Here is a 114,181-nt window from a genome sequence, read left to right as displayed (position 1 = left end):
TTCAATGCGCCTGCCGCATCGGGGCCATCCACCACCTTTGCCACAAGAACCTCGGTCACGACCAACGACCAGGGCATCGCATCGCTGAGTGCCACGGCCAACCTGTTCGCCGGCAGCTATACCGTGACCGCGCAGGCAGGGGCGGCCAGCACCTCGTTCTCGCTGACCAATGACAAGAGCCCGCAGGCTGCACTGACGGCAAGTGCAGCACTGCAGACCCTGCCCTATGCCGGCACCACCACGCTGAGCGCCAACGGCGGCTCTGGCGAAGGCGCCATCAGCTACGCCGTAACTGCAGGCGCGGCCTATTGCACCCTGACAGGCAACACGGTCACAGCCACGGCTGTGGGCGATTGCACCGTGACGGCGACCAAGGCGGGAGACGCCAGCTACCTGGCCGCCACGACCACCGTGGACATCTCGGTGATCAAGGCCCAGCAGCCTGCGCTGACGGCGATGGCAACACCCAGCACGCTGGCGGCCTTCAGCACGGCCGCGCTGTCAACCAGTGGCGGCGCAGGGTCCGGCGCCGTGGGCTTTTCCATCACGGATGGAGCCGCCTTTTGCTCCGTCAACGGCAACACGCTCACTGCGGAAGGCACGGGCTCCTGCACAGTGACCGCCACCAAGCTGGGCGATGCCAACTACCAGGACACGCTGGCCACCACCGTGGTGACCGTGACCCCTGCAGCCCAGGTCACCCTGAGCGTGCAGTCCACGCCTTCGACCCTGACCTTCGGCGCCACGGCAACCCTGGCGACCACTGGGGGTTCGGGCAGCGGCGCCGTCACCTACGCCGTGACGGGTGGTGCCCAGTTCTGCGCGGTGACGGGCAACCAGTTGAGTGCCATTGGCGCCGGCAGTTGCACCATCACGGCCACCAAGGCTGGCGACATCAACCACCAGGCCATCAGCGCCAGCACCACCGTCATCGTGGCCAAGGCTGGACAGACAGCACTGTCGGTGCAGGCCAGTCCTGCAGCCATCAGCTTTGGCGGCATTTCGCAACTGAGCACCACGGGCGGCTCGGGCACCGGCGCCATCGGCTTGAGCGTCGCGGGCCCCTGCAGCATCGCGGGCTCCACGCTCACCGGCCTGGGTGTCGGAACCTGTACGGTCACGGCCACCAAGGCAGCGGATGCCGACCATGAAGAGGCCACGGCCAGCACTTCGGTGACGGTGTCACAGGCAAGCCAGGTGGCCCTGTCCGTGGTGGCATCACCCGCCAGCATTCCCAAAGGCGACTCCAGCACGGTCACCGTCACTGGCGGCAGCGGCAGCGGTGTGCTCACGCTGGCGCTGACGGCAGGCGCTGGCAACTGCACGCTGTTCGGCAACACCGTCACCGGCACGGCCGTAGGCAGCTGCACGGTGACGGCGACCAAGGCGGCCGATGCCAACCATGCACAGGCCACCGGCTCGGTACAGATTGCAGTCGGCAAGGCAATCCAGAACATCACCTTCGATTTCTCGTCCCTGCGTTATCTGAGCCCCCAGGCCCTGTCGCTGGCAAACGCCGCCGCAACCAACTCCAACCTGCCGATCAGCTTCAGCAGCCTCACTCCTCAGACCTGTGTGGTCACGGGCACCTCGCTGCGGCTGATGCGCACGGGAGATTGCACGCTGCAGGCCAGCCAGGCCGGCGATGCCGAGTACGCCGCGGCAACGCCCGTGAACCAGACATTCACGATCACCCTGCCCCCCCACTCTCTGAGCACCATCACCGGTACCGTGGGCGGAACGACGGTCTCAGCAGAGATTGCTGCGGGAAGCCCATGGGTGTTCACACCCATGGGAACAGGCCCGGCGCAGACTGCGGGCTTCATCCCGCTGCAGGGGCACATCAGGTCACCTGCCGACGCACCGCCTGCCAATCTTCAGTTCCCGCTGGGCCTGTTCGATTTCGCTGTCCACAACGGTGCGCCGGGATCCACGGTGAGCATCAAGCTCACGTTCCCGAACAATCTGCCCCGCAATGCACAGTACTGGAAGTACGGTCCCACGTCCGACAACGCAACGCCGCACTGGTATCACTTCACCGGCGCGCAGTTCAACGCCAGCGACAACAGCGTGACGCTGACGATTGAGGACGGCAGGAACGGCGATGACGACCTGGATGTGAACGCCTTCATCAGTGACCCGGGCGGCGTGGCCGTGCTGGCCGCCGCTGCCGGCGGCAGCCCCGCGGCCATTCCCACGCTTTCGCAATGGGGTCAGTGGATGCTGGCAGCGCTGATGCTGGGCGTCGCAGTCCTGGCCGGACGCCGCACGCGAATGCGCAAGCCGCGCTGAGTCGTATGCTGTAGCCGGGGGCTGCTTACGCGCCCCCGGCTACCCGAGTCAAGCCTGCACGATCCCCGACACATCCAGCACATACATCTGCCGCTGGTGCTCGTGCACGGAGTCGATGCAGACCTGGCGCCCGTCACGGCTCCAGCGCGGGTGCAGGTCGCAGCGGTTTTCCTTGCTGAGATCGGGAGAGGCGTAGAAGCTGCCCAGGTCGTGGCGCTCGCCCGTGTGCATGTCGTACAGGAACAGGAAGCGCTCGTGCGTTCGGTCGTCGGGATAGGTGTCGCTGAGCAGCCAGCGCGTGTCCACGGGCGAGAAGCTCATGTGGCCGTTCTCCACCAGCACGCCTGCGCCCACCACCTGCACGTCACCGCCCTCCACATCGTCATAGAGGTGATAGTGGATCTCCCCGGCATGCGGGCCCCACACAATGATGTGGCTGTCGTCCTGCCATAGCGGATGCGAGATCTGGTATTCGGACTTTTCGTAGTCGAAGGTGCCCACGGCCATCGGGTCGAAGTCGTCGGCCAGCTGGGGCAGCGGATGGTCCGAGCATTCGAGCAGGCGCATGTCGGACCCGTCGGGCGCCATGGTGATGAGGCGGTGCAGAAAGCAGGTTTCGTCCTTGACGCGTTCGGTCCAGCGGTGCAGGAAAAGAATGCGCGAGGAAGACGGGTTGACCTCGATATGGCTGACCCAGTGGATGGCCTTGTCCATCGATGTGCGGTGATGAAATGCCTTGAGGCGCGCATAGCTGGCCAGCAGCCTTGCCTCGCCCGTCGCGACCTCCATGCGCCAGATGCCGTCGTCCTCGGGCGCCAGGGGCAAGGCGAAGGGACCACCCTCTTCGCTGTAGCCGATGGTTTCGTGCGTGACGTACAGACGACGGTAGTCCACGCACAGCGCCCAGGCACTGCTGGGCGCCACCACATACACAGGCATGGGCAGGGTGCGCCGCGCGCCGCTGTCCACATCGATGACCACGGAGCCGAACCCCGGATAGCGCCCCCCGGAATCTGCCGTCCTGTCGTTGTGGATCAGCTGGCGGCCCGCCAGCCCGTCCAGCCACTGCAGCTGGCTGCCCATCTGCCAGTTCCAGGCGCCGGTCTCGCCCACGGCGTGGAAGCGGTCACCGTTTTCGGTATCGAAGTAGCCGATGGACGCCCGCGCCTGGGGCGTGAGGTACTGGTCCATCCACGGCGTTTGCTGCGCCAGCACCAGGCGATTGCTGCGGTCCCAGCTGGACTTGTTGTAGTAGCCGAAAAAGTGGTGCTGGCGGCCATCGCCCAGGCGGCGGCAGGGGACGAAGGATGCGGGGGTGTTCGAAGTCATGGAGCGTTTCATTGGGCGGAGATGTGGCCTTCGGCGATCACGCGGTCCCAGCGCTGCTTTTCGCGGGCAACGAAGGATTGCGCCTCAGGCAGGCTGTTGGCGACGGCGCTCATGCCCTGCTCTTGCAGGCCCTTGCGGAACTCGGGTGTGGCCACGACCTTTCGGATGTCGTCATTGAGCTTTTTGACGATGGCCTCGGGCACCTTGGAGGAGACGGCCACCGTGGTCCAGGAGGTGGCCACAAAGTCCTTGAGCCCGGACTCGGCCGCCGTGGGCACGTCCGGCAGGGCCGGCAGTCGCTGGCTGCCCGTGACGGCCAGCGCCTTGAGCTTGCCGCCGCGTATGTGCGACAGCACCGTGGGCGGGTTCTCGAACATGAGCTGGATCTGGCCGCCCAGCAGGTCGTTGATCGCGGCCGAGCTGCCGCGATAAGGCACGTGCACGATGGGCGCGCCCGCCTGCAGCTTGTACAGCTCACCCATCATGTGCACCGACGAGCCCACGCCGGCCGAGCCGAAGTTGACCGTGCCAGGCGCCTTTTTGGCCAGCGCCGTCAGCTCGGCCAGGTTGCTGGCGGCAAGGCTGGGCGTGGCCACCACCACATGCGGCATCTCGGCCAGCACGGTCACCACGCGCAGATCCTTTGCGGGGTCATAGGCCAGCTTGCTGTATACGCCATAGGCGGCATGCAGGCCGATGGAACCCACCATCAGCGTGTAGCCGTCGGCCGGCTGATCGGCCACATATCGGCCTCCCAGATGACCGCCCGCGCCGGGCTTGTTTTCCACCACCACCGGCTGGCCCCAGAGCCGGCTCAGGCGGTCGGCCAGCATGCGTGCCTGCACGTCGGAGCTGCCGCCTGCAGTGAACGGCACGATGATGCGCAGCTGGCGCCCCGGCTGGGGAAAGCCATCCTGCGCGATGGCGGCGACTGGTGCCGTGCCAGCCAACGAGGCGGAGATGGCCGCAGCGAGCATGGCGGCTTTGCGGCCTGAGCTTGTCTTGATCATGGAATCCTTTCGATGGCGCTGCTGCGCCTGGGCAAACGATGCAATGAGGCCAGTGTAGAAAGCGGGGCATCTTTGGAAAAATGCATTTTTCCGTGGCCTCTATACAGAAAAGATATACATTGCCAGCCACCCCGAGCAGGACCGAATCGCCATGTCCAGACCCCTGAGCGCCCGAGAGATCGAGGCCTTCCGTGCCGTCATGCAGACCGGCACCACCACGGCCGCCGCGCGGCTGCTGCATACCACGCAGCCTTCGGTCAGCCGGCTGCTGGCCCAGATGCAGGCGGCCGCAGGGCTCAAGCTGTTCGACATGCACAAGGGCCGGCTGCGCCCCACGGCCGAGGCCGTGGAACTGTTCGCCACCGTGCAGCAGCATTTCCTGGGGCGCGAGCGCATAGAGCGCGACCTGGCCGCACTGCGCCAGTCCGGCGCCGGCACGCTGCGCATAGGCTGCACGCCGGCCCTGGGCCTGAGCGTGATCCCGGCCGTGGTGCGCAGCTTTGCACAGCGCTACCCGGGCACCCACATCAGCCTGCAGACCCTGGGCTCCACGCCCTTGCGCGAGGGCCTGCTGCATGGCCACTTCGACCTGGTGGTCAGCACCATGGCGCTGAGCACGCCCGAGCTGGATGCCACCGTGCTGCACCGCAGCCGCGCCGTCTGCGTCATGCACCCGGACCATGCGCTGGCCACGCGCACGCGGCTGCATGTGCGCGATCTGCAGGGCCAGCTGCTGCTGACCCTCAACGCCGATGACGACATCTGCCTGCAACTGCGCCACACCATGCAGGAACACGGAATAGAAGCCGGCTCCACCATGGAGACCACCTACTCCTCCACCATCTGCACCCTGGCCGCCCAAGGGCTGGGGCTGGGCGTGGTCAACCCCTACGTGGCCTCGGTGTTCGCGCGCGACCTGCGTGTGCTGCCACTGCTGCCAGCCTGTGCGGTGGAGGTGGTGCTGGCCCTGCCGCCCCAATACGCCCCCACCGAAAGGGCTGACTGCTTCGTGCAGTTGCTGCGCGAGCAATTGCACGCCTATCCGCAGGCCCGCACGCCCTAAAATTGCGGCCGATTGGAGACAAGCGGTTTGCAAACGAGTACCCACGAGCCCATGCTCACCCCCGCCGAGCGCGAGGCCATCAATTCCGGCCAGTGGTTCTGCAGCCTTTCGCCCTCGCTGCGCCATGACATCCTGCGCCAGACCACGGTCCGGCGGCTCAAGGACGGGGCACTGATCTATGCACGCGGCGATGTGCCGCACAGGTGGTATGCCTGTGCGCAGGGCGCCGTGCGCATGAGCTCGACCAGCCTGTCGGGTCGGCAGACCACGCTGGCCTATGTGGAGCCGGGTGCCTGGTTCGGTGCCATGTCCACCTTTCTTGACGAGCCCCGCACGCGCGATGCCTATGCCCACGGCGACACCACGCTGCTGTGCGTGGACAAGGAGAGCTTTCACGCCATCCTGGCCACGCATGTGGAGTTCTACGACGCCCTGCTGCGCCTGCAGGCCCACCGCATACGCCAGACCTACGGGCTGGTGGAAGACCTCAACACCCTGCCCCTGCGCGCACGCCTGGCCAAGCAGCTGCTGCACCTGTCGCGCAGCTACGGCACACAGGTGCTGGACGACCCGCGCGAGCTGCGCATAGGCCTGCAACTGGTGCAGGAGGAGCTGGCCCAGTTGCTGGGCGCCTCGCGCCAGCGCGTGAACCAGGAGCTCAAGCGCATGGAGCGCGACGCCTGCATTCGCGTGGAAGCCCAGGGCCTGGGGGTCAGGGACCTGGTGGCCCTGCAGACCATCGTGCGCGAGGCCAGCCTGGCCGGCGCCTGAGGCCGGCGCCGGTTCAGCGCCGCCAGTCGATTCTTGCCGGGCGGCCCGGCAGATGCAGCGCAGCCGTTGCAGCAGGCGCCTCGGCCAGCAACCGGCCCTTGCGGAACACCTTCAGGCGCGTGGCGCGCAGCCGTATCGCCTCGGCCGCATCGCGCGCCTGCAGCAGCACGAAGCTGGCATCGCAGCCGGCCTCGATGCCATAGCCGTCCAGGTGCATCACACGCGCCGCGCGCGTGGTCACGGCGTCGAAGCAGTCGCGCATGCCGTCCTGGCCGGTCATCTGCGCCACATGCAGGCCCATGTGGGCGACCTCCAGCATGTCGCCCGAGCCCATGCCGTACCACGGGTCCATCACGCAGTCATGGCCGAAGGCCACGTTGACGCCTGCGGCCAGCAGCTCGGGCACGCGCGTCATGCCGCGGCGCTTGGGATAGCTGTCCTGGCGGCCCTGCAGCGTGATGTTGATCAGCGGATTGGCAATCACGGCCACGCCGCTTTCTGCGATCAGCGGCAGCAGCTTGCTCACGTAGTAGTTGTCCATGCTGTGCATGGAGGTGCAGTGCGAGCCCGTGACGCGGCCCTGCAGGCCCAGGCGCTGCGCCTCGAAGGCCAGGGTTTCGATGTGGCGCGACAGCGGGTCGTCGGACTCGTCGCAGTGCATGTCCACCAGCAGGCCGCGCTCGGCCGCCAGCTCGCACAGCAGCCTGACGCTGTCGGCACCCTCGGCCATGGTGCGCTCGAAGTGGGGAATGCCGCCCACCACGTCCACGCCTTTGTCCAGCGCCCGCCGCAGGTTGGCGACGCCGCCGGGCGAGCGCAGCACGCCGTCCTGCGGAAACGCCACCAGCTGCAGGTCGATATAGGGAGCCACCTGGCGCTTGACCTCCAGCAACGCATCGACGGCCAGCAGGCGGGCATCGCTGGTATCCACATGGCTGCGGATGGCCTGCAGCCCCTTGGCCGCCGCCCAGTCGCAATACTCCAGCGCGCGCGAGATCAGCGCCTCGGCCGTGAGCAGCGGCTTGAGCTCGCCCCACAGCGCTATGCCCTCCAGCAGCGTGCCGCTGCGGTTGACGCGCGGCAGGCCGTGGCTCAGCGTGGCATCCATGTGGAAATGCGGATCGACGAAGGGAGGCGACACCAGCTGGTGCTGTGCATCGACCACCTGGTGGGCAGGCGCTGAAAGGCCCGCCGCGACCTCGACGATGCGCCCGCCCTGCACGGCGATGGACATGTCCTGGCGGCCGTCGGGCAGCGTGGCGTGAATGACGAGTAGATCAAGCATCTGCGTATTCTGCGGGCATGGCCACGCACCCGCAGTCTTGCCTGACCACGCTGAATGGCCTGCCAGCGGTCAGACCGAAAGCGCAAGGGATCAGGGGGAACTACTGGTAGCTGATGGTGAAGGTCGCCGCCGCATTGGCACTGCCTATGGTCACGTTCTCTTCGGTCTTGACATAGCGCGCCGTCAGCGGGATATCCAACCGCTCCTGCCCGTAGGCAACAGACCCTGCAAACCATTGATTCCTGTTGCCGGCGGCATTGGAGTCCGGGCCAAAGCCCAGTATCTGGTCATCCTTGCGGATCTGCACACCCACACCTTTTGCCACCGAGGTTTTGGACAGGGTCAAAACATTCCCGATATTTGCAGGATTTTCCACGTCCGTCAGCGTGACATAGGCGTTGGTCAACGAACCTGGGATGCCGCCCTTGCACAACAACGAGATGAGGAAGGAGCGGGGAGCACCGGTTGAGCCGATTGAGGTGAGTTTTTGAGCGACAGTCTGGGCCATGCGCACGGGCTCCGGCGCCTGTGGGGTACAGGTGGGCACCCTGGGCCGGAGGACGACGGGCGAGGAAAAGCTGTATTGAGCGAGAATCTGGCCAGATGCATCAGTCGCGCGTTCGTACAGGAAATCGCTGTCCAGCACGCCACCTGCAGTGATATCGCCATCTGCGGTCTTGATCAACTCAACTTTGACATCGGAAAATTGATATGCAAAAGATCCGGGGTGATCGGAATGCTCCGAAGTACTTACAGGCGCAGCACCATGTATAGTCGAAACCCTCATTCCAATACCCTCGACTGTCGTCGGGTATATATTATTGACTGGTGTAGATTTACCTACGCTATAGCCCATGACCCGTTGCTTACAATTCATCAATCTCTTGCCAACCCCATTACTCAGTACCGCCACAGCGGCTTTTGAGTAAATCACCGTGTTCTTGGCCACAGTGGGATTGAATTCTGGGGGATTGAAATTACTGAACACATACTTGTAATAGCCTGCCCCATCACTTGTATCTTTAATTTCGCATTGGGACCATGCGGAGGTGGCCATCATTGCAAAAATAAGTATCATGACAGCCTTGTTTATTCTGCAAAAAGCACCTATGAATATATGCATTCTGAATACCTCCGGATAATAAAAAATTCCAAGGCCGCATTTCCTTGGTAAATTTTCAATCATAGGCACCTTTCATCCGAGATGAAATCAGATCAATCTGATTCAAGGTCTGCCCGGTGCCATGAAGGTCGTGGCGAGGCAGGCCCCATCACGTCAATGGCCCCGCATGCCGATACGCTGGCCGAAGCCAGGGCTGACAGCCGCGCTGCCGAATCGCCTGAAAAACACCCAAGCGCAATCGCGCATCAAAATAGGGGCTGACTGCTGCGGCAAGGGCATGATTTTTCGGGTGAACAGGCTGGCAACCACCACAAGAGCAGCCATCGAAAAATCACGCAACCATTTGATTTAATTGGATTTATTTATGCAAATCGCCACCTGGAACGTCAATTCCCTGTCCGTGCGCCTGCCGCAGGTGCTGGCCTGGCTGCAGGCCAACCCTGTCGATGCGCTGGCGCTGCAGGAACTCAAGCTCACCGACGACAAGTTTCCGCTGCAGGCGCTGCAGGAGGCCGGCTACCACGCGGTCAGCCATGGACAGAAGACCTACAACGGCGTGGCCTGGCTGACGCGCACGCCGGTGCACGACGTGGTGCGCAATATCCCGGGCCTGGATGACGAGCAGGCCCGCATCATTGCCGCCACCCTCGATGCCGAAGGCGGCCCGGTGCGCCTGATCAACGGCTACTTCGTCAATGGGCAGGCGCCGGGCACCGACAAGTTCGCCTACAAGATGCGCTGGCTGCAGGCGCTGCAGGACTGGGCGAAAAGCGAGATGGCAGCCCATCCGCGCCTGGTGCTGGTGGGCGACTTCAACGTGGCGCCCGAGGACCGCGACTCCTACGATCCGATCGGACTGAAGGACACCATCCACCACACGGTGGAAGAGCGCACGCATTTCCAGGCGCTGCTGCAGCTGGGCCTGACCGATGCCTTCCGCATGTTCGACCAGCCCGAGAAAAGCTATTCGTGGTGGGACTACCGGATGCTGGGTTTCCAGAAGAACCGGGGCCTGCGCATCGACCACATCCTGGTCAGCGAGGCCTTGCGTCCCAGCGTCACCGCCTGCATCGTGGACCGCGCGCCGCGCAAGAACCCTCAGCCCAGCGACCATGCGCCGGTCGTCGTGACATTGGGCTAGGTTTTCGGACTTGCGCTACAGCATGTAGCGGCGCAGCCAGTGGATGGCCTCGATATGGCCGCGCAGCATCAGGGACTGGCGGTGGAGAATCTCGCTGAGCGCCCTGGGCAGGCGTGCCTGCTCGGCGGCCTCATAGGCGCTGAGCCATTGCTGCTGGCAGGACTCGGCCTGGTCCAGCACGTAGTCCGCGCCCTCTTCCCTGCCCAGCAGCCCGTCCCAGAAGGCGTTGCGACGCAGTGCGGCACGGCTGTCGCGCACGGGCAGCACCACGCCGCCGTTGGCGTCGATGGCGCGTTCCAGGTCATCGACCAAGACCTGGCTGGCATTGAAGTGGCGCGCCAGTACCTGGCCTATCAGTCCCTGGGGCATGGGATCCATGCATTCGCCCAACCGGACATGGGCCTGGCGACCCAGGGCCAGCACGGCATTGAGCAGCGCCGTGGTCTGCAGTTCCAGCGTGGAAGCCGCAGGCTGTGCGGGCGTGCGCCGGCGCGCCTGCAGCCAGGAGGCCTCCACGGCCTCACGCACCTGGTTCCAGTGCAGCAGGCTGCCGCCCCGTTCCTGCTCCCAGCGTTCTTCCAGTCGGGCTTCTGCGGACTCGAAATCCTGCTGCGCGTGTTCCGGCGACAGGGAAGCCTTCCAGCCCAGTGCATAGGCGGGCCGGTATTGGTCGTAGCCGCGCCCCGGCACGAAGTACGGCTCCAGGAAATAGCGGTCATGCCAGTACGCATCGACCGGCTCGCCGAGCTTGCGCGGTGTCGATGGGTACATCACGCCCGGGCGGGCGGGTTTGGCCTTTTGCCAGAGGTTGGAGAGGACTGTGGGCACGATAGGTCGGGACGTAGGCCGTTCCAGCGAAGAGGACTCCATTGTCCCAAGCCCGGGCGGTACGGCCCGTCAGCACCCCGGGCGCCGGCCTGTAGGAGCCGGACCCTTGCCAAGGCAAGGGCCCGGCCGCCCGCCGGCTTGCCTTACTCGAAGGCGTCCTCGTCCATGCCCAGCTCCTGCAGCTTGCGGGTGATGGTGTTGCGGCCTATGCCCAGGCGCTGGGCGGCCTCGACCCGGCGGCCGTGGGTGACGGCCAGGGCCGAGCGGATCAACTGCGCCTCGAAGCGGCGGGACAGCTGGTCCCAGACCTCGCCATGCCCCTGGGCCTGGGTGTGCTCCAGCAGCTGGCGCGCCTGCTGCCCCAGCAGATGCACCCAGTCCAGGTCGGACGTGGCCAGCCCCCCGTCATGCGGCTGGGCCAGCGACGGGGCTGGCATGGCGATGCGGCCCACTCCCTCTTCCGCCACGGCCGGCGCATGCGACAGCACCACCGGTGCGGGCACGCCGGCACTGCCGCCGCCCACGGGTGGCGCGGCCTCGCCCAGCACCTCGGGAGGCAGGTCCTTGACCGAGATGACCTGGGCTGGCGCCATGACGGTCAGCCAGTGGCAGATGTTCTCCAGCTGGCGCACGTTGCCGGGAAAGGCGAACGACTGCAGCCGCTGCATGGCATCGACCCCCATGCGCTTGGGCTCCACGCCCAGCTGCCGCGCGCTTTGCTGCAGGAAGTGGCGTGCCAGCATGGGCACGTCTTCGTTGCGCTCGCGCAGCGCGGGCAGGCGCAGGCGGATGACGTTGAGGCGGTGGAACAGATCCTCGCGGAAGGCGCCGTTGCGCACGCGCTGCTCCAGGTCCTGGTGGGTGGCGGCGATGACGCGCACATGTGCCTTGACGGCCTGGTGGCCGCCCACGCGGTAGAAATGCCCGTCCGACAGCACACGCAGCAGGCGCGTCTGCAGGTCGAAAGGCATGTCGCCGATTTCATCGAGAAAGAGCGTGCCGCCCTCGGCCTGCTCGAAGCGGCCGCGCCGTTGCGTCTGGGCGCCCGTGAAGGCGCCGCGCTCGTGGCCGAACAGTTCGGACTCCAGCAGGTCCTTGGGGATGGCGGCGGTGTTGATGGCCACGAAGGGGCCGCCCGCCACGGGCGAGTGCTTGTGCAGCGCGCGCGCCACCAGTTCCTTGCCCGAGCCCGACTCGCCCGTGACCAGCACCGTGACCTGGCTCTGGCTGAGCCGGCCGATGGCGCGGAACACATCCTGCATGGCAGGCGCCTGGCCCAGCATCTCGGCCTGCAGCGGGGCCTGTGCCTCGGCCACGTCCTCGCGCAGGCTTTCCTCGACGGCGCGGCGGATGAGCTCCACCGCCTTGGGCAGGTCGAAGGGTTTGGGCAGGTACTCGAAGGCTCCGCGCTGGAAGGCCGAGACGGCACTGTCCAGGTCGGAGTACGCGGTCATGATGATGACGGGCAGGCCGGGCTGCTGGGCGCGGATCTGCTCGAGCAGTTCCAGGCCGGAGCCGCCGGGCATGCGGATATCGCTGACCAGCACCTGTGGTGGCTGGCGCGCCGGGTCGCTGGCATCGACATCGGACAGTGCCGTGAGCACGTCGCGCGCCTGAACGAAGCTGCGCGTTGCCCAGCCTTCCCGGCCCAGTGCCTTTTCCAGCACGAAGCGGATGGAAGGGTCATCATCCACGATCCAGATCGGTTTCATTGGTGGTGCTTCCTTCCCTTGTTGCAGTGTTGACTTCCGTGGGCCTCAAGGCAGGGGAATGAGGATGCGGAAATCCGTGCGGCCCGGCTGGCTTTCACATTCGATCAGCCCCTGGTGGCGCTGCACGAAGGTCTGCGCCAGCGTCAGCCCCAGTCCCGAACCGCCATCCCTTCCCGATACCAGCGGATAGAAGATCCGCTCCTTGATGGCATCGGGAACGCCTGGCCCGTTGTCGATCACATGCAATTCCAATGCCAACCGGTAGCGTTGGCGACCAAAAGTTACCTGGCGCGCCACACGGGTTCTCAAAATGATCTCGGCATCGCCGGCCGCGATGCGTTCGTGCAAGGCCTGCGCCGCGTTCTGGACGATGTTGAGCACGGCCTGGATCAGCTGTGCGCTGTCGCCCCGGAACTCGGGAATGGAGATGTCGTAGTCGCGCGTAATGGTCAGCCCTGCAGGATGCTCGACGAGCACCAGCGAACGCACGCGCTCGCAGACTTCGTGGATGTTGACGTCACCGACCTCGTGCGGATGGCGGTGCGGCGCCAGCAGCCGGTCGACCAGCGCCTGCAGACGGTCGGCCTCGTGGATGATGACTTCGGTGTACTCGCGCAGCTCGGGCGCGTCCAGATCCATCTGCAGCAACTGGGCCGCGCCACGGATGCCGCCCAGCGGGTTCTTGATCTCGTGGGCCAGGTTGCGGATCAGCTCCTTGTGCGCCTGGGCCTGCTCGCGCAAACGCTCCTCGCGGTCCTGGCGTGCCTGCTGCTCCAGCGGCCAGAACTCCACCAGCACATGGCCGGGCCGCTCGGCCAGGGAAACCGTGACGTGCACAGGAAGCGCATCGCCCCCCACGCGGTGCAGGCTGGCCTCGAAGCGCAGGGCAGCGAAGTCGTTGTCCTGGGCGCCGCGCAAGGCCTTGTCCAGCAAGGCCGGCTCGGTGAAGCAGGCTGCCAGCTCGCTGCCTTCGAGCATGCGGCGCGACAGGCCCAATGCGTTCTCAAGGGCCGCGTTGGCGAAAAGCACGGCGCCTTGCTCGTCGAGCACGGTCATCAGCGTGCACAGCAGATCAAGCGCCTGATAGGAGGCCGGGGGCGCCGGCCGGTCGTCCTGGATCATGGCCGGGCTCGCATGGGCCGCTCGGGCCCGTCAGTTCTTGGGAAGTCGATCCAGTTCGCGGCGGATGCCGGCGACATCGCCTTCCTGCCGCGAGATGCTGCTCTTGAGCTGCTCGACACGTTCCAGATAGCCCTGGGGATTGCGCAACTCCAATGCGGTGCGCTGGGGATTGCCATCGTTGTACTCCTGACGCAGCTGTGTCAGCTTCTCCTGGGCGCGGGCCAGCTCGCTTTCGAGGATGGTCCGCGCATCGGAGTCGCGGGCCTTCTGGGCGCTGCTGTTGACCTTGGCCGGAGCGGGCGATCCTGCCGCAGGAGCGGCGGAGGTGCGCGGCGCCTGGCCGCCGCCCGAGGCCGCCGGCTTGCTGCCGCCATGGATCACCGTCACATGCCCGCCGTCCACCGGCTTGCAGTCCTTGGCCTTGGCCTGGCTGACGTTGTTGGTGTACTCGTTGCCGCAGCGGTAGATCACGTCCTGGGACCAGGCTCCTACCGACAGCAGCGGCAGCAGCAGCGACACAAACAGTTTCTTCATTCCATTCCCTCGGGTAGCCAGATCGGAAGGGCCCGGCTTGTCCGGGCAAGTATCGCTCCATCTTCCGGGCTGGACGTCATTTCTTGAGCGGGACAACCCCTTTTGGTTCCGCGCCCAGCATACCCAGGTCCTGGCCGAAAGCAAAAAAGGCGGCTTGCGCCGCCTTTTTGCCGACCCGCCTTACAGCGAGAAGTACATGTCGTACTCGACCGGGTGCACGGCCTGACGGTAACGGGTCACTTCGCCCATCTTCAGCTCGATGTAGGCATCGAGCATGCTGTCCGAGAACACGCCGCCCTTGGTCAGGAACGAACGGTCTGCGTCCAGTGCTTCCAGGGCCTGGTCCAGGCTGTGGCAGACCGTGGGCACCAGCTTGTCCTCTTCCGGGGGCAGGTGGTACAGATCCTTGGTCGCGGCTTCGCCGGGATGGATCTTGTTTTCCACGCCGTCCAGACCCGCCATCAGCAGGGCCGAGAAGCCCAGGTAGGGGTTCATCAGCGGATCGGGGAAGCGTGCCTCGACGCGGCGGCCCTTGGGGTTGGCCACGTAGGGGATGCGGATCGATGCCGAGCGGTTCTTGGCCGAGTAGGCCAGCTTGACCGGAGCCTCGAAGCCGGGCACCAGGCGCTTGTAGCTGTTGGTGCCGGGGTTGGTGATGGCGTTCAGGGCACGGGCGTGCTTGATGATGCCGCCGATGTAGTACAGCGCGAAGTCGGACAGGCCGGCATAGCCGTCACCTGCGAACAGGTTCTTGCCATCCTTCCAGACGGACTGGTGCACGTGCATGCCGGAGCCGTTGTCGCCCGGATAGGGCTTGGGCATGAAGGTGGCGGTCTTGCCGTAGGTGTTGGCCACGTTCCAGATCACGTACTTCATGACCTGTGTCCAGTCGGCGCGCTCCACCAGGGTCGAGAACTTGGTGCCGATCTCGTTCTGGCCGGCGCCAGCCACTTCGTGGTGGAACACTTCGACGGGAATGCCCAGTTGTTCGAGCAGCAGCACCATCTCGGCGCGCAGGTCCTGGGTGCTGTCCACGGGCGGCACGGGGAAGTAGCCGCCCTTGTTGCGCGGACGGTGGCCGCGGTTGCCGGACTCGAACTTGGCGCCGGAATTCCAGGGGGCTTCGTACTCTTCGATTTCGTAGAAGGTGCTGCCGGGTTCGGTGTTCCAGCGCACGCCGTCGAAGATGAAGAATTCAGGTTCGGGACCGAAGTAGGCGGTATCGCCCAGGCCCGAGGCCTTCAGATAGGCTTCGGCACGCTTGGCCACCGAGCGGGGATCGCGGTCGTAGGCCTTGCCATCGCCGGGTTCGATCACATCGCACTGCAGGAACAGCGTGGTCTCTTCAAAGAAGGGGTCGATGTTCGCGGTGGCGGGATCGGGCATCAGTTGCATGTCCGATGCTTCAATGCCCTTCCAGCCTGCCACCGACGAGCCGTCGAAGGCGTGGCCCGAGGTGAACTTGTCTTCGTCGAAGTGCGACACCGGCACCGTGACGTGCTGCTCCTTGCCACGGGTGTCCGTAAAACGAAGGTCCACGAATTTGACCTCGTTCTCCTTCACCATGTTCAACACGTCTGCAACGGTCTTTGCCATCAGATCTCTCCTGCCAATCTGGCTGATCAAAAAAGATAAATACTCTTAAGCAGTTTGCGTGCCAGGCTGCATCCATTGAGTGCATGCCCGCAGACTGGCACCTGCTTGGCGCGCCAGCCCCGTGATTCTGCCGCCTTGCGTGGGCGTTGTGGATGACATTGCAGCCTGGCCCGGCCCGAGTGACCACTCACCAAATCGGTGCAGATTTGGATGAAGGGCCGTAAATCAGATATTGCGCACCAATTCAGGGCCACGACTTGCACCAAATGAGTGCAAACCTTCCAGCAGCGTGGGCCAGGCCTTGGTGACGGCACCAGCTTCGCCCTTGACACCAAGTTCTATGTGCCGGCCGTGCTTGGAATCATCCACGCTGGGCAGGCTGAACACCTTGACGCCCGGGTGGTCGCGCTCTATGGCCACCATCAGCGGCGTCAGCGTGGCTTCCATGCCGCCGTAGACGATGACCGAATGCTCCCGCTGCACCGTGCTGTGGAAATGCTTGGCGTAGCGCTGCTCCAGCACCCACTCGACCATGGGCCAGGCCATGACAGGGAAACCGGGCACGAAGTGCACCGTGCCGCTGGCGCCCGAACAGGAAAAGCCCGGGATCTTGTTGTAGACGTTGGGGATGATGCGCGCGCCTTCGGGGAAGTTGCCCATCTGCAGCCGGTGCAGGTTGTCGGCCCGCTGGGGCTCGTAGGGCTTGCCTTCCTCGGTGGCCACATCGCGCATGCGTTCGCGGATCAGGGCCACGGCTTCCGGGTGCAGGGCCAGCGGCACGCCCAGGGCCTCGGCTGCGCATTGGCGCGTGTGGTCGTCGGGCGTGGCGCCTATCCCGCCAAAGCTGAAGACCACGGCCTGCGATGCGAAGGCGCGGCGCAGGGCGTCGGTGATGCGTGCCCTATCGTCACCCACGTACTCGGCATGGGCCAGGGACAGGCCACGCGCGCCCAGCAGCTCGATCAGCTTGGGAAGGTGCTTGTCGGCACGCTTGCCCGACAGGATTTCGTCTCCGATGATGAGTGCGCCAACTTGAAGGGTCATGTGGTCTTTTCTTGCGGGGTGGGGGGAACAGGGGCTGTGCCGGAGCCTTGCGGCGCGTCGGGAGCGTAGGGAATGATGGGTGCTTCGGGCAGCGCCGGCTCCTCCTCGCGCATGCGCTGCAGCGCCGCCAGGCAGAAATGGGCAAACCACAGCGAGGAGAAGGCGAAGATCAGCGCATAGATCCAGATGGCCACCGGAATCAGTATCCAGAAGGCTGCAACGAAGACCACGCCCGAGGCCCAGACAATGGCCGGAGCCGCCCCCAGGTAGCCACAGACCACGCCCATGAGCATCAGCGCCAGGCGGTGGCGCAGGAACAGGCTGCGGCGTTCTGGCTTGCTGGCGTGGGCAGACAGCGCGTCGAAGGCCATGACGCGGTAGGTCAGCCAGCCCCAGATCAGCGGGGGGATCACCACCACCAGGGGAGGCACGAACCACAATGGAACCGATACCAGCAACGCGATCAGGGCGATCAGCGAGGAGCCGGCCGACCACAGCAGGCTGCCGATCAGGGTGGCACCCTGCCTGCGCTCGAGTGCCGGAAAGCGCCGTTGCGCCACCAGCTCGACCAGGGCCGGCGTCATGAACAGCGCCACCAGCAGCAGCGAGACCACGACCAGCACCGGCGTGACCGAGAGAACGACCAGCACCGGCGCCACCAGCTCGGGCAGCGATTGCACGCCCATCCAGGACCAGACCGTGTGCAGCCAGCCCACGCCCTGCAGGACTCCTTCCGTCCAGACCACGGCATCGGCCCAGAAGAAGTAACCCAGCAGCCAGGCCGTGATGGCCATGAAGAGCAGGGGAAACAGCGACCATGCAATCACCCGCTTATGCAGGCAATACGCCGTCGCACGCCAGAAGGAATCGAGTAGCAAGCCCATGCCGGCAAGCATACCCCGAGCCCAGCCTCAAGCGCGACCCATCAACCTTAGGAACCCACGCCATTGCTGGGCCCAAAAGCCCTGGCCGTAGTCGCGCAGCTGGCCCTGGGCATTGGGCTGGACCTGGTCGCGCACGCCGGTGGGATCGAAGCGCAGCTCGAAATTGGCGGTGCCGAACAGCATGTCCCACCAGGGCAGCAGCACGCCGAAGTTGTTGCCATGCGCCTTCTTGTTGCGCACGGGCGCCATGGGCTCGTGGCCAATGCCGATGGCGTGGTGGCGGCGGTGAAAGCGCGGGCTGATCCACAGCCGCTCGCCGATGGTGCCGAACCAGACGCGCAGGTTGGCATGCTGGAAGCTCTCGCTGAGCTGGGTGAAGGCCACGATGGCCACGAACTGGCCTGGAGCCACGCCGATGAACTGGGCCACGAGCACGATGATGGTGTCGCGGATCACATCGTCGAGCAGGTGATTGCGGTTGTCGCTCCAGACCGTCATCTGGCGCTGCGAGTGGTGCAGCGCATGCAGCTTCCACCACCAGCCGATGCTGTGCTGGCCCCGGTGTATCCAGTAGTCGAGGAAGTCGAAGGCCAGCAGGTAGATGATCAGGCTGACCCAGGCCAGATCGGTCACGCCGGGCCAGACACCGTCCAGGTGAAAGCTCGGCAGGCCCCAGACATGCAGGCGGCCCATGAGCTCGTCCCACAGCGGGTCCAGCGTGAAGAACAGCGCCAGCCTGAACAGGCCCAGCCGGTGCACCACGGTATAGATGATGTCCACATGGATGGCGCGCCGGTCGGTAACGGGCTCGACGGGCCGCCAGTACTGCAGCGGCGCGATCACGGCCACCATGATGAAGATCTGCAGCAGGCCCACCAGCAGCCAGCCTGTGGCGTCGTAGGCATCCTCCAGCAGGCTGGCCTGTCCCAGCCAAAAGAGCACAGGCTGGACAACGCCCTCGAACAGGCGCTGCTGCGCATTACCGAACCACTGAATCCACCAGTCCACACCACGCTCCCATCGCCCGCCGCGCTGCGCGCGCGGATGTCATGCGAATTTTGCTATCCAATCCCGATAGTCGGGATGCTCCCGCAGCGTGCGGAAGCAGAACCCCTGCTTGAGCAGGCCCGTGATCAAAGGTTCCAGCACGGCCGGTGCCCAGGGGTCCTTGCGTGACCAGATGCCCAGATGGGCCAGCAGGATGTCGCCGCTGCGGATGTTCTTGAGCGCCTGGGCCAGCAGCTGCGCATTCGGGTAGCGGTCGCTGGGCAGCTCGTCGCCCAGAAAGCCTGCGCTGGACCAGCCCACATGCATGTAGCCGCCCTGCCGCGCGGCGTCCAGCAGCGCGGGCGAGGTCTTGCCGCCGGGCGCACGGAACAGCGGCAAGGGCTTGCGCCCGGTGATCTGCTGCAGCCGCTGTGCAGCCCTGCGGATCTCGTCGCAATAGCCTGCCGCATCGACCGTGAAGCTCTCGTTGGCGCGTGGCCCGGCCGAGGGGCGCACGCGAAAACCCGTGACCGGACCGTTCTTCGAGGCGCGCAGATCACCGCGCCAGTACATGTGGTCGTAGGTGTGCGAGGCGAACTCGTGGCCTTCGGCGGCGCGTGCGCGCCACCAGGGCGCCCAGGTCTCGCCCAGGCTGCCGTCGCCTTGCTGCGTGCGCTCGTTGGCGGCAAAGAAGGTCACTGGCACGCCATGGCGCTTGAGCACCTCGGCCACCAGGTCGGCAATGCCCATGTGGCCCGTGTCGAACGTCAGGTACACGGTCTTGGCGCAGCCCGTGCCCTGCCCTGCGGCCATCGAGGGGCGCAGCAGGCTGAAGGCGGCGGCGCCAGCCAGCGATTGCGCAAAGAGTCTGCGGTCCATCAGCGCTGCGCGTGGGCCAGTGTCCAGACACCGTGGGGCGACTTGCCGACCTTGACCTGCTGGACCACCTTCTTTTCGACGGTGTCGATCACCGACAGCTTGCGCGCCCAGCGCGAGCTGACCAGTAGGTAGCGGCCGTCGGCGGAAACGTCCATGCAGTCCGGGCCTCCCGGGGCCGGGTAGCTGGCCACGACCTGGTTGGTCTGCATGTCGATCTTGCTGATGGTGTTGGCCACGCGGTTGCTCACATACAGGTGGCGGCCATCGCCGGCGGCACGCATGGCGTGGGCGCCAGCGGCTGTCTTGATGCGGGCCACGCTGCGCGGCTCGGGGCCGGTGATGTCGAACACTTCCACGCCATCGCTGCCGGTCAGGCCGATGAACAGCTTGGTGCCGTCCGGGCTGCCATAGAGATCGGCCGGCATGGGGCCGGTGGGCACGCGGGCCTTGATGGTCTGCGTGGCGATGTCGATGGCCACCAGGGCATCGCTGTCCTGCATGGTGGAATAGATGGTCGTGCTCCTGGCATCGATCCAGAGATGGCTGGGCGTCTTGCCCGTGGGCACGCGCTTGACCAGCTGCGGGTTCTGGCCATCCCAGCGGTAGATGTCGATGTGGTTGAGGCGGTTGGCCGCCGTGACGAACCACTTCATGTCCGGGCTGAAGCGCAGGTGATAGGGGTCGATGATGTCGCGGATCACGCGCTGCACCTCGCCTGTGCGCGGATCGACCAGGGTCAGGGTATCGCCCAGCGCATTGGCCACGACCAGCGATTTCTCGTCAGGCGTGAGGTAGAGGTGGTGCGGCTCCTTGCCCGTGGGAATGCGGGCCGTCTCCTGCCAGGTGACCGGGTCCACGATGCTGATGTTGGCATCGAGCGAGTTGAGCACGAAGATGGGCGTGGGGCCCTGGGTCTGCGGCGGCGGCGTGACACGCGCAACAGGCGCTACCGGGGCAGCAGAGGCCGCAGGCACGGAAGGCGCGGCGGGAACGGCAGCGGCCTGAGCCGATGCAGCCTGCGCCTGGGCGGCTGCAGGCGTGGCTGAGGCCGCACGGGCCGATTTGGATCCGGGCAGGGACGCCACGGCCAGCCAGGCCAGCGCACCGCCGCCCACAACCAAAGCCACAGCCGCGCCCAAGCGCCCGACGGAAAGACGTTTCACAAAGCACCACCTTCTGAGAATCTGCGCAGTGTAGCCGCGCCATTCAGCCCTCGGACGCTCTAGGGCATCGGCTTTTGAAGCTGTGCAAAAAACCGACATTTACGCGACGTTGGCCCGAGATATCGCGACAAGCGCGCCAACCCATGACTTGCATCAAGGCATGACGACAACGCATGAAAACGCAGGCCACAACGACAAAGGGAGCCGGTTGGCTCCCTTTGCAGGCAAGGACCTTGGAAAGCGCAACGGCTCTCAGATCTTCCACTTTTCCATGAGCTTTTCGGGACGCAGCGTGTCGTAGTGCTCGAAAGGCTGGTGGATCCAGGGGTTGGTCGGCAGGTAGTCCACCGAGTAGTCAGGCGTGAACGCGGACAGGCCCTTGGTCCAGATCACGGCGCTGCGCAGCTCGGTGATCGGCGGATAGTTGGTCTTGAGCATGGCGATCACGGCATTCAGCGTGTGGCCCGAATCGGCCAGGTCATCGACCAGCAGCACGCGGCCGGCAATCTCGCCCTTGGGCGTGGTGATGAAGCGCGCGATGTCCAGATGGCCCTGCACCGTACCGGCCTCGGCGCGGTAGGAGCTGGTGGACATGATGGCCAGCGGCTTGTCGAAGATGCGGCTGAGCATGTCACCGGGGCGCAGGCCGCCACGGGCCAGGCAGAGAATGGTGTCGAATTCCCAGCCGGACTGGTGCACTTTGATCGCGAGCTTTTCGATCAGTCCGTGGTATTCGTCGTAGCTCACATACAGGTGTTGACCGTCTTCCGTCAGCATGGAATGGCTCCTGGTTCAATCTTGGGGTTCAAACGCCAGCAGTTCACTGGGCGGCGTAGGGGTTTTGCATCAGGATGGTGTGATCCCGGTCGGGGCTGGTCGAAACCATGGCGATGGGCACGCCCGTCACTTCCTCGATGCGCTCCAGATAGCGGCGGGCATTGGCCGGCAGCTTGTCGTAGTCGGTCACGCCCACGGTGGAATCGGTCCAGCCGGGGATGGATTCATAGATGGGCTTGCAGCGGGCGATCTCGTCGGCGCCCATGGGCAGCAGGTCGATCTTTTCGCCGTCCAGCTCGTAGCCCACGCACAGCAGCAGTTCCTGCAGGCCGTCGAGCACGTCGAGCTTGGTGATGCACAGGCCCGACAGGCCGTTGACCTGGGCGCTGCGCTTGAGCAGCGCGGCGTCGAACCAGCCGCAGCGGCGCGAGCGGCCGGTGGTCACGCCCTTTTCGGCGCCCACGGTGCTCATGTGCCAGCCTGGCGTGCCTTCCTTTTCCCAATCCAGTTCGGTGGGGAAAGGACCGCCGCCCACGCGGGTGCAGTAGGCCTTGGTGATGCCCAGGATGTAGTGCAGCATGCCGGGGCCCACGCCGGAACCGGCAGCCGCATTGCCGGCGACGCAGTTGGACGAGGTGACATAGGGATAGGTGCCGTGGTCCACGTCCAGCAGCGTGCCCTGCGCGCCTTCGAACAGCAGGTTGGCGCCTTCGGCGTGCGCGGCGTTCAGCTCGCGCGAGACGTCGGCCATCATGGGCAAAAGCTGCTCGGCATGGCGCATGGCTTCTTCGTACACGGCGTCGAACTGGACTTCGCCATCCTTGATGTACGGCTTGAGCGCGTCACCGAAGGTGAAGTTCTTCGAGCCCAGCACGTTGACCAGGATGTGGTTGTGCAGGGCCAGCAGTTCGCGCAGCTTGGTGGCGAAGCGCTCGGGGTACTTGAGGTCCTGCACGCGCAGTGCGCGGCGGGCAATCTTGTCTTCGTAGGCGGGGCCGATGCCACGGCCGGTGGTGCCGATCTTCTCGGTGCCGCCCTGCTCGCGCGCCGCTTCGCGCGCCACGTCCAGCGCCGAGTGGAAGGGCAGGATCAGCGGGCAGGCTTCGGACACCCGCAGGCGGTCGCGCACTTGCACGCCGGCCTTCTCCAGGCCTTCGATTTCCTCGAACAGCTTGGCGGCCGACAGCACCACGCCGTTGCCGATATAGCACTTCACGCCGGGGCGCATGATGCCGCTGGGAATCAGGTGCAGCGCGGTCTTCACACCATTGATGACCAGCGTGTGGCCCGCATTGTGGCCACCCTGGAAGCGGACCACGCCCTGGGCGCTTTCGGTCAGCCAGTCCACCAGCTTGCCCTTGCCTTCGTCACCCCACTGGGTGCCGACCACGACCACGTTGCGACCTTTGGTAGCTTTCATATTCAAATCCGATGAAATCCGAAGAAATTGACAAATGCGTCAGATGGCTTGCACGGCCCACTGCCCGGCAACCTGCACGAGCTCACGGTCGCAGTGGAACTCGTCCACTTCGCTTTCATGGCCTGGCAGCACGCAGACCACGGTCTCGCCCTGCCGGCGCAATGCCGCGATGGCGGCTGCCACCTGGGGATCGTCGCCCCAGGGCGCACGGATGGCAGCCTTGAGCGGGCGCTCGGGCACAACGGCCACGAGCTGCTTGATGTCCAGGCTGAAGCCGGCGGCGGGCCGGTTGCGGCCGAAGACCGCGCCCACCTCGTCATAACGGCCGCCGCGCACCAGCGCGTCGCTGGCACCCGGAACATAGATGGCGAAGCGCGTGCCGCTGTAGTAGGCATAGCCGCGCAGATCGGCCAGATCAAAGCTCACGTTCACGCCTTCCAGGCGCTGGGCCAGCCAGCGCAGCTGGTCCAGCAGAGGCTGCACGCCTGCCGTGCGCGCCAGCAGCGTCTCGGCGCGGTCCAGCACCTCGATGCCGCCGTACAGCTGCAACAAGGCCATCAGGCCTTCGCGCGAGGCGACGGGGAAGTCCCGGGTGAGGCGCTCGAGTTCGCTCGCATCCTTGGCGGCCAGCGCGGCATGCACGCCGCGCAGCACCTGCATGTCCACCATCACGCCAGCCAGCAGGCTGCGCACGATGCGCACATCGGCCAGATCGACGTTGATGTCGGTGACGCCCGCGCTGCGCAGGCAGTCCAGCGCCAGGTGCAGTGCCTCCAGATCGGCTTCCATGCCCTGGTGGCCGTAGATTTCGGCACCGAACTGCAGCGGCTCGCGCGTGGCGCGGGGACGATCAGGGCGGGCATGGACGACGGGGCCGCAGTAGCACAGGCGCGTGAGGCCCTTGCGGTTGAGCAGATGGGCGTCGATGCGAGCCACCTGCTGCGTGGTATCGGCACGCAGGCCCATGGTGCGGCCCGTCAGCTGGTCGATGAGCTTGCAGGTCTGCAGGTCCAGCGCCTCCCCTGTGCCGGTGAGCAGGGATTCGAGGTACTCCAGCATGGGCGGCATGACCAGTTCATAGCCATAGCCACGTGCGGTATCGAGCAAGCCTCGACGCAATTCTTCGATGTGCCGGGCCTCGGAAGGCAAGACATCGGCGATGTGATCCGGCAGGACCCAAGCAGACATGGAAAAAGGGGGAGGCTGTTAAAAACGTGATTCTACCGGCTGTTGCGGGCCAGCCCAAATTGGGGGTGTCCCAAGGCCCGCGAGGAGCGTTCGGTATTCCGAATCGATTCGGTGTGCGGGCGCCAGCGGCAGCGCAAGAAAAAACGGCGCCCCAACAGGGGCGCCGTGCATGGGCCGGGCGGCGTTGCCGCTCAGGCGTTCTTACTTTCCAGAGCTGCCGCCGTTGCGGTAGGCCTTGAAGAAGTCGGTCTGCGAAGGATCGAGCACAAGCACGTCGCTCTTCTTGGCAAAGCTGGACTTGTAGGCCTCCAGGCTGCGGTAGAACTGCGCGAACTGCGGGTCCTTGCCAAAGGCGTCGGCATAGGTGCGGGCGGCTTCCGCGTCGCCCTCGCCCTTGAGCTTCTGGGCATCGCGGTAGGCGTTGGCGATGGTGATCTCGCGCTGGCGATCGGCCTCGGCGCGGATCTTCTCGCCTTCGGCGGCGCCGGTGGAGCGCAGCTCGTTGGCCACGCGCTTGCGTTCGGCCTCCATGCGGCGATAGACCGATTCCGTGATGGTCTCGGCATAGTCCACGCGCGTGATGCGCACATCGACCACGTCCACGCCCCAGGGCTTGGCGCCGCGCACGGTCTCCAGCACTTCGCGCTTGACGTCGTTCATCAGCGCGTCGCGCTTGCTGGACAGAAGCTCGCGCACGGTGCGGCGGTTGATTTCCTCCTGGAAGGCGTTGCGCACCACGCGGTTGAGCTGCATGGCACCGGCCGACTCATCCAGGCCCACGTTGCGGATGTACTCCGACGGATCGGAGATGCGCCAGCGCACGTACCAGTCGATGACCACGCGCTGCTTTTCGGCAGTGAGCATGGGCTCGGTGTCGGTGCTGTCCAGTGTGAGCAGGCGCTTGTCGATGTAGCGCACGTTCTGGAACGGCGGCGGCATCTTGATGTTCAGGCCCGGCTCGGTGATCACTTCCTTGATCTGACCCAGGGCATAGACCACGCCGAACTGGCGCTGATCGACGACGAACAGCATGGAGCTGAGCAGCGCCAGCGCCAGAAGAATGCTGGTGATGAAAAATCCAACTCGGTTCACTTGGGCTGCTCCTCAGCGTGCTTCGCGGTCACGGCTGCGACTGCTGTCGCGGCTGCGCGCATCGTTCGAAAGGCCGGGAATGGCGGCAGGCGCAGGCGCCTGGGTGCTGGGGGCAGCCGAGCCATCGGCTGCCGGCACATTGCCGCTCACGCCTTGCATGATCTTGTCCAGCGGCACGTACAGCAGGTTGGAGCCCTGGCGCGATTCCACCAGCACCTTGGTCACGTTGCCGTAGATCTGCTGCATGGTTTCCAGATACATGCGGTCGCGTGTGACCTGGGGCGCCTTCTGGTACTCGGTGAACACCGAGCTGAAGCGCTGCGCATCACCCTGGGCCTGGGCCACGATGCGGGCCTTGTAGCCATTGGCCTCTTCCAGCAGACGTGCCGCCGAGCCGGCTGCGCGGGGCACCACGTCGTTGGCATAGGCCTGGGCCTCGTTCTTGGCGCGCTCGCGCTCCTGGCCGGCACGCAGCACGTCGTCGAAGGCGGCCTGCACCTGCTCGGGCGGACGCACGCCGCCTTGCTGCAGGTTGATGCCCACGACTTCCACGCCCACCTTGTAGCGGTCCAGGATGGTCTGCATCAGGTCGCGCACGCGCGGCGCGATCTGGTCTCGCTCCTCGGCCAGCGCCGTGTCCATCTTCATCTTGCCGACGACTTCGCGCACGGCGGTCTCGGCGGCCTGGACCACGGCCTCGGACGGGTTCTTGCTCTCGAACAGCCAGGCACGCGCGTCACTCAGACGGTACTGGACGGCGAACTTGATCTCGACGATGTTCTCGTCCTCGGTGAGCATGGCCGACTCGCGCAGGCCCGTGCTCTTGATGATGGTGTCGCGCCCCACGTCGGCCGAGCGGATCTGCGTCACGAACACCAGTTCATGGCGCTGGATCGGGTACGGCAGGCGCCAGTTGATGCCGGCACCCACCGTGCTCTTGTACTTGCCGAACTGGGTGATGACGGCCTGCTGGCCTTCCTGGACGATGAAGATGCCCGTGCCCATCCAGATGATGAAGGCAATGCCGGCAATCAGGCCCACGCCCATGCCGGCACTGCGCATGTCCGGCGGCTGGCTGCCACCGCCATTGCGCACGGGCGGCTGCCCGCGGCCACCGCCCGGCTTGCCGCCGAACAGGCCCGAAAGCTTGCGGTTGAGGTCACGCCACAGCTCGTCCAGATCCGGCGGCTGGCCACCCCCACCCGAGGAGGGACGGTTGTCACGGCTGTCGCGGTTGTCGCGTGCGGGTTCCGCAGGCGGCGGCGCAGCGGGACGGTCGGCATCGGGGCACGAGGCATCGTCGTTCTTGTCGTCGCCACGTCCCCAGCGCGGATCATTCAGGTTGAACATCCCGCGAAGGCGCTGCGGCAGCATCGCCCAGCGATGGGCGCGTTGTGAAAGATTCATGCGAGAAGTCTCGGTTTCTTCGGTAAAGACAGGGACCCAATCGGCATTTTGCCCAATCAGGGCGCTAGCCCCTAGTATTCGGCGTCCTGCCCAGGGGGCATCGCGCCATCCACCTCCCCTTCGCCCCGCTCTTCACCACCATGCGCTTCGGCGTATTCCGCTTCTGCGCGCAGTGCGTGGTCGGCCAGCAGCTGCCGCAGCTGCGGCAGCCCCTCACCGGAGCGGGCGCTGACAAACACCCGTGAAACAGGTAGCCCGTCAAGCTCGTACTGGTCCTGCAACTGCGCTGGAAGCCGCTCTTCATCGACGGCATCGAGCTTGTTGAAAACCAGTACCAGAGGCACCTCCTGGGCACCGATTTCCTTCAGAACTTTCTGGACTTGTTGGATTTGTTCCGGGAAATTCGGATTGGAGGCGTCAACCACATGCAGCAGAAGATCGGCATCGATCGCCTCCTGCAACGTGGCCTGGAATGCATCGACCAGCCCGTGCGGCAGATCGCGGATGAAGCCCACGGTGTCCGACAGGGACACCGATTGCCGGGCCTCGTTCAAATACAGCTGGCGCGTGGTCGTGTCCAGCGTGGCGAACAACTGGTCGGCCGCATAGGCCCGCGCCTTCACCAGCGCGTTGAACAGCGTGGATTTGCCGGCATTGGTGTAGCCGACCAGCGAGATGTTGAAGATGCCATGGCGCTCGCGCCGGCGGCGCTGCGTGGCGCGTTGCTTCTTGACCTTCAGCAGCCGTTCCTTGGTGCGCTTGATCGATTCGTCGATCATGCGGCGATCCAGCTCGATCTGCTTTTCACCAGGGCCGCCGCGCCCGCCGATGCCGCCCATCTGGCGCTCCAGGTGGGTCCAGCGGCGCACGAGGCGCGTGGCCACGTATTGCAGGCGCGCCAGCTCCACCTGCAGCTTGCCTTCATGGCTGCGGGCGCGCTGGGCGAAGATCTCCAGGATCAACAGGGTGCGGTCGTTGACCGGCATCTGCAGATGGCGCTCCAGATTGCGCTGCTGGGCCGGGCTCAGGGCCTGGTCGAACAGCACTTCCTGGGCACCGTGCATCTGGGCGAGCATGCGGATTTCGTCGGCCTTGCCGCTGCCCACGAACAGCGCCGCATCGGGCACCTTGCGCTTGCAGGTCAGGCGTGCAACGGGACGCAGGCCGGCCGTGCCGGCCAGCAGGCCCAGCTCTTCCAACTCGCCATCGAAATGGGGAAAGCCGAAATCCACGCCCACCAGCAGCACTGGCGTTGGCGTGGACCGGTCAAAAGATTCAGAACTCAAGAAAAACCTCTCCCGAAGGGTGAGGAAGCTCCCCGGCTGTGCGGGGAGGCATCAGGGCGCAGCGAGCTCAAGCGCTGGCGTCGCTGCCGGCAGCTTCGGCCGTGGAGAAGTTCACGGCGCGGCCGGGAACAATGGTGGAGATGGCGTGCTTGTAAACCATCTGGGTGACGGTGTTGCGAAGCAGAACCACGTACTGGTCGAAGGATTCGATCTGGCCTTGCAGCTTGATGCCGTTGACGAGGTAGATGGACACCGGCACATGTTCGCGGCGCAGCGCGTTCAGGAACGGGTCTTGGAGGAGTTGGCCTTTGTTGCTCACGATATTCTCCGTGTTCGAAGAGTGTTGTTGTAAACCGACACCTTACCACAGTGTTTTGGGCCCCCTGTCTGCACAAGGGTTTTCCCCAAATTCCGTGGCTTGTTATTTGTCCTTGTCGGCGAAAGGATTATGAGAGGTTTTCAACTCGATCCGCAACGGCGTGCCGACCAAATTGAATTCCTTTCGGAACCGCCCCTCGAGGAAGCGCTTGTAGGCCTCCGTCACATGCTCGAGCGAATTGCCGTGTATGACGATGACCGGCGGGTTCATGCCGCCCTGGTGCGCGTAACGCATCTTGGGTCGGTAGATGCCTGTCTTCTTGGGCGTCTGGAACTGCACGGCCTCCATCAGCAGGCGCGTGAGCACCGGCGTGGGCATCTTGCAGGTGGCTGCCTTGTGCGCCTGGATGATGGAGTTCCACAGCGGACCCAGGCCCTGGCGCTTCTCGGCCGAGATGAAGTGCATGGGAGCGAACTTCAGGAAGGACAGGCGCGTCTCGATCGAGCGCTCCAGCATCTGGCGCTGGTAGTCGTCCACCGCATCCCATTTGTTCACGGCCAGCACCACGGCGCGGCCGCTTTCCAGCACGTAGCCGGCAATGTGCGCATCCTGATCGGTCACGCCCTGCGTGGCATCGATGAGCAGCAGCACGACGTTGGCGCTCTCGATGGCCTGCAGCGTCTTGACGACGGAGAACTTCTCGATGGCCTCGAACACCCGCCCCTTGCGGCGCAGGCCTGCCGTGTCGATGAGTTCGAACTTCTGGCCGGCGCGCTCGAAGGGCACGGAGATGGCATCGCGCGTGGTGCCCGGCATGTCGAAGGCGACCAGTCGCTCCTCGCCCAGCCAGGTGTTGATCAGCGTGGACTTGCCGACGTTGGGGCGGCCGGCCACGGTGAGGCGGATGGGCTTCTGGGCCACATCGTCGAAGGGGTCGTCTTCCTCGGGTTCGGGCAGGTTGAGCTGGCCCAGGGCCAGGTCGACCAGGCCGCGCACACCCTGTCCGTGCGCGGCGGAAACCGGCAGCACTTCGCCCAGGCCCAGTTCGTAGAACTCGGTCAGCTGCACGCCTTCCTTCATGCCCTCGGCCTTGTTGGCCACGAGCACGCAGGGCTTGCCCAGGCGGCGCAGGTACTTGGCGATGTCATGGTCCTGGGCAGACATGCCCAGGCGCGCATCGACGACGAAGACCACGACGTCGGCCTCGGCCACGGCCTGCTGCGTCTGGCGCGCCATCTCCTTGAAGATGCCGCTGGATGCATCAGGCTCGAAGCCGCCGGTGTCGATCACGATGTATTCGTGCTTGCCCTGGCGGCCCTGTCCATAGTGGCGGTCACGCGTGAGGCCCGCGAAATCCGCGACGATTGCATCCCTCGACTTGGTCAGCCGATTGAACAGCGTCGATTTGCCCACATTGGGTCGCCCTACCAGGGCAATAACTGGCTTCATTCCCGAAAATACCTATCAATCCGGCCGGAAGCCGTACACAGTTCCGCTGCGGCTTACCACCACCAGCGTATTGGCAGCCGATACCGGGGGCGAGGCCACACCGGAGTCGTCCGTCTTCAATCGTGCCAGCGCCTGTCCGTCCGTCTTGGACAGCAGGTGCACCACACCATAGTCATCACCAAACACCACCGAACGGCCCAGCATCAACGGCGCCGTCAGGCGGCGGTGCTGCAACTGGTCGATGGACCACACGCGCGAGCCGTCGCCGCGGCGCCAGGCCTGGACGGTGCCATTGCTTTCGGCGCCGAACACGGTCTCGCCATCGCCGTCGATGCCGTCGGCACCCTTGGACGGCTGGGTCCAGCGCACCGATGCATTTTGCGTATCCACACAGCCCACGGCAGCCTGGAAGGCGCGCGCGCAGACGCTGTCGCCGACACGGCTGACGCGGCCGACGAGGTCCACCAGGCGCTCCACGTCATTGGTGCCGCGCGGGCTGGCCAGCGGGGCCTCCCAGCGCACGGCACCCGTGTCGGGATCGATGCCCACCATGCGGCCCGACAGGCCGGCCACCAGGGTGTTGCCCACGGCGATCAGAACGCCGGGCTGGCGCAGCACCAGCGGTTCGCCAGGGCGCTGCGCGGTCCACAGCTTGCGGCCATTGGCGGCATCGAATGCGGCCAGCGAGCGGTCGGCCGCCAGCACGAAGACGCGGCCGCCCGCCACCAGCGGCGGCGTGTAGGCGGCTGCGGGCAGCGGCTGCTTCCACAACTGCTTGCCTTGCGAGTAGACGATGACCTGGTTGCTGCGCGTGAGCACGGCCTGGCGCTGGGCGTCGCCACCCACGCCGGCAGTCAGCGGCTCGCCAACGGTGAAGCGCGACAGCTGGCTGCCATTGCGCGCATCGAGGGCCGTGACGCTGCCGTCCTTGGCCGCGATCAGCAGCGTGTCACCCTGCACATGGATGTCGGTGGCCAGCGGCACTTCGGCGCCCAGCTTGGCCGTCCAGGCCTGGTGCACTGCCAGCAGGCCGGGGTTGGCCCCCAGTTCCTTGGGCTTGGGCTTGGTGTCGCTGCTGAACCACGAGGAGACCGTGGAGCAGCCGCCCAGGGCACCGGCCAGCAGGCCCAGAGCCATCCAGCGCGCAACGCCACGCGGGCGCGAGATTGCCATCAGTTGATCTGCCGAAGTTTTCAAGGTTGCTTCTCCGAGGTCGAAGTCTTGGCCTGTGCCAGCACGGTGGGCGTGGCGCCCAGGGCGTTGAGCTTGAATTCGATCAGGCGTCCGTAGTCCACGCCCTTGTCCAGGAGCGCATGGGCGCGCTGGTAGGCGTCGATGGCCTCGGCCGTCTTGCCCTGGGCCGCAAGAATGTCACCGCGGCGGTCGGCCACGATGCCGGCGAAGGATTCGGGCATGCTGCCATCCAGCGCCTTCAGGGCTTCGTCGTACTGCTTTTGCTGCTCCAGCACGGCGCTCAGGCGCAGCTTGGCCAGGGCCTTGTAGCCTTCGTCGCCCTTGTCGGCCACCCAGGTCAGGGCTGCCTTGGCATCATCGAGCCTGCCTTCGTCCACTGCAGCCTTGGCCAGCAGCAGGCCGGCCTGGGCTGCCTGCGTGGTGCCGGCGTACTTGTCCTTGAGATCGGCAAAGGCCTGGCCGGCGCGCGCCGCATCCTTGCCTGACAGCGCCACATCGACGGCATGCGCCAGAGCGGCAGCCTGGGTGGCCTGGCGCTTTTCCCAGTACTGGTAGCCATTCCAGCCGGCAAAGCCGACAAAGATGACCACGAGCACACCCGTGATCAACGTGCCCCAGGTATTCCAGAAATGCTTGAGCTGCTCTATCTGCTCTTGTTCTTCGAGATCGAAATGGTTTGCCATGAATCGCCTGTGTCGCCTTGTGTATGGAGGACGCCGCTGGAGCGGTGGCCTGGAAAGCTGCGGATGACGGTCAAACCGCCGATTGTAGGGTGGCAGCCCATTGGGCCGCATCGGCCAGGGCTTGCTGCACCTGCTGGCCCGTGCCGTCGCGCAGCGACTTGACGGTGACCAGGCCCTGCTGCAGCTCGTCGGAGCCGAAGATCAATGCGAAATGCGCGCCACTGGCGTCGGCCTTCTTGAACTGCGACTTCATGCTGCCCAGGCCTTCGGCGCTGGCCGCATGCATCTGCACGCGCACGCCGGCCTCGCGCAGCTGCTGCAGGGTGCACAGGGCCACGGGCATGGCCGACACGTCGGGAACGATGGCGTAGGCATGCAGCGTGGGCGCGGGGATGTCGGCGCCCAGCTCCTTGACGAGCTCCAGCACGCGCTCCACCCCCAGCGCCCAGCCCACGGCCGGCGCGCTCTTGCCGCCCACCTGCTCGATCAGGTAGTCGTAGCGGCCGCCGGCGCAGATGGTGCCCTGCGCGCCCAGCATGTCGGTGATGAACTCGAACACCGTGAGGTTGTAGTAGTCCAGGCCGCGCACCAGGCGCGGATTCACGGTCCAGGGCACGCCATTGGCGTCCAGGATGGCCTTGAGTCCGTCGAAGTGGGCCAGCGAGCCCTCGCCCAGGAAGTCCAGCAGGCGCGGCGCGCCGTTGACCATGGCCTGCATGGCGGGATTCTTGGTGTCCAGCACGCGCAGCGGGTTGCTGTACATGCGGCGCCTGGCCTCCTCGTCCATCACGTCCTGGTGCTGCTCCAGGTAGGCGATCAGGGCCTGGCGGTGGGCCTGGCGCTCCTCGGGCTGGCCCAGGCTGTTGATTTCCAGGCGCCACTGCGTCAGGCCCAGCTGCTTCCACAGGGAGACGGCCAGCAAAATGAGCTCGGCATCGACATCGGGGCCGGCAAAGCCCAGGGCCTCGGCTCCGATCTGGTGGAACTGGCGGTAGCGGCCGCGCTGCGGGCGCTCGTGGCGGAACATGGGCCCCATGTACCACATGCGCTTGCCGCCGTCGTACAGCAGGTTGTTTTCGATGGTGGCGCGCACCAGGCTCGCCGTGCCTTCTGGGCGCAGCGTCAGGCGCTCGCCATTGAGCTTGTCCTCGAAGGAGTACATCTCCTTTTCGACGATGTCCGTCACCTCGCCGATGCCGCGCACGAACAGTTGCGTGTGCTCGACGATGGGCGTGCGCACGTTGCGGTAGGCAAAGCGCGCCATCAGCTCGCGCACCTGCGCCTCCAGCCATTCCCAGCGAGCGGACTCGGCGGGAAGAATGTCGTTCATGCCTTTGACGGCGGAGAGTTTTTCGGGTTTGGCCACGTTGTTCTCGTTCGATGAATGCTCGGAAACAGGAGCGGACCCCGCCTTTTGCGCTCCATGCTCCCACGCGCATCCCGCGTGAGACCCCATGAAACAAAGCGTGGTGTGCTATCTATTTTGCAATAACTGCAATGCCTGGCGTAGCCGCTCAGGCGGGTGCGGCAGCGGTGGTGCCATAGGTGCGCGCCACATAGTCTTCGACCAGGGTCTGGAATTCCTCGGCAATGCGCTCGCCGCGCAGCGTCAACGCCTTCTCGCCGTCAATGTAGACGGGGGCAGCGGGCGCCTCGCCCGTCCCGGGCAGGCTGATGCCGATGTTGGCGTGCTTGCTCTCGCCAGGGCCGTTGACGATGCAGCCCATCACGGCCACCTTCATGGCCTCGACGCCGGGGTACTTCATGCGCCACAGCGGCATCTGGCCGCGCAGGTAGTCGTCGATGCGCTTGGCCAGCTCCTGGAAGGTGGTGCTGGTGGTGCGGCCGCAGCCAGGGCAGGCCGTGACGCTGGGCACGAAAACGCGCAGGCCCAGGGCCTGCAGGATTTCGGAGGCAACCACCACTTCCTGCGTGCGCGCCTCACCGGGCTGGGGCGTGAGCGAGACGCGGATGGTGTCGCCAATGCCTTCCTGCAGCAGCACGGACAGCGCGGCGGCCGAGGCCACCGTGCCCTTGGTGCCCATGCCGGCCTCGGTCAGGCCCAGGTGCAGCGCATAGTCGCAGCGCTGCGCAAGGGCCCGGTAGACCGAGATCAGGTCCTGCACGCCGCTGACCTTGCACGACAGGATGATGTTGTCGCCGTTCAGCCCCATGGACTCGGCCAGGCGCGCGGAATCGACGGCCGAGGAGATCAGCGCCTCGAACATGACCTGGCGCGTATCCCAGGGCTGGGCGCGGCGCGAGTTCTCGTCCATCAGGCGCGCCATCAGCTCCTGGTCCAGCGAACCCCAGTTGACCCCGATGCGCACGGCCTTGTCGTAGCGGGCTGCCGCCTCGATCATCTGGCCGAACTGCCTGTCCTTTTTCTCGCCCTTGCCGACGTTGCCGGGGTTGATGCGGTACTTGGACAGCGCCTCGGCGCAGGCCGGGTATTCGGTGAGGAGGCGGTGGCCGTTGTAGTGGAAGTCGCCCACCAGCGGCACGTACTCGCCCATGCGGTCGAGCTGCTCGCGGATGTAGGGCACGGCAGCGGCTGCCTCGGGCGTGTTGACGGTGATGCGCACCATCTCCGAGCCGGCCTGGGCCAGCTGGCGCACCTGTATGGCCGTCTCGACCGCGTCCACCGTATCGGTGTTGGTCATGGACTGCACGCGCACAGGCGCATCGCCGCCCACGGTGACGACATTGTTGCGCCAGACCACGCGGGCCTGGCGGGACTTGCGCGGCAGCGGCGAGGCAATCGCTATCGGCTGCTGCGTGGATAGGAAATCTTGCACGGTCACTTCACCTCAAAGCGGGCCACGTTGTCACGGGTGGTCTTGGCCACTTCCAGCAGCTCACCACGGACGCGCACTTCGGTGCCGCTGGCATTGCCGACGATGACAGACAGCGGCAGCGCACCTTCGGCGCCAACCGACTCACCTGCAGCCAGCGTCTTTTGCAGCACCACGCGGCCGTTGGCATCCTTGACCTGCACCCACGATTGTGCGCTGGCCTTCATGACCAGCACGCCACCAGGCGTTTGCGCGGCCTGGGTTGCAGGAGTCGCCGCTGCGGCATCGGCGGGCACATCGCCAGGCACGCCAGCTGCGGGAGCCGCTGCTGCAGGCGCCTGGACGGCTGGCGTGGCTGCAGGCGCTGCAGGTGCTGCAGGCGCCGCCCCTTCGGAGGCTGGCGCCGTCACTGCGGGCGCCACAGGCTCCTGGGCAGCCACGGGCTCGGACACGGTTGCGGCCGGCGACACCAGGGCAGCGGCGTCGGAAGAGCCGGCCTGCGGCTCCTCGGCATCGCCTTCGTGCTTGGGCAGGAAGTACACGGCGGCGGCGGCCGCCAGCAGCAGCAGCACGATGATGGCGACCTTGCGCGAACCGTTTTCGCGGCCCAGCGGTGTTCCGGTGGCCTTGAAGGAGCGCTCCTTGAACGTGGCATTGATGCTGCCGCGATCATCGGCCAGGCTCTTGAGCTGGGTGCGCGGCAGCAGGGCCAGCACCGAGGCCGAGTCCACGCGCAGCGTGCGGCAGACGCTTTGTGCCAGGGCCCGCATGAAGACATGGTCCTGGAAGGCGGCATAGTCATCCGCCTCCAGGGCCTCCAGCTTGGGGGCCGGCACCTTGAGCGCCGCCGCCAGTCCGGCCAGCGACAGGCCTGCCGCCTCGCGCGCCTGGCGCAGCAGCGTGCCCGCCGTCATGGAAGTTTTGGCGTTCTCGCCTTGCGTACCTGCTTCGTCATGCACCGCCAACACCTCACTCATTGAATGCTCCACGCTCGTAGGCCAGCCATTGGCGGGACTCCGGGAAGCGCTGGTGCAGCTGGTCGGCCAGCTGCCGCATCGCTGCAGATTGCTGCAGCGCCCTCTCTATCTTGATGCCCAGCCACAGGCTTTCCGCGTTGGACTGGGGGCTGCTGTTGAGGCGGCGGATGTAGAACTGCGCCCTCTTGGCGTCGCCCCCCTGCAGCATCACATTGCTCAGGTGATAGGCTATCACCGGGTTGGCGGCGTCGAGTTCATAGCCCTTGAGCAGCGCCTGCTGGGCCTCGACCAGCAGACCGGCCTGCTGCAGGCACAGGCCCTTGGCCATCCATGTCTTGGGACGCTCCAGGTAGCCGGGCTGGGCCAGTGCCTTGTCCAGCCATTCCTGGGCCTGCACATACTGCTTGCGCTGGCACAGCAGCCATCCGTAGTTGTGCTGCAGGTCACCGTCCTGGGGGCGCAGCGACATGGCCTTGCGCAGGCTGGCATCGGCCTGGTCCCAGTCCTGGTTGCGCATGTAGATCAGGGCCAGCAGTCCATAGCCATCGGCGGAACCGGGGTCGGAGGCCAGCGCCTGGTTTACCTCTTCCAGGGCCACATCGATGCGGCCGGCCTGGAAGTAGGAAGCCGCCAGCTCCAGGCGAATGGCCGCGCGGCGACGGGGATCGACCTCGGCGGCCGAGGCCATCGAGGCATTGGAGACGGACGAAGCATTGCCGGAGCCTGAATTCGCCGAAGGCACCAAAGGTTGCTTGCCGGCGCAGCCGGCCAAGGCAAGGACCAGCACCGGCACTGCCCAGCGCATGCATCCACCGATACCCCCCGATCGCAGCCGCCGAGCCACTGACTTCATGAACTGTCCCTTTGTTCCGTAGGTCCTCTCAAGGCATCTGCTTGAGAACAATGGTGCGCTGCTTTGCCATGCGCTCGGCAGCGCGCGTGCGGTCCTTGACATCGCCAGCCAGCTGTCCGCAGGCTGCGTCGATGTCGTCGCCACGTGTCTTGCGCACCGTGGTCACAATGCCGGCATTGCTCAGCAGGCTGGCGAACTCCGTCACCCGCGCTGCAGGTGAACGCAGCAGGCCCGAGGCCGGGAAGGGGTTGAACGGAATCAGGTTGAACTTGCACCAGCTGCGGCCGTCGCCACGTGCGCGGACCAACTCTATCAGTTGGCGCGCATGCTCGGGCTGATCATTGACGCCATCGAGCATGCAATATTCGAACGTGATGAAATCGCGCGGCGCGAACTCCAGGTAGCGCTCGCAGGCATCGAGCAGCTCGTGGATGGGGTACTTGCGGTTCAGCGGCACCAGCGGGTCGCGCAGCTCGTCGTTGGGCGCATGCAGCGACACGGCCATGGCCACGGCGCAGTCCTGCGACAGCCTGTCGATCATCGGGACCACGCCCGAGGTGGACACGGTCACGCGGCGGCGCGAGAGGCCGTAGCCATGGTCATCCAGCATCACGCGCAGCGCCGGCACCAGGGCCGTGTAGTTCTGCAGCGGCTCGCCCATGCCCATCATCACCACGTTGGAGATGACGCGCTCGCTGCCCGTGCCCAGGCGCTTGCGCAGCGCATGCTCGGCATACCAGAGCTGGGCCAGGATCTCGCCCGTGCTGAGGTTGCGGCTGAAGCCCTGGTGACCCGTGGAGCAGAAGCGGCAGCCCACGGCACAGCCGGCCTGGGACGACACGCACAGCGTGCCCCGGTCATCTTCGGGAATGAAAACGGATTCGACGGCATTGCCGCCCCCCACGTCGAACAGCCACTTGACCGTTCCATCGGCAGACACATGCTCGGTCAGAACCGGCAGGGCCGTGATGTGGGCACGCGCCTTGAGCTTTTCGCGCAGGGACTTGGCCAGATCGCTCATCTGGTCGAAATCGCTGGCGCCTCGCTGGTGGATCCAGCGGAACAGCTGCGTTGCGCGGAAACGCTTCTCGCCGAGCTGTTCGCAATAAGCGGCCAGTCCGTCGAGATCAAAATCTAGCAAATTGGTATTCATGTCGGCAGGCCGGTGCCACGCCGCTCTCGGCTCTTCCGCGGCAGGCATGGCCTGCACCGGACAGACCATGACGGCCGCGGAAGACGCGGGGATCAGCGCGAGTAGACGTTCATGCCGGGGAAGAAGAATGCCACTTCCACGGCTGCAGTTTCAGCGGCGTCAGAGCCGTGCACGGCGTTGGCGTCGATGCTGTCGGCGAAGTCGGCGCGGATCGTGCCCTTCTCAGCCTTCTTGGGGTCGGTGGCGCCCATCAGTTCACGGTTCTTCAGGATGGCGTTCTCGCCTTCCAGGGCCTGGATCATCACGGGGCCGGAGATCATGAAGTCCACCAGGTCCTTGAAGAAGGGACGCTCCTTGTGGACGCCGTAGAACTGCTCGGCTTCGCCGCGCGACAGGTGCACCATCTTGGCGGCGATGACCTTCAGGCCGGCGGCCTCGAAGCGAGCGTAGATCTGGCCGATCACGTTCTTGGCAACGGCGTCGGGCTTGATGATGGAAAGAGTGCGTTCGATGGCCATTTGAATGGTTCCTAATCAGGGTTACTATGGATTTTTGTCAATTGGACAAAACCGTTGATTCTAGCTGTGCCATCAAAGTCCTTGATGACATGGTGCTGCCAAAGGGGAGGCTGACCGCCGTATTTCAGCGGCGCCCTCCCGGCTTGCGCTTGGCGTTCTGGCGTGCACGCGACAGGCTGTCGGAGCCGATGTAGCCCACCGATGTACGCATCGGATCGGGCTGCTGGCTGCCACCTGTCTTGCCCCGCCCGCCTGCACCGCCCTGCCCTCTGCCCTGGCCGCCGTCCGCCTTGCCACCCTTGGCAGCGGGCTTGGCACGCGGGCCGTCCAGCATGGCATTGGGTGCCGGGCGATTGCCGTCGAAATAGCGGCCGCCGCCTTCGCGGCGGACGGTGTTGCGGTCGGCCGGGCCACCACGGCGGCCTCCGGCCGCGGGCTTGGGTGCAGCAGGCGCACGCGCCTGCATGCCTGCCGCGGAGGCCAGGGACTGGATGTCGGCCTGGTCCAGCTCCACCCAGGCGCCGCGCTTGAGGCCGCGCGGAAGCACCATGGCGCCATAGCGGATGCGGATCAGCCGGCTCACGGCATGGCCCACCGCCTCGAACATGCGGCGCACTTCGCGGTTGCGGCCTTCGGAAATGGTCACGCGGTACCAGCAGTTGGCGCCTTCGCCGCCGCCATCCTCGATGGAGCCGAAGGCGGCCACGCCGTCTTCCAGCTGCACGCCATCGGTCAGGCGCTGCTTTTCTTCCTTGCTGAGCGCGCCCAGCACGCGGGCCGCGTACTCGCGCTCCAGGCCGAAGCGCGGGTGCATCAGGGAGTTGGCCAGCTCGCCCGAGCTGGTGAACAGCAGCAGGCCTTCGGTGTTCAGGTCCAGGCGGCCAACGGACTGCCATTTGCCATGCTGCAGGCGCGGCAGCTTGCGGAACACCGTGGGGCGGTTCTGGGGGTCGTCGTGCGTGACGACTTCGCCCACGGGCTTGTGATAGGCGATGACACGCGCCGGCGGCGGATCGATGCGAAAGCGGATGGGCTGGCCGTTGACCTTGATCTGGTCGCCGAACTGGATGCGCTGGCCCACGTGGGCAGGCTCGTTGTTGACCGAGATGCGGCCTTCAAGAATGAGCTGCTCCATTTCAAGGCGCGATCCCAGCCCGGCCTGGGCCAGCACCTTGTGCAGCTTGGGCGAATCGACCTGGGGCAGCAGCACGCGCTTGGCAGGCGCGGCATCGTCGCGCTCTTCGGCGGCGTCGAGCTCGCCCGAGATGACGTCCGCAAAACCGTAGCCTTCGGCAGACCCTGAGTCGCTTGACTCTGATGCATCAGCCGTCACCAGCTCCTGCTCGGTGTCTTCGGCAGGCACCGCCTCGGCGGCCGGACGCGGCTTGCGCGCAGGCCTGGCGCCAGGCCGGGACTCGGCCTTGGGAGCGCGCGAGCGCGCGGGGCGGGCCTTGCGCTGTGCGCCAGCCTCGTCGGACGCCGGCTGGGCGTCCTGGTCCTTGGAGATATCACTACCCGTCATGGCTTTCCTTCTTCGGCCTGCAGTGCAGCGCCGTCCGTATCCGTTGTGTCTGTCGTATCCGCGGTGTCCGCTTTTTCCGCTGTGTCTGCGGTCTGCGCAGCTTCTGCGGCACTCGCGGCCTCTGTCCCATCCGGTGTCTCAGCCTCGCCCGAGGGCGCCTCTGGCAAGAGAGCGGCAAGGGCGTCGTCCTCACCGTCCTCGACCAGCTCCGTCTCATCGGCCTGCAACGGCACCTGATCCAGCAATTCCTCGCCCACGTCCTGCGCGCCGATGACTGGCGGCACTTCGTCGGGACCCCAGCCTTCGGTCGGCGGGGCGTCACCGGCTGGCGCACTCTCTTGCACCTCAGGCTCGCCCGACTCCTCCAGCGCCTTGAACAGGCTTTGCTGGGATTCAGGCTCCTCAAGCATGGGCAACTGGTCCAGCGACTGCAGGCCCAGGTCGTCCAGAAACTGGCGCGTGGTGGCAAACAAAGAGGGCCGGCCCACGGTTTCCCGGTGGCCAATCACCTCGATCCAGCCCCGGTCTTCCAGTTGCTTGATCAGCAGGCTGTTGACCGTCACACCGCGTATGTCCTCGATATCACCGCGCGTCACCGGCTGACGGTAGGCGATGATGGCCAGCGTCTCCAGGGTCGCACGGGTGTAGCGTGGCGGCTTTTCAGGATGCAGCCGGTCCAGGTACACCCGCATCTCGGGCCGGCTCTGGAAGCGCCACCCGGACGCCACCTGTACCAGCTCCACGCCCTTTTGCGCCCAGTCCTTCTGCAGGTCCAGCAGCAGGTCCTTCAGCGTGTCGGAGCCCAGCACGTCATCGAACAGCGAGCGCAGCTCACGCAGCGTGACAGGCTGCGGCGCGCAGATCAATGCAGTTTCCAGGACCCGCTTGGCATCTACCGTATTCATGGCTCAGCGTCTCGGGAACAAAGGCGCGCGTGCCACCAGGGGTGGCAGCCAGGGTGCGCCGAATCAAAGAAGAGGAAGCAAGCGCTCCACAGATGCCATGCGAGAGATGGTCAGAGGCTTTCGGCGGGATTGTAGCTCAGCCCCCAATTTTCCAGCGCCTGCGCCATGTCGGCGGGCAGCGGCGCATGCAGCACCAGGGCCTGGCCCGTCATGGGATGGGTGAAGGCCAGCCGGAAGGCGTGCAGGGCCTGGCGCGTCATGCCGCCAGCGTCCTTGCCGCCGTAGACGGCATCGGCCACCAGCGGATGACCCAGAGAGGCCATGTGCACGCGGATCTGGTGGGTGCGGCCCGTATGCAGCGTGCAGCGCACCAGGCTGACTTCTTCGTTGCCGGCCAGCAGGTCGATGTCGGTGCGCGCGGTCTTGCCCGCATGCTGGGCCAGGTCGACCACGGCCATGCGCAGGCGGTTGCGCGGATCGCGGCCGATGGGCGCATCGACCTCGCGGTGCTTGCGCGGGCCCCAGGCCTTGTGGGCCAGCGCCAGGTACTGCCGGCTGACATCGCGTGCGGCGATCATGGCCACCAGCGCATCCATGGCGGCGCGGCTGCGCGCCACGACCATGAGGCCGCTGGTGTCCTTGTCCAGGCGATGGACGATGCCGGCGCGCGGCACCTCGCGCGCCTTGGGGTCGCGCCCCAGCAGGCCGTTGAGCAGGGTTCCCGTCCAGTTGCCGGGCGCCGGGTGCACGACCAGGCCAGCCGGCTTGTTGACGACTAGCAGGTGCTCGTCCTCATGCACCACGTCCAGCGCCATGTCCTCGGGCTGGAAGGCCATGCTCTGCTGCGTGGGCCGCATCTCCAGCACCATGCGGTCGCCGGCCGCGACCTTGGCGGAAGGCTTGCCCAGCACACGCCCGTTGAGGGTGACCGCGCCCTGCGCAAGCAGCTGCTGCAGATAGCTGCGCGAGAACTCGGCCACGCATTCGGCCAGCACCTTGTCGGCGCGCAGGCCGTGCTGGGCGGGCGGCACGGTGATTTCGCGCAGCTCGGCGGCGGCGGCCTCGACCTCGCCACCTTCGGCGTCGGCCTCGTCCTGGTCCTCGACCGATTCCGGCAGCGGTTCGCCGGGCGCAGAAGAAACAAGCCCCTGCGGGGCAGGGGCTTGTCCGGTTTGCCTGGTGCTGCGGCTCATCAGCGCGAAGGCAGGTAGCGCGAAGGATCGACAGGCTTGCCCTGGCGACGCACCTCGAAGTGCAGCTTCACGCGGTCGGCGTCGGTGCTGCCCATCTCGGCGATCTTCTGGCCCTTGCGCACGGTCTGGTCCTCCTTGACCAACAGCGTCTGGTTGTGCGCGTAGGCCGTGAGGTAGGTGTTGTTGTGCTTGAGGATGATCAGGTTGCCATAGCCACGCAGGCCGGCGCCGGCATAGACCACGCGGCCATCGGCAGCGGCCATCACGGGGTCGCCGGCCTTGCCTGCGATGTCATAGCCCTTGTTGCGCGCCTCGTCGAAGCCGGCAATCAGGCTGCCCGAGGCAGGCCAGATGAAGTCCACATCGTCGGCGCCCTTGCCGGCTGCGGGTGCAGGAGCCGGTGCCGGGGTCGGCGCGGGTGCAGGCGTTGCGGTGGAGCTGCCAGACGATGCCGAGGATGCCACGGGCGGCAGCGGCGTTGCCACCACCGGCGAGCCGCTGGGCGTGGAAGAGGAGGACGAGGACGAGGACGACGACGAAGAACGTGTGCTGCCGCTGTCCGAACTTGCCATGGACGAGCTGGTCGGCGGCACGACGCGAACCACCTGACCGACTTCGATCAGGTTGGGGTTCTCCAGATTGTTCCAGCGCGCGATGTCCTTCCAGCTCTGGCCGGTCTCCAGGCCGATGCGGATCAGCGTGTCACCAGGCTTGATGGTGTAGTAGCCGGGCTTGCCGGCGTTCTCGACGCCGGGCAGCGGCTTGACGGCCGCCGATGGCGAGGAAGAGGTGGAAGTGGAGGTGGATGTTCCGCGGTCCTCCACGGGAGCCCTGTTCACTTGGGATGTGCAGCCTGCCAGAACCATGCCGGCCAGCACCACCGTTCCCCAAGCCCCAAGACTTCGCGATACCAACATAAGTTATTCCCTTCTAGGCGATGCCCGATTTTAGGGGGACAAAGTTCACGGCCTCCAAAATCGATTGCGTAAACCCGTGTGAACTCTTGTCAATCACCAGCAGTGCCTGCTTACCCCCCGTAACCACCATGGGCGCGACAAGCCGCCCGCCCACGGCCAGCTGGTCGCACCAGGCCGAGGGCATGCTCTCGCCGCCGGCGGCCGAGATGATGCCCGCGTACGGAGCGCCGCTGCCATAGCCTTCCATGCCGTCTCCAAAGATCAGATGGACATTGGTCAGGCGCCAGGGCCGCAGGTTGCTGCGCGCTTTCTCGTGCAGGCCGCGCAGGCGCTCGATCGAATAGACCTCGCGTGCCACGCGCGCCAGCACGGCCGCCTGGTAGCCGCAGCCGGTGCCGATCTCCAGCACGCGGCCCAGGCCCGACTTCGCGGCCTCCGAACCCAGCAGCAGCTCGGTCATGCGGGCGACCACGCTGGGCTTGGAGATCGTCTGGCCCAGACCGATGGGCAGGCTGGTGTCCTCATAGGCCTGGTTGACCAGGGCGCTGTCCACGAAGCGGTGGCGCTCCACCGCTCCCATGGCAGCGAGCACGGCCGGCGACTGGATGCCGGTGGCGGCCAGTCGCTGCACCATGCGCGCGCGCACGGCGGCCGAATCCATGCCGATGCCCGAGGGCTGTTGCGGGGCACGGGCGGCGGCGGTGGCCAGCGCGGAGCGCGCGGGCACTGCGCGCGAGGCCGGCGCAGGGTTCTGCACCGAGCGCGCCACCCACGAGGGAACTCCGGGACGGCGCTCGCTCACGGTTGCACCGCCCCGCCCTGGGCAGGCAGCACGGCCTGACTGGCCGATGCCAGCCTGGCCGCCGTCTGCGCCCAGTAGCCCAGGTTGTCATGGTCGGTCAGGTCCACCTTCAGCGGCGTGACAGACATGTGGCCGTGGGACGTGGCGTGGAAGTCCGTGCCCTCCGAGTCATCCATGGCCGCGCCTGCGCTGCCTATCCAATACATCATTTCGCCGCGCGGGCTCTCCTGGGTGATGACGCGCTCGGCCGCATGGCGGCGGCCCAGCCGGCACAGCTTGAGCGGCTTGAGCGCGGACAGCGGCATGTTGGGAATGTTCACGTTGAGCAGCCAGGGCGACAGGCCGATCAGTTCCTGCGACTGCATGTCCATGACCAGCTGGCGCGCGGCGGCGGCGGCAGCCTCGATCTCGGACCAGCCCTTGTCCACCTGGGAGAAGGCAATGGCGGGAATGCCGAAAAGAAAGCCCTCCATGGCCGCGCCGACGGTGCCCGAGTAGATGGTGTCGTCGCCCATGTTGGCGCCGTTGTTGATGCCGGAGACCACCAGGTCGGGCCGGTAGCCCAGCAGGCCGGTCAGGGCGATGTGCACGCAGTCTGCCGGCGTGCCGTTGACATAGCGGAAACCGTTGTGGGCCTGGTGCACGTACAGCGGTGCATTCAGCGTCAGGGCGTTGGACTTGGCACTGTTGTTGTGCTCCGGCGCCACCACCTCGACGTCTGCCACCGTGCGCAGCGCCTCGTACAAGGCCTGGATGCCGGGCGCCTGGTAGCCGTCGTCGTTACAAATGAGAATCTTCATGGATACAGCAGGGATTGCGGGCGATTGTAGGCGGGCGTCTCGTCGCCCGAGGGACAGGAGGCATTCCCGCCACACTCCTATCATCGGCCAGGCATTCAATCACAGGAGACAACCACCATGCACGCTTGGCTTTGCACAACGCCCACGGGCGTCGATCAACTGCAGTGGACGCAGCTGCCCGCACCCGCGCCGGGCCCTGGACAGGTACTGCTCGAAGTGAAGGCGGCCAGCCTGAACTTCCCCGATCTGCTGATCGTGCAGAACAAGTACCAGATGAAGCCTGAGCTGCCGTTCGTGCCGGGTTCGGAATACGCGGGCGTGGTCCAGGCCGTGGGCGAAGGCGTGAGCCACCTCAGCGTGGGCCAGCGCGTGGCCTGCCTGTCGGGCACCGGGGGCTTTGGCACCCATACGCTGGCACCGGCCGCGCTGTGCATGCCGCTGCCCGATGGATTCAGTTTCGTCGATGCAGCGGCCTTCATCATGACCTATGCCACCTCGCACCATGCGCTGATCGACCGTGGCCAGCTGCGCGAGGGCGAGACCGTGCTGGTGCTGGGCGCGGCAGGCGGCGTGGGCACGGCCGCCATCCAGATCGCCAAGGCGGCAGGCGCACGCGTGATCGCGGCAGCCTCCACCGACGAAAAGTGCGCGCTGTGCAAGGCACAGGGCGCCGATGCCACCATCAACTACAGCCAGGGCGACCTGCGCGCGGCCATCAAGGAGGCCACCGACGGCAAGGGCCCCGACGTGGTCTACGACCCCGTGGGCGGCGACTTCGCCGAGCCTGCCTTCCGCTCCATCGCCTGGCGCGGCCGCTATCTGATCGTGGGCTTTGCCGCTGGCCCCATCCCGGCCCTGCCGCTGAACCTGCCGCTGCTCAAGGGCGCATCGCTGGTGGGCGTCTTCTGGGGCGAGTTCTCCCGGCGCGAGCCCAAGGCCAACGCGGCCATGATGCAGGAGCTGGCCCAGTGGTACGGCCAGGGAAAGATCAAGCCCGTGATCGACCGCACCATGCCCATGGCCGAGCTGCACGCGGCCTACGCACGCATGGGATCGCGCCAGGTCCAGGGCAAGCTGGTCATGGTCAACGAGCAGTGAACCAGGCGCCGGCCATGCCACACTGGAGGGCATTGCATTCTGAAACAACTGCCCACCCATGGCCGAGCGCTCCGCTTCCGAACTGGCACGCGAAACACTGCGGCAACTGGCGCTGAACCGCCTGCCGCCCACCCCGGAAAACTACACCCGCCTCTATGAGCAGGCAGCCGGCGAACCCGGCCCCGCCAGCTTTCCCCAGGGGCCGCTGCGCCACGTCCATGCGCTTTTGCCTGCGCAGACGCCCGGACAGAAGCGCCTGCGCGACCAGTTGGGCGCCGCCATAGAGCGCAGCGACTGGCAGGGCCTGCAGCAGGTCATCACCGCCTATGCCAACGCGGCCCTGCAGCCGCCAACCCATGAGGCCAGGCCCGTGGAATTGCCCGTGCCGCCGCCCCTGCAGGCTTTGCCCGAGGATCTGACGCAGCAGCTGGCGCGGCGCTTCGAGGCCTTCTTTGCGCTGCTGAACACCCAGGAAGCCAAGACCCGGCAACTGCATCAGCAGCTCATGGAACAGCTGCAGGCACCGCCCGTGGACGCCAAGGCCCTGGCGCGGCGCCTGCATGACCAGCACTACCAGCTGTCGTTCTCCATTGCCGACCAGCTCCAGGTCCTGCAGCTGGTGCAGGAGCTGCTGCAGACCCTGATCCAGCATCTGGCCCAGGACCCCACGCACGGCAGCTGGCTGGTGCCGCAGCTCACGGCCATCGAGCAGGCCATCACGCCGCCGCTGTCACCCGCGCCCCTGGTGGATGCGCGGCGCGAGCTGCAGACCGTGATCCACCGGCGCATGCAGCTGCAGGACGGCATGGCCGCCGCGCAGCAGGCGCTCAAGGACATGCTGGGCGGCTTCGTCCAGCATCTGGCAAAGATCACGAGCAGCAACGAAACACTGGGCGCCCGCATGGAGGAAGCCGCGCGCCAGCTGGACGGCATCCAGCGCCTGGAGGATGCCGCCCCGCTGCTGCAACAGGTGCTGGAGGCCACCCGCACCATGGCCGCCGGCAGCCGCGTGGCCCAGGAAGAGCTGCAATCGCTGCGCAGCCATGTCGATGCCTGCGAGGCGCGCATAGAGGCCCTGCAGCAGGAACTGGACGAGGCCGCGCGCCGTGCACGCCACGATCCGCTGACCGGCCAGCTCAACCGCCTGGGTGTGAGCGAGGCGCTGGACCGCGAGGTGGCGCGCGCCCAGCGCCATGGCCAGCCGCTGAGCGTTGCCCTGCTCGACATGGACGGCATGCAGGCCCTCAATGCCGAGCTGGGGCATGCCATGGGCGATGCCGCCCTCATCCATGTGGCCCAGCTGGCACGCCAGGGACTGCGTCCCGAGGACGTGGTGGGCCGATACGAGGGCCAGGCCTTCGTGCTGCTGCTGCCCCAGACACCGGAGACTGCGGGCGCCCAGGCGCTGCAGCGCCTGCTGCAGTTGCTGGAGCAGACGCCTTTGCCAGCCTCTTCGCAGACGCCAGGCCAGCCGGCCCCCCGGCCATTGAGCTTCAGTGCGGGCGTGGCCCAGCTGCAAAGCCACGAAAACGGCATGGACGTGCTGCGCCGCGCGGATACCGCCATGCTGCAGGCCAAGGAGCGCGGCAAGCACAGCATTGCCACGGCATCAGGCGCACAATGGCAGCCAGTTGGAAATGCAGGCGCCGGCCTTTGATCCACCGAGGCCACGCTCCGTATCTCCCCGCTTTCTTGCGCCACCTGCCCCCGAACCGCCATGCCCCTGCCCTTCAGCGCCCCCGTCCCTGCACCGCGGCGCCAGTTTCTGGTCGCAGCGGGCCTGGCCACGGTGCTGGGCCAGCTGCCCGCATGGGCTCGCCTGGGCGAGCGGCCTGCGCACAACCCCTTCACGCTGGGCGTGGCCAGCGGCGACCCCGAACCCGACAACGTGCTGCTGTGGACGCGGCTCACGCCGCCGCTTGCACAGCTGGGCGAGACCGACACCACGGCCATGCCTGCGCTCAAGATCCGCTGGGAGCTGGCGCACGACCCGCTGTTCCGCCAGATCGTGCGCAGCGGCGAGGCCATGGCCCAGCCCGAATGGGGCCACGGCGTGCATGTGCAGGTGGGAGGGCTGGCGCCTGACCGCTGGTACCACTACCGCTTCATGCTGGGCCAGGCCGTGAGCAGCACGGGCCGCTGCCGCACGGCGCCCGCGCCCGGCAGCATGCCCCAGCGGCTGCGCCTGGCCTATGCCTCCTGCCAGCGCTGGGAGCACGGCTACTACGCGGCCTGGCGCCAGGTGGTGCAGGACGCGCCGGACCTGGTGCTCTTCCTGGGCGACTACATCTACGAGTACGCCACGCCCGCCATGACGCTGGGCCTGGCCCGCACCCACAACCTGCGGGCCGCGCAAAGCCTGCAGGATTACCGGGACCGCTACGCCCTGCACAAGAGCGACCCGCTGCTGCAGGCAGCGCACGCCATGTGCAACTGGTCCGTGGGCTGGGACGACCATGAGGTGGAGAACAACTACGCCGGCGACCAGGGCCAGGGCGATGCCGGGCGCTTCCTGGCCCGGCGCATGGCTGCCTGGCAGGCCTTCTACGAGAACATGCCGCTGCGCGCCAGCGCGCTGACCGGCGCGGGCGCCCAGCATGGCGGCGGCGGGCTGCAGCTGTACCGCAGCCTGCAGTGGGGCCGGCTGGCCCGGCTGCATTTTCTGGACGGCCGCCAGTACCGCAGCGCCCAGGCCTGCCGCGCCGAGGGAGCGGCAGACAAGGGCAGCGTGCGCCCTGCGCAATGCGCAGCCCTGTCGGATACGGCGCGCAGCTTCCTGGGCTGGACGCAGGAGCAGTGGCTGTACCGCCAGCTGGCCGAAGATGCCCGCCAGCACGCAAGCGAGGGACCGCGCTGGAGCATCCTGGCTCAGCCCACCCTGGTGTCCACGCACCGGCCGCCCTCGGGATCGCAGGCCACGGACAGCTGGGACGGCTACCCGGCCGCGCGCCAGCGCCTGGTGCGCCACCTCACGCCGGGCGCCCAGCCCACGCCGCGCAACAGCGTGCTGCTGGGCGGCGACCTGCACCAGAACTATGTCTGTGCCGTGCACGCAGACCCCGAGGCCGCGCCCGAGCGGCGCAATCCCGTCGTGGCCAGCGAGTTCTGCAGCACCTCCATCACCTCGCGCAGCGGCACCACCCAGGCCAAGGTCGATGCCATCGTCGACCACAACCCGCAGGTGCTGTACGCACGCTGCGAGGAACGCGGCTACGGGCTGGCCGACATCACGCCCGAGCGCTGGACCAGCGAGCTGCGCGCCGTGGCCAACCCGATGCGAGCCGACAGCCGCATCTACACGCTGGCCCGCTTCACCGTCGAGGACAGGCGGCCCGGCCCCGTAGCCAGCTGACAGGGCACTGACGCAGGGCACGACCAAAGGGCACTTTCAGCAGGCCTGGCAATCAGTGGCTATCCTGACATCGCCCCCCGGCATGCCGCCTATCGTATGGTGCGCTGCCTTGCCCCGCCCACCGGAACACGGAAGCCATGCACCTGACTTTCAGCGCCTACTACACCCTGATCTTCGCCGCCCTCGTCCTTTTGCTGGGCAAATGGCTGGTACGGCACCTGCGCCTGCTGCGCGAATTCAACATCCCCGAGCCCGTGGCCGGCGGCCTGGTCGTGGCCGTCGCCCTGTTCGTGCTCAACCAGACCCTGGGCTGCACCTTCAGCTTCAGCAGCGAGCTGCAGATGGCCTTCATGCTGGTGTTTTTCTCGTCCATCGGGCTGAGCGCCAATTTCGCCAAGCTGCGCGAAGGCGGCCGTTCGCTGCTGCTGTTCCTGGCCGTGGTCGCCGTCTTCATCAGCCTGCAGGATCTGGTCGGCGTGAGCCTGGCCAAGATGCTCGGGCTCGATCCGCTGTTCGGGCTGATCGCAGGCTCCGTCACCCTGACGGGCGGCCATGGCACGGCAGGTGCCTGGGGCCAGGTTTTCGAGCGCGAATACGGCATCCAGGGCGCGGTCACCCTGGGCATTGCCTGTGCCACCTTCGGACTGGTGATCGGCGGCCTGATCGGCGGCCCGCTGGCCAAGGCCCTGATCACGCGCCGTAGGCTTGCCGTGCATGACCCCGCAGCCGCCCCCGAAAAACAGCCCCCGCTGGGCGAAAGCGCAAGCCACGGCGGCTTCGAGAACCCCGAGCAGACGCGCCTGATCACCACCAGCGCGGCCATAGAAACACTGGCCCTGTTCGCGGGCTGCCTGGGTTTTGCCGAGTTCATGACGCAATTCACCGCCGGCACCCTGTTCTCCCTGCCCACCTTCGTCTGGGCGCTGGCCGGTGGCGTCCTGATCCGCAACACGCTGGACTATGTCTTTCACTTCCAGGTATTCGACCGGGCCATCGACGTCTTCGGCAATGCCTCGCTGTCCATCTACCTGGCCATGGCCCTGCTGTCGCTCAAGCTGTGGGAGCTGGCGGGGCTGGCGGCACCGCTGATGGCGATCCTGGCGGCCCAGACGCTGGTCATGGGCCTGTATGCCGCGCTGGTGACCTTCCGCATCATGGGCAGCAACTACGATGCAGCCGTGCTGGCCGCCGGCCACTGCGGTTTCGGCATGGGTGCCACGCCCACGGCCGTGGCCAATATGCAGGCCATCACCAACCAGTACGGCCCATCGCACAAGGCCTTTCTCATCGTCCCTATGGTGGGCGCCTTCTTCGTCGACATCGTCAATGCCACCGTGATCCAGCTGTTCATACGCTGGCTGCACTGACCACCACGAACACCGAACGCACCATGCCCCTGCTGCGCCGTGCCCTTGCCGCCACCCAGGCGCTCGTCCTGACCCTGCTGCTGGCAGGCTGCAGCCTGCCGCCCCTGGCCGGCCGCAGCGAATCCACGGCACTGCCGCCCGAGGCCGCCCAGGCCATGCTGCTAGGCCAGGCGCTGGCACCGCTGCTGGACCAGCATCCGGGGCTCACCGCAATCCACGCGCTGTCCGACGCACGCAATGCCTACGCCGCGCGCGCCCTGCTGGCCCGCGTGGCACAGCGCACGCTGGATGTGCAGTACTACATCTGGCGCGGCGACACCACGGGCCACCTGCTGCTCGACGAACTGCGCCGCGCCGCCGACCGGGGCGTGCGCGTTCGCCTGCTGCTGGACGACGGCGGCACGGCAGGACTGGACACCCAGCTCGGCGCCCTGGACCAGCATCCGCAGATCGAGGTGCGGCTGTTCAACCCCTTTGCCCAGCGCACGCCCAAGGCGCTGGGCTATGTCACGGATTTCTCGCGCACCCAGCGGCGCATGCACAACAAGAGCTTCACGGCCGACAGCCAGGCCAGCATCGTGGGCGGACGCAACATAGGCGACGAGTACTTCGCGGCCACCGACGGTGTGCTGTTCGCCGACCTGGACGTGGTGGCCATGGGGCCGGTGGTGGCCGACATTTCACATGCTTTCGACCAGTACTGGGCCAGCGCGTCGGCCTATCCCGCTGCCAGCCTGCTGCCGCCGCTGCCCGACTATGCGGTGGCGCGCGCCTACGAGGCCCTGGCCACCGAAGTGCAGCGCCCCGAAGCCCAGGCCTATGTGCACGCCGTGGCGCAAAGCCCGTTCACGCGCGAGCTGCTGGCCGGCCGCCTGCCACTGCAATGGGCCCGCGCCACCCTGGTCAGCGACGACCCGGCCAAGGTGCTGGGCCAGGTGCCCAAGGAGGGCCTGCTGATCACCCAGCTGACCCCGGCCATCGGCCAGCCGCAGCGCCAGCTGGACCTGGTCTCACCCTACTTCGTGCCCACCGAGGCCGGCGTGCGCGCCCTGGCCGGCCTGCGCCGCCAGGGCATTGCCGTGCGCGTGCTCACCAACAGCCTGGAGGCGACCGACGTGGCCGTGGTCCATGCCGGCTATGCCCGCTACCGGCGCCCGCTGATCGAGGAAGGCGTGCAGCTGTACGAGCTGCGCCGGCAGATCGGCAGGCAGGACGACGAACCCAGCCCGGGCCCGCGTTCGCCCGCAGCGGCATCGGCAGGGAAAGCGGGGGTGGGCTCAGGCAGCCGCCCCGGCAGCTCGGGCTCCAGCCTGCATGCCAAAACCTTTGCGGTCGATGGCGAGCGCATCTTCGTGGGCTCGTTCAACTTCGACCCGCGCTCGGCCCACCTCAACACCGAGATGGGCCTGCTGATCGACAGCCCCGAGATGGCTTCGCAGATGAGCCGCATGCTCGACCAGAGCCTGCCGTCCACCGCCTACCACGTGCAGATCGATGCACAGGGCCGCCTGAGCTGGACCACGGAAAGCGGCACGCCGCCTGCGCCGCTCACCACCACCACCGAGCCCGGCAGCAGTGCATTCAAGCGCCTGATGCTGCGCGTGCTGGGCTGGCTGCCCATCGAGGGGCTGCTTTGATGCCGGGCCCGGCCGCTCAGTCCAGCCGGATCGACGGGCGCAGGCGCGAATTCATCAGATCAATCAGCCACAGCAGCCCGCCGCGCCAAAAGCCGTAGATGCGGGCCTGGTGCGAGCGGTACAGCATGATGTGGCTCAGCATGGCCATGCGCCCGCGGATCACGCCGCCGTTGAACAGGCCGAATTTGCCCAGCGATCCATAGGCGTCGTAATGGGCCAATGACACCAGGGCACCAAAGTCGCGGTAGGCAAAGCCTTCGGGACGGAAACCCGGCTCCTTCAGCAGGCGCGGCAGCGTCTCCACCAGATAGCGGGCCTGCTGGTGCGCCACCTGGGCGGTGGGCGGCAGCGGCACGCTGGCCCCGGGCAGGGTGAAGCTGGCGCAATCCCCCACGGCGTAGACATGGGGGTCGCTGGTCTGCAACTGGCCGTTGACCTTGAGCTGGTTGCCTTGCGTGGTCTCCAGGCCCAGCTGCGCCAGGAAGGCCGGGGCCTTCACGCCCGCTGCCCAGACGCGCAGGCCTGCGGGGACGAACTCGCCGCTGGCCAGCACGAACCCCTCTTCGCTGGCCGACTGCACGCGGCCGTTGACGATCACCGAAACGCCCAGGGCCTGCAGCCGCAGGCGCGTGGCTTCGGAAATCTCTTCAGGAAAACCGGGCAGCAGGCGCGGCCCGGCCTCGATCAGCACGATGCCGAAGCGCGCGGCCTCGCCCAGCGCGCCGTAGGCCCGAGCGCTCTCGGCCAGCTGCACCAGCTCTGCCGCCAGTTCCACGCCCGTGGCGCCGCCGCCCACGATGGCCACGCGCAGCTGCTCGCCGCTGGTCATGCAGCGCACCATGCGCAGGCGGATCTCGCTGTTGAAGGCATCGGCCTTGCGGCGCGAGTCGATCATGAAGCAGTGCTCGTCCACGCCCGGCGTGCCGAAATCATTGGCGCCGCTGCCCACGGCGATCACCAGCCTGTCGTAGGCAATACGCCGGCCCGGCACGATCTCGCGGCCATCGGGCGCCTCGATGGGGGCCAGCAGCACCTCGCGGGCCTCGCGGTCCAGGCCGCACATTTCGCCGGGCTGGTAGGCAAAGCTGGCGTCGCTGGCCTGGGCCAGGTAGGTGGTCTGCTGCTGGGCCAGGTCGCGCGTGCCGGCCGCAATGGTGTGCAGCATGGGCTTCCAGACATGGGCCGAATCGCTGTCCACCAGGGTCACCGAGCCGATGGCCCCCGTGCGCCCCTTGCCCAGCGCCGTGGCAATCTCCAGCCCCGCCACGCCACCGCCCACGACGACGATGCGCGCCCCGCCCGATGCCGTTGCCGAACCCGCTTCTTGTTCCTTGCCCATTGCTGCTCCCTGCCGGAAGGCCCGGCCGGCCGCACCATGCGCCGGCTTGCAGGACATTCGCTTCCAGACAGTCTTGATTCTTGTCAGTTTGGGTAGCAGGCGACTTGCTAGGGGTAAGCCCCAGATCTGCAACAGATATCTGATAGAAGACCGCCGATCACACCGAGCAGGGTCTTGTACAGGACCGCGCCGCAGGAAAAACATCACCTCTGTCGGAGGGCCAGCCGGACCTGATCATTGCGCTATCAACACAAGAGCATCCGCCCCGTCCGTCACGCAGCATCGCCGACGACATGACGGCCTGCATCTGCAGGCCTGCACGAATGCCCCGCTGCCGGGCCCGCGATTTGCGATTGTCAATATACGAAACGTATATTCCCCGTATGATCGCCACCCCATGGGAATCGTCAAAATATCCGACCAATTGCACGACCAGATCCGCCTGTCCAGCGCGGCCCTGGGTCGATCCATCAACGCCCAGGCCGAGCATTGGCTGCGTGTCGGCCAGTTGGCCGAACACCATCCCCATCTCGACTACGCAGGCATCTGCGCCCTGCTGCTGCAAGAGGCCGCGGCCACGCTGAAGCTGGGCGAGCCCGAAGCGGCGCCGGCTCCCGCCGATACGGCAGCGCGCCGCCCGCGCCCCGTGCGCCTGTCGGAAGGCCTGCAATGAGGGGCGCCAAGCTGCGCAGCGTCCCGCTGCACGATGCCCTCGATATCGGGCAATCACGCAAGGCCGGTGGCCTGGCCGCCCGCGTCCTGCAGATGCTGGTGCCCCACGTGCAGCCGGGCGTCAGCACCGAGCACCTGGACAGGCTCTGCCATGACTTCATCGTCGACGAACTGCGCTGCGTGCCCACCAACGTGGGCTACCACGGCTTTCCGAAGACGGTCTGCACCTCGCCCAACCACGTGGTCTGCCACGGCATCCCCGACGCCCGTCAGATCCTGCGCGAGGGCGACATCCTCAATGTCGATGTGGCCGTGACCACGCCCGAGGGCTGGATCGGCGACACCAGCCGCATGTACTACGTGGGCCAGCCCTCCAACCAGGCGCGCCGCCTGGTGGAGACCACCTACGAGGCCCTGCTGGCCGGTATCCGCGCCGTGCGCCCCGGCGCCACGCTGGGCGACATCGGCCATGCCATCCAGACCGTGGCCCAGCGCGAGCGCTTCAGCGTGGTGCGCGAGTACTGCGGCCACGGCATCGGCAAGGTCTACCACGACGACCCTCAGGTGCTGCATTACGGCCAGCCCGGCCAGGGCATGGTGCTGGAGGCCGGCATGATCTTCACCATCGAGCCCATGCTCAACGCCGGCAAGGCTGCCACGCGCGAACTGGCCGACGGCTGGACGGTGATCACCAACGACAAGTCGCTGTCCGCCCAGTGGGAGCACATGGTGGTGGTGACCGACACGGGCTTCGACGTGCTCACGCGCTGGCCCGAGGGCACGGGCAACTACGCGGCCATCTGAGCATGGCGTCCAACTACCTGTACCTGGGCCTGGCCATCGTCGCCGAGGTGGCGGCCACCTCCTGCCTCAAGCAGTCCGAAGGCTTCACGCGGCTGTGGCCCAGTGTGGTCACGGTCCTGGGCTACGCGCTGGCCTTCTACTTCCTGTCGCTGACGCTGCGCACCGTGCCCACGGGCGTGGCCTATGCGATCTGGTCGGGCGCGGGCATCGTGCTGATCTCCCTGGTTGGCTGGCTCTGGCAGGGCCAGACGCTGGACCTGCCCGCGCTGGCGGGCATGGGCCTGATCGTGGCGGGCGTGCTGGTCATCCAGCTGTTTTCCAAGACGGCCGGACACTGAGCCGCTGCCCGCGCTGCGGCCCGGCCCTCAGCCCGTGATGGCCTGGACCGATCCGGCCTGGCGGCGCAGCTCGAACTTCTGGATCTTGCCCGTGCTGGTCTTGGGCAGCTCGCCAAAGACCACGGCGCGCGGCACCTTGTAGCCGGCCAGGTGCTTCTTGCAGTGGGCCACGATGTCTTCGGCCGTGGTCTGCGCGCCGGCCTTCAGCTCGATGAAGGCGCAGGGCGTCTCGCCCCACTTGGGATCGGGTTTGGCCACCACGGCGGCGGCCAGCACGGCCGGGTGGCGGTAGAGCACGTCCTCGACCTCGATGGACGAGATGTTCTCCCCGCCCGAGATGATGATGTCCTTGCTGCGGTCCTTGATCTGTATATAGCCGTCCGGATGCTGCACGGCCAGGTCGCCCGTGTGGAACCAGCCGCCGCGGAAGGCCTCGTCCGTGGCCTGCGGGTTCTTCAGGTAGCCCTTCATGGCGATGTTGCCCTGGAACATGATCTCGCCCATGGTCTGGCCGTCATGGGGCACGGGTTCCATGGTCTCGGGATCGAGCACGCTGGCCGAGCGCTGCAGGTGGTAGCGCACGCCCTGGCGTGAATTGAGGCGCGCGCGTTCGCCGATGTCCAGCCCATCCCAGGCTGCATGCTTTGCGCAGACCGTGGCCGGGCCGTAGACCTCGGTCAGGCCGTAGACATGGGTGATATCGAAGCCCAGCTGCTCCATGCCCTCGATCATCGAGGCCGGCGGCGCGGCGCCTGCCACCATGGCCTTGACTCCGGCGGGCACTCCCTCCTTCATGGCGGCCGGCGCATTGACCAGCAGGCCGTGCACGATGGGCGCGCCGCAGTAATGCGTGACGCCGTGGTTGCGGATGGCGTCGAAGATGGCCTGCGCCTCCACCCGGCGCAGGCAGACGTTGACGCCGGCGCGTGCCGCCACCGTCCACGGAAAGCACCAGCCGTTGCAATGGAACATGGGCAGGGTCCACAGGTAGACGGCGTGCTTGGGCATGTCCCACTCCAGCACATTGCTGATGGCATTGATGGCCGCACCCCGGTGGTGATAGACCACGCCCTTGGGGTTGCCCGTGGTGCCGCTGGTGTAGTTCAGCGCAATGGCGTCCCACTCGTCGGCGGGCAGTTGCCAGTCGAAACCGGCATCGCCGCCGGCCACGAAGTCGTCGTAGTCCAGGCTGCCCACCTGCTCGGCGGCCGGGCCGTACAGCGCGTCCTCGACCTGGATCACCAGCAGCGGCGCGCTGCGCTGGCGCAGCTTCAGCGCCTTGGCCACCACGCCCGTGAACTCCGGGTCCACGATCAGCACCTTGGCCTCGCCATGGTCCAGCATGAAGGCAATGGTTTCCGCATCCAGCCGCGTGTTCAGCGCATTGAGCACGGCCCCCGCCATGGGCACGCCGAAATGCGCCTCCACCATGGGCGGCGTATTGGGCAGCATCACGGCCACGGTGTCGTTCTTGCCCACGCCCGCCTTGTTCAGGCTGCTGGCCAGCTGGCGGCAGCGCGCATAGGTCTCGCCCCAGTTGCGACGCAGCGTGCCGTGGACCACAGCCATCCGCTCGGGATAGACCTCGGCCGTGCGGGCGATGAAGCCCAAGGGGCTGAGCGGCGCATGGTTGGCGCTGTTGCGGTCCAGGTGCTGGTCGTAAATGTGGGTCATCGTGGTCTCCGGTTCGCTGGGTTTTCTGGTGAGATGCCCGCCTGCCGCCGCAGGCTGGCGAAACCTGAAGATATAGCAAGACAGGCTTACACAAGCTTGATGCGCATCCACCCGGATCGCCACCGCACAGGCCCGGATAACCAAAGCGGCATGCATGGTCTTTGCAGAGCATCAAAACTTTCAGAATTTCATGAAAATTGAAAATACCTATGCAGAACAATCACTTGACCTGCCTGCAGGCGCGCCTGTGACTGTCCCCCAGGCGACTGCACAACCAGGGTCCTCTATAAGACATCATTTATCAGATGACTCGGCCGCGCGGCCCCGGCTTCACTCGTAGAATCGCCGCTTGGATTCGCCGGCCAGCACCGCTGGAAGGCGAACAAGGAGTTCCTAGAGGAGTCGCCTGGCAACGCTCCAGGCATCGTTGGAGACGAGCCTGCACCCCACCGGTGCAGGCTTTTTTTTGCTTCAGCGCAGGCTCAGGGACTGGCGCTTCCAGGCCGGGTCCTGCCAGCGCTGGAACAGCGGCAGGGCAGACACATCGCCGGTCACGCGCTCGGTGGCCAGGCCGTCCAGCCGCACCACTTCGAAGCTCTTGCGGTAGCGGCCCTGGCCACGGGCCTCGCGCGCCACCAGCATCAGCTGGCCGCCAGGCAGCCAGCCCGCCCATTCGGCCACGCCGGTCTCCGGCGCGGTGGCGGCGGGGGGAAGCACATCGGCCAGCCAGCCGCCTTCGGTCTTGCGCAGCACCCACAGTTCGCGCCAGCCTTCCAGCGGCTGCACGGCCAGGGCCACGGCCGTGCCCTCGCGGTTGGTGCTGGCCGATGCAGCCCACACCACGCCGTAGGTGCAGCGGCGCAGTAAAGGAGCCTTGGCGCCGTGCTGGGCGTCCACCAGCAGCACGCAGGTTTCGCCGGCAGCACCGGGCTCGGTCAGCAGCGTCGGGCGGGCTCCGGCAGCAGGAGCCGCAGCAGCAACAGGCGCCAGCGCCCAGCGCACGGCGCTCACCCGCATGGCCGCGTCGTTGTAGGCGCTCTGGTCTTCATCGGGCAGCTCGGACTTGCTGACGCTCGTGAACTCGGCCAGCGCCCGGGCGGCCGATGCCGCCACGGCAGGGTCGGCCATGCTCTTGCGCGCCTGCTGAAAGGCCAGCGCCGCCCACACGCTGGCGCGACGCATCTGCACGCGGCCGCGCAGGTAGGGCGGCAGGCCGGTCACATCCACGCGCTCCAGCACATCGGCCTGCCAGGCATGCATGCGGGCGCGCTCATGGGCCGGCAGATCGGGGTCCACGCATTCGGGCCGTGTCAGCGCCAGGGCGGCACGGGCGCGCTGCGGCGCGTCGGCGGCCGGCATGGCGAGCACGCGGCGGAAGAATTCCCCTTCGTAGCAGACCTGCATGCGGCCTTCGACCTCATGGGTCGCAAAGCGCAGGCCGTAGCCGCTGGCCACATCCAGGTGGGCCGACAGCGTGGCGCCCGAGGTCTTGCCGGGCGCAGCGGCGGAGGCGCGCCGCGCCAGCCGGTCGGCAAAGCCGCCCAGTGCGTCGAAGGCCTGCGCGCCTTCGGCGCCAGCCAGGGTCCTGGCGGGCGCGGCCTGCAGGTAGGCGGCCGCCAGGCCGATGCCCAGCGCCTCGGCACCGGGCGTATCCTGCACGAAGCGCAGCACGGCCAGCAGCGCGGGGGCATCGGCCTCTGTCAGGGCCACACGGCGCACATCGCTGGCGCGGATGAAGCCGCCGCGCTCGCGCTTGTGGTCCCAGACCTGGAGGTAGTCCAGGCGTTCGCCCCTGATCTCCAGCACCTCGCCCTGCCACAGGCTGGCCTGCTGCTGGGCGCCATCGCGCGGCGCGGCGCGCAGGCTGGCCTGGTCCTGCACCACGATGGCGCTGCCCATGCCGGTGGCCAGCGCTGCGGCGGCCAAGGTCGATACGGTCAGCATGGCTTATTGCTCCTGAACGGCTGCGTTGGCATCTTCGGCCGCCACGGAGGCTGCGCCGGCCTGTGCATTGCGGCTGCCGCCCAGCAGAGCCGCGCCGATGAAGTCGCCATTGGTCGGCGGGGGCGCGATGATGACCTGGATCTTGTCCGAGAGCTTGTCGGCCAGCGTCTTCTGGATGAGCAGCGGGTAGCGCGTGACCAGGGTGCCTTCGCGCGCCATCTGCTCGGCGTTGACCTTGCCCAGGCGGTCCATGCGGAAGGCCTCGGCCTCGGCCAGCTTCTGGCGTGCATCAGCTTCGCCGTTGGCCTCGATGCGGCGGGCCTGGGCGCTGCCCTCGGCAGCTTTCACGCGGGCCACGCGCTCGGCCTCGGCTTCCAGCTGGCGCTGCTCGATCTGGCGCTGCTTGAAGGGCAGCACATGCTTCATGGCCTCTTCCTGGGCACGCGCCGCAATCACCTGCTCGCGTGCGGCGGCTTCGGCGGCCACTTCGCGGCGCACCTTGTCGGCATTGGCGTCCAGCTCGGTTTCCTTGACGCGCTTGTCCTTGAGCTCCAGCGTGTAGCGCATCTTCTCGGAGGCCAGCTCCTCGGCCAGCAGGCTGTCCATGCCGCGGCGGTACTCGGCGGGCAGGTCCACCTTGCCGATCTGGATGCTGCGCAGCGTCACGCCGTCGGCCGCCAGGCGCGTGCGCAGTTCGGTTTCCATGATCTGGGCGATCTCGGCACGCTTGGTCGAGAAAATCTCGCGCACGGTGTAGCGTGCGAACACCTTGTAGACCAGGCCCTGCACGGCGGGCTCCACGATGTCGCCGCCTATGTCCAGAGGCAGGTTGCCGGCCTTGACGGCGGGCGATGCGGGATCAAGCGCATAGCGCACGTTCAGGTCCAGACCCAGGGACAGGCCCTCGACCGACTGCAGGGGTGCGCTGCCATTGGCCTGGCGCATGGCCTCCGGACGGTAGCTCTGGTCGCGCAGGGAGAACACGCGCACCGTGTGCAGGCCCGGAACCACCCACACGCTGCCATCGCGCCACAGGCTGACGGAGCCCGTGAACTGGTTCAGGCGCACGCCCAGCGTGCCCTGCTCCAGGTGCTGCACGGGCGGGTTGCGCACCACCACCAGGCCGGCCGCCACCACCACGGCGCCGATGGCCAGCCAGCGCACGGTACGTGCCGTGGGCAGCAGGACTGCCCAGTCCACGGGCTGGCGGCGGGGCGCGTTGCCCGGCAGCGTGCCGGCGTCGGCTGCAGGCTCGGAGAAATCGGCGGTGCCGGCTCCGTCCAGGCGGGCGGACTTGCGGCCTGTCAGGGCCTGCATGATGCGGTTCCAGGTGGCTTTCATGGTGTTCTCTCTCTCGGCTGTGATGGCTGTTGTTGGCTGTTGTTGGCTGTTTCTGAGGCACCGGAAACAGGGGTGGCTCATTGAGGACCGATTGTTCGGATCCACCCCGGAAGCAACAACGCAGCGCACGGACCAAAGCGCTCACACCGGCGGCGCAAACGCTCCGGCCCCGGAAGAAAAACTCACACCCGGGCCGGCGCAGGGCCGAGATAATCCCGCGAACACCGCCACGGCGGCCTCCCCGACCCCACCACTGCACAGCCCCATGACCCGTATCGCCGTGATCGAAGACGACCTTCCCACCAGCAACCAGTTGGCGGGATGGATACGCAGTGCGCGCAGCGGCATCGTGATCGACCAGTGGTTCACGCGCGACGAGGCCGAGGCTGCCCTGGCGCGCGAGCACTACGACGCCGTGGTGCTGGACATCGAGCTGGGCCGCGAGCGCCATGCCGGCGTGGCCCTGATCAACGCCATCAACAAGCTGGGCCAGGGCACGCCGGTGCTGGTGGTGTCGGCCATGCCGGCCGCCATCTACCGCAGCATCATGAAAGCGCTGGACGCCTGGGACTACCTGCAAAAGACCACCTTCGAGGAGGCGGACTTCATCGAGACCTTCCTGGACATCCTGCGCACCACGCAGCGCGCGGCGCCCGTGGCCGCGCAGGCCGCCGCAGCGCCCGCAGGCGATGCCCTGGTGCTGGACCCGCTGTGGCAGCGCACGCCCACCTGGCGCGGAGAGCGCATCAACCTGCCGCTGACGGCCCAGCGCATCCTGGCCACGCTGCACCAGCGCAGCGGCGAAGTGGTGTCCTACGACGAGCTGTTCGAGGTGGTCAAAAGCGGCCGCAACCGCGACAACGTGCGCAAGCACGTCAGCACCATCCGCGAGGCCCTGCGCGAGGTGGACCCGGGCTTCGAAGGCATAGAGAACGTGCCCATGCGCGGCTTTCGCTGGGTGGGCCAGGCCGGCGCCGCCGCCCGCGCATGAAGCGCCTGCTCAACCCCAAACTGGAGCTGCCCCGGCTGGAAGTTCCGCGCCTGGGCCTGGCCGCCTTCCGCCAGCGCATCCTGCTGCGCGGCGTGTTCGTGCTGCTGGCCGTGGCCACGGTGGCGCTGAGCGTGGTGGTGCTCAAGGACGAGAAGGAACGCGCCTGGCAGGCCTACCAGCACGGCTTTGTGCGCAGCCAGGCCGAGGTCATGGCGCGGCTGCGCCATCCTTCGGGACGCTTGGCCCTGCTCAATGCCGGACACCTGGGCCAGGGCGTGACACCGCTGGCGCCGCTGCTGCTGCCCTACGCGGCCATCGACTTCGACGATCCGCAAAAGTCCCAGCAGGCCGTGGAGATGGCCGGCTGCTCGGTGCAGTATCCCGATGGCGCCTCGCTGTGCGCGGCCATCGGCAACAATCCCTACGCAGGCGGCTTCATCTATCTGGTGGGCAGCTTCTTCGCAGGCGAGCTGACACCGCGCGAGCGCGGCTCGCGCGAGCCCGCCCAGGCGCACCGCACCCGCATCACGCTGGACATGCGCGGCAGCACCTACCGCTGGATCGCCCCCTATGAGGCCATGCCGCAGCAGGGCAACAAGTCCGGCAACGGCGAGCACGGCCGGCTCACCGGCTTTGTGGACAACGGCACGCCCCAGCTTGACGCCCGCGCGCGGCCCGTGCGCGATTTCCGTGGCTGGCTCTGGCAGAACGGCCATTGCCGCGACCTGCCGCCTGGCGTGCAGGGCCATGCGGGCAATGACAAGACGCCCCCTGCAGCCGATTGCCTGCGCCGCACGCACTACTCCATCCGCCTGCCGGTCGAGCTGTTCCGCGAGGCCCTGTTCCGCAGGGACGTGCGCCCCGTCTGGCCGCCCGAAGACCTGGGCAGCATGCGTGTGCGCGTGGAAATGCTGGCCCCGGGCGAAGCGGCCGCGCCCCTGTTCGACAGCAATGCGCCGGGGGCACAGCTGGCCGCCTCGCTCAACGACATCTCGCGCAGCCTGCTGCCCGGCGAGCGCGTGCAGATCCGCAAGGTGGGTGCCGACGAAGCCAGCGCCATCACCCTCAAGGGCGTGGATGTGCAGGCCGCGCCGTCGGCGCCCTGGCTGCTGCGCCTGATCAGCTGGCTGCCGCTGCATGCGGCCGGCGTCTCCGCCGCCACCATGACCCCGGCCGTGCCCACGGGCCAGGACATTCTGGACACGCCCACGGGCAACTACACCGTCAGCTTCACCGGCCACCCGCGCGATGTGGAGCAGGGCCTGGCCGCCGTGGCCACGCGCCTGTCCTGGTACCTGGGCGCCATGCTGGCCGCCATTGCGCTGGCCTGGCTGATCGTCGAGCTGGGGCTGATCCGCCGCGTGACCGCCCTCACCCGGCGCGCCGCCGCCGTCTCCTACAACGTGCAGGACGGCCATGTCGGGCCACGCCTGGGCGATCTCGAAGTGTCGGACCTGCGTGGTTCCGACGAGCTGGGCATTCTGGCCGGCGGCCTGGCCGACCTGCTGCAGCGCGTGAAGGACGACCTGCAGCGCGAGCAGCTGCGCGCCCAGCAGGAACGCGACATGTGGCATGCCGTGGGCCACGAGATCATGTCGCCCCTGCAATCGCTGATGGTGCTGTACGGCCCCGACGACCCCGGCCACCGCTATGTGCAGCGCATGCAGCAGGCCGTGCATGTGCTCTACGGCACGGCATCGCCGGCCGAGGCGCTGCAGGCCGCCACCGTGCCGGAGGGCCGGCTGGACCTGGACGCCTTCCTCAGCCACGTGGCGGCCAACGCGCACTATGCGGGCATTGCCGATGTGGTCTACGAAGGCGGGAACAAGAGCGGGAGCGCGGGAGCCGCCGGCGCCGTGATCGTGCGCGCCGACGAATTTGCCCTGGAGGACGTGGTCACCCACATCCTGCGCAATGCCGACAGCTACCGTCCGGCCGGCACGGCCATCACGCTGTCGCTGTCGGCCTCCGAGTCCACCGCCAGCGCCACGCTGCACAACCAGGGCGCCACCATTGCGGAGGACCTGCTGGAGCGCATCTTCGAGCTGGGGGTGTCCGCGCCCCAGGAGCCTTCTGCCGCCAGCGGCGCCGAGCACCGGGGACAGGGCCTGTTCGTGGCCAGGACCTACATGGCCAAGATGGGCGGCACGATCAGGGCCCACAACACGCGCGATGGCGTGGCCTTCACGCTGACCTTCCAGCGCCTGGGCTGAGGGCCGGGCGCTGCCGGCCAGTGCCCCCGGGGCACGGCCGGATGGCCCCGCGAAGGCACAATACGCGGGTGTCCATTCCCCAATCGTTCATCCAGGAGTTGCTCGCGCGCGTCGACGTGGTCGACATCGTGGGCCGTTACGTACAGCTCAGGAAGGGCGGCGCCAACTTCATGGGCCTGTGCCCTTTCCACAGCGAGAAGTCGCCTTCCTTCACCGTCAGCCCCAGCAAGCAGTTCTATCACTGCTTCGGCTGCGGCAAGAACGGCAACGCCATCGGTTTTCTGATGGACCATGCCGGCATGGGCTTCGTTGAGGCCGTGCAGGATCTTGCCGGCCAGGTCGGCCTGCAGGTGCCGCAGGACGACATCAGCCCGGCCGAGCGCGAGCGCCAGGCCGCCCAGAAGCAGAAACAGGCCACCCTCACCGACGTGCTGGAAAAGGCCGGCGAATCTTTCCGCAAGCACCTGAAGGCCTCCCCCCAGGCCATCGAATACCTCAAGCGCCGCGGTGTCTCGGGCGAAACCGCCAGGCGCTTCGGCCTGGGCTATGCGCCCGCCGGCTGGCGCAACCTGGCCAGCGTCTTTGCGCATTACGACGATCCGCAGCTCGAAGAATCGGGCCTGGTCATCGTCGGCGAGGACGACGGCAAGCGCTACGACCGCTTCCGCGACCGGCTGATGTTTCCCATCCGCAACGTCAAGGGCGAGTGCATAGGCTTCGGCGGCCGCGTCTTCGGCGACGAGAAGCCCAAATACCTGAATTCGCCCGAAACCCCGGTGTTTCACAAGGGGCGCGAACTCTACGGCCTGTTCGAGGCCCGCACCGCCCTGCGCGACATGGGCTATGCGCTGGTCACCGAAGGCTATATGGACGTGGTGGCCCTGGCCCAGCTGGGCTTTGCCAACGCCGTCGCCACGCTGGGCACGGCCTGCACGCCCGATCACATTCACAAACTGTTTCGATTTACTGACGCCGTCGTTTTCAGCTTCGACGGCGACGGGGCGGGCCGGCGCGCCGCGCGCAAGGCGCTCGATGCGGCCCTGCCCTATGCCAGCGACACGCGCAGCGTCAAATTCCTCTTCCTGCCCGCCGAACACGACCCGGACAGCTTCATCCGCGAATACGGCAGCGAAGCCTTTGCCCGCTACGTGGGCGACGCGCTGCCGCTGAGCCGCTTTCTCATCGAGGCGGCCAGCGAAGGCTGCGACCTGGGCCAGGCCGAAGGCCGTGCCCACATGGCCAGCAATGCCCGCCCCCTGTGGACAGCCCTGCCTGACGGCGCGCTCAAGCGCCAGCTGCTGGGCGAGATCGCCGAACTCGTGCAGCTCGATGCGCGCGACCTCTCCGACCTGTGGTCGCAGGAAGCCGCCCGCAGCGGCCCGGCGCGGGGCTCCATGGCCGGCGGTGCTTCCCATCCGGGCCAGCAGGCCGGCCATGCACCGGCCGCGCCCGACTGGGGCCAGCCTGTCGAATACGGCGCGCCTTCGGGCTGGCACGAGCGTGGCGGCCATGGAAGCGGCGCGGGCGGCTGGCGCAGCGGCGAGCCCGGGCGCGGCGGCAAAAAGCCCTGGCCGCGCAAACCCTGGGACAAGAATGGCCGGGCCGACTTCAACCCGCCCCCCATGGGCCCGCGTGGCGCGCCAGCCACACGCACCGACCAGGCGGCACGCCTGCTCATGGCGCACATGGAATTCATGGAAGAACTCACCCACGAGGACTTCGAGGCACTGGCGCACTGCTCAGGCGAACATGGCGCCATGTTCCGCTGGATGGAGGCACAGTTCCAGGAATCCGGTGCCCGGCCCTTTGCCGTGCTGCGCGAACAACTGCGCGGCCTGCCTCACGAAACGCTGGCAGACAGGCTCATGAGCGGCCCCCACGCGCATCCCGAGGGCGAACTGCCCGAGCTGCGCCGTGAGTTGCGTGATGTCCTCAATCGCATGGTCATCGTCCACATCAAGGCCCAGATCGACGAAGCCTTGCGCGACATGGCACGGGACCCCAGCGCCGCCCAGCGCTATCGCGATCTCTTTGCCCGACAGCAGGCCCTGGAAAACCAGATGCGCACTTCCTCTTGAAATCGAGGTAAGCAGATATAATTGGGGGCTATCGGCAAGAGCGACAGCAGCACCTCCGGACCGGGCCCCGTGACGAACTCACGTGATTGCAGCAACTGCACGGCCCAATTTCCCGCAAGGACTGCACACCAAATGATCGCCCAGACATCTTGCCTGGAATATGTACGCTTCCCTGGCGGGCCTAGTCCGTCCGCGCGCGCTTAGGCGGCGCTTGTTTGAGTTTCCCTTTGTGTGTGTTCGCTCCCGACCGTGAGGTGCTCATGCCCGTTTCAAAGTCCGTGAAGTCCAAGCAGGCCCCCGAAGCTCCAGCGAAGCCCAAGACTTCGACAACCTCTTCAGCCCCGGCCGTCAAGGCCGGTGCCGGCAAAGCCGCTGCAGGACCGAAGAGCGCCGCATCTGCGGCCAAAGCAAAGAAAGATACCGACGTGGTAACCAAGTCCCAAGCCGAACTCAAAGCCATGGCCGACGAACTGCTCGCCGCCGCGACGCCCAAGCGTGGCCGCAAGAAGGCAGCCGAAGGCGACGACGCCCCCGCCCAGACAGAAAAGAAGCCTGCTGCCGCCAAGAAGGCGCCGGCCAAGGCCGCCACCTCCACCGCTGCAGCCAAGACTCCCGCCAAGCGCGGCCGCAAGCCCAAGGCCAAGGAAGCGGGCGACGACATGGACGACGCCGACCTGTCGGACATCGATGGCGACATCGATGGCGAAGTGGAAGGCGAAGTCGAGACCGAAGTGGAAGTCGAGGTCGAGGCCTCCTCGGCCCCGGCTGAAAAGGTCAAGCCCCTGCGCATGAAGATCAGCAAGGCCAAGGAACGTGCCTTGATGAAGGAATTCGGCCTGGACGAAACCGTCCTGACCGAAGAGGAAATGTCCACCCGCCGCCAGCGCCTGAAGGCGCTGATCAAGCTGGGCAAGACGCGCGGCTACCTGACGCACAGCGAAATCAACGACCACCTGCCCGACAAGCTGGTCGATGCCGAGACGCTGGAAGTCGTGATCTCCATGCTCAACGACATGGGCGTGGCCGTCTACGAGCAGACTCCCGACGCGGAAACCCTGCTGCTGAACAACACGGGCCAGTCCGCCACCACCGAAGAGGAAGCCGAGGAAGAGGCCGAAGCCGCCCTGTCCACGGTGGACTCCGAATTCGGCCGCACCACCGACCCCGTGCGCATGTACATGCGCGAAATGGGCACGGTGGAGCTGCTGACGCGCGAAGGCGAGATCGAAATCGCCAAGCGCATCGAAGGCGGCCTGATGGACATGATGGAGGCCATCTCGGCCTCGCCCGCCACCATCGCAGAAATCCTGGCCATGTCCGAGGAAATCCGCGAAGGCAAGGTCGTCATCTCCACCATCGTCGACGGTTTCGTCAACGCCAATGAGAACGACGACTACGTGGCCGAAGAAGACTTCGACGAATACGACGAAGAGGACGACGACGACGGCAAGGGCGGCTCCAAGGCACTGACCAAGAAGCTCGAAGAACTCAAGAACGAGGCGCTGCGCCGCTTCGACGCCATGCGCGAGAACTTCGACAAGATGCACAAGGTGTACGACAAGGAAGGCTACGGCACGCCCACGTACATCAAGGTGCAGAAGGCCCTGACCGAAGAGCTGATGACCATCCGCTTCACGGCCAAGACCATCGAGAAGCTGTGCGACCTCGTGCGTGCCCAGGTCGATGACGTGCGCAAGAAGGAACGCGAGCTGCGCAAGATCATCGTGGACAAGTGCGGCATGCCGCAGGAAACCTTCATCGCCCAGTTCCCGCCCAACCTGCTGAACCTGCAGTGGGTGGTGGAGCAGGTCGCGGCCGGCAAGCCCTGGAGCAGCGTGCTGGAGCGCAATGTCCCGCCCGTGCAGGAACTGCAGCAGAACCTGATCGACCTGCAATCGCGCGTGGTCGTGCCGCTGGACGAGCTCAAGCGCATCAACAAGCGCATGAACGACGGCGAGCGCGCCAGCCGTGACGCCAAGAAGGAGATGATCGAGGCCAACCTGCGCCTGGTGATCTCCATCGCCAAGAAGTACACGAACCGCGGCCTGCAGTTCCTGGACCTGATCCAGGAAGGCAACATCGGCCTGATGAAGGCCGTGGACAAGTTCGAATACCGTCGCGGCTACAAGTTCTCGACCTATGCCACGTGGTGGATCCGCCAGGCCATCACGCGCTCGATCGCCGACCAGGCGCGCACCATCCGTATCCCGGTGCACATGATCGAGACCATCAACAAGATGAACCGCATCTCGCGCCAGCATCTGCAGGAGTTCGGCTTCGAGCCCGATGCGTCCATCCTGGCGGCCAAGATGGAGATCCCGGAAGACAAGATCCGCAAGATCATGAAGATCGCCAAGGAGCCGATCTCCATGGAAACGCCGATCGGCGACGACGACGATTCGCACCTGGGCGACTTCATCGAGGACACCAACAACACCGCTCCCGTGGACGCCGCCATGCAGGCCGGCCTGCGCGACGTGGTCAAGGACATCCTCGACGGCCTGACCCCGCGCGAAGCCAAGGTACTGCGCATGCGCTTCGGCATCGAAATGTCCACCGACCACACGCTGGAAGAAGTGGGCAAGCAGTTCGACGTCACGCGCGAACGCATCCGCCAGATCGAGGCCAAGGCCCTGCGCAAGCTCAAGCATCCGAGCCGCTCGGACAAGCTGCGCAGCTTCATCGACTCGCTGTAAGGCGCTGTGGATGCCGCCCCCCGGGCCGGCAACCGCCCCCCTGGAAAGCCCCGCACTCCCCTGCGGGGCTTTTTGTTTGTGGCCGGCCATCTGCCGGGCAGGGCGATGGTGGCGCGATAGACTGCCGCCTTTGTCTGCAAGGGCATCAGCATGGCTCTCGAAATCGAACGCAAATACCTTGTGGCCGACCCCGGCGTCGTGACCGGCCTGACCGGCGTGCGCATGGCGCAGGGATACATCGCCGACAACGGCATGTGGGTGCGGGTGCGCATCGCCGGGGACACCGGATTTCTCACGCTCAAGGGGCCGGCACGCGGCATGAGCCGCGCCGAATTCGAATACCGGATTCCGCTGGCCGACGCCGAGACGCTGCTGGCCCAGCACTGTGCGCATGGCGCACTCGAAAAGGTGCGCTACATCGTGACGGTGGACGGCTTCGACTTCGAGGTCGATGTATTCGAAGGCCCGCTGGCCGGGCTGGTCACGGCCGAGATCGAACTGGCCAGCGAGGATATCCAGCCGCCCTCGCCCGCCTGGCTGGGAGCGGAGGTCACCGCTGATCTTCGCTACAGCAACGCGCAACTGGCCAAGACCCGGCAGGTGCCTTCACCGGCCGTGCTGCCGGGCTGATGCAGGACGGCCCTGTGGACGCCGGGGCTACGGGGGGGCTACACGGGGGCCACCAGGGGGCGACAGAGGCCGCAGGGACTGACTGCCGGAACTTCCTGCGCTGTGCAGCGGCTCAGCCGCCGACCCGGTCCAGGGCCATCGTCTGCACGCGCAGTTCGCAGCCCTCGCGCAGCGGCTGCAGCCCGCCCACAGGCCGGAAGCCGTTCGCCAGGTACAAGCGCATGGCGGGGGAGTCGGCATCGGTCACACCCAGCCGCACACGCTGCATACCCTTGTGCCAGGCCCAGGCGACGGCCTGGGCCAGCAGGGCCTGGCCCGCACCCCGGCCACGCACGGCGGGATCGACCCACATCTGGAAGAGATCGGCCACGCCGGGCTCGGGGGCACACAGCTTGCACCAGAGCAGGCCGCAGGCCTGGCCGCCGTTGACGGCGAAGAGCACCCTGTCCCTGCCGCCGGCAACGGCGGCCTGCAGCCGCGCAGCCCAGTCCGCGTCAACCCTTGCGGCCTCCGACTCCCAGGTGCTGCCGAAGGCGTCGGGTGCATCGCGCAGGGCACGCAGGCGGATATCCCGGTACTGCGGCCATTCATGGGGTTCAACGGGGCGGATGGAGATCATGGTGCGTCCTTAGGCAGACAAAAGGGTTGGCGTCGGGAGCCAAGGCGGCGCCCGGCCGGATGGTCCGGCCCAGGCCTCAGCGCCGGCCATGCCGGGCTCCGAGCACTGCCAGCATGCGGAAGAAGGCTGCGCCTATCTCTTCCTCGGAAACGCACGCGTACCCCAGCAGCAGGCCACGCCGCCGGTGCGGACCCGCGTAGTAGCGCGACAGCGGCTTGACGAAGATGCCGGCCTGCCGGAGGTCCTCGGCGAGCACGACATCATCGTCCTGCCCGGGCAGCTGCATCACGAAATGCAGCCCCGCGCCGCTGTCTACCCAGGGCAGGTGGTCGGCGCCCAGATAGCGCTCGATCAAGGCCATCAGCATGCGGCGGCGCTTGCCGTAGAGCAGGCGCATCTTGCGGATGTGGGCGGCGTAGTGGCCTTCCACGATCAGTTCGGCGATGACCTGCTGCGGCAGCTGGTGACCCTCTCGGTACAGCTCGGAATGGATGCGGCGCAGCGGCTCGGCCAGGGTCGGGGGCAGCACCATGTAGCCCATGCGCAGTCCCGGGTAGAGGGTCTTGCTGAAGGTGCCTATGTAGATGACGGGCGCGTCCTCCTCCATGCCCTGCATGCTGGGCACGGGGCTGCCGGAGAACCGGAATTCGCTGTCGTAGTCGTCCTCGACGATCCAGGCCCCCACCCGGCGCGCGTAGGCGATCAGCGCGCGGCGCCGCGCCATGCTCATGACGGCGCCCAGCGGGTACTGGTGCGAGGGAGTGACGAAGATCAGCCGCGGCACGGGCAGGCCGTCCGGCAGATGCATGCCCTCCTCGTCCACGGGCACGCTGTGCAGGCTCAGCCCGTGCTGCATGCGCAACACGTTGGCGATGCCCCAGTAGCCCGGCTCCTCCATCCAGACGCAGTCGCCAGGGTCGGCAAGGCTGCGCACCACCAGGTCGATGGCCTGGTGCACGCCTTCTGTGATCAGCACTTGGTCGGGCGCGCAGTTCACCGAGCGCGCCACGCGCAGGTGCTCGGCCAGCGCCTGCTTGAGCGCCTCCACGCCGCCGCGCGTGCCATAGGTGAGCAGCTGCGGCCCGGCGTGTCGCAGCAGGCGGTTGTGGATGCGCGCATAGGCGGCGCGCGGGAACTGCGTCACGTCGGGCACGCCAGGCATGAACGCGCCCCATTGCTGCTCCGAAGCCTGGGCGGTTTTCAGCAAGGCCTGTGCCTGCACGGACAGGCCGCCGCCAGGCGCAGGCGCTGCGGCGGCAGCGCGGCGGGCGGGTGCACGTCCGCCGCTCAGCAGCATGGCCGCAGGCAGGGTGTCGACCACCTGCGTGCCGCGCCCGACCTGGCTGCGCACATAGCCCTCCACCTGCAGCTGCTCATAGGCATGGCTGACGGTGTTGCGCGACACATCCAGCTCGCGGGCCAGGTCGCGCGAGGCCGGCAGGCGGCTGCCCGGCAACAGGGCCCCGCTGTCCACGGCCTGGCGCAGCGCCAGGTACAGGGCCCGGTTCAGGCGGACGCGGTCCCCGCCCAGCCCGCGCCAGTCCATCTGGAGGATGAGGTCCGCGCAAACGGAGGGTTTTGCCATGTCTGCCTTGCCTGCCTTGCCTGCGTTGCCTGCGTTGCCTGCGTTGCCTGCCTTGTGGAAGCGATGGTGGCGAACTCGATTGGCACCATCATCTTTTCAAAAGATGGCTCCATTCATGGAACCAATCGCCACTATAACCGTAAGCATTGCAGCCACCTCAACGGAGACCTTCCCATGTCCAGCGCCGCCACCAACGACACCACCAGAGCCTCGTCCGTCAACCAGCAACTCCAGAGCCGGCGCACCGCCGCCATGCCGCGCGGCGTGGGCGTGATGTGCGGCTTCCATGCCGTGCAGGCCGACAACGCCTTGCTGACCGATGCCGAGGGCCGCCAGTACATCGACTTCGCGGCCGGCATTGCCGTGCTCAACACGGGCCACCGCCATCCGCGCGTGGTGCAGGCCGTGCAGCGCCAGCTGGAGTGCTTCACGCACACGGCCTTCCAGATCGTTCCCTATGAAAGCGCCATCGCACTGGCCGAGCGCATCAATGCACTGGCGCCCATCGACGGCCCGGCCAAGACCGCCTTCTTCACCACGGGCGCCGAGGCGGTGGAAAACGCCGTCAAGATCGCCCGCCATGCCACGGGCCGCTCGGCCGTGATCGCCTTCCAGGGCGCCTTCCACGGCCGCACCCAGCTGGGCATGGCGCTGACGGGCAAGGTGGCGCCCTACAAGCAGGGCTTCGGCCCCATGCCGGGCGAAGTCTTCCACGCGCCCTTTCCCAGCGATGTGCAGGGCATCAGCGTGCAGCAGTCGCTGGACGCCATTGCCATGCTGCTCAAGACCTCGGTGGACCCGCAGCGCGTGGCAGCCATCATCGTGGAGCCCGTACAGGGCGAAGGCGGCTTCAACCCCGTGCCTGCCGCGCTGTTCACGGGCCTGCGCCAGCTGTGCGACCAGCACGGCATGCTGCTGATCGCCGACGAGGTGCAGACCGGCTTTGCACGCACGGGCAAGCTGTTTGCCATGGAGCACTACAGCGTGCGGCCCGACCTGATCACCATGGCCAAGAGCCTGGGCGGCGGTCTGCCGATCTCGGGCGTGGTGGGCCGCGCGGCCGTCATGGACGCACCGCACCCCGGCGGCCTGGGCGGCACCTATGCCGCCAACCCGCTGGCCGTGGCCGCGGCCCATGCCGTGCTCGACGTGATCGATGAAGAACGGCTGTGCGAGCGCGCCCTGGCACTGGGCAGCCAGCTGCGCTCGCGCCTGCAGGCATTGCAGACGCAGGATGCCGGCATCGCCGAAGTGCGCGGCCTGGGCTCGATGCTGGCCGTGGAATTCCACATTCCCGGCAGCGGTGCGCCCGACGCGCAGCGCGTGGCCGCCATCGTCCAGCGTGCGCAGCAGCAAGGCCTGCTGCTGCTGACCTGCGGCCTGTACGGCAACGCCATCCGCTTCCTCTATCCGCTGACGATTCCAGAGCCGCTGTTCGGCAAGGCGCTGGACATCATCGCCAACGCCATCACCCAGACCGCGCCCCAGCCGGTCGCGGCCTGAATCCATTCCACAGCCTGAGCCTTCCCGCACCATGAGTCTTTCACTGCAACGCCCCGATCTGTTCCGCCAGGCCTGCCTGCTTGCACAGGGCTGGCACCCCGTGGGCTCCGGCCCCGCCATCGATGTCTTCAACCCCGCCACGGGCGAGCGCCTGGGCCAGGTACCCGCCCTGCAGGCCGGCGCGGCCGAGGCCGCCATCGCCGCCGCACAGCGCGCCCTGCCCGCCTGGGCCGCGCTGACGGGCAAGCAGCGCGCCGGCATCCTGCGCCGCTGGTTCGACCTGATGCTGGCGCACCAGGACGATCTGGCGCGGCTGATGACGCTGGAGCAGGGCAAGCCCCTGGCCGAGGCGCGCGGCGAGATCGCCTATGCGGCCTCCTTCATCGAATGGTTTGCCGAGGAAGGCAAGCGCGTGGACGGCGAGCTGCTGCAGTCGCCCAACGCAGGCCAGCAGCTGCTCACGCTGCGCGAGCCCATTGGCGTGTGCGCCGCCATCACGCCCTGGAATTTCCCGGCCGCCATGATCACGCGCAAGGCCGGCCCGGCGCTGGCCGCCGGCTGCACCATGCTGGTCAAGCCGGCCGAAAGCACGCCCTTCACGGCCCTGGCCCTGGCCGTGCTGGCCGAGGAGGCCGGCATTCCCGCCGGCGTCTTCCAGGTGCTGACCGGCCATCCGCAGGACATCGGCCAGGCGCTGACGCAAAGCCCCGTGGTGCGCAAGCTCAGCTTCACGGGCTCCACGGCCACCGGGCGGCTGCTGATGCGCCAGTGCAGCGACACGGTCAAGAAGCTGTCGCTGGAGCTGGGCGGCAATGCACCGTTGATCGTGTTTGACGATGCCGACATCGACCAGGCCGTGGCCGGCATCGTGGCCTCCAAGTTCCGCAACGCCGGCCAGACCTGCGTGTGCGCCAACCGCATCTATGTGCAGGACGGCATCCACGACGAACTGGCCCGCCGCCTGGCCCGTGCCATGGCGGGCTTCAAGGTCGGCAATGGGCTGGAGCCCGGCGTGACCCATGGCCCGCTGATCAACGAGGCGGCCGTGCAGAAGGTGGAAAGCCATGTGGCCGATGCGCTGTCCAAGGGCGCGCGCCTGCTGGCGGGCGGCAGGCGCCCGGTGCCGGGCCAGCTGTTCTTCGAGCCCACGCTGCTGGCCGATGTGAACGACAGCATGCAAGTCTGCGAGGAAGAGACCTTCGGCCCGCTGGCGCCGCTGTTCCGCTTCCATGACGAGGACGAAGTGGTGCGCCGCGCCAACGACACCATCTACGGCCTGGCCGCCTATCTGTTCACCAACGACAACCGCCGCATCTGGCGCGTGTCGCGCGCGCTGGAGTACGGCATGGTGGGCATCAACACCGGCCTGATCTCCAACGAGGTCGCGCCCTTCGGCGGCGTCAAGCAGTCCGGCCTGGGCCGCGAGGGCTCGCGCCACGGCATCGAGGAATACCTGGAGACCAAGTACCTGTGCCTGCAGACGGCATGAGGGTTGCCTGACGTCCGCAATGGCACCCGGCAGGGAAGACGGCATGGGCCTTCGACGGCAGCCTGGCTAGACTGGGCGCCATCAAAGGCCCATCCGATCTGCACCATGGACGCTTCTTCCGCCCGCCTCCCCTCTCCTTCCGAACCGCTGCGCATCGCCGTCATGGGCGCAGGCGCCGTGGGCTGCTATTTCGGCGCGCTGCTGGCGCGCGCCGGCCACCAGGTCACGCTGATCGGCCGCCCCGCCCATGTGCAGGCCGTGCAGCAGCATGGCCTGCGGCTGGAGACGGCGGCGCTGGACATCCAGGTGCCCATGCAGGCATCGACCGAGGCCAGCGCCGTGCGCGATGCCGATGTGGTGATGTTCTGCGTCAAGTCCACGGCCACCGAGGAAGCGGCCCGCGAGATGCAGCCGCACCTGGCGCCGGGCACCCTGGTGCTGACCATGCAAAACGGCGTGGACAACGACGAGCGCGTGCGCGCCGTGCTGGGCCCGTCCGTGGCCGTGACCGCCGCCGTGGTCTACGTGGCCACTGCCATGGCCGGCCCCGGCCATGTGCGCCATTTCGGCCGCGGCGAGCTGGTCATTGCGCCGTCTGCACTCAGTGAACAGGTGGCCCTGCAGTTTGGCAAGGCAGGCATTGCCGTGCAGGTATCGCCCGACGTGCGCGGCGCGCTGTGGGCCAAGCTGGTGATCAACTGCGCCTACAACGCGCTGTCGGCGCTGTGCCAGCTGCCCTACGGCCCGCTGGTGCAGTCGCCCGGCGTGACGGACGTGGTGGACGACGTGGTGGCCGAATGCCTGGCCGTGGCCAGGGCCGACGGCGTGGCCCTGCCCGGCGACGTGCCCGCTGCCGTGCGCGGCCTGCCGGCCACCATGCCGGGCCAGTTTTCGTCCACCGCCCAGGACCTGGCGCTGGGCAAGCCCAGCGAAATCGATCACCTCAACGGCTACGTGGTGCGGCGCGGCGAGGCCCTGGGCGTGCCCGTGCCGCTGAACCGCACGCTGCAGGTGCTGGTCAGGCTGGCCCCGTCACGCGTGCAGGCCAGCCAGGCGCCCCTGAACCCGCCTCAGAACTCGTAGTTGGCAGAAACCCACAGGCGGCGGCCTTCCTGGTTGTTCGCGTAGCGGTTGCCAAAGATCACGGTGCCCTGGACCTGGCCCGGTACGTTGTAGGGCTGGTAGTCCACGAAATCCTTGTTGAACAGGTTGTAGATGGCCGCGTTGATGGTGAACTGCTTGCTCACGCGGTAGCTGCCGCCCAGGTGGAACTGGGTATAGGCCTTGTAGTTGCCCAGCGCGGCCTTGGCGGCCTGGGAGCTGGCGCTGGTGCCGGGGTCACGGTAGCGCTCGCTGCGGTATTCGGCGCGCAGCCACAGGTTCCACTGGGCACCCGGCTCCCAGTTCAGGCGGGCGTTGAGCGCGTGCCTGGGTGTGTCGCTCAGCGGGTTGCCACGGTTGGGGCCGCTCTTTTGCTCGCTCTTGGTGAAGGTGTAGTTGGCGCTGGCGTTCCAGCCGCGCGCCAGCGGCATGCGCGCACTCAGCTCCAGGCCGCGCGTGACGGCCTCGTCCACGTTGATGGACTGGCCGAAGGCATCCACCAGCGGCCAGTCGCCGAAGCTCACGCAGCCGGGGCGATTGGGCGCTGCCGCAAAGTCGCAGTTGATCAGGCCCGGGCCGCTGGTGATCTTGTCCTTGAACTCGTTGTTGAACACCGTGGCGCTGCCCGCAAAGCCCGTGGGGCTGTCGAAATAGACGCCCAGTTCGGTGGTGCGGCTGGTTTCGGGCTTGAGGTTGGGGCTGCCCACCAGCGGCAGGCGGCCCTGCTGGCCGAAGCCGTTGATGCCGGGCGCCAGCTGCTCCACGCGCGGCGTCTTGTAGCCGTTGCTGACGCCGCCCTTCACGGTCCACTGCGGCGCGGCATTCCACACGCCGTAGATGCGCGGGCTGAGCTTGCCGCCGAAGAGGCTGTGGCGGTCATAGCGCGCGCCCATGGTGAGCTTGAAGGCGTCGGTCAGGCTCCATTCGTCCTCGGCAAACAGGGCCTTCTGCGTGAAGGCGAACTTGTTCGGCGCCACGCCGTCCTTCATCTCGGCATCCCACCACTGGCCGCCCAGCGTGGTCAGGTGGGCACCCCAGGGCAGGACCAGCTTGCTGTCCAGCACCTTGCTTTCCACCTCCAGCGTGCGCGCGGCACCTGGCGTCGCGCCCGGGGTTCCCCGGGGAATGGTCCGGCCGATGGTCTCGGTCCGGTTGACCATGAAGCTGGTGTCCCAGGTTCCGAAGCCGTAGCGACCGGTATGGGCCAGCGTGAGCTGGTCACGGTTGTATTTCTGCTCGGGACTGTAGCCTCCCGTGCCCAGCGTGCCCAACTGGCCCTGCGAGTTGTCATAGGTCTGGCGGCCCGAGTCCAGGTCCAGCGTGATGTCGTGGTACCTGTTGGGCGTGAGCGCCAGGCGCAGGCCCAGGTTGTTGATCTCGGACTTGACGGGGTTGCCGCCCATGATGGGAACGGCTGGCTGGCCGTTGGCGCCCGCATAGGTGATGTCCGAAGCGGCCCGGCGCTGGGTGCTGCCGCGGATCGACAGGCCCAGCAGGTCCTCCTTGATGGGGCCGCTCAGGTAGAACTTGCCGGACTTGATATCACCGAACTCCGACTCTTGCTGCAGCGTGTAGTCGGCGCTGACGCTGCCCGTCCAGGTCTTGCCGACCTTGCGCGTGATGATGTTGATCACGCCGCCCATGGCGTCGGAGCCGTAGAGCGTGGACATGGGGCCGCGGATGACCTCGATGCGCTCGATGGCGCCGATGGGCGGCATGAAGCTGGTCTGCGTCTCGCCAAAGCCGTTGGGCGTGACATTGCCGGCCGAATTCTGGCGGCGCCCGTCGATCAGCACCAGCGTGTAGTCGCTGGGCATGCCACGGATGCTGATGTTCAGGCCGCCGGTCTTGCCCGCGGGGGCGCCTACGTCGATGCCTTCCACGCTCTCCAGCGCGTCGGTCAGGCTGCCGAAGCGGCCCTTGGCCAGTTCCTCGCGCGGGATGACGGTGATGGAGGCCGGCGCCTCCTTGATGTCCTGCTCGAAGCCCGAGGCAGAGACCACGACTTCGCGCAACTCGGTGGCGGCAGCCGCATTGCTTTGCGATGGGGTCTGTGCCGATGCGGCACCCGAAGCACAGATGGCGGCCACCAGGAGGGCCAGAGGGGAAGGACGCGACGGAAGAACGCCGCGCAGATCGCGATACGACATGCAAACACTCCAGAAACGGAAAACGGGCTGTGAGGCCCGTGCAACTCGCTTTGAAATCTTTGGTTATGCGATGGGATGGGGATATGTAACAAAATTATATGAACATTGAGAATCATTTCCATTCTCATGATCACAATAGGATTTATCTGTCGCACGGATGCTACGTTCCTAGGAGCAGAAAGCGCTGACGGCACCAATGCTTGCGCTGGCGCAAGCTGCTCTCACCACCTCAATACACGTCACGCCGGTAGCGGCCGCTGCGCACCAGCTGGTCCATTTGCGCCTCACCCAGCACGGCGTGCAACGCCTGGTCCACGCCCTGGGCCATACCCTGCAGGCTGCCGCACACGTAGATGGCGGCGCCCTGCTCCACCCATTGGCGCAGCACATCGCCGGACTGCGCCAACAGGTCCTGCACATAGGCGCGCGGCACGCCTTCGCTGCGATCGCGCGAGAAAGCCAGGTCCAGGCGCTGCAGCACGCCGCCCTCGCACCAGGCCTGAAGCTCGTCGCCATAGAGCCGGTCATGCGCGGCATTGCGCTCGCCGAACAGCAGCCAGTTGGGCCCCAGGCCTGCTGCGGCACGCGCACGCAGGTGGCTGCGCAGGCCGGCCAGACCCGTGCCGTTGCCGATCAGCACCAGCGGGCGCTGCAGGTTGTCTTCCAGCCGGAAATTGCGGTGCGCACGCAGCCGCAGGGTGATGGCTGCCCCCAGGGGCGCGCCCTGCGTGAGCCAGCCCGAGGCCAGGCCCGGCGAGCCGTCCTCGCGCCGCGCCTGGCGCACCAGCAGGTGCACGCAGCCGTCCTGGGCGATGGAGGCGATGGAGTACTCGCGCGGATTCTGCGGGTCCGCAGGAATGCAGACCTGCGCCAGGTCGCCGGACTCCCACAGCGCGGCCTCCGTTGCAGGGGGCTGCAGCTCGATGTGGAACACCGGCTCGCCTGCGCTGCCCGGGTTCATATGCCGGCGCGCGGCCAGCGTCCATTCGCTGAAGACCGGCGTCTCCCACGCAGGCATGTCGCCCAGGCTGCTGATCTGGGTCAGCTGGTGCTGCCAGGCGGTCAGCGCCTGCGGCGCGCCGTTGTCCATTTCAATGCGCTCGAACCAGGGCCTGGCGCCTGCGGCGCGCAGCCAGCCGTCCAGCGCGCGGCCAAAGCCGCAGAACTGCGCGTACTGCCGGTCGCCCAGCGCCAGCAGGCCGTACTGCAGATGGGACAGGTCCTGCGCCTGCGCCATGGAGTGCGCCAGGAACAGGGCTGCGTTGTCGGGCGGATCGCCCTCGCCATAGGTGCTGGCGATGAACAGCGCCCTTTGGGTCTGCGCCAGCAGCTTCACATCAACGGCATCGAGGGCGCACAGATGCACGCTCTCACCGGCCGTATGCAGCAGCCGCGCAGTCTCGCGTGCCAGCTCCTCTGCCTGGCCCGTCTGGCTGGCATAGGCCACAAGCAGGGGGAGCGCGCCCTCGCGCGCCGAGGCCAGCGCCGCGGCTTCGTGCTGCGCCCGCGCGCGCTGGCGGCGCTCGCGCCACCAGATGGCGGCGCACATGGCCACATACAGCAGTACCAGGACAGCGGCTGCGAGTATGCGCAGCCAGGATTCGGACAGGAACATGGCGTGACCGGAAAATCTACACGGCGCAGAAAAGGTTAGGGGCGCTCACGGCGCCAGCGCGGCAAACGCCGTGGTCATCGCCATGGCAGGGCCCTGCGCCGTGCGCTCGCACAGCAGTGCGGCCACGCCGTGCTGCTCGGCAAAGTCCAGGCCCGCACGCGGCCCCAGCACGGTGAGCACGGTGGCCAGGGCGTCGGCCTGCATGCATTCGGCATGCAGCACGGTGACGCTGGTCAGGCCGTGCGCCACGGGCTCGCCGCTGCGCGGATCGATGGTGTGGGAGTAGCGGCGCCCGCCCTGCTCGAAGGCATGCCAGTGGTCGCCCGAGGTGGCGATGGCCATGTCGCGCAACGGCAGCGCCAGCGGCGTGGACTGGTCCGCCATGCTGGCCACGGCCACGCGCCAGGGCTGGTTGCCAGGGCGCTGACCGCAGGCACGCAGCTCGCCGCCCACCTCGACGAGGAAATCGGTATGGCCCAGCGCCTGCAGGTGCTCGGTGACCAGGTCCACCGAATAGCCTTTGGCAATGCCGCTGAAGTCCACATGCACGGCGCCGGGCTGCAGCGCGCGCCGGCCCTCCAGGTCCAGCACGATGCGCTGGTAGCCCACGCGCTCGCGCACCCGCCGCAGTGCATCGGCATCGGGGATGCCGGCGCCCTGCGCCTTTTCCGCACGCGGGCCGAAGCCCCACAGCTCGACCAGCGGCCCCACGGTGGGGTCCCAGGCGCCGCCACTGGCCTGCGCCCAATCGAGTGCGCAGGTCAGCACGGTGAAGAATTCGGCAGGCAGCACACGCCAGCTGCCCGCCTCTGCGCGGTTGAAGCGCGAGATGTCGGAATCAGCCTCCCAGTTGCTCATCTGGCGCACGACCAGGGCCAGCGCAACCTCTATGGCCTGGCGCGCCTCATCGAGCGGGCGGAAACCCGGGTTATGCAGGCGCACGCTCCAGGTCGTGCCCATGGCCTCGCCGGTGAGTGTTTGCAGCGCGGCGGGGTCTGCCCGCCGCACGGCCTGCGGCGCGTAGCCGGAGACGGCAAAGGACGCCACGCCCGTGGACACAGGCGCGGCGAGGCCCCGGCCTGCGCTGCCCTGCAACAGGGCGGGCGCGAAGCTCACGCGCACGGGCGCAGGCGCGGGCGCGGGCGGGGCCCCGGGTGGGGACGCAAGGCTCAGGGCAGCACCTCGAACGTGCCCACATAGGACAGGCGGCGCTCCTTGGCCTGGGGCAGCGAGGTCTTGTTGTCCTGGGCGTCGGCATCCACCCAGTACATGCCGGCGGTGGGCCAGGTCACGCTGAACTCGCCCTTGGCGTCGGTCGTGGCCTTGATCTCGCCCTTGTTGTCGCGGTAGCGCGTGGCGCCGGGCACCAGCACGACTTCCAGGTTGGCGGCGGGCTTGCCGTCCACATGGAAGGCGAAGGTGGCCTTCTCGCCCTTGACCAGGTCGTTGGGATGGGTCACGGGCACCAGCTCCAGCCCCTTGCCCGAAGGCTTGACGGCGCTGGGCTTGCCCACGGTCACGAAGGTCTCGATGCGGCCCACGGACTGGGTCACCTTCAGGTCCTGCGCATCGGCGGGCACATCGGCAGCGAACTTCTCGGGCGAGCCGCGCCAGCGGCGGTTCTGGCCCGTGGCCTTGTCCTTCCAGGAGGCGAACAGGCCGTCGTTGACGATGGCCAGGCGGTAGGTGCCGCTTTGCTGCAGGTCCAGGTCGAACACGCTGCGCAGCTTGCCGCGATGGGCATTCTGCGGCGCGACGGCCGAGCCGTCCGGCGCCGAGACAACGAGGTTGTCCAGGCCCAGCGGCACGTGGTTGAAGAAGAACAGGTCGTTGGAGACGGCGGCATCCACCGTGATCCATTCGGCCTTGGACAGCACCGTGGTCGAGGGCAGCAGCCACAGGTTGTGGGCCTGGGCGGACTGGAAGGCGCCGCAGGCAATGGCGAGGCTGGCCGCCAGACGGATGGCAAAGCGGGTCTTGGACTTCATGAAGATTCTCCTTGGTTCGTGGATGGGGCTGGCACGTGGGTGCCCCGCAAGATGCGTGGCCCGCCCACATGCAGGGCCCAGTTCAGGGATGCCGGGCAAGGGCCTGGCCGGCCGCGCCGCCCCGCAGCGATGGCGTCACCCGCCTCGTGAGGGGGAGGACGCGCAAGGCCTCAGGGGGTTTCAATTTCAAGGCTTGAGCTCGACGCTGATCTCGCCCAGCTCGCTGCTGCCCTTGGCGCTCAGCTGCTCGGCCTTGGCGGCAGGCCACTTGAAGGGCACGGTGACCACTTCGCGGCCGCCGACTTCGCGCGCGGCCTCGACCACGAGCTTGTACTCGCCGGGCGGCAGCTTGGCGAAGGGGTTGGCGCCTTCGGTGAAGCTCAGCTGGTGCTTGCCCACGGGACGCGTGGGGCTGGTCACGCCATCGATGGGCAGCGTCAGGTCGCGGCCCGTGCGGCGCCACCACTGGCGCATGTCCTTGAGCCACTTCGTGCCTTCGGCATTGCGCATCTTCACGTCGTACCAGACCGACAGCGTGGCGGCCACCGAGGCGTCGGCGCGCTCGATCCACACGGCCACATAGGGGCGGTGGTACTCGGCGACATCCAGGCGCGGGACCTCCACGCCCACGTTCAGGCCGGCGGCAAAGGCCGGGGCCGCGCCCAGGCAGGCGCCAAGCGCCATGGTGTAGCGCAGAGAGAAGTGCGGATTCATAGGCAAGGCTCTTTCGGTTCTCAGTGGATCAACAGGAGGGCCAGCAGCATGGGAATCACCAGCCCCATGCCGACCATGGGCCAGGTGAAGGGACGGTTGCCCGCGTGCATCTTCAGGATGAACAGCCCGGTGACGGTGAACACCAGGCAGGCTGCGGCAAAGATATCGATGAACCAGCTCCAGGCAGCGCCCGTGTTGCGGCCCTTGTGCAGATCGTTCAGATAGGCGATCCAGCCCCGGTCGGTGCGCTCGTATTCGGCCTCGCCATCGGCCAGGCCCACGCGCACCCAGGCATCGCCGCCGGGGCGAGGCAGGGACACATACAGCTCGTCGGCCGTCCATTCGGCTTCGCGGCCCTCGGCCTCAAGCCCCCACTGGCCGCGCACCCAGTCCGCAAATGGCGCAGGCACGGGAGCACGGTCGCGCGACTGGCTGGCCTGCTGCCGGACCAGCTGCACGCGCAGCGCGTCCGGCAATACCGCCTCGCCGCGCACGATGCGCGGCTTGGACTCGATCTGCCCCGCATGGTTGAGCGTGAACCCCGTGACGGCGAACAGCAGCATGCCGATCAGGCACAGCGCAGAGCTGACCCAATGCCACTCGTGCAGTGTCTTGAGCCAGTAGGAACGGCGCCGAGGGTCCGGTTTGGGGGATGTCATCGCAACAGAGGCAGGCGGCAGCACCACGCGGCCACAACCATCACGGCGGCGGCCACGGGGAGCACAGGAAAGAAAAAGGCCGGGGGATTCTACCGCCCACGAATAAGAATTGATCGCATTTACACAAGCTTTACCGGCTTAATCGACATCTGTGTCACGGCGCTCCATCTCCGCTCCTTGCCCCCGGGGCGCGCATGCCCCAATGCATCCCGGGACAGCGATGCACCGTCAGTGGGCCCTCGCCTGAAGCATCTGGCACCCATGCCGCCAGACAGCCTGCGTTATGTCAACTAGCTGACGCACATGCTTACATAATCTGCTTTTCTGATTCATTTGCGCCCACAATGGCGCGCGAACCCGATTGGAGACTGCATGCGCCTTCCGAGCTTTTCGCAAACCACTGCCAACGCCGCCCACTCCGGTGACGGCACGCGCCAGAACCGCCGCCAGCTGCTGGCACAGGGCGCAGCCCTGGCCATGCTGTGCTCCCCGCTGGCCCATGCCGCGCCGCCCGCTGCAACGCCTGCGGCCCATGCGCCGCGCGCTGCCGCCGGGGGCCAGCGCGTGGCCGCCAGCCTGCGCATCGTCATTCCGGCCAATGCCGGGGGCGGCTGGGACCAGACCGGCCGCGCACTGGGCGCGGCCCTGGTGGCATGCGGCGCGGCAGATCGCGTGGAGTATGAAAACCTGGGCGGCAAGGGCGGCACCATCGGCCTGGCACAGTTTGTCGAACGCCATGGCCAGGACCCCGATGCGCTGCTGATCGGCGGCATGGTCATGGTCGGCGCCGTGGCGCTGCAAAAGCCGGCCGTGAACATGTCGCACGTGCAGCCGATTGCCCGCCTGACCAGCGACTATCTGGTAGTGGCCGTGCCTGCCGACTCCCCCATCCGCAATGCCAAGGACCTGGTCGCCGCGCTGCGCAGCGATCTGGCCCACCAGTCGTTTGCGGGTGGCTCGGCCGGCGGCGTGGACCATATGTTTGCCGGCCTGCTCACGCGCGCCGCCAAGGCGGCGCCCGAGCAACTGGTCTACAAGCCCTTTCCGGGCGGCGCCCAGGTGGTGGAGGCCTTGCTCAAGGGCGATGCGCGCATGGGCGTGTCCGGCTACAGCGAGTTCAGCGAAGCCCTGGCCAGCGGCAGGCTGCGCGCCATTGGCGTGTCTTCGCGCCGCAGCCTGTTCGGCCTGCCTTCGTTCCGCGAACAGGGACTGGATGCCGACATGGCCAACTGGCGCGCCGTCTTCACGGGCAAGCAGGTCAGCGCCGCACGCGCCCAGGCCCTGCTGGGCGCCGTGGAGCTGGCGACCCAGCACGAAAGCTGGCAGCGCGCCCTGCGGCAGAACCGCTGGGAGCCTTCGTGGCAGGCAGGCCGCGATTTCAGCGGCTTTCTGGAGCTGGAGCACACCACGGCCAGCGTCATGACCTATCTGCTCAAACTCAAGAGCTGAGAAACCGAAGTCCAGCGGGCAGGTTGCGTGGCGGGCCTGCAACACTGGTTCGGAGATTCGCGTATTCCTCTAGCGAAGCGCATTGCCGCTGTGGGTTTTGAGCTACCAAACTTGTAGCAGAATGGATCCAGAGCTATAGTTCCCCGGGACTTGGCTCGGCGCGCGTCCCACCCGGATGCCCCCGCCGGCTCACACACACCATTGCGCAAGGAGAAGCGTCATGAGCTCCAAGGAAAACGCCGCCATCAACCAGCTGTTCGAGAAACTCGAATGCCGCTACGCGTTGCGCGTGCTGTGGGCTTTGCGTGACGGCCATCCTCAGACCTTTCGACTGCTGCAAGACAGCGTGGGCGGCATCACGCCCAACACGCTGAACACCCGCATCAAGGAACTGCGCGAATGCGGGCTGCTGGAGCATGGCTCCGACGGCTATACCGTGACGCTGGCCGGCCAGGACCTGCTCAAGCGCCTGTCCGATGTGCAGGCATTCGCCAACCGCTGGGTGGCCGCGCGCGCCAAGAAGTGATTCTTGCGGCCAGGCCCTTCGCCCTCTTGCCGCCGGACAGTCTTTTTCCCCCACCGTTTCTCTCTCAAGGAATACCACCATGGCTTTCACCACCACCGCATCCGGCCTGCAGTATGAAGACACCGTCGTGGGTGACGGCGCCGAGGCCCAGCGCGGCCGCAGCGTGACCGTGCACTACACGGGCTGGCTCTACAACAACGGCGTGCAAGGCGCGAAGTTCGACTCCAGCAAGGACCGCAACGATCCCTTCGTCTTCCCCCTGGGCGGCGGCATGGTGATCAAGGGCTGGGACGAAGGCGTGCAAGGCATGAAGGTGGGCGGCCAGCGCACCCTGATCATCCCGGCCGAACTGGGCTACGGCGCACGCGGCGCTGGCGGCGTGATCCCGCCCAACGCCACGCTGAAGTTCGACGTGGAGCTGCTGGCCGTCTGAGCCTGCACCCGCTGGCCCACGCAAGGGCAAGGCGCGAAGGCGCCTTGCCTTTTTTCATTTGCGGACCGTCCCAAGAGCCCCCAGGAGCATCGGACCTTGCGCGGCAAGGACAGCGTGGGGGCGGCTTCTCGCTCAGGGGGCTTTGCCGAACAGCGCCTCGTGCAGCGGCACATAGCTGGCGGGGCTGGCAGCCTCGCGCAGGCGCGGGGCCAGCGCCACGAGCTGGTCGTAGCCCATGGCCGCCTCCACGGCCAGGTTGAGCCGGAATCCCTTGAGCCCCATATTGGCCGTGATGGCCACCGCCAGCGGATAGGCGTTGCGGTAGCGCACGGCCAGCGAAGGCTCGGATGGCGCAGACGCATCGCCGGCAGGCTGGGCCGGCGATGCGGCGGCAGCAGTGACGGCAGGCGCCGCAACGGCCACCACGCCCAGCCGGGGTTCGGCTGCATCGCGGGGCGCCAGCCATTCGCGCTCCACCAGCGCCAGGATTTCGTCCTGGGTCACGCCCATGCCGGCAACGGCCTGCAGCACCTGCGCCACGCTGCGTTGGCCGTCAAACAGCAAAAAGGCCGAGCGCAGCCGGGGAGAGAGATCGGCATGGCGTTCCTTGAATGCCTGTTGGCCGGCGGACGTTTTCACAAGATGCATGGCGGACGCAATTTTCTGCAGGGGATCGGATCGGACACGGCTCGCAGCGTGTCATGAGCCTCCGGCTCCCAAAAGCGGGTTTTCCAGCACGCGCGGGCTTCAGTTGGGCCGGGACTGATCCAGATCTGCCATCAAGACAAAAATTGGCAATTTCGTTGGCAATGTCGTCGGCCCATGGAGCCCATACCGCGTCAGGCCACGCGCCCTGGCACGGAGCGCGCCGCAGCGCGCCGGCGCGGGTCCAGGCAGCTGACCAGCCAGGTCACCAGCAGGCCCGCCGGCACGCCGAAGACACCCGAGGAAATCGGCTGTATTCCCCACCACAGGCGGGCATGCAGCGCCTCGGGCAACACAGGCTGCAGCGCGGGCACGTGCGAGACCATGTAGTAGACGGTGATGCCCAGGCCGGCCAGCATGCCGGCCACCGCCCCGCGACGCGTGGTGCCGCGCCAGAAGATGCCCAGCACCATGGCCGGAACAAAGGCCGATGCCGCCAGCGAGAACGAGGCCGTGACCATGGGAAGGATGTCCGAGGAACGGCGCGAGGCCACGAAGGCGGCCGACAGCGCCACCACCAGCAGCGCGAACTTGGACAGGATCACGCGCTGCTCGGGCGAGGCGCGGCGCCGCCGCGCGCGAAAGTACAAGTCGCGCACCAGCGCATTGCTGATGGTCAGCAGCAGGCCATCGGCCGTGGACAGCGCGGCGGCCAGGCCGCCCGCCGCGACCAGGCCCGAGACCACGTAGGGCATGCCACCCAGCTCGGGCGTGGCCAGCATGATGAGGTCGGCGCCCATGCGGATCTCGCCGAACTGCAGGACACCGTCGCCATTGACGTCTTCCACGGCCAGCAGCGAGGCATCGACCCGGGCCCACTGCGCCATCCAGGTGGGCAATTCGTCGAAGCGTATGCCCACCAGGTTGTTCATGACCTCGAACTTGACCAGCACGGCCAGGGCCGGCGCGCTCATGTACAGCACGCCGATGAAGAACAGCGTCCAGCCCACCGAGGCCCGCGCCCCCGACACCGAGGGCGCCGTGTAGTAGCGCGTGAGCAAATGCGGCAGGCCTGCCGTGCCGGCCATGAGACAGAACATCAGCGCCAGGAAGTTGCGCCGGCTGTCCTCGTAGACCTGACGCTCCTCGGCCGATCCATCGGGGTTGCCGGCAAAGGGCAGGCTGTGCAGCGGAATGCCGCCCAGCGGCTTCTCGCGCTCGCGCATCTCCTGCAACTGGCGTGTCCACAGGGCGCGCGCAGTCGCTTCGTCGCGCGGCATGGCGGCCAGTTCGCGGCTGGCCGCCATGATGGCGCCAATGTCGCCGCTGCGCGTGCGCAGATCGCGTATGCGCTCGGACAGCTGCTGGCGCTCGGCGGCCAGCACGCGCGGCACGTCCTTGAGCTTGTCCTCCAGCACCTCGGCGCGCAGGCGGTAGGCGGCGACCACTTCCTGTTCGGCCGGCGAGTCCAGCAGGCGCTGCTCCATCTCCGCGATCTGGCCGAGCTGTGCCGTATAGGCCAGCGGCGCCACGGGATTGCCCATCTGCCGGTAGGCCAGCCAGGACACGGGGATCAGAAAGGCCAGCAGGATGACCACGTACTGCGCGACCTGGGTCCAGGTGATGGCACGCATGCCGCCCAGGAAGGAGCACAACAGCACACCGCCCAGGCCCAGCATGATGCCGATCTCGAACTGCACGCCCGTCAGCCGCGAGGCAATGAGCCCCACGCCGTAGATCTGGGCCACCACGTAGGTGAACGAGCAGGTCACGGCAGCCAGCGCCGCGATCACGCGCGGCCAGCGCCCGCCGTAGCGCTGCTGGAAGAAGTCGGGAATGGTGTAGAGCTTCATCGCCCGCAGGTGCGGCGCGATCAGCATGGCGACCAGGCAAAAGCCGCCCGTCCAGCCCAGCAGGTAGGCCAGTCCGCCGGCCTGCCCCGGCACGCCGGCAAAGCCCTGCAGGTACAGCGCCCCCGACAGGCTGATGAAGGACGCCGCGCTGACCCAGTCCGCCGCTGCCGCCATGCCGTTGTAGAAGGGCGGGATGCGCCGGCCCGCGACGTAGTACTCCTCGGGATCGCTGGTGCGCAGGTACACGCCGATGGCCGCGTAGACCATGACGGTGAAGAACAGGAAGATGGGGCCTATCCAGTGGCGCGACAGGCCTTGCTGCTCGGCCCAGAACATGAGGGCCAGAAAGCCGAGCACGCCCAGCGTGTACAGGGCCACGATGCGGTGCAGCCGCCAGCGGGAGGCGGCCGTCAGCAGCGAGCGCTCAGCCATGGCCGGGAGGCGACGGCGGGGCGGACGGTTGCGGGGCGGCGGGTTCAGACGGGGCAACGGCCCGGGCCTCGCGGCGCTCGAAATGGTCCATGGACAGACAATAGACGATGACGATGGCCAGGAACATCAGGACTGCCCCCTGGGCCGCGAACCAGTAGGCCAGCGGCCAGTCGGGGACCAGCGCCTGCAGGTCGCGTGCGTAGTAGCAGGCACCGAAGGAGACGGCGACCCAGACCGCGAGCAGCACGGCCTTGAGCCACAGATGGTGGATGTCGTGCAGGTCGGGGGCGAAGGTCTCGCCTTCGGACGGTCCCCCGACTGCGTCGTCATGCAAGTGCGCGTCCGGCGTATGCATGGCGACGCTGCCAGCCCTTACTGCGCCAGGCGCTGCCAGGTGGCGACCACGCTGTCGGGATTCAGCGAGATGGAGGCAATGCCTTCGTCAGCCAGCCATTGGGCGAAGTCCGGGTGGTCGGATGGGCCCTGGCCGCAGATGCCCACGTACTTGCCCTGGTCCAGGCAGGCCTTGATGGCGCGCGACAGCATCTTGCGCACGGCGGGGTCGCGCTCGTCGAAGTCGGCGGCCAGCAGCTCCAGGCCGGAGTCGCGGTCCAGGCCCAGCGTGAGCTGGGTCAGGTCGTTGGAGCCGATGGAGAAGCCGTCGAAGAACTCGAGGAACTCGTCCGCCAGGATGGCGTTGGAGGGCACCTCGCACATCATGATGAGCTTGAGTTCGTTGTCGCCGCGCTTGAGGCCGTTGGCCGCCAGCAGCTGGGTGACGCGCTCGGCCTGCTTGAGCGTGCGCACGAAGGGAATCATGATCTGCACGTTGGTCAGGCCCATGTCCTCGCGCACGCGGCGCAGTGCCTCGCACTCCATGCGGAAGGCCTCGCCGAAGTCCTCGGAGATGTAGCGCGCCGCGCCACGGAAGCCCAGCATGGGATTCTCTTCCTCGGGCTCGTAGCGGCTGCCGCCGATGAGCTTGCGGTACTCGTTGGACTTGAAGTCCGACATGCGCACGATCACGGGCTTGGGCCAGAAGGCGGCGGCAATCGTCGCCACGCCTTCGGCGACCTTGTCCACGTAGAAGGCGCGCGGCGAGGCATGGCCACGGGCCACGGACTCCACGGCCTTCTTGAGGTCGGCATCCACGGCGGGATAGTCCAGGATGGCCTTGGGGTGCACGCCGATGTTGTTGTTGATGATGAACTCCAGGCGGGCCAGGCCCACGCCCTCGTTGGGCAGCTGGGCGAAGTCGAAGGCCAGCTGGGGGTTGCCCACGTTCATCATGATCTTGGTCTTGATGGCGGGCATCTCGCCGCGCTGCACCTCGGTGACCTCGGTCTCGATCAGGCCGTCATAGATCTTGCCGGTATCGCCTTCGGCGCAGCTGACGGTGACCAGGGTGCCGTCCTTGAGCAGATCGGTGGCGTTGCCGCAACCGACCACGGCCGGAATGCCCAGTTCGCGCGCAATGATGGCCGCGTGGCAGGTACGGCCGCCACGGTTGGTGACGATGGCCGAGGCGCGCTTCATCACCGGCTCCCAGTTGGGATCGGTCATGTCGGTCACCAGCACGTCGCCGGGCTGGACCTGGTCCATGTTGGCGATGTCATTGACCAGGCGCACCGGGCCCGTGCCGATCTTCTGGCCAATGGCGCGGCCTTCGGCCAGCACATTGCCCGTGCCCTTGAGGGCGTAGCGCTGCTCGGCCTGGCCCTTGGCCTGGCTCTTCACGGTCTCGGGGCGGGCCTGCAGGATGTAGAGCTGGCCGTCCGTGCCGTCCTTGCCCCACTCGATGTCCATGGGGCGGCCATAGTGCTGCTCGATGACCAGGGCATAGTGGGCCAGCTGCTGCACGTCCTCGTCGGACAGCGAGTAGCGGTTGCGCAGCTCATGGGCCACGTCGGTGGTCTTGACAAGCTTGCCGCTGGCGGCCTTTTCCTCGGGCGAGGCAAAGACCATCTGGATCAGCTTGGAGCCCAGGTTGCGGCGGATCAGGGCCTTCTTGCCGGCCTTGAGCATGGGCTTGTGCACATAGAACTCGTCAGGATTGACGGCGCCCTGCACCACGGTCTCGCCCAGGCCGTAGCTGGAGGTGATGAAGACCACGTCCTCGAAGCCCGATTCGGTGTCGATGGTGAACATCACGCCGGCCGCGCCCAGGTCGGAACGCACCATGCGCTGCACGCCGGCCGACAGGGCCACCACGTCGTGGGCAAAGCCCTTGTGCACGCGGTAGGAGATGGCGCGGTCGTTGTACAGGGAGGCGAACACCTCCTTCATCTTGTGCAGCACCGACTCGATGCCCACCACGTTCAGGAAGGTTTCCTGCTGGCCGGCGAACGAGGCGTCGGGCAGGTCTTCGGCCGTGGCCGAGGAGCGCACGGCGAACGAGGCTGCCTCGTTGCCGCCCTGCAGGCGCACGAATTCCTCGCGGATGGCCTGCTCCAGATCGGCCGGGAAGGGCTGGTTCTCGACCAGGGCACGGATCTCGGCACCGACCTGGGCCAGGGCGCGGACATCTTCCACGTCCAGGGCGGCCAGCTTGGCACTGATCTTGTCGGCCAGGCCGTCGTGGGCCAGGAACTGGCGGAAGGCATGGGCCGTGGTGGCAAAGCCCGTGGGCACGCGCACGCCCTGCGGCAGCTGCGAGATCATTTCGCCGAGCGAGGCGTTCTTGCCGCCTACGGACTCGACATCGGTCATCCTCAGTTGTTCAAACGGAACGACGAGGGCGGTGGCCTCGAACAGTTGAGACATGGGAAAGCTCCAGAAGTTGAAAACCGTAGTGCGCCGCCCCGGCTGCCAAAGCCGGGCACGGTCGATCCACCCACGCAGGCGTGCGCGAGGCTTTGCTGTTCTGGTTGGAGGCCGGCAGCGAGCATGGATGGGAAATTGGGAATAATGGGCGCCATTGTAGGCGTTTGCCGTGAACCGACGGCAGCCCCCTGTCCAGAGCCCGACCACCATGCACACCCACACAATCTTCGTCATCTCCGATGGCACTGGCATTACAGCCGAGACCTTTGGCACGGCCATCATGGCCCAGTTCGACACCAAGTCGCGCCTGGTCCGCATCCCCTTCGTGGACACCATGGACAAGGTCCACCAGGCCGTGCGGCAGATCAACCATGTGGCCGAGTCGGAAAGCCACAAGCCCATCGTCTTCACCACCCTGGTCAACCAGGACATGCTCGACCTGATCGAGAGCCAATGCAAGGGCAAGGTATTCGACATGTTCGGCACCTTCGTGCGGCCGCTGGAGCTGGAGCTGGGCCAGAAGTCGCTGCACCGCGTGGGCCGCTTCGCCGACATCAGCGAAAGCAAGGAATACCTGGAGCGCATGGAGGCCATCAACTACACGCTGGCCCATGACGACGGCCAGACCCACCAGGACCTGACGGGCGCCGACGTGATCCTGGTCGGCGTCTCGCGCAGCGGCAAGACGCCCACCAGCCTGTACCTGGCCATGCAGTTCGGTCTCAAGGTGGCCAACTACCCGCTGATTCCCGAGGATTTCGAGCGCAAGCAGCTGCCGCCCGCCCTGGTGCCCTACCGCAAGAAGCTGTTCGGCCTGACCATCGACCCCCAGCGCCTGTCCAGCATCCGCAACGAGCGCCGGCCCGACTCCAAGTACGCCAGCCTTGCCAACTGCCGCTACGAGGTGGCCGAGGCCGAGTCCATGATGCGCCGCAGCGGCATCCAGTGGCTGTCCAGCACCACCAAGTCCATCGAGGAAATCGCCACCACGATCCTGCAGGAAGTCCTGCCCCAGCACCTGGGGCACTGAACCCGGTCTCAGGCCGAGGCGTTCCAGCGCAGCATGGGCTGCTGCGGCAGCGTCTCGACCAGGTAGTCCACCAGGGCACGCACCTTGGTCGGCACGTACTGGCGGTCGCGAAAGCATGCAAAGAAATCCAGCGTGGTGTCATCGAAGTGCAGTTGCCCCTTGCGCGCCGGGCCCAGGGCCAGCGGCTGCAGCAGCCCTTCGCGCATGTACCGGTGGGCGATGAAGCTGCCGATCCAGACGATGCCGCCACCGGCCACGGCCATTTCGGTGAGTGCATCGACATCGCTGGCGATGGCGGTCACGCGCAGCTGCGGGTCCACGCGCTTGCCGTCGCGTGAAAACGGCCAGCGCATGAACCGGCCATCGGCCTCGCGCCGGTACAGCAGGCAGGCATGGTCGAGCAGGTCCTGCGCGGTCTGCGGCCTGCCGTGGGCCTGCAGGTAGGCCGGCGAGGCGCACAGCACGCGCGGCACGGCCGCCAGCTGGCGCACGGCCATGCCGGGCTCCAGCACATCGCGGTAGCGCACGCTGATGTCCACGTCTTCCTTGAGCACATCCACCTGCCGGTCCACCACCAGCAACTCCAGCTCCAGCCGGGGATGCCGCGCGGCAAAGGCCGGCAGCAGCGGCGCCAGCACATGGCGGCCAAAGGCGGCCATGCAGGCGATGCGCAACCGGCCCTGCAACTCGCCGTGCAGCTGCGACAGGTCGGACTGCGCTTTTTCCAGCTCCTGCAGCACAGGGCCCACGCGCGCCAGATAGCGCTCGCCGGCTTCGGTCAACGCCATGGAGCGCGTGGTGCGCGTGATCAGGCGCGTGCCCAGTTCGCGCTCCAGCCGGGCGATGTTCTGGCTGGCCGCTGCAGGAGAAATACCCAGCTGGCGCGCGGCCGAGGCGATGGAGCCGCCTTCCAGGGCTTTGACGAAGGTCTCGATGGAGCGCAGATTAGGCACAAAAACCTATGGATGAAAAATCAATTCATCAATATAGCTTACGAGTGCACCAAGCTGCAGCCCTCTACACGGCGGCCCGGGCCTTGCCTACAGTTGCGCACTTGCCGCGCCGAATCGACAAGCGGCCTGACCGGATACGCCTTCATGCCCGATACCTCTGCCTCCATCGCTCCCGCAACCCCTGCGGCGCCGCGCAGCCGCAAGCTGCACCGCCGCTTCGCGCCCATCGTCTTTGCCTTCTACATGTCGGCCATCATGGCGTTTCTGATGTGCTGCGCCATCGTCGGCGCCAACAGCGGCCTGGGCGCCGACTACCTGCGGCGCGTGATGCAGACCTATGTGCTGGCCATGCCCGTGGCCTTTGTCTGCGTGATGGTGGTGCGTCCGCTGGTGGGCAGGCTGGTGGCCGCCACCGTGCATCTCTGAGGCGGCCCGGCCGGCTCTTTCCAGGGCCTGGGCCGCTCAGGCCAGCGCCTGCACTGCCAAGCGCGGCAAGCCCGCCACCAGCTCGCGCCATCCCGGCAGTTCGGCCAGGCCCGGTTTGCGCTCGCCAAAGAACATGGCCATCAGATCGCCCTGCGCGTCGAAGGCCTCGACCGAGGTGACCACGCCATCGGCCGTGGGCTTTTGCACGGCCCAGACGCTGGCGATCATGTCGCAGCGCAGATGCAGGTTGAAGCCCGGGTCCAGCACATTGATCCATTGCGCTCCGCCGGGCGTGCCCATGGGCTGGATGTTGTGCACGGGGCCGTTATGGATCTGGATGCAGCCGCCGCTGTCCACGAAGACCATGATGGGCAGCCCGTCCACCGCCGCATCGCCCAGCAACTGGGCCACGGACTCGGGTGCCAGCCGCGCGCAATGGCAGGGGACCAGGCGGAAGGCTTGCTGGCGCTCCACGCCGAACCGGCGCAGCAGGTCGAAGAATTCATGCGTGTCCTGAAGGGCATCCCAGGCGGCGCTCAGGCCGTGCACGTCGATGACCTTGTCGGACTGCGGCAGCGCTCTGGGCCGGGCATGGCGAAACAGGTATCCCGCGCTGGGCTCGGCAAAGCGCCGTACCAGCGCATCCCACGCTGCCATGTCGGTGGACTCGCGCGCATGGACCTTGTGCACGGCGCGGCCGTGGGCATTGAAGAACTGCAGGCTGTGCGTGGCCGGCCTTCCAGCCTGGGCGGGCTGCTCGGTCACGGCATAGCCGGCATGCCATTGGGCAAAGAACAGGCGCAGGTCGATCTCGCGGCCCAGCGCCAATCCCACGCCACCGCTGGCCGAGAGCTTCTGGTACACGCCCGTCTTCTCATGCACCGTGGATTCATTGCGCGTGAGCGCCATCACGGTGCCGCAGTCCTGCAGCGCGCGCAGCACCTGCAGCCACTGCGCGCGCAGCGGCACGACCTGCAGGCCGCCGTCATGCAGGCCCGCGTGGGCGCCGATGGCGGCGCCTTCGGGCAGGCCCATGGATTCGGCGGCCTCCTTGGCACGCAGGCCGCTCTGGCGTGCCTGGGCAAAGCGCTGGCGCACGTCGGGCGCATTGACGGGAATCAGCAGGTCATCGCAGGCTGCGGCGGCGGTGGTGATCATTGCAGGGTCTCCAAAGGGGCATGCCAGAGCGCGTGGGCAACGGAGGGATGGCGGGTCTCGGCCGCCGCCTCGGCCCGGGGTGCGCGCTGCGCGGCGCTGGCCTCGGAGACCGCCTGCCAGCGCCGCTGCAGGCGTTGCAGCAAGGCCCGCATGTCCGGCGAAAAGCTGCTGTCGCCGGACAGGCCCTGCAGTTGATCGGCCACCTTGCCGGCAATGGCGGGCCGGTGGGCCTCGCAGCAACCGTGGCCGAAGCCGGTCATCAGCGCCAGCGTGGCGGCCAGCTGGGCCTCGCCTTCGGCCAGCAGGTATTCCTCGTCACGGGCAAGGCTTTCACTCTCGGTACGGTGCATGGGGCTCTCCTTGCGTTGCAAAACATCGTTGGGACACGGGTCGCGGCGCCTGGCCTTCAGGCGCCGGGCTTCAGAAATCCTTGATCAGCGAGACGCGCGCATGGCGCCCCGGCTGGCTGTAGGCGTCGGCAATCGCCGTGGTGGCCAGCAGGCCGCGCACATCGGACCAGCGCCAGTACTTCCTGTCGGTCAGGTTGTAGATGCCGGCGTTCAGGCGCAGGTCGGGGCGGATGCGCCACTGGGCGCTCAGGTCGGCGACGGTGGCCGAGGGGCTGAGCCAGGCGGCGTTGCCGTTGGACACGTCGCCGGGCTTCTTGCCGCTCCAGTGCGAGACGTTGAACTGCATGCCCACGGCAGAGCGCTCGTAGCGCACGCCCAGCACCAGTTGCTGGGGCGAGATGGTGTCCAGCGGCTTGTCGGACTGCGTGTCCTTGCCGTCGGTGTAGCCGTAGGCCAGGCGCGTCTGCCAGTCGCCGCCGGCCCAGCGGCCCCAGTCGTAGTCGGCCTTGAGTTCGAAGCCGCTGATGCGGGCGCGGCCCACGTTGATGGACTGGTAGATGGCGGGGTTGGCCGCGTTGCCGGGCTGGCCCGCAACCAGTTGCTGGTCGACGATGAAGTCCTTGTAGCGTCCCGTGAACACGGCGGCGTCCAGGCGCAGCCTGTCCATGCGCCCGCGCAGGCCCAGCTCGAAGGTCTGGCTCTTTTCGGGCCGCAGGTCGGGATTCGGAATGTTGCGGTAGAACGCCACCGGGTTCTCGAAGAAGGCGTTGATCTGGCCGGCATTGGGCGCCCGGAAACCTGCCGCATAGTTGCCATAGACGGACCAGACCGGGCTGGCCTGCAGCATCACGCCCAGCTTGGGCGAGAGCGCGGAGTCCGAGTTGCTGACCACGGTGGGCACAAAGCCGTTCTGCCGGGGCTTGATGCTGTAGTGCTCGGCGCGCAGGCCCGGGGTCACGCTCCAGGGGCCGTTGTGCAGTTCGGCCTGGGCGAACAGGGCGGTGGCGCTTTCGGTGGTGTCGGGGAAGCGCTTGAGCGGGAAGCTCTCGCCCACGGGCGGCGTGATGCCGTTTTGCACGTTGACCACCTTGTTGCGGAGGTAGTCCAGCCCGTACGTGAACTTGCCGCTGGCCAAGGAACTCCAGCGCAGCAGGCGGCTGGCCTGGGCGTGCAGCTGGATCGCGTCCTCGTCATAGGTCACGTCGCGCTCGCGGTACGGCAGGCCGATGCGCGTCTCGGTGACGAATTCGCGCGCGTCGGACTTCTGGTAGCTGGCCATCAGCTGCAGTTCGTCGGCCAGCGCCGTGCCCAGCTGCTGCCACTGGCCCTGCCAGCTGGCCCGCCAGCGCTTCATGTCGGTGCGCGAGTCGGAATTGGCCACGGTGGCCGAGCGCGCGGACAGCAGGGCGTAGTCGGCGCGCTTGTCCACGTTCTCGAAGGTGAAGACATGCTTTTGCACGGCGCTGGGCGTGAAGACCAGGCGGCCCATCAGCGACTCGCTGCGGTCTTTCTCGGGATTGGGCGTGGTGCGCGCCGCGCCCGTCACGTTGTTCGTGCCCATGTTCTCCAGCGCACGGGAGCGGCCCAGGCCCGCCGACAGCAGCCAGGCCCATTCCGGGCTGACTCGGCCCGCCACGGTGGCGCCCAGCTTGCGGCCGTTGTCCGAGCCGTCATAGCCGGCAGCAACGCGGCCGGCGATGCGCTTGTCCCTGCCCAGCAGATCGTCTGGCTGCACGGTCACGAAGTTGACCAGGCCGCCCATGCCGTCCGATCCATACAGCGCGGGCGTGGAGCCGCGCAGGATTTCCACGCGCTGCACCAGGCCCAGGTCCAGGTAGTCGCGGCCGAAGCTGTTGGCGCTGAAGCTGTAGCTGCGCGGCAGGCGCACGCCATCGACCAGCATGAGCACGCGGTTGCCATCCAGGCCACGGATGTTGAAGCCGCTGTTCTGGTCACGCCCGGCCGACGAGGCCGCCAGCGAGAAGCGCGCCGGGGCGCGCGGCACATCGACATTGGGCAGCAGGTTGACCATCTCGCGGATGTCGCTGGCCTGCTCGCGCTCCATGCGGCCGGCGTCGATCACGTCGATGCTCATGGGCAGGGTGTCAGGGTCCTGCACCTCGCGCGAGGCGCTGATCACCATCTCCTTGAGGGCCGGGGCACGGGTCCGTGCCCCGGGTGCGGCCTGCGCCAGCAATTGCGTGTCGGCATCTCCGGCGTTTGCGGCATTTGCCGCGTCTGCGGCGGCCTGCCCCGGCTCCTGGGCCAGGGCAGCGGAGGCGCACAGCAGCGCGCAGGCGGCGGCCAGGGGATGGCGCGCCCGCCGGGCGCATGATTGCATTGCGAAGTCGTAAGCCATTGCGAAGCCCTCTCTCTCTGATCAACATGAATGTGCGAGAGCTGGCTTCTGGTTGCAGCGGCTGGCGGTTGGCCCGCCAGCCGTTGGCGCGTCATGTGCTGGCTGGATGAAGAAAAATTATATGCGAATAGTTCTCATTCATTGATTTGATCTGGCGCACAGGCCCTGGAGCAATCCCTGCTGGCACACCGGGCTGCTGGACAGCCATCTGTGTGCCACCTGCGCCGGCAAGGCACGCGCCTGACAGCGCCGGAATGAAAAAAGGCCCGGATGCCGAGGCATCCGGGCCCTTTCTCACGCCTGTTCAGCTCAGTGGCGGATCAGGTGGTCGAAGGCCGACAGCGCAGCCGTGGAGCCGGCACCGGCAGCGATGATGATCTGCTTGTACGGCACGTTGGTGCAGTCGCCTGCGGCGAACACGCCGGGCACGCTGGTGTGGCCCTTGGCATCGATCACGATCTCGCCGAAGCGGGTCAGCTCCACCGTGCCCTTGAGCCAGTCGGTGTTGGGCAGCAGGCCGATCTGCACGAAGATGCCTTCCAGCGCCACGGTCTTGACCTCTTCCGTCGTGCGGTCCTTGTAGGTCAGGCCGGTGACCTTCTTGCCGTCGCCGTTGACCTCGGTGGTCTGGGCGTTGAGGATGACGGTCACATTGGGCAGGCTCTTGAGCTTCTTTTGCAGCACGGCATCGGCCTTGAGCTCGCTGGCGAACTCCAGCAGCGTCACGCTGCGCACGATGCCGGCCAGGTCGATGGCCGCTTCCACGCCCGAGTTGCCGCCGCCGATGACGGCCACATTCTTGCCCTTGAACAGCGGTCCGTCGCAGTGCGGGCAGTAGGTCACGCCCTTGGTGCGGTACTTGTCCTCGCCCGGCACGTTCATGTTGCGCCAGCGCGCGCCGGTCGAGAGGATGACGGTCTTGGCCTTGAGGCTGGCGCCCGAGGCAGTCTGCACCTCGATCAGCCCGCCTTCCGTGGCAGCCGGAATCAGTTTGGAGGCCGTCTGCAGGTTCATGATGTCCACCTCGTAGTCGCGCACATGGCGCTCCATGGCGGCGGCCAGTTGCGGGCCTTCGGTCTTGGAGACCGAGATGAAGTTCTCGATGTCCACGGTGTCCAGCACCTGGCCGCCGAAGCGCTCGGCGGCAATGCCGGTGCGGATGCCCTTGCGTGCCGCATAGATGGCAGCGGCCGCGCCGGCCGGGCCGCCGCCGACGATCAGCACGTCGAAGGCATCCTTGGCGGAAATCCTGGCCGCTTCACGCGAAGCGGCGCCGGTATCGACCTTGGCGACGATCTCGGCCAGCTCCATGCGGCCCTGGCCGAAGCGCTCGCCGTTCACAAAGACGGTGGGCACGCCCATGACTTCGCGCTGCTCGACTTCCTTCTGGAACAGCCCGCCGTCGATGGCGGTATGGCTGATCTTAGGATTGAGCACGGACATCAGGTTCAGCGCCTGCACCACGTCGGGACAGTTGTGGCAGGACAGCGAGTAATAGGTCTCGAAGTGCAGCGGCACGTCGATATTGCGCACCTGCTCCAGCAGTTCGGCCGATTCCTTGGACGGATGGCCGCCGACCTGCAGCAGGGCCAGCACCAGCGAGGTGAATTCATGGCCCAGGGGGACGCCTGCGAAACGCACGCCGCTGTCCACGCCGGGATTGGTGATCAGGAAGGAGGGCTTGCGCACCTCGGCGTCGTTGTGCTCGACGACGGTGATCTTGTCGCTCAGCTCGCGGATTTCCAGCAGCAGTTCCTTCAGCTCGCGCGCACCCTGGCTGTCATCCAGCGAAGCCACCAGCTCCACCGGACGCTGCAGGCGCTCCAGGTAGGCCTGCAATTGGGCTTTCAGGTTGTTGTCAAGCATGTCGGACTCCTAGGGAAATACGAATTTTCGGAAAAAAAAGCCCGGGCGCCAGGCACCCGGGCGTCTTCAACAGTTCAACTGTGAACAGGAAGCGGTGTACCGCTTAGATCTTGCCGACCAAGTCGAGCGAAGGAGCCAGGGTCTTGTCGCCTTCTTCCCACTTGGCGGGGCAGACTTCACCGGGGTGGTTGCGGACGTACTGGGCAGCCTTGACCTTGCGCAGCAGATCGACGGCGTTGCGGCCAATGCCTTCGGCGGTGATTTCCACGGCCTGGATCACGCCATCGGGATCGACGATGAAGGTGCCGCGGTCAGCCAGGCCCTGGCCGGGACGCAGGACTTCGAAGTTGTTGCTGATTTCCCAGGTGGGGTCGCCCAGCATCGTGTACTTGATCTTGCGGATGGTGTCAGACGTGTCGTGCCATGCCTTGTGCACGAAGTGGGTGTCGGTGGACACGGAGAACACTTCCACGCCCAGCTTTTGCAGTTCGTCGTAGTGGTCGGCCACGTCGCCCAGCTCGGTGGGGCACACGAAGGTGAAGTCAGCGGGGTAGAAGAAGAACACGGCCCACTTGCCCAGGACGTCCTTTTCGGTCACTTCGATGAACTTGCCATTCTTGAAGGCCTGCGTCTTGAAGGGCTTGATTTGGGTGTTGATCACGGACATTGCTGTTTCCTTTGTGGTTGGTGAGTGAACACAGGACGAAGTCTAGGCCCAGGCCATCGATTGATCCAATGAATTGATTGAATTCATTCGATTGCCAAAAACTATGCGAACATCCTTGTCTCCAGGCCTGCGGGCTTGACCAGCCCGCCACCGGCCTGAAGAGGCTATTTTGGGCCGAAATATGACAAGGCAATGCAGCAACCCCGCAGCCGCGTCAGCATGCCGGCCCGCAAACGAGAACGCGCCTCATAAGCAGCCAATGCGTGATAACAGGGGTTTGCTTGATCTGACGCAGAAACCCTAGACAATCCACCCCTATAGCGGCCGGCGATCGGCGCGGTCCCCCACGTACAACAAAGGAGTTCCCCATGCAAGGCGACGCACAAGTCATCACCTGGCTGCAAGCCCAGCTCAAGAACGAGCTGACGGCCATCAACCAGTACTTCCTGCACTACCGCATGTACAAGCACTGGGGCTTCGACAAGCTGGCCAAGAAGGAATACAAGGAGTCCATCGGCGAGATGAAGCACGCCGACTGGCTCATGGACCGCATCTTCGTGCTCGACGGCCTGCCCAACCTGCAGGACCTGGGCAAGCTGCAAGTCGGCGAGGACGTGCCCGAAGCCCTGGCTTGCGACCTGAGCAGCGAGAAAACCGCGCAGCAGACCATCAAGGACGGCATCGCCCACTGCGAAAGCGTGCGCGACTACGTCTCGCGCGACCTGCTGCAAAAGATCCTGGACGATACCGAGGAGCACATCGACTACCTCGAAACCCAGCTGGACCTGATCGACAAGGTCGGCATCCAGAACTATCTGCAGTCGCAGATGGACGAAGAGTCCTGAGCACTCAGGGGCGGCGGCACAGGCCGCGCCCCGCACGCGAAACGACGGGCCTGTGTGCCCGTTTTTTCATCTCCTGGCCCAGCTATCGGTCACTCGTCGGCGTATCGCAGCGGGAACAGAAGCAGAAAGGTCGTGCCGGTCTGCGCGGCCGACTGCACCTCGATCGTGGCGTCCAGCAATTCCGCCAGCCGCTTGACGATGGACAGGCCTATCCCCTCGCCTGCGCCGCTGCGGTAGCGGGCCGCCGCGACGCCGGGCCGTGGCTCGCCCCCGGCGCGGACCTCTGCGGAGGCCGCCGACGTCAGATGGCCCGAAGGGTCCAGGTCCGTGGCGTGCTTGAGGGCGGCAACCAGGGGCGCCGCCGGCTCCATGCCGGGGCCCGTATCCCCGATGGAGAGCATCCAGCGGCGCTGGTCCTCCCCATCACCAAGGGCCCACTTCACCGTGACGCCGCCCTCCTGGGTGTACTTGAGCGCGTTGAGCACCAGGTTCTGCGCGATGCGGCGCAGTTTCAAGGCATCCCCCTCCACCGGCATCGTCCCCGGCCCCTGCAGGTGCAGGTACAGGCCGCGATCGTTGGCCAGGGCCTGCAGTCCCTCGCACAGATGGGTGATCACCTGGGCTGCGTCAAAGGAGGTCAGCTGGCGATGCTCGCGCCCGGCATGCAGCTTGGCCAGCTCCGTCACGTCATCCAGCAGATGTCGCAGCGACTGGACGTTGCGGTCCAGCATGCGCAGGAGTTTCTCGCGCGACTGCGCCGGCGCATGCTGCATGCCCAGGCCATGCGTCACATTGGCCACCACGCCGACGTTGCTGCGCAGGTCATGCGCAACCTGCTCCCACAGTTGCGAGCGCTGCAGGTCCAGCGCGCTCAGGTCATGCAGCGCCGCTTCCAGGTCCCGGACATGGCCCTCGGCCTCCTGCTGCTGCAGGCGGAAATACTGGGTGCTGCTGTCCTGAACGTCGCGGGTATAGGTGGCGGCCCAGGCCTTGCGCGCAACGGGCATGGCGACGTGCGCATCAGGGCGCCCCTGGGCATAGTCCTCCAGCTGCGCCACCATGACTTCGTTGAGCAGCCCCAGCTCGCGCACGACTTCATGCAGGTCATAGCCCTGCTGCCAGCGGTGCAGGCCGTGGGCGGCGGCCTGCTCGCCATCGCCCGGCGGCTCGGCGGTGTCTGCCGGTGCACCGCCCAGGGTCCGCAGTTGCTGCTCGAACGCGGCCAGCACGGCCGGGATGTGATCGTTCAGCTGGGTTCGGGGAAGCGCCTCACCAGCGGTCAGCGCCGGGTCCCGCCTGACGGCCTTGCGCCATGTCTGCAAGAGTCCTTCGCGCTGCGCCTCTAGGGCGTCTGCCAGTATGCAGAGTTCATTTCCTTGGCTTGTCATGGATCGGCATCCGGGCGGTCTGTGGATAGGGAAAAAATGCGCTGCGCCGATGATGGTAAGGCCAAAAACCCGGCCGATCAGGCACGGGCTGGCGTGCCTACAGGCCGGTGGGAAAGTGCACGCCCGCGCGCTGGGCCGCCTGCACGATGTGGGTGGCCATGGCCTGCTGGGCCAGCTCGGGATGGCCGCGGGACAGGGCATCGATGATGGCCGCATGCTCCTCGGTGGTCGCATGCCGTGCGCCCCGCTTGTAGAACGGCAGGCGCTGGCTTTCCTGCATGACCTCGCCGCTGCCGCGCAGCACGTCGGCGATGGCATGGTTGCCCGAGATGGTGGCGATCTGCAGGTGGAACTCGAAATCCAGTCGCGTGGCCTGCACGAAATCGGCCCGCTCTATGCTCTGCTGCATGGCCTGCAGATTGGCCTGCAGGGCCTGCACATCCTCAGGCTGCACCACCAGGGCCGCCAGGCGCGCCACAAAGCCCTCCAGCGCGTAGCGCAGCTGATAGACATCGGTGAGCGCATGCGAGTCGGCAAAGCGCCATGCGTCTGCGGCCGCAGCCTCGGGCGCCTCGGTCACGTACATGCCCTTGCCAGGCCGGGCCACGACCAGGCCCAGCCCCTGCAGCGTGGACAGCGCCTCGCGCAGCGAGGTGCGGCTGATGCCCAACTGCTCCGACAGGTCGCGCTGCGAAGGCAGAAGCGAGCCCACCGGATACACGCCGCCCTCGATCCACTCGCGGATCACGCGGGCGGCATTGCCGGCAACGGCGGTGCTGGCAGGGTTGCCGGCGGGTGTGCTGATGGCGGTGCTGGGTTCCATGCGTTGGCGGATCTCTGGCCCGGGGGCGGTGCGCCGATCTTAGCGACTGCGCGCCTCGCCCGCCGGTTCACGCGCCCTGTCCGGCGCTACTTGTTGACCAGTTTGGCGGGCACGGTATAGGTCAGGAAGGCCCCGAACAGCAGCACGCCGGCCAGCACGAACATGGCCGCATTGGTGCTCTGCGTCGCATCCTTGATGAGGCCGATCATGTAGGGGCTGATGAAGCCGGCCAGGTTGGCGAAGGAGTTGATCAGCGCAATGCCGGCCGCCGCGCCTGCGCTGGACAGGATGGCCGTGGGCAGGCTCCAGAACAGTGGCGAGGTTGCCAGGCTGCCGCCCGCGGCCAGCGCCAGGGCGGCCAGCGACAGGTAGACGTTGCCGCTGAAGATGGCCGACAGCATCAGGCCCGCCGCGCCCACGCAGAACGGAACGATCAGGTGCCAGCGGCGCTCGCGCATGCGGTCCGAGCTGCGGCTGACCAGGTTCATGGACACCACGGCCACCGAAAACGGCACGGCCGTCAGCAGGCCGATCTGGAAGGCACCCTCCACGCCCGACTGGCGGATCAGGCTGGGCAGCCAGAACGTGAGCCCGTACTGGCCCATGACGGTGCAAAAGCAGATCATGGCCATCTTGATGATGCGCGGGTCGGAAAACAGTGCGCGCAGCGTGACGTGGCTGTCGCTCTTGCTGGCGTTCTCGCGAGCGATGTTGCGCTCCAGCAGGGTCTTTTCCGCCTCGGTCAGCCAGCGCGCTGCGCGGATGCTGTTGTCCAGGTACCAGAGCACGGCCAGGCCCAGGATCAGCGAGGGAATGGCCTCGATCAGGAACAGCCATTGCCAGCCGCGCAGCCCCGCCACGCCCTGCATCAGGTCCATGATGCCGCCCGACAGCGGTCCGCCCAGGATGCCCGAGACCGGGATCGCGCACATGAACAGCGCCACCATGCGGGCGCGCCGGTACGAGGGAAACCAGTAGGTCATGTACAGGATCATGCCGGGGTAGAAACCGGCCTCGGCCGCGCCCAGCAGGAAGCGCAGCACGTAGAACTGCGTGGGCGTGGTCACGAACATCATGGCCGCCGAGATCAGGCTCCACATGATCATGATCCGCGAGATGGTGGCCTTGGCTCCTATGCGGTGCATCAGCATGTTGCTGGGCACCTCGAAGAAGAAATAGCCGATGAAGAACAGCCCGGCGCCCAGGCCGTACATGGCCTCGCTGAACTGCAGGTCGGCCAGCATGTGCAGCTTGGCAAAGCCCACGTTCACCCGGTCCAGATAGGCCGCCACGTAGCAGGCCATGATGAAGGGCAGCAGGCGCCAGGCCACCTTGCGGTAGACGGCTACCTCGGCCGGCGTTTCGCTGGACAGCGCCGGGGCCGCGCCGGCGGCCTCGGCGGATGCGGGAAGTGATGACATCAGGAAGTCCTTGGTTGAAAGGTTGCGATCAACTGGTATGACCGGTCTGAAAATACGGAGCGAATGTTGCCCTTCCCGCCGGCCAATGCACACTCGCATTTACCCGAACCACCACAAATGACGCGCAGGACATAGGCTGGCGTCACTCAGGTTTGACAAAATCCCCAGGCAACAGCAAACTGGTAATACCAGTATGAAAACAAGAGGCAGTACTTCGTGAATACCTTGTCAGAGACCCGCCCCGCCCGCCTTCGCCTGCGCGTCCAACCGCTGACCGCCGAAGCCTTTGCCGAGTTTGGCGAGGTCATCGACAGTGCAGGCCACACGCCGCTGCTGATCAATGACGGCATGACCGAGCGCTACCATGCCCTGGCCCGCGTGGACACGGGCGGCAGCGAGGGCCATGCGCTGATCAACCTGTTCCACGCCCGCCCCTATGCGCTGCCCCTGCAGCTGACGAGCATGGAGCGCCATCCCCTGGGCAGCCAGGCCTTCATGCCGCTGGACGCCCAGCCCTTCATCGTGGTGGTTGCGCCCCTGGGAGAGCAGGTGGCGCCCGGCGACCTGCGCGCCTTCATCACCAACGGACGCCAGGGCGTGAACTACCGCCGCGGCGTCTGGCACCACTCGCTGATTGCCCTGAACGCGCCCGCGCGCTTCATCGTGGTGGACCGGGGAGGCCCTGGCGACAACTGCGACGTGGTGCCCATCGGCGATGCCGAAGGCGTTGTGCTGGAGCTGGACAGCGCGCAGGACTGAATGGCCCTGCCCCAATGAACAAAGCCGCCCGAGGGCGGCTTTGTTCATTGGGCGACGGCGGCTCAGGCAGGCACCAGGAAGTCGCGGCTGATGCCCTGACCCAGGTCGTGCACGCGATCCAGGAACTGCGTGAGATAGGCGTGCAGGCCCGTGGCCAGGATTTCGTCGATGCGCGCATAGCGCAGGTCAGCCAGCAGGCGGCCCGCCTTGCGCTGGGTCTCGCGCGACTGGTCGTTGGCCACGCTTTCCAGGTTGGCCACCACTTCCAGCATGCTGGCCAGCAGCGAGCGCGGCATGTCGCTGCGCAGCATCAGCAGCTCGGCCACGCGCTCGGGCGTGATCACGTCGCGGTAGACCTTGCGGTAGACCTCGAAGGCCGAGACGCTGCGCAGCAGCGCGCTCCAGTGGTAGAAGTCGAAGGGCGTGGCCCCTTTGCCCGACGCTCCGTTGCGCGCGCTGCCATGGTAGTCGCGCTCGATGGCGTGGAATTTCACGTCCAGCAGGCGCGCCGTGTTGTCGGCGCGCTCGATGAAGGTGCCCAGGCGCAGGAAGTGGAAGGCCTCGTCCTGCAGCATGGTGCCCAGTGTCACGCCGCGCGACAGGTGCGAGCGGTGCTTGACCCATTCGAAGAACTGGCCCGGATCGCGCTCCCAGTCCCCCTCGGCCAGCAGGCGCTTGAGTTCCAGCCAGGTCTGGTTCTGGGTCTCCCAGGCCTCGGTGGTCAGCGCCCCGCGCACGGCACGCGCATTCTCCCGCGCAGCGCGCAGGCAGGAGGCGATGGACGAGGAGTTGCTCTCGTCGCGCACCATGAAGTGCAGCACGGCCTCTCGCTGCACCTCGCCGTGGCGGGAGGCATAGGCGGGGATCAGCTCGCTGATGGACAGCACGCCCTGCCAGGCCTTGCGCGCCGCCTGAGGCGCCTGGGGCAGCATGGAAGTGTCATAGGAGACGTTGAGCATGCGGGCAGTGTTCTCCGCACGCTCCGTGTAGCGGGACATCCAGTACAGATGATCGGCAGTACGGCTGAGCATTCAATGTCCTCCCTCGTTTGACTCACCGGCCCCGAGCACCCAGGTGTCCTTGGTGCCGCCGCCCTGTGATGAATTGACCACCAGCGAGCCTTCCTTGAGCGCCACGCGCGTGAGGCCGCCGGCCACCATGCGTACCTGATTGCCGCTGAGCACGAAGGGACGCAGGTCGATATGCCTTGGCGCGATGCCCTGCTCCACCAGGGTGGGGCAGGTGGACAGCGCCAGCGTGGGCTGCGCGATGTAGCCGCCGGGATTGGCGATGAGCGCGCGGCGGAAATCCTCTATCTCGCCGCGCGAGGCGGCAGGCCCGATCAGCATGCCGTAGCCACCGGCGCCGTGGACTTCCTTGACCACCAGCTCATCCAGGTGGTCGAGCACGTAGCGCAGGTCGTCGGGCTTGCGGCACAGCCAGGTCGGCACGTTCTGCAGAATGGGTTCCTCGCCCAGGTAGAAGCGGATCATCTCCGGCACATAGGGATAGACCGATTTGTCGTCGGCCACCCCCGTGCCCGCCGCATTGCAGATGCTGACGTTGCCCGCGCGGTAGGCGCGCATGAGGCCGGGGCAGCCCAGCGTGGAGGTGGGACGGAAGACTTCGGGGTCCAGAAAATCATCGTCCACGCGCCGGTAGATCACGTCCACGCGCTGCAGGCCGCGCGTGGTGCGCATGTAGACCACGTCCTTGTCCACCACCAGGTCCTGGCCCTCGACCAGCTCCACGCCCATCTGCTGGGCCAGGAAGGCGTGCTCGAAGTAGGCGCTGTTGTACATGCCGGGCGTGAGCACCACCACCGTGGGCTCGGGCGTGCCGGCCGGAGCGCTGGCGCGCAGCGTCTCCAGCAGCATGTCGGGATAGTGGGCCACGGGCTCCACGGGATGACGGGAGAACAGGTCGGGGAACAGCCGCATCATCATGCGGCGGTTCTCCAGCATGTAAGACACGCCCGAAGGCACGCGCAGGTTGTCCTCCAGCACGTAGTACACGCCCTCGCCCTGGGCATTGGCGGCACGCACGATGTCGATGCCGGCGATGTGGGCGTAGATGCCGCCCTGCACGGCAAGGCCCCGCATCTCGGGGCGGTACTGGCTGTTGTTCAGCACCAGCTCGCGCGGCAGCAGGCCCGCGCGCAGGATTTCCTGGTCGTGGTAGACGTCGTGCAGAAAGCGGTTGAGCGCCGTCACGCGCTGCACCAGGCCTGCCTGCATGCGCTCCCATTCATGGGACGGGATGACGCGCGGAATCAGGTCGAAGGGAATGAGGCGCTCGGTGCCGGCGCCACTTTCATCCTTGTCGCCGTAGACGGCGAACGTGATGCCTACGCGCCGGAAGATGATCTCGGCCTCGGCGCTGCGCGCTCGCAGCGTCTGTTCGGACTGGCGCGCAAGCCATTGCGCATAGTCCTTGTAGTGCAGGCGCACATCGCTGCCGTCGAACGGCGTCATCGTGTACATCTCGTCAAATGGATGCATTCGTCACCTCCTGTCGCTGCATGTGTACGAGGTAAAGCAAGCTGCGGGCCAGCCCTCGTATCGCACCAGTGTAGCGATAGGTAACCTCAATCCGGACAAGCGGTATCCAGCATATGCCGGCTGCGCGGCCATCGGCACCCGTCCTATCCGCCCTGCCTCTGCGTGATGTGCCTGACGTGCGTGACATGCATGTCCCAGTAACGGCGCGCCCGCTCCCGCTCGCAGACCAGCTGTGCGGGATCGGCAGAGCGCCAATGCGCTGCGCCGCAGCGGGCCGACTGCACCACGCTGGAGCCGTTGGCCTCATAGCGCCGCACCACCTCGGGGACCGGGTGTCCATAACGGCTGCGGTATCCCGCCTGCACCATGGCCCAGCGCGGTGCCAGGGCCCGCACCAGAGCGGTGCTCGATGAGGTGCGGCTGCCGTGGTGCGGCACCAGCAGCCACTGCACGGGCGTGAGGGCGCCGGCCTGCGCCAGCGCCCTTTCCTGTGCAGCCTCGATATCCCCGGCCAGCAAGGCCTGCACCCCGGATGCCGAACGCAGCAGCAGCACGCAGCTGCCCGCATTGGCGTGGGCCAGGGCCTGCGCGGCCGGCAGCGGTTCGCCCGCGGGTGGATGCAGCACCTGCATCTGCACGCCATCCCACTCCCACTGCTGGCCGGCCTCGCAGCGGCGCACGGCGCCCAGGCCGGCCAGAGCGGGGTCCAGGATCACGGAGTCCGATCCCCAGACCTCGGCCTGCGGCTGCGCGGCATGCACGGCCAAGGCACCGCCCGTATGGTCGCCGTCGCGGTGGCTGAGCCACAGCGCATCCAGGCGCAGCCCCAGGGCCTGCAGCAGCGGCACCAGCACCCGTTCGCCGGCATTGCTGTCCATGCCGTACTGCGGACCCGTGTCATACAGCAGGGCGTGCCGGGCCGTGCGCAGCAGCACGGCATTGCCCTGGCCTATGTCCACGGCCATCAAATCGAACTCGCCATGCGCCGGTGCGGCCGGCGGCCACCACAGGGCCGGCAGGCACATGGCCAGGCCCCAGCAACGCCATCCGGCCGGCACCGGAGCCACCAGCGCCAGGCCTGCACCCAGCGCAGCCAACCCCGCCCACAGCGGCGGCTGCGGCAGCTGCAACACGGCCCAGCCCCACCGGTCCAGCCACTGCAGCAGTTCCAGCAGCGGCGCCAGCGCCAGCGCCGCGCCCGTCCAGAGCGGGGGCCACAAGGCCCCCAGCAAGGCCAGTGGCGTGACCACGAAAGTCACCCAGGGAATCGCGGCCAGATTGGCCAGCAGCCCCGACAGCGACAGCTGGCCAAACAGCATCAGCCCCAGCGGCGCCAGCGCCAGAGTGATGCGCCACTGCTCACCCCACAACGCCAGGGCTCGGGCGGGCAGCGACGGCCGCACCGCGCCCTGCATGCGTGCATCGGTCGCCAGCAGCACGCCCACGGCGACAAAACTCAGCCAGAAGCCCGCCTGCCACAGGGCCCAGGGATCGAGCACGACAACCACGGCCAGCGCCAGGCACCACACGGCGGGCCAGGGCCAGCGCAGCCCTGTGACGCGCAACGCGGCCACCGTTGCCAGCATGCACACCGTGCGCTGCGCCGGCAGACCCCAGCCGCTGAACAGGGCATAGCCGCCCGCCAGCAGCACGCCGGCCAGCAGCGCCGCCTGCGGTGCCGGGCACCACAGACAGGCCCGGGCACTGCAACGCCACAGTCGCCCCACGACCAGCGCAGCCAGCCATGCGAACAGGGTGATATGCAGTCCGGAAATACTCATCAAATGGGCCACGCCGGTATGGCGGAACAGCGTCCAATCGTCACGCGCAATGGCCTGCTGATCGCCCATGGCCAGGGCGGCCACCACGCCCAGCATGCGCGGCGACTGCGCGGGGTCCATGCCTACGCGCTGCATGGCTTGCGCGAGTGCGGCTGCCCGGTTCACGATGGCCTCGCGCATCTGCTGGCGCCAGCGCTGCAGGGCGTAGGCGCCGGTGTCGGCCAGCAGGCTCGCCGCTGGCTGTTCGCGCACATAGCCCGTGGCCTGCACGCCCTGCTCCCACTGCCAAAGCTCATAGTCGAAACCGTGGGGATTGCGCGCGCCATGCGGGCGCTTGAGCCGCACGGTCAGGTCCCAGCGCTGGCCCGGGCGCAGGACGGGCAGCGACGCTGCGGCGCCCTTGGACGCCCGGCCCCGGGCTGCGTACCAGGACAGCTCGATCAACCCGGGAAACGGCGCCAGGGCCTCTTCGCTGCCCGCGATCTGCGCCTGCTCCACGGCCATGCGCCAGCGCACGCCCTGGGCCATGTTCTGGGGCAGCGATGCCACGACGCCGACGATGCGCAGGTCACGCCCTTCCAGCTGCGGCGACAGCGCGTGGCCCGCAAAGTCCTGGGCACGCCAGCCTGTCAGGCCGGCCGCCAGCGAGGCTGCGCAAGCGGCGACCCACAGGCCGCTGACCGCGCCGCGGCGGCCGCCGGCCCGGGCCCGCCGGACCTGCCCTGACAGACACAGCAAGGCCAGGCCCATCATCAGCAGATACATCCACAGCGGCCACAGCTGCGGCTGCGTGACCTGCCAGGCGGCACCGACCACGCAGCCGAGCAGCCACGGCGTCCACGAAGACGATGAAGGAGTGGGTGCAGGGACCACAGCGCGCATCCAGGCATGCTAAAAGCAGGTGCCTCGAAGCCACCGTGCTCCGACTCAGATTCGGACAAGAATCAGACTGGAGCATGCCCAGCCCCTGACATGCCAAGGTGCACGGGGGCTGTGTCACACTGTCCGCCACCCCGGCACTGGCGCCGGATTTTTCTTGTCTCGAAGGAATCAACGATGAGCGTTTACGAACAACTGAAGGCCCTGAACATCGAACTGCCGTCGCCTGCCATCCCGGCGGCAGCCTACGTGCCCTATGTGCAGACGGGCAATCTGGTGTTCCTGAGCGGACATATCGCACGCAAGGACGGCAAGGTCTGGGCAGGCCAACTGGGCCGTGATCTGCAGACTGCCGACGGCCAGCAGGCCGCGCGCGCCATCGCCATCGACCTGATGGGCACGCTCCAGCACGCCGCCGGCGGCGACCTGGGCCGCGTGCGCCGCATCGTCAAGCTGATGTGCCTGGTCAACTCCACGGGCGACTACACCGAGCAGCATTTGGTGGCCAACGGCTGCAGCGAGCTGCTGGGCCAGGTCTTCGGCGATGCCGGCACGCATGCGCGCAGCGCCTTCGGCGTGGCCCAGATCCCGCTGGGCTCCTGCGTGGAAATCGAGCTGATCGCCGAACTGGCCTGATCGGCATGCCGCCGCACGGCGCCGCCGTGCTCGCAGGCGGCTAGAAACTCTCCCATTGGCCATCCTCGGCTGCCGGTGCGGCGGGCCGGGGCGCCGAGGCCAGCTTGGGCGCCGCCTCCCTTGCTGCGGCAGGCCGCGCGGCAACCGGCCCGACAGCCGCAGGCGCCACGGCTGCTGCCGGCCGCCTTGGCGCTGCGGCCGCGCTGTGCGCAGTGCGCACCGCCGGCGCAGCCTGCCTTGCGAGCGTCGTCGGCGAGGGCGCCAGGTGCGCCACCTTGAACACCGCCACAGTCCGCGACAGCTGCTCGGCCTGCTCTCGCAGGCTTTGCGCCGCGGCCGCGCTTTGCTCGACCAGGGCCGCGTTCTGCTGCGTCATCTGGTCCAGCTGTCCCACGGCCTGATTGACCTGGGCCACGCCCGCGCTTTGCTCCGAAGAGGCCGCCGTGATCTCGCCGATGGTGTCGGCCACGCGCTGCACGGACTGCACGATGCCCTCCATGGTGGTGCCGGCATCGCCCACCAGGCGGGCGCCGTCCTCCACCCGTTCCACCGAAGCGCCGATGAGCTGGCGTATCTCCTTGGCAGCCGCCGCGCTGCGCTGGGCCAGCGTGCGCACCTCGCTGGCCACCACGGCAAAGCCCCGGCCCTGCTCGCCGGCGCGGGCCGCCTCCACGGCGGCGTTCAGCGCCAGGATATTGGTCTGGAAGGCAATGGAGTCGATGACGCCGACGATGTCGGCAATCTGCCGGCTGCTGTCGTTGATGCCTTTCATGGTCTCGACCACCCGGGCCACGACCTCACCGCCGCGCTGGGCCACCTGTGACGCGCCCGCCGCCAGGCTGCTGGCCTGCTGCGCACTGCTGGCGCTTTGCTGCAGCGTGCTGGTGAACTGCTCCATGGCGGCCGCGGTCTCCTGCAGGTTGCTGGAGGTCTGCTCGGTGCGCACGGACAGGTCGTGGTTGCCGGTGGCAATCTCGGCACTGGCGATGGCAATGCTGTCCGTGCTCTGGCGCACCTGCTGCACCATGCCCGACAGCGATTCGCTCATGGCCTGCAGCGAGCGCAGCAGGTCGCCGAATTCGTCAGCGCGCTGTGTCTGTCCCTGCGCCGCTGCGCTCAGGTCGCCTGCGGCAATGCGTTCGGCCAGTTCCCTGGCCTGGGCCAGGGGACGGCGGATGCTGGCAATCAGGAAATGGGCGCCGATGACGATGCACAGCAGCAGCACGCCCACGGCCGCAGCGGCAAAACCCACGGTGAGCCTGCGCGAGGCTGCCGTCTCTTCCTGGCTGCTGCGCACCACCTGCTCCTGCATCTGCACGAAGTCGCGCAGCGACTGCATATAGGCATCCACGGCAGGGTTGTAGGATTGCTTGACCAAGGCCAACGCCTGCTCCTGCCGGCCATCGGCCTTGAGCTGGCGTGCCTGGGCACGCAGTTCGATCATGGTCTTGCGGGCTGCCGCAATCCTGGCCATCTGCGCCTTGTCTGCGTCGGACAGGGGCATGGCTTCCAGTGATTTCTGCACCTCGGTGATCCGCGCCGAGGTGGCGCTGATCACGTCCTTGAACTCGGCCTCGACGGCAGCATCACTGCTGACCACCAGGGCCTGGGTGCGGGCCGCATTGGTTTCGGTCAGCCCCATCCAGCGCACGGCGGCCTGGACCCGCGCCTGCATCTCCTGGGTGACAACCTCGGACCGGGCCTGGACCTGGGCCGAGCGATAACCCGACAAGCCGACCACGCCCACCAGCGCCACCACGATGGCGGCCACGGCAAGCCACAGCTTGTGTGCCATGCGAAGTCGCAGCATATCCAGTCTCCCTCATGTTGGAAGACTCCATGTTGAGGCCTGCAGCAGGGCCCGGAGGCCGGAAAAACCCAGAGAAAACCCCTGATCCGCCCCTTTCGCAAAAGGCATTGCAGGGGCAGATGCGCTCTTTACTCCACGCGCGTCACGCTTTGCGGCTTGAAGCCCAGGTCGGCCGACTTGCCCTTGCGGCCGCGCGTGCCACGGGCATTGTTGAGACTGCGGATCTCCAGCGTCTCGCTGCGCTCCTTGCCGCCGCGGCCCAGGCCATCGATGCGGATGCTGCGCGTGTAGGCGGCAGCGCCCGCCAGGGTGTCCTTGTCCTCCAGGTCGAGCAGCATCAGCCCGCGACCGCCCTTGGCCATGTGCTTGAGGCTGGCGATCTCGAAGGTGAGGATGCGGCCGCCCGTGGAGGCGCAGATCACATGCGTGGCCGGCAGCAGCAGGCCCGCGCCCTGCTCGCCTTCCTGCGGCTCGGCGCGTGCGCCCATGGGCACGCCGTAGGCCGTGGACGGGGCGCACAGCGTCTCGCCGTCGGCCAGCGTCACGAAGGCCTTGCCCGCCTTCTGGCGCGAGACCATGTCGCCCACCATGGCCACGAAGCCGTAGCCGCCCGACCCCGACAGCAGCAGCGCCGTTCCTTCGGCTCCCGCGAAGTAGTACAGGATCTGGGTGCCGGCCTCCAGCTCGATGAGCGTGGTCACGGGCTGGCCATCGCCGCGCCCGCCGGGCAGCTGCGACACCGGCACCGAATAGACCCGGCCATTGCTGCCGAAGGCCAGCAGCTGGTCCACCGTGCGGCACTCGAAGGTGCCGTGCAGGCTGTCGCCGGCCTTGAAGCTGAGCGTGCCCGCATCGACGCCATGGCCCTGGCGCGTGCGCACCCAGCCCTTGTCCGAGATGATGACCGTCACGGGCTCATCGACCACCTTGACTTCGGCGACCACCTTCTTTTCTTCCTGGATCAGCGTGCGGCGCGCATCGGCGAACTGCTTGGCGTCGGCCTCGATCTCCTTGCAGATCAGGCGGCGCATGACGCTCTCGCTGCCCAGGATGTCTTCGAGCTTGCCCTGCTCGACGCGCAGTTCCTTGAGTTCCTGCTCGATCTTGATGGCCTCCAGCCGCGCCAGCTGGCGCAGGCGGATTTCCAGAATGTCGTCGGCCTGGCGCTCGGACAGCGCAAAGGCATCGATCAGCGCCTGCCTGGGCTCGTCGCTGGCCCGGATGATGGCGATGACCTTGTCGATGTTCAGCAGCACGGCCTGACGGCCTTCGAGGATGTGGATGCGGTCCAGCACCTTGGCCAGCCGGTGCTGGCTGCGCCGCGTGACCGTGGTCTGGCGGAAGGCGATCCATTCCTCGAGCATCAGGCGCAGGCTTTTCTGCACCGGCCGGCCATCCAGGCCGATCATGGTCAGGTTGATGGAGCTGGACGACTCCAGGCTGGTGTGCGCCAGCAGCGCCGTGACCAGCTCCTGCTGCGGCACCTTGCCGGTCTTGGGCTCGAAGACCAGGCGCACGGGCGCATCCTTGCTGGACTCGTCGCGCACGCCATCGAGCACCGCCAGCATGCTGGCCTTGAGCTGGGTCTGTTCCTGGCTCAGCGCCTTCTTGCCGGTCTTGACCTTGGGGTTGGTGATGTCCTCGATCTCTTCGAGCACCTTCTGCGCAGAGACGCCGGGCGGCAGCTCGGTCACCACCATCTGCCACTGGCCGCGCGCCAGCTCCTCGATCTTCCAGCGCGCGCGCAGCTTGAGGCTGCCGCGCCCCGTGCGGTAGGCATCCTGGATGTCGGAGGCGCTGCTGATGATCTGCCCGCCGCCCGGATAGTCGGGGCCGGGGATGATCTGGAACAGTTCCTCGTCGCTGAGCTGCGGCCGCTTGATCAGGGCAACGCAGGCGTCGGCCACCTCGCGCAGGTTGTGGCTGGGGATTTCCGTGGCCAGGCCCACGGCAATGCCGCTGGCGCCGTTGAGCAGGGCGAACGGCAGGCGCGCGGGCAGCTGCTGCGGCTCCTGCGTGCTGCCGTCGTAGTTGGGCACGAAGTCCACCGTGCCCATGTCGATCTCGTCGAGCAGCAGGCCCGTGATCTTGGACAGGCGCGCCTCGGTATAGCGCATGGCCGCTGCGCCGTCGCCGTCGCGGCTGCCGAAATTGCCCTGGCCATCGACCAGCGGATAGCGCTGGTTGAAGTCCTGGGCCATGCGCACCAGCGCGTCGTAGGCCGACTGGTCGCCGTGCGGGTGAAAGCGACCCAGCACATCGCCGACCACGCGCGCGCTTTTGACGGGCTTGGCCGCCGTGTTGTGGTTGGGGCCGCTGTAGCTCAGGCCCATGCGGTCCATGGCATACAGAATGCGCCGCTGCACGGGCTTGAGGCCGTCGGTGACATCAGGCAGTGCCCGGCCCTTGACGACCGACAGTGCGTATTCAAGGTAGGCGCGCTGTGCGTACTGGCCCAGGTCCAGGGCATCGCCGGCCGCCTGTTGGGCCAGATCCAGAGTGTTTTGATCGCTCATGAAGAAATTCGTGATCTCAATAAATGCAGTGAAGGCCGCTCATCGCGGCGATGGCAGCCCTGTGGACAAGGTCATCCGTATCCGGGGCGCTGTGCCAGGCTGTGCCGCCGCCGCAGGCGCTGCCTGGCCCGCACGCTGGCGCCCGCCCTGCAGCTGCTCGTAGATACCGAGCACGGCCTTCACGTAATTGCGGGTTTCCTGATAGGGAGGAATGGCCTGCCCCGCACGCCGCACGGCACCCTCGCCCGCGTTGTAGGCGGCCAGCACCAGGTCCAGCCGCCCGGGGAACAGCCCCATCAGAT

General features: G+C 67.1%; 95 protein-coding genes (2 of these 95 cut by a window edge). 28 read left to right on the top strand and 67 right to left on the bottom strand.

Translation table 11 applies throughout. The annotated features are described in order from the left end of the window. Positions 1-2,292, top strand: the 3' end of a protein-coding gene (locus ACF8LI_RS07055; RefSeq protein ID WP_392414691.1) for an IPTL-CTERM sorting domain-containing protein. 2,307 nt of this gene lie to the left of the window's left edge; the window shows 2,292 of its 4,599 coding nt (coding positions 2,308-4,599); its start codon lies beyond the left edge, outside the window; the stop codon is at positions 2,290-2,292. Positions 2,293-2,340: 48 nt separating this feature from the next. Here ACF8LI_RS07055 and ACF8LI_RS07050 read toward each other — a convergent pair whose 3' ends face one another. Next, complete coding sequence (locus ACF8LI_RS07050; RefSeq protein ID WP_392414692.1) at positions 2,341-3,633, bottom strand: hypothetical protein; 1,293 nt, start codon at positions 3,631-3,633, stop codon at positions 2,341-2,343. Beyond that, on the bottom strand, positions 3,630-4,631 hold the full coding sequence (locus ACF8LI_RS07045; RefSeq protein WP_034364137.1) for a tripartite tricarboxylate transporter substrate binding protein: 1,002 nt from the start codon (positions 4,629-4,631) through the stop codon (positions 3,630-3,632). The genes ACF8LI_RS07050 and ACF8LI_RS07045 overlap by 4 nt, the downstream gene beginning before the upstream one ends. Before the next feature lie 151 nt (positions 4,632-4,782). Between ACF8LI_RS07045 and ACF8LI_RS07040 the strand changes: the two genes are divergently transcribed. Both ACF8LI_RS07040 and ACF8LI_RS07035 read left to right on the top strand, forming a co-directional pair. Further along, complete coding sequence (locus ACF8LI_RS07040) at positions 4,783-5,694, top strand: LysR family transcriptional regulator (protein ID WP_123690813.1); 912 nt, start codon at positions 4,783-4,785, stop codon at positions 5,692-5,694. A gap of 51 nt (positions 5,695-5,745) precedes the next feature. Next, on the top strand, positions 5,746-6,465 hold the full coding sequence (locus tag ACF8LI_RS07035; RefSeq protein ID WP_392414768.1) for a Crp/Fnr family transcriptional regulator: 720 nt from the start codon (positions 5,746-5,748) through the stop codon (positions 6,463-6,465). A 13-nt stretch (positions 6,466-6,478) separates the two neighbouring features. Here ACF8LI_RS07035 and ACF8LI_RS07030 read toward each other — a convergent pair whose 3' ends face one another. Further along, positions 6,479-7,750 (bottom strand): amidohydrolase family protein, encoded by a 1,272-nt coding sequence (locus ACF8LI_RS07030; RefSeq protein WP_016451303.1) that lies wholly within the window; start codon positions 7,748-7,750, stop codon positions 6,479-6,481. 100 nt (positions 7,751-7,850) lie between these two features. Then, positions 7,851-8,936, bottom strand: coding sequence for a fimbrial protein (locus ACF8LI_RS07025; protein WP_392414693.1), 1,086 nt, complete (start codon positions 8,934-8,936; stop codon positions 7,851-7,853). Between the two features lie 301 nt (positions 8,937-9,237). Here ACF8LI_RS07025 and xth point away from each other — a divergent pair, with 301 nt between their 5' ends. Further along, on the top strand, positions 9,238-10,014 hold the full coding sequence (xth, locus tag ACF8LI_RS07020) for an exodeoxyribonuclease III (protein WP_392414694.1): 777 nt from the start codon (positions 9,238-9,240) through the stop codon (positions 10,012-10,014). Positions 10,015-10,029: 15 nt separating this feature from the next. Here xth and ACF8LI_RS07015 read toward each other — a convergent pair whose 3' ends face one another. The 32 genes from ACF8LI_RS07015 to surE form a co-directional block, all read right to left on the bottom strand. After that, a complete protein-coding gene (locus tag ACF8LI_RS07015) occupies positions 10,030-10,842 on the bottom strand; it encodes a hypothetical protein (protein ID WP_227472451.1) in 813 nt (270 codons plus the stop codon). Between the two features lie 143 nt (positions 10,843-10,985). Next, complete coding sequence (gene ntrC, locus ACF8LI_RS07010) at positions 10,986-12,554, bottom strand: nitrogen regulation protein NR(I) (protein WP_016447542.1); 1,569 nt, start codon at positions 12,552-12,554, stop codon at positions 10,986-10,988. A gap of 45 nt (positions 12,555-12,599) precedes the next feature. Further along, the gene (gene glnL / locus ACF8LI_RS07005) at positions 12,600-13,676 is read right to left on the bottom strand and encodes a nitrogen regulation protein NR(II) (RefSeq protein ID WP_016447543.1); all 1,077 of its coding nucleotides are present in this window, start codon (positions 13,674-13,676) and stop codon (positions 12,600-12,602) included. A 30-nt stretch (positions 13,677-13,706) separates the two neighbouring features. Continuing rightward, complete coding sequence (locus ACF8LI_RS07000; RefSeq protein ID WP_209671913.1) at positions 13,707-14,210, bottom strand: hypothetical protein; 504 nt, start codon at positions 14,208-14,210, stop codon at positions 13,707-13,709. A gap of 180 nt (positions 14,211-14,390) precedes the next feature. Next, positions 14,391-15,806, bottom strand: a complete 1,416-nt coding sequence (glnA, locus tag ACF8LI_RS06995; RefSeq protein ID WP_016447544.1) for a type I glutamate--ammonia ligase — start codon at positions 15,804-15,806, stop codon at positions 14,391-14,393. 225 nt (positions 15,807-16,031) lie between these two features. Next, positions 16,032-16,850, bottom strand: coding sequence for a competence/damage-inducible protein A (locus ACF8LI_RS06990; RefSeq protein WP_392414695.1), 819 nt, complete (start codon positions 16,848-16,850; stop codon positions 16,032-16,034). After that, positions 16,847-17,746, bottom strand: a complete 900-nt coding sequence (locus tag ACF8LI_RS06985; RefSeq protein ID WP_016447546.1) for an EI24 domain-containing protein — start codon at positions 17,744-17,746, stop codon at positions 16,847-16,849. The genes ACF8LI_RS06990 and ACF8LI_RS06985 overlap by 4 nt, the downstream gene beginning before the upstream one ends. Positions 17,747-17,761: 15 nt before the next feature. Continuing rightward, the gene (locus tag ACF8LI_RS06980; protein ID WP_016447547.1) at positions 17,762-18,742 is read right to left on the bottom strand and encodes a sterol desaturase family protein; all 981 of its coding nucleotides are present in this window, start codon (positions 18,740-18,742) and stop codon (positions 17,762-17,764) included. A 39-nt stretch (positions 18,743-18,781) separates the two neighbouring features. Further along, a complete protein-coding gene (locus tag ACF8LI_RS06975; RefSeq protein WP_392414696.1) occupies positions 18,782-19,600 on the bottom strand; it encodes a polysaccharide deacetylase family protein in 819 nt (272 codons plus the stop codon). Continuing rightward, positions 19,600-20,862: a YncE family protein gene (locus ACF8LI_RS06970; protein ID WP_392414697.1), complete on the bottom strand. Its 1,263-nt coding sequence runs from the start codon at positions 20,860-20,862 to the stop codon at positions 19,600-19,602. Before ACF8LI_RS06970 ends, ACF8LI_RS06975 begins: the two co-directional genes overlap by 1 nt. A gap of 153 nt (positions 20,863-21,015) precedes the next feature. Further along, on the bottom strand, positions 21,016-21,540 hold the full coding sequence (locus ACF8LI_RS06965) for a phosphoribosyltransferase (protein ID WP_012206807.1): 525 nt from the start codon (positions 21,538-21,540) through the stop codon (positions 21,016-21,018). Between the two features lie 43 nt (positions 21,541-21,583). After that, positions 21,584-22,960 carry an adenylosuccinate synthase gene (locus ACF8LI_RS06960; RefSeq protein ID WP_016451293.1) on the bottom strand — a complete coding sequence of 459 codons (1,377 nt, stop codon included), beginning with the start codon at positions 22,958-22,960 and terminating at the stop codon, positions 21,584-21,586. 39 nt (positions 22,961-22,999) lie between these two features. Further along, the gene (locus ACF8LI_RS06955) at positions 23,000-24,148 is read right to left on the bottom strand and encodes an ATP phosphoribosyltransferase regulatory subunit (protein ID WP_209671919.1); all 1,149 of its coding nucleotides are present in this window, start codon (positions 24,146-24,148) and stop codon (positions 23,000-23,002) included. 201 nt (positions 24,149-24,349) lie between these two features. Continuing rightward, the gene (gene hflC / locus ACF8LI_RS06950) at positions 24,350-25,240 is read right to left on the bottom strand and encodes a protease modulator HflC (protein WP_016447552.1); all 891 of its coding nucleotides are present in this window, start codon (positions 25,238-25,240) and stop codon (positions 24,350-24,352) included. Between the two features lie 12 nt (positions 25,241-25,252). Then, positions 25,253-26,647 carry an FtsH protease activity modulator HflK gene (gene hflK / locus ACF8LI_RS06945; RefSeq protein WP_392414698.1) on the bottom strand — a complete coding sequence of 465 codons (1,395 nt, stop codon included), beginning with the start codon at positions 26,645-26,647 and terminating at the stop codon, positions 25,253-25,255. Positions 26,648-26,718: 71 nt separating this feature from the next. Next, positions 26,719-27,933: a GTPase HflX gene (hflX, locus tag ACF8LI_RS06940; RefSeq protein WP_016447554.1), complete on the bottom strand. Its 1,215-nt coding sequence runs from the start codon at positions 27,931-27,933 to the stop codon at positions 26,719-26,721. 67 nt (positions 27,934-28,000) lie between these two features. Beyond that, on the bottom strand, positions 28,001-28,252 hold the full coding sequence (gene hfq, locus ACF8LI_RS06935; protein ID WP_012206813.1) for an RNA chaperone Hfq: 252 nt from the start codon (positions 28,250-28,252) through the stop codon (positions 28,001-28,003). Between the two features lie 102 nt (positions 28,253-28,354). Beyond that, positions 28,355-29,701 carry a ribosome biogenesis GTPase Der gene (gene der, locus ACF8LI_RS06930; RefSeq protein WP_016447555.1) on the bottom strand — a complete coding sequence of 449 codons (1,347 nt, stop codon included), beginning with the start codon at positions 29,699-29,701 and terminating at the stop codon, positions 28,355-28,357. A gap of 15 nt (positions 29,702-29,716) precedes the next feature. After that, positions 29,717-30,874 (bottom strand): outer membrane protein assembly factor BamB, encoded by a 1,158-nt coding sequence (gene bamB, locus ACF8LI_RS06925; RefSeq protein WP_016447556.1) that lies wholly within the window; start codon positions 30,872-30,874, stop codon positions 29,717-29,719. A gap of 20 nt (positions 30,875-30,894) precedes the next feature. Further along, positions 30,895-31,578, bottom strand: coding sequence for a tetratricopeptide repeat protein (locus ACF8LI_RS06920; RefSeq protein WP_016447557.1), 684 nt, complete (start codon positions 31,576-31,578; stop codon positions 30,895-30,897). A 70-nt stretch (positions 31,579-31,648) separates the two neighbouring features. After that, positions 31,649-32,908 (bottom strand): histidine--tRNA ligase, encoded by a 1,260-nt coding sequence (hisS, locus tag ACF8LI_RS06915; protein ID WP_392414769.1) that lies wholly within the window; start codon positions 32,906-32,908, stop codon positions 31,649-31,651. A 184-nt stretch (positions 32,909-33,092) separates the two neighbouring features. After that, positions 33,093-34,376: a flavodoxin-dependent (E)-4-hydroxy-3-methylbut-2-enyl-diphosphate synthase gene (gene ispG, locus ACF8LI_RS06910; protein WP_047472013.1), complete on the bottom strand. Its 1,284-nt coding sequence runs from the start codon at positions 34,374-34,376 to the stop codon at positions 33,093-33,095. Positions 34,377-34,378: 2 nt separating this feature from the next. After that, entirely contained in the window at positions 34,379-35,350 is a 972-nt protein-coding gene (locus ACF8LI_RS06905; protein ID WP_047472010.1) for a RodZ domain-containing protein, read from the bottom strand. Then, positions 35,343-36,155, bottom strand: a complete 813-nt coding sequence (gene pilW, locus ACF8LI_RS06900) for a type IV pilus biogenesis/stability protein PilW (protein ID WP_074920963.1) — start codon at positions 36,153-36,155, stop codon at positions 35,343-35,345. The genes ACF8LI_RS06905 and pilW overlap by 8 nt, the downstream gene beginning before the upstream one ends. Positions 36,156-36,231: 76 nt before the next feature. Beyond that, positions 36,232-37,356, bottom strand: coding sequence for a 23S rRNA (adenine(2503)-C(2))-methyltransferase RlmN (gene rlmN / locus ACF8LI_RS06895; protein ID WP_392414699.1), 1,125 nt, complete (start codon positions 37,354-37,356; stop codon positions 36,232-36,234). 92 nt (positions 37,357-37,448) lie between these two features. Continuing rightward, entirely contained in the window at positions 37,449-37,874 is a 426-nt protein-coding gene (ndk, locus tag ACF8LI_RS06890; RefSeq protein ID WP_016447563.1) for a nucleoside-diphosphate kinase, read from the bottom strand. Positions 37,875-37,998: 124 nt separating this feature from the next. Further along, positions 37,999-39,396, bottom strand: coding sequence for a pseudouridine synthase (locus ACF8LI_RS06885; protein WP_392414700.1), 1,398 nt, complete (start codon positions 39,394-39,396; stop codon positions 37,999-38,001). Beyond that, on the bottom strand, positions 39,393-40,301 hold the full coding sequence (gene scpB, locus ACF8LI_RS06880) for an SMC-Scp complex subunit ScpB (RefSeq protein WP_392414701.1): 909 nt from the start codon (positions 40,299-40,301) through the stop codon (positions 39,393-39,395). The genes ACF8LI_RS06885 and scpB overlap by 4 nt, the downstream gene beginning before the upstream one ends. 110 nt (positions 40,302-40,411) lie before the next feature. Then, positions 40,412-41,494, bottom strand: coding sequence for an RluA family pseudouridine synthase (locus ACF8LI_RS06875; protein WP_046238192.1), 1,083 nt, complete (start codon positions 41,492-41,494; stop codon positions 40,412-40,414). Beyond that, entirely contained in the window at positions 41,494-42,411 is a 918-nt protein-coding gene (locus tag ACF8LI_RS06870; protein WP_046984217.1) for a peptidoglycan DD-metalloendopeptidase family protein, read from the bottom strand. The genes ACF8LI_RS06875 and ACF8LI_RS06870 overlap by 1 nt, the downstream gene beginning before the upstream one ends. A 13-nt stretch (positions 42,412-42,424) precedes the next feature. Next, a complete protein-coding gene (locus ACF8LI_RS06865) occupies positions 42,425-43,213 on the bottom strand; it encodes a protein-L-isoaspartate(D-aspartate) O-methyltransferase (RefSeq protein ID WP_016447568.1) in 789 nt (262 codons plus the stop codon). Further along, on the bottom strand, positions 43,210-44,013 hold the full coding sequence (surE, locus tag ACF8LI_RS06860) for a 5'/3'-nucleotidase SurE (RefSeq protein ID WP_016447569.1): 804 nt from the start codon (positions 44,011-44,013) through the stop codon (positions 43,210-43,212). The genes ACF8LI_RS06865 and surE overlap by 4 nt, the downstream gene beginning before the upstream one ends. Before the next feature lie 117 nt (positions 44,014-44,130). On the opposite strand from surE, the gene ACF8LI_RS06855 reads away from it, so the two are divergent. The 5 genes from ACF8LI_RS06855 to ACF8LI_RS06835 all read left to right on the top strand — a co-directional run bounded on the left by ACF8LI_RS06855 (position 44,131) and on the right by ACF8LI_RS06835 (position 51,467). Beyond that, a complete protein-coding gene (locus tag ACF8LI_RS06855; RefSeq protein ID WP_392414702.1) occupies positions 44,131-45,111 on the top strand; it encodes an NADPH:quinone oxidoreductase family protein in 981 nt (326 codons plus the stop codon). A 58-nt stretch (positions 45,112-45,169) separates the two neighbouring features. Then, positions 45,170-46,768 carry a GGDEF domain-containing protein gene (locus tag ACF8LI_RS06850; RefSeq protein WP_043790780.1) on the top strand — a complete coding sequence of 533 codons (1,599 nt, stop codon included), beginning with the start codon at positions 45,170-45,172 and terminating at the stop codon, positions 46,766-46,768. Positions 46,769-46,828: 60 nt separating this feature from the next. After that, on the top strand, positions 46,829-48,463 hold the full coding sequence (locus ACF8LI_RS06845) for an alkaline phosphatase D family protein (RefSeq protein ID WP_392414703.1): 1,635 nt from the start codon (positions 46,829-46,831) through the stop codon (positions 48,461-48,463). A gap of 137 nt (positions 48,464-48,600) precedes the next feature. Next, positions 48,601-49,830 carry a sodium/glutamate symporter gene (gltS, locus tag ACF8LI_RS06840; RefSeq protein ID WP_392414704.1) on the top strand — a complete coding sequence of 410 codons (1,230 nt, stop codon included), beginning with the start codon at positions 48,601-48,603 and terminating at the stop codon, positions 49,828-49,830. A gap of 23 nt (positions 49,831-49,853) precedes the next feature. Next, a complete protein-coding gene (locus ACF8LI_RS06835) occupies positions 49,854-51,467 on the top strand; it encodes a phospholipase D family protein (protein ID WP_392414705.1) in 1,614 nt (537 codons plus the stop codon). A gap of 16 nt (positions 51,468-51,483) precedes the next feature. Here the strand turns inward: ACF8LI_RS06835 and ACF8LI_RS06830 are convergent, their stop codons facing one another. Continuing rightward, the gene (locus ACF8LI_RS06830) at positions 51,484-52,806 is read right to left on the bottom strand and encodes an NAD(P)/FAD-dependent oxidoreductase (protein ID WP_043790781.1); all 1,323 of its coding nucleotides are present in this window, start codon (positions 52,804-52,806) and stop codon (positions 51,484-51,486) included. Positions 52,807-53,203: 397 nt separating this feature from the next. Between ACF8LI_RS06830 and ACF8LI_RS06825 the strand changes: the two genes are divergently transcribed. Genes ACF8LI_RS06825 through ACF8LI_RS06815 form a run of 3 tightly spaced genes read left to right on the top strand, consistent with a single transcriptional unit; the run spans position 53,204 to position 54,620 of the window. Next, on the top strand, positions 53,204-53,479 hold the full coding sequence (locus ACF8LI_RS06825; protein ID WP_016447576.1) for a ParD-like family protein: 276 nt from the start codon (positions 53,204-53,206) through the stop codon (positions 53,477-53,479). Further along, positions 53,476-54,282 carry a type I methionyl aminopeptidase gene (gene map, locus ACF8LI_RS06820; RefSeq protein WP_016447577.1) on the top strand — a complete coding sequence of 269 codons (807 nt, stop codon included), beginning with the start codon at positions 53,476-53,478 and terminating at the stop codon, positions 54,280-54,282. The genes ACF8LI_RS06825 and map overlap by 4 nt, the downstream gene beginning before the upstream one ends. Positions 54,283-54,284: 2 nt before the next feature. Beyond that, on the top strand, positions 54,285-54,620 hold the full coding sequence (locus ACF8LI_RS06815; protein WP_012206837.1) for an SMR family transporter: 336 nt from the start codon (positions 54,285-54,287) through the stop codon (positions 54,618-54,620). Between the two features lie 27 nt (positions 54,621-54,647). Here ACF8LI_RS06815 and ACF8LI_RS06810 read toward each other — a convergent pair whose 3' ends face one another. The 3 genes from ACF8LI_RS06810 to ACF8LI_RS06800 form a co-directional block, all read right to left on the bottom strand. Next, complete coding sequence (locus ACF8LI_RS06810) at positions 54,648-56,294, bottom strand: acyl-CoA synthetase (RefSeq protein WP_392414706.1); 1,647 nt, start codon at positions 56,292-56,294, stop codon at positions 54,648-54,650. Positions 56,295-56,765: 471 nt separating this feature from the next. Then, positions 56,766-58,238, bottom strand: a complete 1,473-nt coding sequence (locus ACF8LI_RS06805) for a hypothetical protein (protein WP_392414707.1) — start codon at positions 58,236-58,238, stop codon at positions 56,766-56,768. Positions 58,239-58,241: 3 nt separating this feature from the next. Further along, on the bottom strand, positions 58,242-59,579 hold the full coding sequence (locus ACF8LI_RS06800) for an SPFH domain-containing protein (RefSeq protein ID WP_016451278.1): 1,338 nt from the start codon (positions 59,577-59,579) through the stop codon (positions 58,242-58,244). 265 nt (positions 59,580-59,844) lie between these two features. Between ACF8LI_RS06800 and ACF8LI_RS06795 the strand changes: the two genes are divergently transcribed. The 5 genes from ACF8LI_RS06795 (at position 59,845) to ACF8LI_RS06775 (ending at position 68,187) form a co-directional block, all read left to right on the top strand. Further along, positions 59,845-60,570, top strand: a complete 726-nt coding sequence (locus ACF8LI_RS06795; protein WP_016447581.1) for a response regulator transcription factor — start codon at positions 59,845-59,847, stop codon at positions 60,568-60,570. After that, positions 60,567-62,783, top strand: a complete 2,217-nt coding sequence (locus ACF8LI_RS06790; protein WP_392414708.1) for a sensor histidine kinase — start codon at positions 60,567-60,569, stop codon at positions 62,781-62,783. Before ACF8LI_RS06795 ends, ACF8LI_RS06790 begins: the two co-directional genes overlap by 4 nt. 41 nt (positions 62,784-62,824) lie before the next feature. Beyond that, the gene (dnaG, locus tag ACF8LI_RS06785) at positions 62,825-64,861 is read left to right on the top strand and encodes a DNA primase (RefSeq protein ID WP_016447583.1); all 2,037 of its coding nucleotides are present in this window, start codon (positions 62,825-62,827) and stop codon (positions 64,859-64,861) included. Positions 64,862-65,121: 260 nt separating this feature from the next. Continuing rightward, positions 65,122-67,557, top strand: coding sequence for an RNA polymerase sigma factor RpoD (gene rpoD, locus ACF8LI_RS06780; protein ID WP_016447584.1), 2,436 nt, complete (start codon positions 65,122-65,124; stop codon positions 67,555-67,557). A 150-nt stretch (positions 67,558-67,707) separates the two neighbouring features. After that, the gene (locus ACF8LI_RS06775) at positions 67,708-68,187 is read left to right on the top strand and encodes a CYTH domain-containing protein (protein WP_016451277.1); all 480 of its coding nucleotides are present in this window, start codon (positions 67,708-67,710) and stop codon (positions 68,185-68,187) included. Positions 68,188-68,299: 112 nt separating this feature from the next. On the opposite strand, the gene ACF8LI_RS06770 is transcribed toward ACF8LI_RS06775, so the two are convergent. After that, on the bottom strand, positions 68,300-68,806 hold the full coding sequence (locus ACF8LI_RS06770) for a GNAT family N-acetyltransferase (RefSeq protein WP_392414709.1): 507 nt from the start codon (positions 68,804-68,806) through the stop codon (positions 68,300-68,302). A gap of 76 nt (positions 68,807-68,882) precedes the next feature. Beyond that, positions 68,883-70,391 carry a PLP-dependent aminotransferase family protein gene (locus ACF8LI_RS06765; protein ID WP_392414710.1) on the bottom strand — a complete coding sequence of 503 codons (1,509 nt, stop codon included), beginning with the start codon at positions 70,389-70,391 and terminating at the stop codon, positions 68,883-68,885. Between the two features lie 174 nt (positions 70,392-70,565). On the opposite strand from ACF8LI_RS06765, the gene gabT reads away from it, so the two are divergent. The 3 genes from gabT to ACF8LI_RS06750 all read left to right on the top strand — a co-directional run bounded on the left by gabT (position 70,566) and on the right by ACF8LI_RS06750 (position 74,466). Further along, positions 70,566-71,894 carry a 4-aminobutyrate--2-oxoglutarate transaminase gene (gabT, locus tag ACF8LI_RS06760; RefSeq protein WP_392414711.1) on the top strand — a complete coding sequence of 443 codons (1,329 nt, stop codon included), beginning with the start codon at positions 70,566-70,568 and terminating at the stop codon, positions 71,892-71,894. A 31-nt stretch (positions 71,895-71,925) separates the two neighbouring features. Further along, the gene (locus ACF8LI_RS06755) at positions 71,926-73,383 is read left to right on the top strand and encodes an NAD-dependent succinate-semialdehyde dehydrogenase (protein WP_017404126.1); all 1,458 of its coding nucleotides are present in this window, start codon (positions 71,926-71,928) and stop codon (positions 73,381-73,383) included. A 105-nt stretch (positions 73,384-73,488) separates the two neighbouring features. Further along, positions 73,489-74,466 carry a ketopantoate reductase family protein gene (locus tag ACF8LI_RS06750; RefSeq protein ID WP_392414712.1) on the top strand — a complete coding sequence of 326 codons (978 nt, stop codon included), beginning with the start codon at positions 73,489-73,491 and terminating at the stop codon, positions 74,464-74,466. On the opposite strand, the gene ACF8LI_RS06745 is transcribed toward ACF8LI_RS06750, so the two are convergent. The 6 genes from ACF8LI_RS06745 to ACF8LI_RS06720 form a co-directional block, all read right to left on the bottom strand. After that, positions 74,454-76,634 (bottom strand): TonB-dependent receptor domain-containing protein, encoded by a 2,181-nt coding sequence (locus ACF8LI_RS06745; RefSeq protein ID WP_016451273.1) that lies wholly within the window; start codon positions 76,632-76,634, stop codon positions 74,454-74,456. The two genes, ACF8LI_RS06750 and ACF8LI_RS06745, sit on opposite strands and share 13 nt — an antisense overlap. A gap of 229 nt (positions 76,635-76,863) precedes the next feature. Continuing rightward, entirely contained in the window at positions 76,864-78,249 is a 1,386-nt protein-coding gene (locus ACF8LI_RS06740; protein WP_392414713.1) for a sulfite reductase subunit alpha, read from the bottom strand. A gap of 45 nt (positions 78,250-78,294) precedes the next feature. Further along, on the bottom strand, positions 78,295-79,371 hold the full coding sequence (locus ACF8LI_RS06735) for an FAD:protein FMN transferase (RefSeq protein WP_392414714.1): 1,077 nt from the start codon (positions 79,369-79,371) through the stop codon (positions 78,295-78,297). 47 nt (positions 79,372-79,418) lie between these two features. Further along, the gene (locus ACF8LI_RS06730) at positions 79,419-80,237 is read right to left on the bottom strand and encodes a DUF4198 domain-containing protein (protein WP_160851797.1); all 819 of its coding nucleotides are present in this window, start codon (positions 80,235-80,237) and stop codon (positions 79,419-79,421) included. Positions 80,238-80,423: 186 nt separating this feature from the next. Next, a complete protein-coding gene (locus tag ACF8LI_RS06725; protein WP_016447595.1) occupies positions 80,424-80,951 on the bottom strand; it encodes a DUF2271 domain-containing protein in 528 nt (175 codons plus the stop codon). A gap of 20 nt (positions 80,952-80,971) precedes the next feature. Continuing rightward, positions 80,972-81,610, bottom strand: coding sequence for a PepSY-associated TM helix domain-containing protein (locus ACF8LI_RS06720; RefSeq protein WP_392414715.1), 639 nt, complete (start codon positions 81,608-81,610; stop codon positions 80,972-80,974). A gap of 372 nt (positions 81,611-81,982) precedes the next feature. On the opposite strand from ACF8LI_RS06720, the gene ACF8LI_RS06715 reads away from it, so the two are divergent. The 3 genes from ACF8LI_RS06715 (at position 81,983) to ACF8LI_RS06705 (ending at position 84,018) form a co-directional block, all read left to right on the top strand. After that, on the top strand, positions 81,983-83,059 hold the full coding sequence (locus tag ACF8LI_RS06715) for a Bug family tripartite tricarboxylate transporter substrate binding protein (RefSeq protein ID WP_392414716.1): 1,077 nt from the start codon (positions 81,983-81,985) through the stop codon (positions 83,057-83,059). 220 nt (positions 83,060-83,279) lie between these two features. Beyond that, positions 83,280-83,585: a helix-turn-helix domain-containing protein gene (locus ACF8LI_RS06710; RefSeq protein ID WP_012206858.1), complete on the top strand. Its 306-nt coding sequence runs from the start codon at positions 83,280-83,282 to the stop codon at positions 83,583-83,585. A gap of 79 nt (positions 83,586-83,664) precedes the next feature. Next, positions 83,665-84,018 carry an FKBP-type peptidyl-prolyl cis-trans isomerase gene (locus ACF8LI_RS06705; RefSeq protein WP_012206859.1) on the top strand — a complete coding sequence of 118 codons (354 nt, stop codon included), beginning with the start codon at positions 83,665-83,667 and terminating at the stop codon, positions 84,016-84,018. A gap of 132 nt (positions 84,019-84,150) precedes the next feature. On the opposite strand, the gene ACF8LI_RS06700 is transcribed toward ACF8LI_RS06705, so the two are convergent. From ACF8LI_RS06700 to ppsA, 4 genes are all read right to left on the bottom strand, one after another. Then, positions 84,151-84,666 carry a hypothetical protein gene (locus tag ACF8LI_RS06700; protein ID WP_016451268.1) on the bottom strand — a complete coding sequence of 172 codons (516 nt, stop codon included), beginning with the start codon at positions 84,664-84,666 and terminating at the stop codon, positions 84,151-84,153. Positions 84,667-84,857: 191 nt separating this feature from the next. Continuing rightward, a complete protein-coding gene (locus ACF8LI_RS06695; RefSeq protein WP_016447599.1) occupies positions 84,858-86,948 on the bottom strand; it encodes a VC_2705 family sodium/solute symporter in 2,091 nt (696 codons plus the stop codon). Beyond that, positions 86,941-87,303, bottom strand: coding sequence for a DUF4212 domain-containing protein (locus ACF8LI_RS06690; RefSeq protein WP_047326682.1), 363 nt, complete (start codon positions 87,301-87,303; stop codon positions 86,941-86,943). The genes ACF8LI_RS06695 and ACF8LI_RS06690 overlap by 8 nt, the downstream gene beginning before the upstream one ends. A gap of 17 nt (positions 87,304-87,320) precedes the next feature. Next, a complete protein-coding gene (gene ppsA / locus ACF8LI_RS06685) occupies positions 87,321-89,711 on the bottom strand; it encodes a phosphoenolpyruvate synthase (protein ID WP_016447601.1) in 2,391 nt (796 codons plus the stop codon). A 208-nt stretch (positions 89,712-89,919) separates the two neighbouring features. Here ppsA and ACF8LI_RS06680 point away from each other — a divergent pair, with 208 nt between their 5' ends. Next, positions 89,920-90,741, top strand: coding sequence for a pyruvate, water dikinase regulatory protein (locus tag ACF8LI_RS06680; protein WP_016447602.1), 822 nt, complete (start codon positions 89,920-89,922; stop codon positions 90,739-90,741). A gap of 8 nt (positions 90,742-90,749) precedes the next feature. Here ACF8LI_RS06680 and ACF8LI_RS06675 read toward each other — a convergent pair whose 3' ends face one another. Further along, complete coding sequence (locus tag ACF8LI_RS06675) at positions 90,750-91,694, bottom strand: LysR family transcriptional regulator (protein ID WP_043791855.1); 945 nt, start codon at positions 91,692-91,694, stop codon at positions 90,750-90,752. Positions 91,695-91,838: 144 nt separating this feature from the next. Between ACF8LI_RS06675 and ACF8LI_RS06670 the strand changes: the two genes are divergently transcribed. Next, positions 91,839-92,120, top strand: a complete 282-nt coding sequence (locus ACF8LI_RS06670) for a DUF2798 domain-containing protein (protein WP_016447604.1) — start codon at positions 91,839-91,841, stop codon at positions 92,118-92,120. Between the two features lie 36 nt (positions 92,121-92,156). Here the strand turns inward: ACF8LI_RS06670 and ACF8LI_RS06665 are convergent, their stop codons facing one another. The 5 genes from ACF8LI_RS06665 to ahpC all read right to left on the bottom strand — a co-directional run bounded on the left by ACF8LI_RS06665 (position 92,157) and on the right by ahpC (position 98,520). Beyond that, a complete protein-coding gene (locus ACF8LI_RS06665; RefSeq protein ID WP_392414717.1) occupies positions 92,157-93,278 on the bottom strand; it encodes a hemin-degrading factor in 1,122 nt (373 codons plus the stop codon). Continuing rightward, entirely contained in the window at positions 93,275-93,628 is a 354-nt protein-coding gene (locus ACF8LI_RS06660) for a hypothetical protein (RefSeq protein ID WP_016447606.1), read from the bottom strand. The genes ACF8LI_RS06665 and ACF8LI_RS06660 overlap by 4 nt, the downstream gene beginning before the upstream one ends. A 70-nt stretch (positions 93,629-93,698) precedes the next feature. Next, the gene (locus ACF8LI_RS06655; protein ID WP_392414718.1) at positions 93,699-95,987 is read right to left on the bottom strand and encodes a TonB-dependent hemoglobin/transferrin/lactoferrin family receptor; all 2,289 of its coding nucleotides are present in this window, start codon (positions 95,985-95,987) and stop codon (positions 93,699-93,701) included. A 309-nt stretch (positions 95,988-96,296) separates the two neighbouring features. Then, positions 96,297-97,853 carry an alkyl hydroperoxide reductase subunit F gene (gene ahpF, locus ACF8LI_RS06650; protein ID WP_016451263.1) on the bottom strand — a complete coding sequence of 519 codons (1,557 nt, stop codon included), beginning with the start codon at positions 97,851-97,853 and terminating at the stop codon, positions 96,297-96,299. A 103-nt stretch (positions 97,854-97,956) separates the two neighbouring features. Continuing rightward, complete coding sequence (gene ahpC / locus ACF8LI_RS06645; RefSeq protein WP_012206871.1) at positions 97,957-98,520, bottom strand: alkyl hydroperoxide reductase subunit C; 564 nt, start codon at positions 98,518-98,520, stop codon at positions 97,957-97,959. Positions 98,521-98,888: 368 nt separating this feature from the next. On the opposite strand from ahpC, the gene bfr reads away from it, so the two are divergent. Continuing rightward, on the top strand, positions 98,889-99,365 hold the full coding sequence (bfr, locus tag ACF8LI_RS06640) for a bacterioferritin (protein ID WP_016447611.1): 477 nt from the start codon (positions 98,889-98,891) through the stop codon (positions 99,363-99,365). An 89-nt stretch (positions 99,366-99,454) separates the two neighbouring features. Here bfr and ACF8LI_RS06635 read toward each other — a convergent pair whose 3' ends face one another. The 3 genes from ACF8LI_RS06635 to ACF8LI_RS06625 form a co-directional block, all read right to left on the bottom strand. Then, positions 99,455-100,753 carry a sensor histidine kinase gene (locus ACF8LI_RS06635; RefSeq protein WP_016447612.1) on the bottom strand — a complete coding sequence of 433 codons (1,299 nt, stop codon included), beginning with the start codon at positions 100,751-100,753 and terminating at the stop codon, positions 99,455-99,457. Positions 100,754-100,850: 97 nt separating this feature from the next. After that, entirely contained in the window at positions 100,851-101,576 is a 726-nt protein-coding gene (locus ACF8LI_RS06630; RefSeq protein ID WP_016447613.1) for a FadR/GntR family transcriptional regulator, read from the bottom strand. 86 nt (positions 101,577-101,662) lie between these two features. After that, positions 101,663-102,997 (bottom strand): MFS transporter, encoded by a 1,335-nt coding sequence (locus ACF8LI_RS06625; RefSeq protein ID WP_392414719.1) that lies wholly within the window; start codon positions 102,995-102,997, stop codon positions 101,663-101,665. Positions 102,998-103,213: 216 nt separating this feature from the next. Between ACF8LI_RS06625 and ACF8LI_RS06620 the strand changes: the two genes are divergently transcribed. Continuing rightward, positions 103,214-103,756, top strand: a complete 543-nt coding sequence (locus ACF8LI_RS06620; RefSeq protein WP_046238231.1) for an ureidoglycolate lyase — start codon at positions 103,214-103,216, stop codon at positions 103,754-103,756. Positions 103,757-103,818: 62 nt separating this feature from the next. Here the strand turns inward: ACF8LI_RS06620 and ACF8LI_RS06615 are convergent, their stop codons facing one another. The 3 genes from ACF8LI_RS06615 to ACF8LI_RS06605 all read right to left on the bottom strand — a co-directional run bounded on the left by ACF8LI_RS06615 (position 103,819) and on the right by ACF8LI_RS06605 (position 108,920). After that, positions 103,819-104,787 (bottom strand): alpha-E domain-containing protein, encoded by a 969-nt coding sequence (locus tag ACF8LI_RS06615; protein ID WP_016447616.1) that lies wholly within the window; start codon positions 104,785-104,787, stop codon positions 103,819-103,821. Beyond that, entirely contained in the window at positions 104,788-106,257 is a 1,470-nt protein-coding gene (locus tag ACF8LI_RS06610; RefSeq protein ID WP_016447617.1) for a circularly permuted type 2 ATP-grasp protein, read from the bottom strand. 143 nt (positions 106,258-106,400) lie between these two features. Continuing rightward, positions 106,401-108,920, bottom strand: a complete 2,520-nt coding sequence (locus ACF8LI_RS06605; RefSeq protein ID WP_392414720.1) for a DNA internalization-related competence protein ComEC/Rec2 — start codon at positions 108,918-108,920, stop codon at positions 106,401-106,403. Between the two features lie 174 nt (positions 108,921-109,094). On the opposite strand from ACF8LI_RS06605, the gene ACF8LI_RS06600 reads away from it, so the two are divergent. Next, complete coding sequence (locus ACF8LI_RS06600) at positions 109,095-109,553, top strand: RidA family protein (protein WP_012206880.1); 459 nt, start codon at positions 109,095-109,097, stop codon at positions 109,551-109,553. A gap of 40 nt (positions 109,554-109,593) precedes the next feature. On the opposite strand, the gene ACF8LI_RS06595 is transcribed toward ACF8LI_RS06600, so the two are convergent. From ACF8LI_RS06595 to ACF8LI_RS06585, 3 genes are all read right to left on the bottom strand, one after another. Then, positions 109,594-111,363, bottom strand: coding sequence for a methyl-accepting chemotaxis protein (locus tag ACF8LI_RS06595; protein ID WP_392414721.1), 1,770 nt, complete (start codon positions 111,361-111,363; stop codon positions 109,594-109,596). A gap of 128 nt (positions 111,364-111,491) precedes the next feature. Next, positions 111,492-113,879 (bottom strand): DNA topoisomerase IV subunit A, encoded by a 2,388-nt coding sequence (gene parC / locus ACF8LI_RS06590; protein ID WP_016447621.1) that lies wholly within the window; start codon positions 113,877-113,879, stop codon positions 111,492-111,494. A 39-nt stretch (positions 113,880-113,918) separates the two neighbouring features. Further along, positions 113,919-114,181: the end of a lytic transglycosylase domain-containing protein gene (locus ACF8LI_RS06585; RefSeq protein WP_392414722.1), read on the bottom strand. The gene runs 619 nt beyond the window's last position; 263 of the gene's 882 nt are visible here — the last part of the coding sequence; its start codon lies beyond the right edge, outside the window; it ends in the stop codon at positions 113,919-113,921.

Origin of the sequence: Delftia sp. WSY_12, from assembly GCF_043104645.1 — a bacterium.
GTDB lineage: Bacteria > Pseudomonadota > Gammaproteobacteria > Burkholderiales > Burkholderiaceae_C > Comamonas > Comamonas tsuruhatensis.
Note: the sequence above shows the minus strand (reverse complement) of the source record. Positions and strands in the feature narration are given on the sequence as shown.

What these genes read in the sequence shown, in the direction of transcription:
- ACF8LI_RS06615 (WP_016447616.1), bottom strand. Translation starts at nt 104,787, where the DNA reads ATGCTCAGCCGTACTGCCGATCATCTGTACTGGATGTCCCGCTACACG.
- ACF8LI_RS06720 (WP_392414715.1), bottom strand. Translation starts at nt 81,610, where the DNA reads ATGACATCCCCCAAACCGGACCCTCGGCGCCGTTCCTACTGGCTCAAG.
- ACF8LI_RS06730 (WP_160851797.1), bottom strand. Translation starts at nt 80,237, where the DNA reads ATGAAGTCCAAGACCCGCTTTGCCATCCGTCTGGCGGCCAGCCTCGCC.
- ACF8LI_RS06690 (WP_047326682.1), bottom strand. Translation starts at nt 87,303, where the DNA reads ATGCATACGCCGGACGCGCACTTGCATGACGACGCAGTCGGGGGACCG.
- ACF8LI_RS06810 (WP_392414706.1), bottom strand. Translation starts at nt 56,294, where the DNA reads ATGACCCACATTTACGACCAGCACCTGGACCGCAACAGCGCCAACCAT.
- dnaG (WP_016447583.1), top strand. Translation starts at nt 62,825, where the DNA reads ATGGCCCCGCGAAGGCACAATACGCGGGTGTCCATTCCCCAATCGTTC.
- ACF8LI_RS06800 (WP_016451278.1), bottom strand. Translation starts at nt 59,579, where the DNA reads ATGAAAGCCACCTGGAACCGCATCATGCAGGCCCTGACAGGCCGCAAG.
- ACF8LI_RS06875 (WP_046238192.1), bottom strand. Translation starts at nt 41,494, where the DNA reads ATGAGCCGCAGCACCAGGCAAACCGGACAAGCCCCTGCCCCGCAGGGG.
- ACF8LI_RS06850 (WP_043790780.1), top strand. Translation starts at nt 45,170, where the DNA reads ATGGCCGAGCGCTCCGCTTCCGAACTGGCACGCGAAACACTGCGGCAA.
- ACF8LI_RS06970 (WP_392414697.1), bottom strand. Translation starts at nt 20,862, where the DNA reads ATGTCGGTTTTTTGCACAGCTTCAAAAGCCGATGCCCTAGAGCGTCCG.
- ahpF (WP_016451263.1), bottom strand. Translation starts at nt 97,853, where the DNA reads ATGCTTGACAACAACCTGAAAGCCCAATTGCAGGCCTACCTGGAGCGC.
- ACF8LI_RS07035 (WP_392414768.1), top strand. Translation starts at nt 5,746, where the DNA reads ATGCTCACCCCCGCCGAGCGCGAGGCCATCAATTCCGGCCAGTGGTTC.
- ACF8LI_RS06595 (WP_392414721.1), bottom strand. Translation starts at nt 111,363, where the DNA reads ATGCTGCGACTTCGCATGGCACACAAGCTGTGGCTTGCCGTGGCCGCC.
- ACF8LI_RS06660 (WP_016447606.1), bottom strand. Translation starts at nt 93,628, where the DNA reads ATGCACCGTACCGAGAGTGAAAGCCTTGCCCGTGACGAGGAATACCTG.
- map (WP_016447577.1), top strand. Translation starts at nt 53,476, where the DNA reads ATGAGGGGCGCCAAGCTGCGCAGCGTCCCGCTGCACGATGCCCTCGAT.
- ACF8LI_RS06755 (WP_017404126.1), top strand. Translation starts at nt 71,926, where the DNA reads ATGAGTCTTTCACTGCAACGCCCCGATCTGTTCCGCCAGGCCTGCCTG.
- glnL (WP_016447543.1), bottom strand. Translation starts at nt 13,676, where the DNA reads ATGATCCAGGACGACCGGCCGGCGCCCCCGGCCTCCTATCAGGCGCTT.
- glnA (WP_016447544.1), bottom strand. Translation starts at nt 15,806, where the DNA reads ATGGCAAAGACCGTTGCAGACGTGTTGAACATGGTGAAGGAGAACGAG.
- bfr (WP_016447611.1), top strand. Translation starts at nt 98,889, where the DNA reads ATGCAAGGCGACGCACAAGTCATCACCTGGCTGCAAGCCCAGCTCAAG.
- ACF8LI_RS06920 (WP_016447557.1), bottom strand. Translation starts at nt 31,578, where the DNA reads ATGGCAAACCATTTCGATCTCGAAGAACAAGAGCAGATAGAGCAGCTC.
- parC (WP_016447621.1), bottom strand. Translation starts at nt 113,879, where the DNA reads ATGAGCGATCAAAACACTCTGGATCTGGCCCAACAGGCGGCCGGCGAT.
- ACF8LI_RS06700 (WP_016451268.1), bottom strand. Translation starts at nt 84,666, where the DNA reads ATGCATCTTGTGAAAACGTCCGCCGGCCAACAGGCATTCAAGGAACGC.
- gabT (WP_392414711.1), top strand. Translation starts at nt 70,566, where the DNA reads ATGTCCAGCGCCGCCACCAACGACACCACCAGAGCCTCGTCCGTCAAC.
- ACF8LI_RS06695 (WP_016447599.1), bottom strand. Translation starts at nt 86,948, where the DNA reads ATGGCTGAGCGCTCGCTGCTGACGGCCGCCTCCCGCTGGCGGCTGCAC.
- rlmN (WP_392414699.1), bottom strand. Translation starts at nt 37,356, where the DNA reads ATGAATACCAATTTGCTAGATTTTGATCTCGACGGACTGGCCGCTTAT.
- ACF8LI_RS06955 (WP_209671919.1), bottom strand. Translation starts at nt 24,148, where the DNA reads ATGTCTGCTTGGGTCCTGCCGGATCACATCGCCGATGTCTTGCCTTCC.
- ACF8LI_RS06725 (WP_016447595.1), bottom strand. Translation starts at nt 80,951, where the DNA reads ATGAATCCGCACTTCTCTCTGCGCTACACCATGGCGCTTGGCGCCTGC.
- ppsA (WP_016447601.1), bottom strand. Translation starts at nt 89,711, where the DNA reads ATGTCTCAACTGTTCGAGGCCACCGCCCTCGTCGTTCCGTTTGAACAA.
- ndk (WP_016447563.1), bottom strand. Translation starts at nt 37,874, where the DNA reads ATGGCCATCGAACGCACTCTTTCCATCATCAAGCCCGACGCCGTTGCC.
- scpB (WP_392414701.1), bottom strand. Translation starts at nt 40,301, where the DNA reads ATGAATACGGTAGATGCCAAGCGGGTCCTGGAAACTGCATTGATCTGC.
- surE (WP_016447569.1), bottom strand. Translation starts at nt 44,013, where the DNA reads ATGAAGATTCTCATTTGTAACGACGACGGCTACCAGGCGCCCGGCATC.
- ACF8LI_RS06795 (WP_016447581.1), top strand. Translation starts at nt 59,845, where the DNA reads ATGACCCGTATCGCCGTGATCGAAGACGACCTTCCCACCAGCAACCAG.
- ACF8LI_RS06815 (WP_012206837.1), top strand. Translation starts at nt 54,285, where the DNA reads ATGGCGTCCAACTACCTGTACCTGGGCCTGGCCATCGTCGCCGAGGTG.
- ahpC (WP_012206871.1), bottom strand. Translation starts at nt 98,520, where the DNA reads ATGTCCGTGATCAACACCCAAATCAAGCCCTTCAAGACGCAGGCCTTC.
- hflK (WP_392414698.1), bottom strand. Translation starts at nt 26,647, where the DNA reads ATGAATCTTTCACAACGCGCCCATCGCTGGGCGATGCTGCCGCAGCGC.
- ACF8LI_RS06775 (WP_016451277.1), top strand. Translation starts at nt 67,708, where the DNA reads ATGGCTCTCGAAATCGAACGCAAATACCTTGTGGCCGACCCCGGCGTC.
- ACF8LI_RS06670 (WP_016447604.1), top strand. Translation starts at nt 91,839, where the DNA reads ATGCCCGATACCTCTGCCTCCATCGCTCCCGCAACCCCTGCGGCGCCG.
- pilW (WP_074920963.1), bottom strand. Translation starts at nt 36,155, where the DNA reads ATGCGCTGGGCAGTGCCGGTGCTGGTCCTTGCCTTGGCCGGCTGCGCC.
- ACF8LI_RS06745 (WP_016451273.1), bottom strand. Translation starts at nt 76,634, where the DNA reads ATGTCGTATCGCGATCTGCGCGGCGTTCTTCCGTCGCGTCCTTCCCCT.
- ACF8LI_RS06605 (WP_392414720.1), bottom strand. Translation starts at nt 108,920, where the DNA reads ATGCGCGCTGTGGTCCCTGCACCCACTCCTTCATCGTCTTCGTGGACG.
- ACF8LI_RS07025 (WP_392414693.1), bottom strand. Translation starts at nt 8,936, where the DNA reads ATGATTGAAAATTTACCAAGGAAATGCGGCCTTGGAATTTTTTATTAT.
- ACF8LI_RS06630 (WP_016447613.1), bottom strand. Translation starts at nt 101,576, where the DNA reads ATGGAACCCAGCACCGCCATCAGCACACCCGCCGGCAACCCTGCCAGC.
- ACF8LI_RS06680 (WP_016447602.1), top strand. Translation starts at nt 89,920, where the DNA reads ATGCACACCCACACAATCTTCGTCATCTCCGATGGCACTGGCATTACA.
- ACF8LI_RS06845 (WP_392414703.1), top strand. Translation starts at nt 46,829, where the DNA reads ATGCCCCTGCCCTTCAGCGCCCCCGTCCCTGCACCGCGGCGCCAGTTT.
- xth (WP_392414694.1), top strand. Translation starts at nt 9,238, where the DNA reads ATGCAAATCGCCACCTGGAACGTCAATTCCCTGTCCGTGCGCCTGCCG.
- ACF8LI_RS06985 (WP_016447546.1), bottom strand. Translation starts at nt 17,746, where the DNA reads ATGCTTGCCGGCATGGGCTTGCTACTCGATTCCTTCTGGCGTGCGACG.
- ACF8LI_RS06855 (WP_392414702.1), top strand. Translation starts at nt 44,131, where the DNA reads ATGCACGCTTGGCTTTGCACAACGCCCACGGGCGTCGATCAACTGCAG.
- ACF8LI_RS06825 (WP_016447576.1), top strand. Translation starts at nt 53,204, where the DNA reads ATGGGAATCGTCAAAATATCCGACCAATTGCACGACCAGATCCGCCTG.
- ACF8LI_RS06665 (WP_392414717.1), bottom strand. Translation starts at nt 93,278, where the DNA reads ATGATCACCACCGCCGCCGCAGCCTGCGATGACCTGCTGATTCCCGTC.
- ACF8LI_RS06770 (WP_392414709.1), bottom strand. Translation starts at nt 68,806, where the DNA reads ATGATCTCCATCCGCCCCGTTGAACCCCATGAATGGCCGCAGTACCGG.
- ACF8LI_RS06870 (WP_046984217.1), bottom strand. Translation starts at nt 42,411, where the DNA reads ATGTTGGTATCGCGAAGTCTTGGGGCTTGGGGAACGGTGGTGCTGGCC.
- ntrC (WP_016447542.1), bottom strand. Translation starts at nt 12,554, where the DNA reads ATGAAACCGATCTGGATCGTGGATGATGACCCTTCCATCCGCTTCGTG.
- ACF8LI_RS06710 (WP_012206858.1), top strand. Translation starts at nt 83,280, where the DNA reads ATGAGCTCCAAGGAAAACGCCGCCATCAACCAGCTGTTCGAGAAACTC.
- ACF8LI_RS06740 (WP_392414713.1), bottom strand. Translation starts at nt 78,249, where the DNA reads ATGTTCCTGTCCGAATCCTGGCTGCGCATACTCGCAGCCGCTGTCCTG.
- ACF8LI_RS06610 (WP_016447617.1), bottom strand. Translation starts at nt 106,257, where the DNA reads ATGCATCCATTTGACGAGATGTACACGATGACGCCGTTCGACGGCAGC.
- der (WP_016447555.1), bottom strand. Translation starts at nt 29,701, where the DNA reads ATGAAGCCAGTTATTGCCCTGGTAGGGCGACCCAATGTGGGCAAATCG.
- ACF8LI_RS06990 (WP_392414695.1), bottom strand. Translation starts at nt 16,850, where the DNA reads ATGACCCTTCAAGTTGGCGCACTCATCATCGGAGACGAAATCCTGTCG.
- ACF8LI_RS06830 (WP_043790781.1), bottom strand. Translation starts at nt 52,806, where the DNA reads ATGGGCAAGGAACAAGAAGCGGGTTCGGCAACGGCATCGGGCGGGGCG.
- ACF8LI_RS07030 (WP_016451303.1), bottom strand. Translation starts at nt 7,750, where the DNA reads ATGCTTGATCTACTCGTCATTCACGCCACGCTGCCCGACGGCCGCCAG.
- ACF8LI_RS06750 (WP_392414712.1), top strand. Translation starts at nt 73,489, where the DNA reads ATGGACGCTTCTTCCGCCCGCCTCCCCTCTCCTTCCGAACCGCTGCGC.
- ACF8LI_RS06655 (WP_392414718.1), bottom strand. Translation starts at nt 95,987, where the DNA reads ATGGCTTACGACTTCGCAATGCAATCATGCGCCCGGCGGGCGCGCCAT.
- hisS (WP_392414769.1), bottom strand. Translation starts at nt 32,908, where the DNA reads ATGAACGACATTCTTCCCGCCGAGTCCGCTCGCTGGGAATGGCTGGAG.
- ACF8LI_RS06705 (WP_012206859.1), top strand. Translation starts at nt 83,665, where the DNA reads ATGGCTTTCACCACCACCGCATCCGGCCTGCAGTATGAAGACACCGTC.
- ACF8LI_RS06600 (WP_012206880.1), top strand. Translation starts at nt 109,095, where the DNA reads ATGAGCGTTTACGAACAACTGAAGGCCCTGAACATCGAACTGCCGTCG.
- ACF8LI_RS06885 (WP_392414700.1), bottom strand. Translation starts at nt 39,396, where the DNA reads ATGACGGGTAGTGATATCTCCAAGGACCAGGACGCCCAGCCGGCGTCC.
- ACF8LI_RS06975 (WP_392414696.1), bottom strand. Translation starts at nt 19,600, where the DNA reads ATGGACCGCAGACTCTTTGCGCAATCGCTGGCTGGCGCCGCCGCCTTC.
- ACF8LI_RS06635 (WP_016447612.1), bottom strand. Translation starts at nt 100,753, where the DNA reads ATGACAAGCCAAGGAAATGAACTCTGCATACTGGCAGACGCCCTAGAG.
- ACF8LI_RS07045 (WP_034364137.1), bottom strand. Translation starts at nt 4,631, where the DNA reads ATGATCAAGACAAGCTCAGGCCGCAAAGCCGCCATGCTCGCTGCGGCC.
- ACF8LI_RS07000 (WP_209671913.1), bottom strand. Translation starts at nt 14,210, where the DNA reads ATGAAGAAACTGTTTGTGTCGCTGCTGCTGCCGCTGCTGTCGGTAGGA.
- ACF8LI_RS06905 (WP_047472010.1), bottom strand. Translation starts at nt 35,350, where the DNA reads ATGAGTGAGGTGTTGGCGGTGCATGACGAAGCAGGTACGCAAGGCGAG.
- ACF8LI_RS06965 (WP_012206807.1), bottom strand. Translation starts at nt 21,540, where the DNA reads ATGCTGACGGAAGACGGTCAACACCTGTATGTGAGCTACGACGAATAC.
- ACF8LI_RS06765 (WP_392414710.1), bottom strand. Translation starts at nt 70,391, where the DNA reads ATGGCAAAACCCTCCGTTTGCGCGGACCTCATCCTCCAGATGGACTGG.
- ACF8LI_RS06960 (WP_016451293.1), bottom strand. Translation starts at nt 22,960, where the DNA reads ATGAAAGCTACCAAAGGTCGCAACGTGGTCGTGGTCGGCACCCAGTGG.
- ACF8LI_RS06805 (WP_392414707.1), bottom strand. Translation starts at nt 58,238, where the DNA reads ATGCTGACCGTATCGACCTTGGCCGCCGCAGCGCTGGCCACCGGCATG.
- ACF8LI_RS06625 (WP_392414719.1), bottom strand. Translation starts at nt 102,997, where the DNA reads ATGTCATCACTTCCCGCATCCGCCGAGGCCGCCGGCGCGGCCCCGGCG.
- rpoD (WP_016447584.1), top strand. Translation starts at nt 65,122, where the DNA reads ATGCCCGTTTCAAAGTCCGTGAAGTCCAAGCAGGCCCCCGAAGCTCCA.
- ACF8LI_RS07040 (WP_123690813.1), top strand. Translation starts at nt 4,783, where the DNA reads ATGTCCAGACCCCTGAGCGCCCGAGAGATCGAGGCCTTCCGTGCCGTC.
- ACF8LI_RS06715 (WP_392414716.1), top strand. Translation starts at nt 81,983, where the DNA reads ATGCGCCTTCCGAGCTTTTCGCAAACCACTGCCAACGCCGCCCACTCC.
- ACF8LI_RS06835 (WP_392414705.1), top strand. Translation starts at nt 49,854, where the DNA reads ATGCCCCTGCTGCGCCGTGCCCTTGCCGCCACCCAGGCGCTCGTCCTG.
- ACF8LI_RS07050 (WP_392414692.1), bottom strand. Translation starts at nt 3,633, where the DNA reads ATGAAACGCTCCATGACTTCGAACACCCCCGCATCCTTCGTCCCCTGC.
- ACF8LI_RS06790 (WP_392414708.1), top strand. Translation starts at nt 60,567, where the DNA reads ATGAAGCGCCTGCTCAACCCCAAACTGGAGCTGCCCCGGCTGGAAGTT.
- gltS (WP_392414704.1), top strand. Translation starts at nt 48,601, where the DNA reads ATGCACCTGACTTTCAGCGCCTACTACACCCTGATCTTCGCCGCCCTC.
- bamB (WP_016447556.1), bottom strand. Translation starts at nt 30,874, where the DNA reads ATGGCAATCTCGCGCCCGCGTGGCGTTGCGCGCTGGATGGCTCTGGGC.